The organism is Sphingomonas sorbitolis, from assembly GCF_036663875.1.
Classification (GTDB): Bacteria; Pseudomonadota; Alphaproteobacteria; order Sphingomonadales; family Sphingomonadaceae; genus Sphingomonas.
Genome location: NZ_JAXOJS010000004.1, coordinates 415,953 through 531,295, shown reverse-complemented (window position 1 = coordinate 531,295; position 115,343 = coordinate 415,953). Strand labels below are relative to the sequence as shown.

Annotated in this window: 91 protein-coding genes and 1 tRNA gene (2 of these 92 cut by a window edge); 51 read left to right on the top strand and 41 right to left on the bottom strand. The window is 66.4% G+C overall.

Annotation, left to right across the window (positions count from 1 at the left end; all coding sequences use genetic code 11):
* The 3 genes from U1763_RS14535 to U1763_RS14525 form a co-directional block, all read left to right on the top strand.
* Positions 1 to 285, top strand: partial view of an NAD(P)(+) transhydrogenase (Re/Si-specific) subunit beta gene (locus tag U1763_RS14535; RefSeq protein ID WP_332755752.1) — the end only. The gene continues 1,215 nt to the left of window position 1, outside the view; the window shows 285 of its 1,500 coding nt (coding positions 1,216–1,500); its start codon lies off the left edge, out of view; the stop codon is at positions 283 to 285.
* Positions 286 to 386: 101 nt separating this feature from the next.
* A complete protein-coding gene (locus U1763_RS14530; RefSeq protein ID WP_332755751.1) occupies positions 387 to 1,328 on the top strand; it encodes a MarR family winged helix-turn-helix transcriptional regulator in 942 nt (313 codons plus the stop codon).
* A gap of 63 nt (positions 1,329 to 1,391) precedes the next feature.
* Positions 1,392 to 1,467: transfer RNA gene (locus tag U1763_RS14525), tRNA-Val, on the top strand.
* Between the two features lie 3 nt (positions 1,468 to 1,470).
* On the opposite strand, the gene U1763_RS14520 is transcribed toward U1763_RS14525, so the two are convergent.
* Complete coding sequence (locus U1763_RS14520; protein ID WP_132895899.1) at positions 1,471 to 2,031, bottom strand: helix-turn-helix domain-containing protein; 561 nt, start codon at positions 2,029 to 2,031, stop codon at positions 1,471 to 1,473.
* A 112-nt stretch (positions 2,032 to 2,143) separates the two neighbouring features.
* Between U1763_RS14520 and U1763_RS14515 the strand changes: the two genes are divergently transcribed.
* The 3 genes from U1763_RS14515 to U1763_RS14505 all read left to right on the top strand — a co-directional run bounded on the left by U1763_RS14515 (position 2,144) and on the right by U1763_RS14505 (position 4,480).
* A complete protein-coding gene (locus U1763_RS14515; protein WP_132895900.1) occupies positions 2,144 to 2,608 on the top strand; it encodes a DUF6456 domain-containing protein in 465 nt (154 codons plus the stop codon).
* Between the two features lie 293 nt (positions 2,609 to 2,901).
* On the top strand, positions 2,902 to 3,840 hold the full coding sequence (dapF, locus tag U1763_RS14510) for a diaminopimelate epimerase (protein ID WP_132896242.1): 939 nt from the start codon (positions 2,902 to 2,904) through the stop codon (positions 3,838 to 3,840).
* Between the two features lie 85 nt (positions 3,841 to 3,925).
* Complete coding sequence (locus tag U1763_RS14505) at positions 3,926 to 4,480, top strand: fasciclin domain-containing protein (protein WP_332755750.1); 555 nt, start codon at positions 3,926 to 3,928, stop codon at positions 4,478 to 4,480.
* A 197-nt stretch (positions 4,481 to 4,677) separates the two neighbouring features.
* Here the strand turns inward: U1763_RS14505 and U1763_RS14500 are convergent, their stop codons facing one another.
* On the bottom strand, positions 4,678 to 5,943 hold the full coding sequence (locus U1763_RS14500; protein WP_332755749.1) for a NupC/NupG family nucleoside CNT transporter: 1,266 nt from the start codon (positions 5,941 to 5,943) through the stop codon (positions 4,678 to 4,680).
* A gap of 141 nt (positions 5,944 to 6,084) precedes the next feature.
* Here U1763_RS14500 and U1763_RS14495 point away from each other — a divergent pair, with 141 nt between their 5' ends.
* The 6 genes from U1763_RS14495 to U1763_RS14470 all read left to right on the top strand — a co-directional run bounded on the left by U1763_RS14495 (position 6,085) and on the right by U1763_RS14470 (position 10,425).
* Positions 6,085 to 6,732: a queuosine precursor transporter gene (locus tag U1763_RS14495; protein ID WP_132895903.1), complete on the top strand. Its 648-nt coding sequence runs from the start codon at positions 6,085 to 6,087 to the stop codon at positions 6,730 to 6,732.
* Positions 6,733 to 7,034: 302 nt separating this feature from the next.
* A complete protein-coding gene (gene argB, locus U1763_RS14490) occupies positions 7,035 to 7,952 on the top strand; it encodes an acetylglutamate kinase (RefSeq protein ID WP_332755748.1) in 918 nt (305 codons plus the stop codon).
* Positions 7,953 to 8,325: 373 nt separating this feature from the next.
* Positions 8,326 to 8,628: a YggT family protein gene (locus U1763_RS14485; RefSeq protein WP_093398362.1), complete on the top strand. Its 303-nt coding sequence runs from the start codon at positions 8,326 to 8,328 to the stop codon at positions 8,626 to 8,628.
* Between the two features lie 35 nt (positions 8,629 to 8,663).
* On the top strand, positions 8,664 to 8,936 hold the full coding sequence (locus U1763_RS14480) for a DUF167 domain-containing protein (protein WP_332755747.1): 273 nt from the start codon (positions 8,664 to 8,666) through the stop codon (positions 8,934 to 8,936).
* The gene (gene folD / locus U1763_RS14475) at positions 8,933 to 9,808 is read left to right on the top strand and encodes a bifunctional methylenetetrahydrofolate dehydrogenase/methenyltetrahydrofolate cyclohydrolase FolD (protein ID WP_332755746.1); all 876 of its coding nucleotides are present in this window, start codon (positions 8,933 to 8,935) and stop codon (positions 9,806 to 9,808) included. Before U1763_RS14480 ends, folD begins: the two co-directional genes overlap by 4 nt.
* Positions 9,805 to 10,425 (top strand): MarC family protein, encoded by a 621-nt coding sequence (locus U1763_RS14470; RefSeq protein WP_332755745.1) that lies wholly within the window; start codon positions 9,805 to 9,807, stop codon positions 10,423 to 10,425. Before folD ends, U1763_RS14470 begins: the two co-directional genes overlap by 4 nt.
* An 81-nt stretch (positions 10,426 to 10,506) precedes the next feature.
* Here the strand turns inward: U1763_RS14470 and U1763_RS14465 are convergent, their stop codons facing one another.
* Complete coding sequence (locus U1763_RS14465; protein WP_332755744.1) at positions 10,507 to 12,309, bottom strand: AcrB/AcrD/AcrF family protein; 1,803 nt, start codon at positions 12,307 to 12,309, stop codon at positions 10,507 to 10,509.
* Positions 12,310 to 12,375: 66 nt separating this feature from the next.
* On the opposite strand from U1763_RS14465, the gene U1763_RS14460 reads away from it, so the two are divergent.
* Positions 12,376 to 12,825, top strand: a complete 450-nt coding sequence (locus U1763_RS14460) for a GtrA family protein (protein ID WP_332755743.1) — start codon at positions 12,376 to 12,378, stop codon at positions 12,823 to 12,825.
* 28 nt (positions 12,826 to 12,853) lie between these two features.
* Complete coding sequence (locus U1763_RS14455) at positions 12,854 to 13,582, top strand: class I SAM-dependent methyltransferase (RefSeq protein WP_132737010.1); 729 nt, start codon at positions 12,854 to 12,856, stop codon at positions 13,580 to 13,582.
* 315 nt (positions 13,583 to 13,897) lie between these two features.
* On the opposite strand, the gene U1763_RS14450 is transcribed toward U1763_RS14455, so the two are convergent.
* Entirely contained in the window at positions 13,898 to 14,920 is a 1,023-nt protein-coding gene (locus U1763_RS14450; protein ID WP_332755742.1) for a glycosyltransferase family 2 protein, read from the bottom strand.
* Between the two features lie 47 nt (positions 14,921 to 14,967).
* The gene (locus U1763_RS14445) at positions 14,968 to 17,073 is read right to left on the bottom strand and encodes a RelA/SpoT family protein (RefSeq protein ID WP_332755741.1); all 2,106 of its coding nucleotides are present in this window, start codon (positions 17,071 to 17,073) and stop codon (positions 14,968 to 14,970) included.
* A gap of 166 nt (positions 17,074 to 17,239) precedes the next feature.
* Between U1763_RS14445 and U1763_RS14440 the strand changes: the two genes are divergently transcribed.
* Positions 17,240 to 17,719 (top strand): winged helix-turn-helix transcriptional regulator, encoded by a 480-nt coding sequence (locus U1763_RS14440; protein ID WP_332755740.1) that lies wholly within the window; start codon positions 17,240 to 17,242, stop codon positions 17,717 to 17,719.
* 126 nt (positions 17,720 to 17,845) lie between these two features.
* Here U1763_RS14440 and U1763_RS14435 read toward each other — a convergent pair whose 3' ends face one another.
* The 3 genes from U1763_RS14435 to U1763_RS14425 are packed head-to-tail and all read right to left on the bottom strand — an operon-like array spanning position 17,846 to position 20,266.
* Positions 17,846 to 18,271 carry an acyl-CoA thioesterase gene (locus U1763_RS14435; RefSeq protein WP_332755739.1) on the bottom strand — a complete coding sequence of 142 codons (426 nt, stop codon included), beginning with the start codon at positions 18,269 to 18,271 and terminating at the stop codon, positions 17,846 to 17,848.
* Position 18,272: 1 nt separating this feature from the next.
* Entirely contained in the window at positions 18,273 to 19,049 is a 777-nt protein-coding gene (locus U1763_RS14430) for a sulfite exporter TauE/SafE family protein (protein ID WP_332755738.1), read from the bottom strand.
* Between the two features lie 8 nt (positions 19,050 to 19,057).
* A complete protein-coding gene (locus U1763_RS14425) occupies positions 19,058 to 20,266 on the bottom strand; it encodes an LL-diaminopimelate aminotransferase (RefSeq protein ID WP_093398371.1) in 1,209 nt (402 codons plus the stop codon).
* A 315-nt stretch (positions 20,267 to 20,581) separates the two neighbouring features.
* On the opposite strand from U1763_RS14425, the gene U1763_RS14420 reads away from it, so the two are divergent.
* The 3 genes from U1763_RS14420 to clpS all read left to right on the top strand — a co-directional run bounded on the left by U1763_RS14420 (position 20,582) and on the right by clpS (position 23,643).
* Entirely contained in the window at positions 20,582 to 22,300 is a 1,719-nt protein-coding gene (locus U1763_RS14420) for a PHA/PHB synthase family protein (protein ID WP_332755737.1), read from the top strand.
* A gap of 352 nt (positions 22,301 to 22,652) precedes the next feature.
* Positions 22,653 to 23,114: a phasin family protein gene (locus U1763_RS14415; protein ID WP_165911361.1), complete on the top strand. Its 462-nt coding sequence runs from the start codon at positions 22,653 to 22,655 to the stop codon at positions 23,112 to 23,114.
* 190 nt (positions 23,115 to 23,304) lie between these two features.
* Positions 23,305 to 23,643 (top strand): ATP-dependent Clp protease adapter ClpS, encoded by a 339-nt coding sequence (gene clpS, locus U1763_RS14410; protein ID WP_131587736.1) that lies wholly within the window; start codon positions 23,305 to 23,307, stop codon positions 23,641 to 23,643.
* 155 nt (positions 23,644 to 23,798) lie between these two features.
* Here clpS and U1763_RS14405 read toward each other — a convergent pair whose 3' ends face one another.
* A complete protein-coding gene (locus U1763_RS14405; protein WP_243693230.1) occupies positions 23,799 to 24,482 on the bottom strand; it encodes a Crp/Fnr family transcriptional regulator in 684 nt (227 codons plus the stop codon).
* Positions 24,483 to 24,734: 252 nt separating this feature from the next.
* Here U1763_RS14405 and murA point away from each other — a divergent pair, with 252 nt between their 5' ends.
* Positions 24,735 to 26,018 (top strand): UDP-N-acetylglucosamine 1-carboxyvinyltransferase, encoded by a 1,284-nt coding sequence (gene murA / locus U1763_RS14400; protein ID WP_093398375.1) that lies wholly within the window; start codon positions 24,735 to 24,737, stop codon positions 26,016 to 26,018.
* Between the two features lie 319 nt (positions 26,019 to 26,337).
* On the opposite strand, the gene phbB is transcribed toward murA, so the two are convergent.
* The 4 genes from phbB to U1763_RS14380 form a co-directional block, all read right to left on the bottom strand.
* Complete coding sequence (gene phbB / locus U1763_RS14395) at positions 26,338 to 27,060, bottom strand: acetoacetyl-CoA reductase (RefSeq protein WP_332755736.1); 723 nt, start codon at positions 27,058 to 27,060, stop codon at positions 26,338 to 26,340.
* Positions 27,061 to 27,093: 33 nt separating this feature from the next.
* On the bottom strand, positions 27,094 to 28,101 hold the full coding sequence (gene hemH, locus U1763_RS14390) for a ferrochelatase (protein WP_332755735.1): 1,008 nt from the start codon (positions 28,099 to 28,101) through the stop codon (positions 27,094 to 27,096).
* A complete protein-coding gene (locus tag U1763_RS14385; RefSeq protein ID WP_332755734.1) occupies positions 28,098 to 30,284 on the bottom strand; it encodes a xanthine dehydrogenase family protein molybdopterin-binding subunit in 2,187 nt (728 codons plus the stop codon). Before U1763_RS14385 ends, hemH begins: the two co-directional genes overlap by 4 nt.
* Positions 30,285 to 30,443: 159 nt before the next feature.
* The gene (locus U1763_RS14380; RefSeq protein WP_332755733.1) at positions 30,444 to 32,132 is read right to left on the bottom strand and encodes a class I adenylate-forming enzyme family protein; all 1,689 of its coding nucleotides are present in this window, start codon (positions 32,130 to 32,132) and stop codon (positions 30,444 to 30,446) included.
* Between the two features lie 37 nt (positions 32,133 to 32,169).
* Here U1763_RS14380 and lgt point away from each other — a divergent pair, with 37 nt between their 5' ends.
* The 6 genes from lgt (at position 32,170) to U1763_RS14350 (ending at position 37,832) form a co-directional block, all read left to right on the top strand.
* A complete protein-coding gene (lgt, locus tag U1763_RS14375) occupies positions 32,170 to 33,102 on the top strand; it encodes a prolipoprotein diacylglyceryl transferase (protein WP_443026925.1) in 933 nt (310 codons plus the stop codon).
* A 51-nt stretch (positions 33,103 to 33,153) separates the two neighbouring features.
* Positions 33,154 to 34,242 (top strand): class I SAM-dependent methyltransferase, encoded by a 1,089-nt coding sequence (locus U1763_RS14370; RefSeq protein ID WP_332755814.1) that lies wholly within the window; start codon positions 33,154 to 33,156, stop codon positions 34,240 to 34,242.
* A complete protein-coding gene (locus tag U1763_RS14365; RefSeq protein WP_332755731.1) occupies positions 34,239 to 34,751 on the top strand; it encodes a GNAT family N-acetyltransferase in 513 nt (170 codons plus the stop codon). The genes U1763_RS14370 and U1763_RS14365 overlap by 4 nt, the downstream gene beginning before the upstream one ends.
* Before the next feature lie 169 nt (positions 34,752 to 34,920).
* Positions 34,921 to 35,691 (top strand): peptidoglycan editing factor PgeF, encoded by a 771-nt coding sequence (pgeF, locus tag U1763_RS14360; RefSeq protein ID WP_332755730.1) that lies wholly within the window; start codon positions 34,921 to 34,923, stop codon positions 35,689 to 35,691.
* 77 nt (positions 35,692 to 35,768) lie between these two features.
* Complete coding sequence (locus tag U1763_RS14355; RefSeq protein WP_332755729.1) at positions 35,769 to 37,115, top strand: cystathionine gamma-synthase family protein; 1,347 nt, start codon at positions 35,769 to 35,771, stop codon at positions 37,113 to 37,115.
* Positions 37,116 to 37,313: 198 nt separating this feature from the next.
* Positions 37,314 to 37,832, top strand: coding sequence for a phosphoribosyltransferase (locus U1763_RS14350; RefSeq protein ID WP_332755728.1), 519 nt, complete (start codon positions 37,314 to 37,316; stop codon positions 37,830 to 37,832).
* Between the two features lie 354 nt (positions 37,833 to 38,186).
* Here the strand turns inward: U1763_RS14350 and U1763_RS14345 are convergent, their stop codons facing one another.
* Complete coding sequence (locus U1763_RS14345; protein WP_132737052.1) at positions 38,187 to 38,576, bottom strand: glycine zipper 2TM domain-containing protein; 390 nt, start codon at positions 38,574 to 38,576, stop codon at positions 38,187 to 38,189.
* 156 nt (positions 38,577 to 38,732) lie between these two features.
* Between U1763_RS14345 and U1763_RS14340 the strand changes: the two genes are divergently transcribed.
* Entirely contained in the window at positions 38,733 to 39,758 is a 1,026-nt protein-coding gene (locus U1763_RS14340) for an esterase-like activity of phytase family protein (RefSeq protein ID WP_332755727.1), read from the top strand.
* Between the two features lie 282 nt (positions 39,759 to 40,040).
* Here the strand turns inward: U1763_RS14340 and rpmB are convergent, their stop codons facing one another.
* Positions 40,041 to 40,340: a 50S ribosomal protein L28 gene (gene rpmB / locus U1763_RS14335; RefSeq protein WP_056053386.1), complete on the bottom strand. Its 300-nt coding sequence runs from the start codon at positions 40,338 to 40,340 to the stop codon at positions 40,041 to 40,043.
* Between the two features lie 159 nt (positions 40,341 to 40,499).
* On the opposite strand from rpmB, the gene U1763_RS14330 reads away from it, so the two are divergent.
* Positions 40,500 to 40,718, top strand: coding sequence for a hypothetical protein (locus tag U1763_RS14330; protein WP_132895927.1), 219 nt, complete (start codon positions 40,500 to 40,502; stop codon positions 40,716 to 40,718).
* A gap of 39 nt (positions 40,719 to 40,757) precedes the next feature.
* A complete protein-coding gene (locus U1763_RS14325; RefSeq protein WP_332755726.1) occupies positions 40,758 to 41,207 on the top strand; it encodes a nucleoside deaminase in 450 nt (149 codons plus the stop codon).
* A 138-nt stretch (positions 41,208 to 41,345) separates the two neighbouring features.
* Here the strand turns inward: U1763_RS14325 and pepN are convergent, their stop codons facing one another.
* Complete coding sequence (pepN, locus tag U1763_RS14320) at positions 41,346 to 43,934, bottom strand: aminopeptidase N (protein ID WP_332755725.1); 2,589 nt, start codon at positions 43,932 to 43,934, stop codon at positions 41,346 to 41,348.
* 106 nt (positions 43,935 to 44,040) lie between these two features.
* Between pepN and U1763_RS14315 the strand changes: the two genes are divergently transcribed.
* The gene (locus tag U1763_RS14315; protein ID WP_332755724.1) at positions 44,041 to 45,723 is read left to right on the top strand and encodes a M28 family metallopeptidase; all 1,683 of its coding nucleotides are present in this window, start codon (positions 44,041 to 44,043) and stop codon (positions 45,721 to 45,723) included.
* Positions 45,720 to 46,556, top strand: coding sequence for a Rossmann-fold NAD(P)-binding domain-containing protein (locus U1763_RS14310; protein ID WP_332755723.1), 837 nt, complete (start codon positions 45,720 to 45,722; stop codon positions 46,554 to 46,556). The genes U1763_RS14315 and U1763_RS14310 overlap by 4 nt, the downstream gene beginning before the upstream one ends.
* Here the strand turns inward: U1763_RS14310 and U1763_RS14305 are convergent.
* The 3 genes from U1763_RS14305 to U1763_RS14295 form a co-directional block, all read right to left on the bottom strand.
* Positions 46,469 to 47,392, bottom strand: a complete 924-nt coding sequence (locus tag U1763_RS14305; RefSeq protein ID WP_332755722.1) for a DMT family transporter — start codon at positions 47,390 to 47,392, stop codon at positions 46,469 to 46,471. The genes U1763_RS14310 and U1763_RS14305 overlap by 88 nt on opposite strands.
* On the bottom strand, positions 47,389 to 48,390 hold the full coding sequence (locus U1763_RS14300) for a threonine aldolase family protein (RefSeq protein WP_332755813.1): 1,002 nt from the start codon (positions 48,388 to 48,390) through the stop codon (positions 47,389 to 47,391). Before U1763_RS14300 ends, U1763_RS14305 begins: the two co-directional genes overlap by 4 nt.
* Before the next feature lie 307 nt (positions 48,391 to 48,697).
* On the bottom strand, positions 48,698 to 50,854 hold the full coding sequence (locus U1763_RS14295; RefSeq protein WP_332755812.1) for a transglycosylase domain-containing protein: 2,157 nt from the start codon (positions 50,852 to 50,854) through the stop codon (positions 48,698 to 48,700).
* A 198-nt stretch (positions 50,855 to 51,052) separates the two neighbouring features.
* On the opposite strand from U1763_RS14295, the gene U1763_RS14290 reads away from it, so the two are divergent.
* Positions 51,053 to 51,661, top strand: coding sequence for an NADPH-dependent FMN reductase (locus tag U1763_RS14290; RefSeq protein WP_332755721.1), 609 nt, complete (start codon positions 51,053 to 51,055; stop codon positions 51,659 to 51,661).
* Positions 51,662 to 51,778: 117 nt separating this feature from the next.
* Here U1763_RS14290 and U1763_RS14285 read toward each other — a convergent pair whose 3' ends face one another.
* From U1763_RS14285 to U1763_RS14250, 8 genes are all read right to left on the bottom strand, one after another.
* Positions 51,779 to 52,810: a sensor histidine kinase gene (locus tag U1763_RS14285; protein ID WP_332755720.1), complete on the bottom strand. Its 1,032-nt coding sequence runs from the start codon at positions 52,808 to 52,810 to the stop codon at positions 51,779 to 51,781.
* The gene (locus tag U1763_RS14280; protein WP_332755719.1) at positions 52,807 to 53,247 is read right to left on the bottom strand and encodes a response regulator; all 441 of its coding nucleotides are present in this window, start codon (positions 53,245 to 53,247) and stop codon (positions 52,807 to 52,809) included. The genes U1763_RS14285 and U1763_RS14280 overlap by 4 nt, the downstream gene beginning before the upstream one ends.
* Positions 53,244 to 54,752, bottom strand: coding sequence for a sensor histidine kinase (locus U1763_RS14275; RefSeq protein ID WP_332755718.1), 1,509 nt, complete (start codon positions 54,750 to 54,752; stop codon positions 53,244 to 53,246). The genes U1763_RS14280 and U1763_RS14275 overlap by 4 nt, the downstream gene beginning before the upstream one ends.
* A 217-nt stretch (positions 54,753 to 54,969) precedes the next feature.
* Positions 54,970 to 55,749, bottom strand: a complete 780-nt coding sequence (locus tag U1763_RS14270; protein WP_132895935.1) for an exonuclease domain-containing protein — start codon at positions 55,747 to 55,749, stop codon at positions 54,970 to 54,972.
* Positions 55,750 to 55,776: 27 nt separating this feature from the next.
* Positions 55,777 to 56,232, bottom strand: coding sequence for a PH domain-containing protein (locus U1763_RS14265; protein ID WP_332755717.1), 456 nt, complete (start codon positions 56,230 to 56,232; stop codon positions 55,777 to 55,779).
* Positions 56,233 to 56,565: 333 nt separating this feature from the next.
* A complete protein-coding gene (gene pgmG / locus U1763_RS14260; RefSeq protein WP_332755716.1) occupies positions 56,566 to 57,945 on the bottom strand; it encodes a phosphoglucomutase/phosphomannomutase PgmG in 1,380 nt (459 codons plus the stop codon).
* Between the two features lie 67 nt (positions 57,946 to 58,012).
* Positions 58,013 to 58,267 (bottom strand): DnaJ domain-containing protein, encoded by a 255-nt coding sequence (locus U1763_RS14255; protein WP_332755715.1) that lies wholly within the window; start codon positions 58,265 to 58,267, stop codon positions 58,013 to 58,015.
* Positions 58,264 to 59,079, bottom strand: coding sequence for a division plane positioning ATPase MipZ (locus tag U1763_RS14250; RefSeq protein WP_332755714.1), 816 nt, complete (start codon positions 59,077 to 59,079; stop codon positions 58,264 to 58,266). The genes U1763_RS14255 and U1763_RS14250 overlap by 4 nt, the downstream gene beginning before the upstream one ends.
* Before the next feature lie 75 nt (positions 59,080 to 59,154).
* Between U1763_RS14250 and panC the strand changes: the two genes are divergently transcribed.
* Together panC and U1763_RS14240 are read left to right on the top strand one after the other, a co-directional pair.
* Positions 59,155 to 59,994: a pantoate--beta-alanine ligase gene (gene panC, locus U1763_RS14245; RefSeq protein ID WP_332755713.1), complete on the top strand. Its 840-nt coding sequence runs from the start codon at positions 59,155 to 59,157 to the stop codon at positions 59,992 to 59,994.
* A gap of 78 nt (positions 59,995 to 60,072) precedes the next feature.
* Positions 60,073 to 60,369, top strand: a complete 297-nt coding sequence (locus U1763_RS14240) for an SEL1-like repeat protein (protein ID WP_056053341.1) — start codon at positions 60,073 to 60,075, stop codon at positions 60,367 to 60,369.
* 115 nt (positions 60,370 to 60,484) lie between these two features.
* On the opposite strand, the gene topA is transcribed toward U1763_RS14240, so the two are convergent.
* Both topA and U1763_RS14230 read right to left on the bottom strand, forming a co-directional pair.
* Positions 60,485 to 63,103, bottom strand: a complete 2,619-nt coding sequence (gene topA / locus U1763_RS14235) for a type I DNA topoisomerase (protein ID WP_332755712.1) — start codon at positions 63,101 to 63,103, stop codon at positions 60,485 to 60,487.
* A gap of 323 nt (positions 63,104 to 63,426) precedes the next feature.
* The gene (locus tag U1763_RS14230; RefSeq protein ID WP_332755711.1) at positions 63,427 to 65,574 is read right to left on the bottom strand and encodes a TonB-dependent siderophore receptor; all 2,148 of its coding nucleotides are present in this window, start codon (positions 65,572 to 65,574) and stop codon (positions 63,427 to 63,429) included.
* 187 nt (positions 65,575 to 65,761) lie between these two features.
* Between U1763_RS14230 and U1763_RS14225 the strand changes: the two genes are divergently transcribed.
* Positions 65,762 to 66,121, top strand: coding sequence for a hypothetical protein (locus U1763_RS14225; protein ID WP_332755710.1), 360 nt, complete (start codon positions 65,762 to 65,764; stop codon positions 66,119 to 66,121).
* A gap of 362 nt (positions 66,122 to 66,483) precedes the next feature.
* Here the strand turns inward: U1763_RS14225 and U1763_RS14220 are convergent, their stop codons facing one another.
* From U1763_RS14220 to bamA, 5 genes are all read right to left on the bottom strand, one after another.
* Positions 66,484 to 68,130: a Na+/H+ antiporter gene (locus U1763_RS14220; protein WP_332755709.1), complete on the bottom strand. Its 1,647-nt coding sequence runs from the start codon at positions 68,128 to 68,130 to the stop codon at positions 66,484 to 66,486.
* A gap of 328 nt (positions 68,131 to 68,458) precedes the next feature.
* A complete protein-coding gene (locus tag U1763_RS14215; RefSeq protein WP_332755708.1) occupies positions 68,459 to 68,872 on the bottom strand; it encodes a hypothetical protein in 414 nt (137 codons plus the stop codon).
* Between the two features lie 433 nt (positions 68,873 to 69,305).
* A complete protein-coding gene (locus U1763_RS14210) occupies positions 69,306 to 70,208 on the bottom strand; it encodes a Gfo/Idh/MocA family protein (protein ID WP_332755707.1) in 903 nt (300 codons plus the stop codon).
* Positions 70,209 to 70,219: 11 nt separating this feature from the next.
* Entirely contained in the window at positions 70,220 to 70,519 is a 300-nt protein-coding gene (locus U1763_RS14205) for a putative quinol monooxygenase (protein WP_332755706.1), read from the bottom strand.
* A 134-nt stretch (positions 70,520 to 70,653) separates the two neighbouring features.
* Positions 70,654 to 73,224, bottom strand: a complete 2,571-nt coding sequence (gene bamA, locus U1763_RS14200) for an outer membrane protein assembly factor BamA (RefSeq protein WP_332755705.1) — start codon at positions 73,222 to 73,224, stop codon at positions 70,654 to 70,656.
* 292 nt (positions 73,225 to 73,516) lie between these two features.
* On the opposite strand from bamA, the gene U1763_RS14195 reads away from it, so the two are divergent.
* Together U1763_RS14195 and U1763_RS14190 are read left to right on the top strand one after the other, a co-directional pair.
* Positions 73,517 to 73,843 carry a hypothetical protein gene (locus tag U1763_RS14195; protein ID WP_332755704.1) on the top strand — a complete coding sequence of 109 codons (327 nt, stop codon included), beginning with the start codon at positions 73,517 to 73,519 and terminating at the stop codon, positions 73,841 to 73,843.
* 379 nt (positions 73,844 to 74,222) lie between these two features.
* Positions 74,223 to 77,078: a TonB-dependent receptor gene (locus U1763_RS14190; RefSeq protein WP_332755703.1), complete on the top strand. Its 2,856-nt coding sequence runs from the start codon at positions 74,223 to 74,225 to the stop codon at positions 77,076 to 77,078.
* Positions 77,079 to 77,252: 174 nt separating this feature from the next.
* On the opposite strand, the gene U1763_RS14185 is transcribed toward U1763_RS14190, so the two are convergent.
* The 7 genes from U1763_RS14185 to U1763_RS14155 all read right to left on the bottom strand — a co-directional run bounded on the left by U1763_RS14185 (position 77,253) and on the right by U1763_RS14155 (position 88,190).
* Positions 77,253 to 79,817, bottom strand: a complete 2,565-nt coding sequence (locus U1763_RS14185) for a TonB-dependent receptor (protein WP_332755702.1) — start codon at positions 79,815 to 79,817, stop codon at positions 77,253 to 77,255.
* Between the two features lie 213 nt (positions 79,818 to 80,030).
* On the bottom strand, positions 80,031 to 81,728 hold the full coding sequence (gene nagE / locus U1763_RS14180; RefSeq protein ID WP_332755701.1) for an N-acetylglucosamine-specific PTS transporter subunit IIBC: 1,698 nt from the start codon (positions 81,726 to 81,728) through the stop codon (positions 80,031 to 80,033).
* A complete protein-coding gene (ptsP, locus tag U1763_RS14175) occupies positions 81,725 to 84,331 on the bottom strand; it encodes a phosphoenolpyruvate--protein phosphotransferase (RefSeq protein WP_332755700.1) in 2,607 nt (868 codons plus the stop codon). The genes nagE and ptsP overlap by 4 nt, the downstream gene beginning before the upstream one ends.
* 4 nt (positions 84,332 to 84,335) lie before the next feature.
* Positions 84,336 to 85,487 carry an N-acetylglucosamine-6-phosphate deacetylase gene (nagA, locus tag U1763_RS14170; protein WP_277982899.1) on the bottom strand — a complete coding sequence of 384 codons (1,152 nt, stop codon included), beginning with the start codon at positions 85,485 to 85,487 and terminating at the stop codon, positions 84,336 to 84,338.
* Positions 85,488 to 85,513: 26 nt separating this feature from the next.
* A complete protein-coding gene (locus U1763_RS14165; RefSeq protein ID WP_332755811.1) occupies positions 85,514 to 86,521 on the bottom strand; it encodes an SIS domain-containing protein in 1,008 nt (335 codons plus the stop codon).
* A 79-nt stretch (positions 86,522 to 86,600) separates the two neighbouring features.
* Positions 86,601 to 87,338, bottom strand: coding sequence for a GntR family transcriptional regulator (locus U1763_RS14160; RefSeq protein WP_332755699.1), 738 nt, complete (start codon positions 87,336 to 87,338; stop codon positions 86,601 to 86,603).
* Between the two features lie 87 nt (positions 87,339 to 87,425).
* Positions 87,426 to 88,190 (bottom strand): copper homeostasis protein CutC, encoded by a 765-nt coding sequence (locus U1763_RS14155; protein WP_332755698.1) that lies wholly within the window; start codon positions 88,188 to 88,190, stop codon positions 87,426 to 87,428.
* Between the two features lie 377 nt (positions 88,191 to 88,567).
* Here U1763_RS14155 and U1763_RS14150 point away from each other — a divergent pair, with 377 nt between their 5' ends.
* From U1763_RS14150 to kdpC, 15 genes are all read left to right on the top strand, one after another.
* Positions 88,568 to 91,393 carry a TonB-dependent receptor gene (locus U1763_RS14150; RefSeq protein WP_332755697.1) on the top strand — a complete coding sequence of 942 codons (2,826 nt, stop codon included), beginning with the start codon at positions 88,568 to 88,570 and terminating at the stop codon, positions 91,391 to 91,393.
* A 57-nt stretch (positions 91,394 to 91,450) separates the two neighbouring features.
* Complete coding sequence (locus U1763_RS14145) at positions 91,451 to 93,625, top strand: glycoside hydrolase family 2 protein (RefSeq protein ID WP_332755696.1); 2,175 nt, start codon at positions 91,451 to 91,453, stop codon at positions 93,623 to 93,625.
* On the top strand, positions 93,622 to 95,910 hold the full coding sequence (locus U1763_RS14140) for a beta-N-acetylhexosaminidase (protein WP_332755695.1): 2,289 nt from the start codon (positions 93,622 to 93,624) through the stop codon (positions 95,908 to 95,910). Before U1763_RS14145 ends, U1763_RS14140 begins: the two co-directional genes overlap by 4 nt.
* Complete coding sequence (locus U1763_RS14135; RefSeq protein ID WP_332755694.1) at positions 95,910 to 98,522, top strand: beta-mannosidase; 2,613 nt, start codon at positions 95,910 to 95,912, stop codon at positions 98,520 to 98,522. The genes U1763_RS14140 and U1763_RS14135 overlap by 1 nt, the downstream gene beginning before the upstream one ends.
* 152 nt (positions 98,523 to 98,674) lie before the next feature.
* Entirely contained in the window at positions 98,675 to 101,245 is a 2,571-nt protein-coding gene (locus tag U1763_RS14130; protein ID WP_332755693.1) for a glycoside hydrolase family 3 protein, read from the top strand.
* Entirely contained in the window at positions 101,242 to 102,675 is a 1,434-nt protein-coding gene (locus U1763_RS14125) for a glycoside hydrolase family 125 protein (RefSeq protein ID WP_332755692.1), read from the top strand. The genes U1763_RS14130 and U1763_RS14125 overlap by 4 nt, the downstream gene beginning before the upstream one ends.
* Positions 102,672 to 104,981: a GH92 family glycosyl hydrolase gene (locus tag U1763_RS14120; RefSeq protein WP_332755691.1), complete on the top strand. Its 2,310-nt coding sequence runs from the start codon at positions 102,672 to 102,674 to the stop codon at positions 104,979 to 104,981. Before U1763_RS14125 ends, U1763_RS14120 begins: the two co-directional genes overlap by 4 nt.
* Positions 104,978 to 106,969: an alpha-L-fucosidase gene (locus U1763_RS14115; protein WP_332755690.1), complete on the top strand. Its 1,992-nt coding sequence runs from the start codon at positions 104,978 to 104,980 to the stop codon at positions 106,967 to 106,969. The genes U1763_RS14120 and U1763_RS14115 overlap by 4 nt, the downstream gene beginning before the upstream one ends.
* A 328-nt stretch (positions 106,970 to 107,297) precedes the next feature.
* Positions 107,298 to 108,692: an FAD/NAD(P)-binding protein gene (locus U1763_RS14110; RefSeq protein WP_332755689.1), complete on the top strand. Its 1,395-nt coding sequence runs from the start codon at positions 107,298 to 107,300 to the stop codon at positions 108,690 to 108,692.
* A gap of 5 nt (positions 108,693 to 108,697) precedes the next feature.
* Positions 108,698 to 109,816, top strand: a complete 1,119-nt coding sequence (nhaA, locus tag U1763_RS14105; RefSeq protein ID WP_332755688.1) for a Na+/H+ antiporter NhaA — start codon at positions 108,698 to 108,700, stop codon at positions 109,814 to 109,816.
* A 128-nt stretch (positions 109,817 to 109,944) separates the two neighbouring features.
* Entirely contained in the window at positions 109,945 to 110,793 is an 849-nt protein-coding gene (locus U1763_RS14100) for a TorF family putative porin (protein WP_332755687.1), read from the top strand.
* A 116-nt stretch (positions 110,794 to 110,909) separates the two neighbouring features.
* Positions 110,910 to 110,999, top strand: coding sequence for a K(+)-transporting ATPase subunit F (gene kdpF, locus U1763_RS14095; RefSeq protein ID WP_055875324.1), 90 nt, complete (start codon positions 110,910 to 110,912; stop codon positions 110,997 to 110,999).
* Positions 111,000 to 111,011: 12 nt separating this feature from the next.
* The gene (gene kdpA, locus U1763_RS14090; RefSeq protein WP_332755686.1) at positions 111,012 to 112,715 is read left to right on the top strand and encodes a potassium-transporting ATPase subunit KdpA; all 1,704 of its coding nucleotides are present in this window, start codon (positions 111,012 to 111,014) and stop codon (positions 112,713 to 112,715) included.
* Positions 112,716 to 112,729: 14 nt separating this feature from the next.
* Positions 112,730 to 114,760, top strand: a complete 2,031-nt coding sequence (gene kdpB, locus U1763_RS14085) for a potassium-transporting ATPase subunit KdpB (RefSeq protein ID WP_332755685.1) — start codon at positions 112,730 to 112,732, stop codon at positions 114,758 to 114,760.
* Positions 114,761 to 115,037: 277 nt separating this feature from the next.
* Positions 115,038 to 115,343: the 5' portion of a potassium-transporting ATPase subunit KdpC gene (gene kdpC / locus U1763_RS14080; RefSeq protein ID WP_332755684.1), read on the top strand. The gene runs 270 nt beyond the window's last position; 306 of the gene's 576 nt are visible here — the first part of the coding sequence; the start codon lies at positions 115,038 to 115,040; its stop codon lies beyond the right edge, outside the window.

Below are 115,343 nucleotides of genomic sequence, written 5' to 3'. Positions count from 1 at the left end.
GAGCTCGAGGACATCAACAGCGAGTTCGCGCAGACCGACGTCGCGTTTGTGATCGGCGCGAACGACGTGACCAACCCGGCGGCCAAGACCGACAAGTCGTCGCCGATCTACGGCATGCCCGTGCTTGACGTCGAAAAGGCCAAGACGGTGCTGTTCATCAAGCGATCGATGGGCGGCGTCGGCTATGCCGGTGTCGATAACGACCTGTTTTACCGCGACAATACGATGATGCTGCTCGCCGACGCGAAGAAGATGGTCGAGGATATCGTCAAGGCGCTCGACTAGGTCTCGTATAGGCGGGCGCTCAATCCAACCGAAGTCGATCCAGTTCGAGTGTAAATCCGGAGATGATCGAGGTTAGTCTTCGCGACACAGCGGAGATGATCATGATCCTACCGGACGGCGAGGCCGACGACACGCGCTACGATACGGGTATCGCCGCGGTCCTTGTTGCAGCGACCGACGCGCCCGACCGGTTCTTCGCAGCGCTTGCCGCGATGGGGGGGCGGGTGGTCGCCACGATCGACTGGCAGGCGCCGTTCGGCCTGCATGCCACGCCGCAGGTTATCGTGGTCGAGACCGCGGGGGTGGACGTTGCAATCCTTGCCGAACATCTGCCGCGGATCGTCGAGCGCGCGGCCGTGCTGGAGGCGGGGCTGGTGGTCGCGATGGGGAGCGACCAGATCGACGCGGTCGCGGCGGCAACGCTTGGCGGCGGGACGATCCTGCTGGTCGATCCGAGCGTCGCGGACTGCATCGCGGCGATCGTCGTCGCCGCCGAGCGCGTCCGCAGCCCGGCAGGGGTGTTCGATGTCACGCGCGAGACCGACGGTACGCGGCTTGAGCGATTGAACACCGAGGTCGCGCGGATCGCCGAAGCGCTTGCCCGGCTGACCCGTGCGGAGATCGACGGCGATGCCCCCGCCGCGCCGATCGTTGGCGATCGGACGAACCGCTACGGCGCGCCGCCATCGCTGGCCGAGCCGAGCGCCGCCGACGTCCGGCGTGCCATCCGTGCGCGACGGTTGCGCGATCAGTTCTTCGGCACCGCATTGTTCGAGGATCCCGGCTGGGACATGCTGCTAGATCTCTACGCCGCCGAACTCGAGCGTGGCCGCGTGTCGGTGTCGAGCCTGTGCATCGCCGCCGCGGTCGCGCCGACCACCGCGCTTCGCTGGATCGCGCGGATGACCGACACGGGGCTGTTCGAACGCCGCCCCGATATGCACGACCGGCGGCGCGCGTTCATGGTGCTCTCCGACCGCGCGAGCGAGGCGATGCGCGGGTATATCGTGGCCACCAGAGGCGCCGACCTGCGGATTCCGTGACGATCCGCGCCCTTTTAGCTTGCCCCGGCCGCCCGGCTTTGGCATCGCACCCCAACCCGAGAGGGGCGATTAGCTCAGTTGGTAGAGCGTCTCGTTTACACCGAGAATGTCGGCGGTTCGAGCCCGTCATCGCCCACCATCCCTACAGCTCGCGGACCAGCCGCATAGCGACCGCGATCCAGGCCGGGTCTGCGATGGCCAGCGGCTGCGTGCCGGTGCCCGGCGGCAACAGCGTCACGCTGCCTTCGCCTCCTGTGAGTCGCCCGAACGCGAACCGCCCAGCTGGTTGCGGGACGAGCACGTCGCGGTTGAGTGCTGCGGCGAAACCCTCCGGCGCCAGCATCGCGCACCAGATCACGTCGCCCGCGCGGTAGTCGCCGATCCCGCCCGCCACCGTCACGGCGATTTGTCCGGGAGCGACCTGGGGCGGGGGCACGGTCGTGGTCCGGCGCGGCGCGTGGACACCGCGGCCGTCGAGGATCGCGGTGACGGGCAGGTCGGCGCGGTCGGGCAACGTCACGAGATCGCCCGCCTCAACGCCCAGCGCCGTGGCGATCCGATTGAGCCAGCCGACCGACACGGTGCGCGTGCCCGTTTCCAGCCGGCCGATCGTCTGCGCGGTTGTCGGCGGAACACAGCGCCGTGCGACATCCTCCAATGTCAGGCCCCTAGCGCGGCGGACTTCGCGAATGGCAGTGATCATTGCACGGTGATCATCGGAAGGCTCCAAACCAGATGGGTTATTCCTCTGTCCTACAACCATGTCGATATGGCAACCGGCGCAAGTGACGTGGAGCGACAACGGGAGACGGCGGATGCGCGAATTGGTGGAACGATCGATCGATTCGGAGGGCGTTCCGCAGCCATCGGGCGCGCGGCGTGGGCGGATGGTCACTGTCAATCTGGCGGAATCGCCGCTCGGATGGTTGCGGTCGCGCGGACTGGTCGACGCGCGGCAGTTCGCAGCGGGAGAACAATTGCGCGTGGATTACGAACGCGCCTCGATCGCGCCGAGCGTAACGATGCGCTGGGTGGAGCGAGTCGATGGAGGCGGGCATGATGGGCTAGATCCAACGTCCGCGCAGATCGCGGCGAAACGCCGGTTCGACACCGCGATCGCGGCGGCGGGGCCGGGGCTCGCGGATATCCTGTGGCGCGTGGTCTGCGCGGGGGAGGGGCTGCCCGCGGCGGAGAAGGCGCTGCACTGGCCAGCTCGCGCAGGGCGACTGGTATTGACGCTCGCGCTCGACCGGTTGGCCGCACACTATGGGATTGGGTAGTAGGCGGCGAACTATTCGATCCCCCCGCAAGGGGGAGGTGGCGCCGAAGGTGACGGAGGGGGAGGACGCGCAACGGACGTGCTCCCTTTCCTCCCCTCCGTCTGGCAAGGGCCAGCCACCTCCCCCCTTGCGGGGGAGGATCGTGAGGTCGACGATCCGGGCCGCGGGTTTCTTGTGGCCGATGTTAAGGGCCGGCAGCGAAGTCCTTCGCCTAGTCTCCCCACGAACAGGACTACACTCGCGCGCCGATCCGCCCACTCGCTTTGCCGGCCACGCGGCACTAAATGGTGGATATGCGCTTCGACCTCATCAAATGCCACGGCTCCGGCAACGACTTCCCCCTGATCGACGCGCGGGCGTCGACGTTGGACGATGCAGCCTGGGCGGCCGTCGCGCGCGCCCTCGCGGATCGGGACGGGCCGGTCGGTGGCGACGGGCTGCTTCTGCTCACCGGCGGCGACGAGACACGCGCATTCGGCATGCGGATGTTCAATTCCGATGGCAGCGAGTCCGAAACGTGCCTCAACGGCCTGCGATGCGTAGCGCGCGCCGGGTTCGCGGCGACCGGCACGGAAACCGCAACGGCATTGCTCAAGACCAGCGATGCGATCGTCGTGCACGACGCCGACATCGCGCCGGGCGTGTTCACCGTGCGCGAGATTGCGGGGCCCGCGTCGCTCGACGTTACCGCATGGCCGATGGAGGTCGGCGCGGACCGCGTCGTCGACACGCCGATCGCGGGCCTGCCGACCGCCCGCGCCTTCACCGCCGTCGCCATGCCCAACCCCCATCTCGTGACGTTCGTTGATGCGATCGACGAAGCCGAACTCGTTCGCGTCGGCGAGACGTGCGAGGCCGCACCCGACTGGCTCCCCAACCGCGCGAACGTCAGCTTCGTCGAAGTGCGCGGCGCGGACCTGTTCGTCCGCACCTTCGAACGCGGGGTCGGTCTCACCGACAGCTGCGGCAGCGCGATGGCGGCGTCGACCTACGCTGCGTGCCTGACCGGGCGGATCGCCTACGACACGCCGACCACCGTCTTCAACAAGGGCGGGCTCGTCCGCGCTGAGGCGAGCGAGGCGGCGATGGTCACGCTGTCGGGCAATGCGACGTTCGAATGGCGCGGGTCGATCGACGTCGATTTCGCGACGGCGACGGCAAGCGACCTGACGATCGCGCAGCACCATGATGACGAGATCGCGGCGTGGAAGAGGCTGATCGCAACGATCTGAAACGCGGCTGCATCATTCTTCCGATCCGGCCGTATCTTTCCACGAAAGCGTCGGACGACCGGCGCCGTGCAGGAGAGAGAAAGCCATGAATCACGTGTTTCGTACCGCGATCGTCGCCGCCGCCATCGCCGTCAGCGGTAGCGCGATCGTCGCCGCCCCGACCAACCCGAAGGTCGGCGGCGCCGCGATGTATCCGACCAAGACGATCGTCGAGAACGCGGTCAATTCGAAGGATCACACGACGCTGGTCGCCGCGGTGAAGGCTGCCGGCCTGGTCGAGACGCTGTCGGGCCCAGGTCCGTTCACGGTGTTCGCGCCGACGAACGCGGCGTTCAAGAAGCTGCCCGCCGGCACCGTCGACACGCTGCTCAAGCCCGAGAACAAGGCGCAGCTGTCCGCCGTGCTGACCTATCACGTCGTCCCCGGCACGATCACCGCAGCCGACATCGCCGCCAAGGCAAAGGCGAACGGCGGCACCGCGACCTACACCACGGTGCAGGGCGAGCCGCTGATGTTCATGAAGTCCGGCGCAGGCTGGAGCATCATGGACGGCAAGGGCCACAAGGGCCGCGTCACGATCGCCAACGTCATGCAGTCGAACGGCGTGATCCACGTCATCGACACGGTGATGCTGCCGTAATCGCGCATCCCGCGAGATAGCTGCTTCGTTTCCCCCCGAGGCAGCTTCGTCGGGCCCGTCGCCGAAAGGTGGCGGGCCCGATTGCGTTTGCGCGCCGTCGCCCTAGCCCCGTCATCCTGACGAAAGTCAGGATCCAGAGCCACGAAAGGTGGCGCTTGTTACCCTGGATCCTGACTTTCGTCAGGATGACGGACGGCTTAGCCGATGAGCAATCCCGCGAGCGCGGCTGACATCAGGTTTGCCAAACTCCCTGCCGCCAGAGCGCGCAGGCCGAGCTTGGCAATCATCGGCCGCTGGTTCGGCGCCAAGCTCCCGGTCACCGCCATCTGGATCGCGATCGACGAGAAGTTCGCGAAGCCGCACAGTGAGAAGGTGATGACCGCGATCGTCCGCGCGCTCAGCCCTTGCTGCGTGCCGAGCGAGATGTAGGCGACGAACTCGTTCAGCACGATCTTCTGCCCGAACAGCCCGCCGGCGATCCCCGCCTCGCTCCACGGCACGTTCAGCAGGAACATGATCGGCGCGAAGACATAGCCGAGCAGCCCCTGGAAGCTCAGTCCCGGCAGCCCGATCATGTTGCCGAGCCCGCCGAGCAACCCGTTCGCGAGCGCCACCAGCGCCACGAATGCCAGCACCATCGCGCCGACCGCAACCGCCAGCCGCACGCCGGTCTGCGCGCCCTGGGCGGCCGCCATGATCAGGTTGGCGGGCTTTTCCTCGTCATGCGTGGCCTGCGGCATCGGCTCGCCCGCGCCCGATTCACCCGGCTGGTCGCCGAGCGCGAGTTCGCCCTCGGGCGGCATCACGCGGTCGGGCATGATGATCTTCGCCATCAGGATACCGCCCGGCGCCGCCATGAAGCTCGCGGCGAGCAGGTAATCGATGCGGATGCCCATCGACGCATACGCCGCGAGGATCGTCCCCGCGACGCCAGCCATGCCGCTGGTCATCACCGTGAACAGCTGCGCCGGGGTCAGCCCCGCCAGATACGGCCGGATGACGAGCGGCGATTCGCTCTGGCCGACGAAGATGTTCGCTGCCGCGCACAGCGATTCGACCTTCGAGACGCCGATGACCTTCTCGATCCCGCCGCCGACCCAGCGCACCACCAGCTGCATGATGCCGAGATAATAGAGGATCGAGACGAGGCTCGCGAAGAAGATGATCACCGGCAGCGCCGCGATCGCAAAACTTTGCCCGCCGATCTCGGGCGTCGCCATCTTGCCGAACAGGAATTCGGTGCCCTTCTGCGAATAGCCGAGCAGATTGGCGACGCCGCCCGACATCCTGCCCAGCACGACTTTGCCAATGCTCGAATACAGCACGAGCACCGCGATCCCGACCTGCAGCGCGAACGCGGCGCCGACGATGCGCAAGCGGATCGCGCGGCGATCGCTCGACAGCAGCACCGCGATGCCGAGGATGACGGCGATGCCTGCAAGGCCGATGACTAGTCTTTCCATGGACGCCCTGCATTTTTAACTGACACGCGTGAACCCCCGGCCGCGCAAGCGACCGACATGACACGCGAGCGGCGTGCTCGCCAGTCTTTATGATGGGGAGGTCATTTGACGGCGCGCGCGATTCCGCTAGCGTCCCTGGCGATGGATAAGCCTGTTCCCGCGTTCCCGCGTTCGCTCTTCGTTTTCTCAGTCCTGTACGGCGGCATGGTGTGCATCGCCGGCGTGCTGGGGGTGAAGCAGGTCGCGCTCGGCCCGCTTGCGGTCGAGGCGGGGATCTTCGGCTTCCTGCTGCTCGTGGTGCTGAGCAGCGCGATTTCCGAGCTGCACGGCCAGAAGACCGCGACGTTCCTGGTGCGCCTGGGGTTCATCCCGCTGCTGGTGTCGGCCGCGCTGATCCACCTGGTGCTGGCGCTGCCGCACGATCCGGGGATGTACCCGCCCGCGGTCGACGCGTTCCCGATCGTCGTCGGTCAGAGCTCGCGGATGATGATCGCCGGGCTGATCTCCTACGGCATCTCGCAGACGCTCAACGTGCTGATCTTCTCGAAGCTGTCGGGACAGGTCGGCAGCGGCGACGGCAAGCTGGTGTGGCTGCGCGGGATGATCGCGAGCATCATCTCGCAGATCATCGACACGATCCTGTTCATCACCATTTCGTTCCTGGGGGAGCGGCCGATCCTCGGGCTGATGGAGGGGCAGATGCTCACAAAGGTCGTGCTGTCGATCGTGCTGGTGCCGTTCATGATCACGTTTTTCGTGCGGCTGGGGCGGCGGCTGGACCGGGTTTGATTTGAAGGCTGCATCCTAGGCCTGTCATCCTTTACGCCCGTCCCCCCCAAAGCCCATCGCCCCCTAAAGCCCATCCCCCCAAGCCCGTCACTCCCCAAGCCCGTCACCCCCCCCCACGCCCGTCACCCAGCGAAAGCTGGGGTCTCCCCGTTGGCGGATGCAGCGGCTCGAACCGGGAGATCCCAGCTTTCGCTGGGATGACGGATGGGGCCGGCGTGGGATGTGTCACGCCACGCCACGCCACGCCACGTCACGCACGTTCCCCGGATGACGAACCGATTGCGACTGGCTAAAGCGCGGGCATGACCGATCACACGCCCGATCCCGCCCTGCTCGCCAAGGCGGAAACGCTCACCGAGGCGCTGCCGTATCTGCAGCGCTACGCCGGCAAGACGTTCGTCGTGAAATACGGCGGCCACGCAATGGGCGACCCCGAGCTCCAGCGCGATTTCGCCGAGGACATGGTGCTGCTTAAAGCGGTCGGCATCAACCCGGTGGTCGTCCACGGCGGCGGCCCGCAGATTGGCGCGATGCTGAAGCGGCTGGGCGTCGAATCACGCTTCGTCGACGGCCTGCGCGTCACCGATGCGGAGACCGCGCAGATCGCCGAAATGGTCCTCGCCGGCTCGATCAACAAGGAAATCGTCGGCTGGATCGGCCAGGCCGGCGGTCGCGCAGTCGGTATCTCGGGCAAGGACGCAGGCCTCGTCCTTGCGCAGAAAGTCGGCCACGGCCGCGAACCCGACAAGCTCCAGGGAATCGAGCGTCACGTTGACCTCGGTTTCGTGGGAGAGCCGATCGCGGTAGACCGGACGATCCTCGACACGCTGATCGCCGCCGACATCATCCCGGTGATCGCGCCGATCGGCATCGGCGCGGACGGCCACACCTACAACATCAACGCCGACACGATGGCCGGCGCGATCGCCGCCGCAATGGGTGCGGCGCGCTTCTTCCTGCTGACCGATATCGTTGGCGTGCTCGACAAGGAGGGTGAGTTGCTCACCGACCTCGACCCCGCGCGGATCGCCGAACTGCGCGCCGACGGCACGGTGACCGGTGGCATGATCCCCAAGCTCGACACCTGCGTCGCGGCGGTCGAATCGGGCGTCGATGCCGCGGTGATCATCGACGGTCGCGTGCCGCACGCGATGCTGCTGGAGATCTTCACCAAGCAGGGCGCGGGGACCTTGGTCAGCGCCAACGGGCGCACCCGGTAACGCGCGACGGGTATCACTCTCACTACCGCCACGTCGTCATCCCAGCGAAAGCTGGAATCTCCCGGTTCGAGCCGCCCGCCCGCCAACGGGGATACCCCAGCTTCCGCTGGAGTGACGATAGGTGGGGAACGATAATCGGTCGGGCGGGCGCGAGCGGCGGCGAACCACAGGCCTTCTCGTTCTTCCCGCCCCCCAAACCTATCATCCCAGCGAAAGCTGGGATCTCCCGGTTCGAGCCGCGCACCCGCCAACCGGGATACCCCAGCTTTCGCTGGGGTGACGGGCTGGGGCTAAGGGGACTATCGCTTAAGCAGGGCTTCTCGTTCTCCCCCCGCCCCCTTATATCCGGACCACACCAGCGGAGACCCTTGCCTTGATCGCCCTTCTTCAGATCGTCCAGTTGCTGCTCAACCTCGTCTGGTGGGTCATCGTCATCCAGGCGATCCTGTCGTGGCTGATCGCGTTCAACGTCATCAACACGCACAGCGATTTCGTCCGCACGGTCTGGAACGCGCTGCAGAAGATCACCGAGCCGCTCTATCGCCCGATCCGCCGCATCCTCCCCGATTTCGGCGCGCTCGATCTGTCGCCGCTGGTCGTGCTGCTGATCCTGTACATCCTGACCAACATCGTCATCCCGAACATCGCGCAGAACTACCTCGTTGCAGCCTATTGATCGGGCCGGCGGCTTGGCGAGCGGTCGATGACGGCTTGGCGATCGCCGTCCGCGTAACCCCGCGCGGCGGTCGCGACGCACTCGCCGCCGGAACGCCCGAGCATTTCGCCGCGCGACTGGCAGCCGCCCCCGTCGATGGCGCCGCGAACGCCGGGCTGGTCGCCCTCGTCGCCAAGACCTTCGGCGTACCCAAGCGTGCCGTAACGATCATCTCCGGCGAAACCGCGCGGCTCAAGCGCCTGCACATCCTCGGCGACTCCACTACGCTGGCGGAAATCGCGTCCGCGCTCTATGGGCCGCGGGCATGAGCGCGACCATCATCGACGGCAAGGCCTTCGCCGCCGGCCTCCGGGCCCGTATCGCAGACGGCGTCACCGCCTTCAGGGCACAGGCAGGCCGCGCGCCCGGCCTAGCCGTGGTGATGGTCGGTGAGGACCCCGCCTCCAACGTCTATGTCCGCTCAAAGGGCAAGGCGACGCGCGAGGCGGGGATGGAGAGCAGCGAGCACCGCCTCCCCGCCGACGTCCCCGCCGAAGACCTGCTCGCCTTGGTCGCGACGCTCAACGCCGACCCGGCGATCGACGGCATCCTCGTCCAGCTGCCCCTGCCGAAGCATATCGACGAGCAGGCGGTGATCGCTGCAATCGACCCCGACAAGGATGTCGACGGCTTCCACCCGATCAATGCGGGGCGTCTCGCAACGGGCCTGCCCGGCTTCGTGCCCTGCACGCCGCTCGGGTGCGTCATGCTGCTGAAGAGCGTGCTGCCGAGCCTGAGCGGGCTCGAAGCGGTCGTCGTGGGCCGCTCCAACATCGTCGGCAAGCCGATGGCGCAACTGCTGCTCCGCGAGAGCTGCACCGTTACAGTCGTGCATAGCCGCACGAAGGACGTCCCCGCGCACATCCGCCGCGCGGACATCGTTGTTGCTGCGGTCGGTATTCCGCAGATGATCAAGGGCGACTGGCTCAAGTCCGGCGCAACCGTCATCGACGTCGGTATCAACCGTACCGATGCCGGCCTCGTCGGCGACGTCGATTTCGCCAGCGCAGTCGAGGTTGCGGGTGCGATCACGCCGGTGCCGGGGGGCGTCGGGCCGATGACCATCGCCTGCCTTTTGCGCAACACCTTGGTCTCCGCAGGCCGCCGCGAAGGCGTTGCGATCGATGAGGCAAGCCTGTGATCGAACTCTACATCTCGTCGCTGATCACGTTCTTCGTCGTCATCGATCCGCCCGGCTGCGCGCCGATCTATGCCGGGCTGTCTGCGGGCGCTTCGACGTTGCAGAAGCGCGCGATGGCGATGCGGGCGGTCGGCGTCGCGGCGGCGATCTTGTTCGTGTTCGCACTGTTCGGCGAGGCGTTGCTTAAGGGCCTCGGGATCAGCCTCGCCAGCTTCCGCATCGCCGGCGGCATCATGCTGTTCCTTATCGCGCTCGAAATGGTGTTCGAAAAGCGCACCGAGCGCCGCGAGGACCGTGCCGCCAAGGTGGCGAGCGATCCCGAGGTCGAGGACGTCTCGATCTTCCCGATGGCGATGCCGATGATCGCAGGGCCGGGCTCGATCGCGTCGGTGATGCTGTTGATGAGCCGCAACAGCGGGCTCGAGCGCTCGGCGGTGGTGCTGGCGGCGATGGTGACGATCCTGCTGCTGACGCTGGTCGCGCTGCTCGCGGCGGGGCCGATCATGCGGATTCTCGGCGCGAAGATCGAGGCGGTGATCACCCGGTTGCTCGGCGTGCTGCTCGCCGCACTGGCCGTGCAGTTCGTGCTAGATGGCCTGTCGGTGGTGCTGCGCTAGTCCGCTCTCCTGCGAACGCAGGAGCCCAGGATTACAAACGTTGTCTTTCGTTACCCTGGGCTCCTGCGTGCGCAGGAGAACTCAATCCACCTTGAACAACCGCAGCGGCGACTTCGCCGGCAGCGGTAGCGGGGTCAGCCACGTCGGGATCTCGTTCTTCGCCAGTTCGGCATAGAACCCGTTCGGGCTACGCGCCTTGTAGTTGGTCGATTCCGCCGCGTTCGGGCACAGCAGCAGCATCGTCGCACCGTGGCGCCTGATGATCGCATGCGCCTCGTCCGCAGACCGCCCGAATGCGTGCTGGACGTCCAGGATCGCGTCGCCATTGCGGTGATACGGCCCGGCGATCGCATCGTGATGCGTGATCGTGATCAGCCGCGGCCCCATGTCGACGAAGGTGAACACGGTCTGCGCAGGGTATTTGTTCAGCGCGAGCAGCACGGTCGTCCGCAGGCAGTTGCCCGTCGCCATGTTGACGCGCTTCTCATACGGTTTCGGCCGATCGATCGGGAAATACTGGATCACCATCCCGGCAAACAGTCCCGACACGATCAGGAACGCACCGACCGTCCCCAGCACGCGCACCGCCACCGACCGGTTGCCGAGCAGCCGCGGCAGGATCAGCCACCCGAGCGCGGTCGCCCCCGGAATCGCCAGCAACTGCGCCGCCGGTCCGGCGCGAACCTGCCACAGCAGCATCGCGCACGCGAACGCCGTGAACAGCGCGACCGCCGCCCAGCCCACGGCTCGGTCGTCGCGACGCGCACGCCAAGCCGCAAGGATCGCCCCGATCAGGCCGATGATCGGCAGCGTCGCCAGCGCGAACCCGACGCGGAAGCTGTGCTTGTAGATCGGCTTGGCCTCGCGGACATTGTCCAGCCAGTTGCGTTGCAGCTCGGGCGAGATCCCCTCGGGCCGCCCCAGGCATTGCGGGAAGACGAGGGCAAAGCCGGCGACGATCGCCGCCCCGGCCGCGACCGCGAGCGCCAGTCGCATTCCCCGCGACGCCGGCCCGAACCGCGCAAGCAGAAACAGCAGCATCCCCGCCGCGATCATCACGCTCAACCAGACCGGCGTCAGTGCATCGCACCGCATTGCCTGGTTGGCGTTCGACGCGAACAGCGCGAACCCGAGCGTGCTGCCACCACCCAACGTCAGTGCGTAGATCGATAGGCGTTCGGCTTCCGACCGGTCCCACACCCAGCGCAAGGCGATGATCGCGCCCGCCATCGCCGCGTACGGCAGCAGCTCGAGCCCGATAGACAGCGACACTGCGCTCGCGATCCCCACCATCGCGCCGCCACGACGCCCGTTCGCATCGCACAGGCCCGCTACCGTGAGGCTCAGCATCGCGAGCTGCCAGCCGTGGTGATCGATTCGCTCGGGCATGAACATCAGCATCGTGGCCGTAGCGCCGACCATGAACACGACCGCGAGCGGCCACGCATACGGGCTGATCAGCCTTCGCACGGTCGCGCCGATGCCGAGCATCGCGATCGACAACGGCAGCAAGGGCGCGATCCCGCAGGCGAGCCGCTCCGCCCAGCTGTTGCTGGTGAACAAGCGAAAGAACAGGATCAGCCCCGCGATAGGCAAGTCGACGATCCGGCTCCAGTGGATGTCGAAGCCGACCGGCGGGTTCAGCCGGTAGTTGCGCAGATCGTACCAGCCCTGGCCGTCGAGCAGCGCGCGGACCTGCATCAGCCGCATGTTGTCGTCGGTATCGCCGAGCGACAGCCAGCGGATCTGGCCCCAGCGATCGAACACCGACCACGCCGCCACCGCCACCCAGGCGAGCAACGTCAGCGCGATCCAATGCCGATCGAGTGCGTCGAGCAGCGTGTTCCGCGGCGTCGACTGCTCGGGGGGGGGTGCCTGATCCAAAACGCTTTCCTCCAGCCCACACGCACTCTAGATGCGCGGGCATATCTAACGCGTCGCTCTATCGCGGTGTTGGTAAAGAACAAGGCGGGCATGCAGGCGATTTGGCGACAGGTGGAGCAGATGCGGGCGAGCGGCGTGCTTGGCCAGCTCGTGCGCTTCGGCATCGCCGGCGGCTTTACGAGCATGGTCTATTCGCTCGTCTACCTGCCGCTGACGGCGTACGTCTTTCCTCCGCGCCAAGCCGTGGCGGCCGTGCCGTTCGCGTTCGCGGTGGCGGTCGTCGTCGGGTTCTTCCTTCACAGCCGCTGGAGCTTCAGGGGCCATGCGAAGGAGCCGGGGGCGGGGCGGCACGTCAAGTTCGTGATCGTCCAGGGTGCCGGGCTGGGGCTCAACGCCCTCGTCACCTGGATCGGAACGGCGCTGTTCCATTTGCACCCTTGGGTTCCTTTGGTCCCCGCCGTGCTCCTTGCCGCGATGCTGAGCTTCGTGCTCAACCGTCTTTGGGTTTTCAACTGATGCTTCCAATGAATTGGGCGACTTACTGATGGACCGCATCGTCTACGACCGGATGGCCGCCCACGATTCCACCCACTGGTGGTACCGCGCGCGCCGCGACATCCTGGCCGATTACCTGACCCGCTACGGCGCGTTGCCGAAGAACGCCAAGATCCTCGAGATCGGTTGCGGCACCGGGCATAACCTGCCGATGCTGGCGGAATTCGGCGAGATCGACGCGATCGAGATCGACCCCGCAGCACGCGAGATCGCCAGCGAGCGGCTCGGCAAGCCGGTCGGCGCGGCGCCCTTGCCCGAACTCCCCGGCGTGCCCCGCAAGCATTACGACCTGATCGCGGTGCTCGATGTGGTCGAGCATATCGAGGACGACGTCGCCGCGTTGAAGGCGATGGCGGATTGCCTCGCGCCCGGCGGCAAGATCCTGATCGCAGTGCCGGCGCATGCGTGGCTGTGGAGCGCGCATGACGTGGTGAACCACCATCATCGGCGCTACTCGAAGGCGACGCTGAAGTCGGCGATCGAGACGGCTGGGCTGAAGCCGGAGAAGCTCGGGTATTTCAACTCGCTGCTGTTCCCGCTGGCGGCGGCCGCGCGGATCGCAGGGCGGATGACCGGTCGTGACGACAGCGACGATTCGCCGCCGCCGAAGTTGGTGAATGCTCTGTTCGAGAAGATCTTCCGGCTGGAGCGGCATCTGGTGGGGCGTATGCCGATGACGCCTGGTGTCTCAATCGTAACGCTGGCGGTGCCGCGATAAGCCTCCTCGATTCTCCCCTTGCAGGGGAGGTGTCGCCTAGCGACGGAGGGGTGACGTCCTATCGAGAGCAGGTCACCCCTCCGTCAGCGCTGCGCGCTGCCACCTCCCCTGCAAGGGGAGGATGGGCGGTAAATTCGATGCGGCGGGGGTGAAGGACACCCGCGCTGGATTTCTTAGGGAAGCACCACCCCGGCGAAGGCCGGGGCCCAATTGGGCGACGTGGCAAATTGAGGTCCGCGCTCCGTTACTGCAACCTTTCCAATTGGGCCCCGGCCTTCGCCGGGGTGGTGGGAGGATCGGGGTAGGCGGTGTTCGTCAGTCTACGTGGTTTGGTAGAGACGTGTCAGGCAACCGCGCCATTTCCACCGGCTTAGCACGAAACCCCAAGGTCGCCTTGCCCTGGATCGGGCCGGCGACGTCCGCGACGATATACAGCGGCCGCCGCTTCGACTCGACGTATAGCCGCCCGAGATATTCCCCGATCATCCCCAGCACGAACATCTGCACCGCGCCCAGGAACACGGTCACGAGCATCGTCGAGGTCCAGCCCTGCACCGCGCTCCCCGACAGCCAGCCGATCGCGATATAGACGAATAGCAGCAGCGACACACCGGTTAGCGCGAGCCCGGCATGGCTGGCAAAGCGCAAGGGAGCAGTGGAGAACCCTGTGACGGCGTCGAACGCGAGCCGGATCATCTTTGCGAGCGGATAGTTCGTCTCGCCCGCCAGCCGCTCGGCGCGGTCGTAGGGGAAGGGCACCTGCTTGAACCCGATCCACGCGACCATCCCGCGGATGAAGCGCGCCTGTTCCGGTAGCGACAGGAACGCATCCAGAGCACGCCGACTCATCAGGCGGAAATCGCCGGTGTCGAGCGGGATCGGCGTCTCGGTCATCCGTGTCAGCAGGCGGTAGAACGCGGCGGCGGTGGCTTTCTTGAAGACCGTTTCGCCCGCGCGCTGGCGGCGCACTGCGTAGACCACGTCGGCCTGACTCGCCGCCATTGCCGCGCGCATGTCGGACAGGAGTTCGGGCGGGTCCTGGAGATCGGCGTCGATGATCAGGATCTGCTCACCTGCGCACAGGTCCAGGCCGGCGGTCAGCGCCAACTGGTGGCCGTGGTTGCGCGAGAGGTTAATCGCGACCAGCCGCGGATCAGCGGCGGCGAGGCGCTGCATTACCGGCCAGCTGTCGTCGCGCGAGCCGTCGTTGATCAGGACGATCTCGTAATCGTCGCCAACCGCGACCTTCGCCGCACCGGAAATACGCGCGTGCAGGATGTCGAGGCACGCAGCCTCGTTATAGCAGGGGACGACAATCGAAAGGGACGGACGGTTCATCGCCCCCGTCTAGCGCCCGTCGCGCCCGCCGTCATCGTCGGATGTTTCTACACCCGCTCCACGGTATGCACCGCATCCGCCGCGCGGAGGCCCGCCATCAGCCGCATCAACTGCTGCACGTCGTGCACCTCGACGTCGATCTCGTTGGTGTGGAAGCTCTTGTCGCGCGTATCGAGCCGCAGGTTGATGATGTTCGCCTTGTGCCCGCCGATGATCGTCGACACGATGCCGAGCGAGCCCGGCTCGTTCTTCACCATCACCGAGATGCGTGCGACCGCGCCCTCGGTCTCGTTGCCCCATGCAACGTCGACCCAGTCTGTCTCGTTTTCCGATCGCTCGGCGAGTTCGGCGAGGACCTTGCAGTCGATCGCGTGGACCTCGATCCCCGCATCGGGCCGGCGCAGCCCGACGATCCGGTCGCCCGGTACGGGGTGGCAGCACGTCGCGAGATCGTACGCCACGCCGGGGGTAAGTCCCTTGATCGAGATGGCGCTCGATTGCGGGGCGAGCGCATGCGTCACGTCCGCGCCTGCCGAGCCAGGCATCAACGCCTCCATCACCGCGGCATCGGACAGCGTCCGCCGCGCGATCGCGACCATCAGCGACGATTCGTCGGGCTGCTTCAGTCGCTTCAGGGCGTGGCTCAGCGCATCGGTGCCAATCTGCGCGGGCAGGCGGGTGACGATGTCCTCGTACAAGGTCTGGCCGAGCGCGATCTGTTCGACGCGCTCCTTCTGACGCAGGTGCCGGCGGATCGCGGCGAGCGCCTTGCCGGTGGTTGCGACGTTGAGCCATTGCGGTTGCGGCGACTGCCCCTTCGAGCGCAGGATCTGCACCTGATCGCCGTTCTCGATCACCGTCGACAGCGGCACGACGCGGCCGTTGACCTTCGCGCCGACCGCCTGGTCGCCGAGATCGGTGTGCACCGCGTACGCAAAGTCGATCGAGGTCGCGCCCTTGGGCAGCTGGATCAGCTCGCCCTTCGGCGTGAACGCGAAGATGCGATCGGTGTACATCGCCATCCGCGTGTGTTCGAGCAGCTCTTCCGGGCTTTCGGCGGTGTCGAGGATTTCGACGAGGTCGCGGATCCAGCTGACCTGCCGGTCGCTGCCGTTGATCTGCTGCTTGTACGCCCAGTGCGCCGCCAGCCCGAACTCGGCCTGCGCGTGCATGTCGGCGGTGCGGATCTGGATCTCGATCCGCGCGCTGTCGGCGTGGATCACCGACGTGTGCAGCGAGCGATAGCCGTTGCGCTTGGGCGTCGAGATGTAATCCTTGAACCGCCCCGGCACCATCGGCCAGCGCTGGTGGATGATCCCGAGCACGCGGTAGCAATCCTCCTCGGTCGGCACGATCGCGCGGAACGCCATCACGTCGGACAGCTGCTCGAAGCTGATGTGCCGTTCGGACATCTTGCGGAAGATCGAATAGGGATGCTTCTCGCGGCCCGAGATATCCGCCTCGACCCCGGCGCGCGACAGCACCAGTTTCAGGCCCGACGCGATCTTGGCGATGCGGTCGCCGTCGCCCTGCTTGAGCTGTTCGAGGCGGCGGTTGATCGATTCGGACGCTTCGGGCTCGAGCTGCTCGAACGCGAGCGACTGCATCTCGCGCATGAACTCGTACATGCCGATCCGCTCCGCGAGCGGCGCGTAGATGTCCATCGTCTCCTTGGCGATGCGACGGCGCTTCTCGGGCTTCGAGATGTGGTGAAGCGTCCGCATGTTGTGGAGGCGGTCGGCAAGCTTGACCAGCAACACGCGGATGTCGTCGGACATCGCCAGCAGGAACTTGCGCAGGTTCTCCGCGGCGCGTTCGTTCTCGGTCTGCGCTTCGATCTTCGACAGCTTCGTCACGCCGTCCACCAAACGCGCTACCGAGGGCCCGAACAGCCGCTCGATCTCCTCGGGCGTGGCGACGGTGTCCTCGATCGTGTCGTGGAGGATCGCGGTCGCTATCGTCTCCGCATCGAGATGCAGGTCGGTGAGGATACCCGCCACCTCGATCGGATGGCTGAAATACGGATCGCCGCTCGCGCGCTTCTGGCTCCCATGCGCCTGCATCGAGAACACATAGGCGCGGTTCAGCAGCGCCTCGTCGGCGTCGGGATCGTAGTCGAGGACGCGATCGACCAGTTCATATTGGCGCAGCACCCGCCATAGATGGGGCCGGGCAGGGACTTTTGGCAACAAAAAGCGTCGCATCACTGTGATCTAGTGGTTGGGTCAGCCATTCGTGGGCGGCGCATAACGTAGGATAAGCGGGGCGTTTCGCTTCGGCGGCTTATGCGGTACGTTCGCGGCGGATGAGGATGACGTGATGGGCAAATTGCGCGAACCATTGCTGGAATGCAGCCTGCCCGCGGCGCTGGAGGCGATGGGCGAGCGCTGGTCGTTCCTGATCCTGCGCGCGGCGTTCAATGGCCTGCATCATTTCGAGGAATTCCAGTCGGAACTGGGGATTGCGCGCAATATCCTGGCGAACCGGCTGGCGCGGCTGGTCGAGCACGGGATTTTGGAGCGACAGCCTATTCCGGAGGATCGGCGGAAGATCGCTTACGGTCTGACCGACAAGGGTTTCGCGCTGCTGCCGACGATGATTGCGCTGCGGCAATGGGGCGAGCGGTGGGAGACGTGCGTACCGGCGTTCCCGATTTTGGTCGACGAACGCGATCGGCGACCGTTGCAGCCGGTCTCGGTGCGGGCGCATGACGGGCGCGTGCTGGGGAAGGGGGACCTGATCTGGGCGCTGCCGGGGGAGGTTGCGGGCCTCGAGGCGGCGGCCGAGGCGGCGGAGTAGGCCCTGTCTGCTCCCTCCCTGGAAGGGAGGGGCTGGGGGTGGGTCGGTTTGGGGCTGGTGCTATTGCTCGCCAATTGGCCGACCCACCCCCCTACCCCTCCCTTTCAGGGAGGGGGGACCGTTGTGTTAGTGGCTGTGTAGCGACTCCAGCAGCGTTCGGATCGCGTCGGGCAGGGGCACGGGGCGGCCTGTTTCCAGGTCAACGTGCACGCTGACCATCGTGATCACCGTGTGCAGTTCCCCCGTCTCCGCATGCGCGAGCTCGAACCGCTTCGTCAGGCTGGTCGTACCGAGCTTCTCGATCCGCACGAACGCCTCGATCGTGTCACCGAGGCGGAACGGCTTGAGATAATCGATCTCCGTCCGCCGCACGTTGAACTCGATGGTCGGCCAGACGTCCGGCAGAGCCTCCGCGATCCCGGTCCATTCCCAGAACTCCGTGACCGCGACGTCGGCATATTCGAGATAGCGCGAGTTGAAGACGATGCGCTGGCCGTCGATCTCGGCATAGCGGACGCGAAACCTGGTCGAGAAGGCGAAACCCGGCCGCATGTCAGAAGATCAGCTTCACGCCGACCAGCGCCAGCACGGTCGCGAGCACCGGCACCAGCACGCGGTCGGAGACGCGTGTCGCGATCAGGCTGCCGACGATGATGCCGGGGATCGAGCCGATCAGCAGCGACACGAGCAGGTCGACGTCGACCGAGCCGAGAATCCAGTGGCCGATCCCGCCGAGCAACGTCAGCGGCACCGCGTGCGCGATGTCCGAGCCGACCAGCCGGTTGATTGGGAGGGTGGGGTAGAGAATGAGGAGCGCGGTCATGCCCAGCGCGCCGGCGCCGACCGAAGTGAGGGAAACGAGTACGCCCAGGACCGCACCGAGCAGGATCGTCAGCATCGCCTGGCGTTCGCCGCCTACGGTGCCGATCCGCGGGGTCAGCCACGCGACGATCTTGCCGCGGAAGAAGGTCGCGACCGCCGACAGGATCAGCGTCACCCCGAGCACCACGGTGATCGCATGCCCGGTATCGGACGATTTCTCGCCGAGATGGTTGAGCACGAGCAGCGTCGCGATCGCCGCGGGGACGCTGCCGGTCGCAAGCCTGCGCACGACGCGCCAGTCGACCGTGCCGCGCCAGCCATGCACGGTCGTTCCGACCGTCTTGGTCGCGGACGCGTAGAGCAGATCGGTGCCGACCGCGGTGGCGGGGTGGAAGCCGAAGACGAGCACCAGCAGCGGCGTCATCAGCGACCCGCCGCCGACACCCGTCAGCCCGACGATGAGGCCGACGAGCACGCCGGCCACCGAATATAACAGGTTGATATCCACGTGGGCGGTCAGCCGGCCCCACGCGCGGGCGTGTTGACGCCCATCGACTGGAGATATTTCTTCACGTTGCGCGCCGCCTGGCGGAGCCGCTGTTCGTTCTCGACCATCGCGATCCTCACATAGCCCTCGCCGTTTTCGCCGTAGCCCACCCCTGGGGCTACCGCGACGTGCGCGTGAGTCAGCAATTGTTTGGTGAACTCAAGGCTACCTAAGTGCGCGAGCGCTGGCGGGAGCGGCGCCCAGGCGAACATCGACGCGCGGGGGCTCGGGATGTCCCAGCCCGCCCGACCGAAGCTCTCGACGAGCACGTCGCGGCGCTTGTGGTACAGCTGGCGGTTGCGCTCGACGATGTCCTGCGGGCCGTTGAGCGCGGCGCAGGCGGCGGCCTGGATCGGCGTGAATGCACCGTAATCGAGGTACGACTTCACCCGCGTCATCGCCGCGATAAGCGTCTTGTTGCCGACCCCGAAGCCCATCCGCCAACCCGCCATCGAATAGGTCTTGCTGAGCGAGGTGAACTCGATCGCGACGTCCTTCGCCCCCGGCACCTGGAGGATCGAGGGGGTCGGCTTGCCGTCGAAATACAGCTCCGAGTAAGCGAGGTCGGAGATCACCCACAGCTTGTGCTTCTTCGCGAACGCGACGACGCGCTCGTAGAAGGCGAGGTCGACGACTTCGGCGGTCGGGTTCGACGGATAGCCCATCACCAGCACCGACGGCGCGGGCACGGTGAACGCCATCGCGCGCTCCAGGCTCTCGAAATACGCCTCGTCGGGCGTGGTCGGCACCGCGCGGATCGTCGCGCCGGCGATGATAAAGCCGAAGGTGTGGATCGGATAGGAGGGGTTGGGCGCGAGCACGACGTCGCCGGGCGCGGTGATTGCGGTGGCCAGACTCGCAAGGCCTTCTTTCGAGCCCATCGTCACCACGACCTCGGTCTCGGGATCGACATCGACGCCGAACCGGCGGCCGTAATAGTTCGCCTGGGCTTTCCGCAGGCCGGGAATGCCCTTCGACTGCGAATAGCCGTGCGCGCTGGGCTTGCGTGCGACTTCGACGAGCTTCTCGATGACGTGCTCGGGCGGCGGCAGGTCGGGATTGCCCATGCCGAGATCGATGATGTCCTCCCCGCCCGCGCGCGCCGCCGCCCGCATCGCGTTCACTTCGGCGATGACATAGGGGGGTAAGCGTTTGATGCGGTAGAAGTCTTCGGACATGATCAGCCTCTAGCTGGAGGAGCGGGTGCTGTACCGCAGGTGAGCGGGGGCGTCATCCGCCTCATTCGTCGAGGGGGCGAAAGCTTGGGTATTCAGTCTATCCTCCCCCGCAAGGGGGAGGTGGCACCGAAGGTGACGGAGGGGGAGGCAGGCGCTACCTCTGCTCCGTGTCCTCCCCCTCCGTCTGGCAAGGGCCAGCCACCTCCCCCTGGCGGGGGAGGATCGCGAAGTTTCCTGCGACCAACAATCGTCGATGTGACCATGCTTCCGCCGAGCCGGTGTCTGCGTTAAGCTCCCGAAAAAGCAGAGGATGCCATGGCCGATACTCCTCCCGACGCCTCCACGCCGACCCTGCCCGATCTCCAGCATTGGACGTGGGTGATGGGGCGTGCGCAGCAGATGATGATGGAGCAGGGGCTTGCGGCGATGCAGGCCAAGCCCGACGGTATTCCCGCGATTCCGGGTTTCACCGACCCCGCGACACTGGAGCGCGCGCGCGATTTTTGGGCCGAGAGCCTGACGCTGTGGCAGCGCTTTCTCGATCCCGCCAAGGCGCCCGAAGCCGCGCCCGTCACCGACAAGCGCTTCAAGGCGCCGCAATGGCGCGAGCCGGTGTTCGACCTGATCCGGCAGAGTTACGAGCTGATCGGCGACCACATGCTGCGCGGCGTCGAGGCGGTCGACGGGCTCGACCCCAAGCAGAAGGAGCAGCTGCGGTTTGCGACCAAGGGGTTCGTCGATGCGATGAGCCCGACGAATTTCGCGCTGACCAACCCGCAGGTGATCGAGAAGACGATCGAGACGCGCGGCGAGAATCTGCTGAAAGGCCTGCAGAACATGATGGCGGATCTTGCCCGCGGGCAGGTGACGCATACGCCCGACGGCGCGTTCGAGCTTGGCCGCAACCTTGCGATGACGCCGGGCAAGGTGGTCAAGCGCACGCCGCTCTACGAACTGATCCAGTACAGCCCGACCACCGAGACGGTGCTGGCGACGCCGCTCGTGATCTTCCCGCCTTGGATCAACCGGTTCTACATCCTCGACCTGACGCCGGAGAAGAGCTTCATCCGCTGGGCGGTGGAGCAGGGCATCACCGTGTTCATGGTGTCGTGGAAATCCGCCGATGCGAGCATGAAGGACGTGGTCTGGGACGATTATGTCGGTGCGCAGGTCGAGGCGATCGATACGGTTCGCGCCGCGCTCGACGTGCCGGCGGTGCATACGATCGGCTATTGCGTGGCGGGGACGACGCTGGCCGCGACGCTGGCGTTGCTGGCGGCGCGGGGTGAGGCCGCGAAGGTGGCTAGCGCGACGTTCTTCACCGCGCAGGTCGATTTCGCGCAGGCGGGCGAGTTGCAGCATTTCATCGACGACGAGCAGTTGAAGATGGTCGCGTCGCTGTCGCCGGAGGGGTTCCTCGACGGGCGCTATATGGCGACGACGTTCAACCTGCTCCGCGGGCGCGATCTGATCTGGAACTACGTCACGCAGAATTACCTGCTGGGGCAGGATTACGTGCCGTTCGACCTGCTCCACTGGAACGGCGACACCACCAACCTGCCGGCGAAATGGCACCTGAGCTATCTGACCGATCTCTACCGCGACAATCTGCTGGTAACGGGGACGATGACGGTGGACGGCACGCCGATCGACCTCACCAAGGTGACGACGCCGAGCTATGTTCAGGCGGGGCGCGAGGATCATATCGCGCCGGCCGAGAGCGTGTGGAAACTGACACAGCTGTTCGCGGGGCCGCTGAAGTTCGTGCTGGCGGGGTCGGGCCACATCGCTGGAGTCGTGAACCCCCCTGCTGCGGGCAAGTATCAGTTTTGGACCAATCCCTCGGCGCATACGACGCTTGAGGACTTCGTCGCGGGGGCGACCGAGACCAAGGGAAGCTGGTGGCCCGACTGGGTAGAATGGGTCCGCGCGATCGATCCGAAAACCGTGTCCGCGAAGGGGGTTAGGCATCCCGGCAAGGGGTCCCTCGCGGCGCTCGGCGATGCGCCTGGCGAGTATGTCAAAACCCGGTAGCGCTACCTTCCGTTAACGTCATGGTGCAGTGCACAATTTCATTGTGCGGCGCCGCGAATCGTGTATCAAGGACCACGACATAACTCCGAAGAGAGGTGCGTGGATGGTGGATATCGTGAAACGGACGGCCAAGGCCGGTTCGAAGCCTGTCGCCACCGCGAAGGCTCCTCGGACCGTCGCCAAGCCGGCTCAACCGGCACCCAGGCCGGACGCCAAGACGCCGGCGATCGACACACCTCCCGCGGCTGCTTTTGTATCGCCGCAACCGGACACTCCCGCCCCGATTCCGGCCGTCGCGCCGTCGGGGATCCCAGCTAGTGAAACCCTAGCCAGCGAACCAAAGGACGCCACGATGGACACGATCCAGAGCATCACCGAGAAGACCAAGGCCCTGTTCACCAACGGGTTCAGCGGCACCACCACCAGCGAGTTCAGCGAGCAGGCCAAGGGCGCGATGGAGAAGTCGGCGAAGATGGTCGAAGACATGACCGCATTCGGCAAGGGCAACATCGAGGCGCTGGTCGAATCGTCGAAGATCGCCGCAAAGAACGTCGAAGCGCTCGGCCACGAAGCCGCCGAATACGCCAAGACCTCGTTCGAGAGCGCGACCGAAGCCGCCAAGACGCTCGCCGCCGCCAAGTCGCCGACCGAGTTCATGAAGCTCCAGGGCGATTATGCGCGCACCGCGTTCGACACGATGATCGCCGAAGGCTCGCGCTCGACCGAGCGGATGCTCAAGATGTTCGGCGAGTTCGCGCAGCCGATCTCGAACCGCGTTGCGGTCGCGACCGACAAGATGAAGATCTCGGCGTAAGTCGATAGCGCCACGCCTTCGGGCGTGCGACGAGAAAGGGGCGGCCGTCATGCGACGGTCGCCCCTTTTTCGTTTGCGGATTTCGCGCGGATTTCGCGTGGGGTGTGCGGGCGCCCCCTTGCCCTTGCCCCCCGGCATGCCATATTTTGGCAGCATGGTGTTGACCCCCGAAATGAAGCTGGCCGTAATGATGGCCGAGCGCCGCGACGATGGTGGCGAGGATGGCAATGACGGCACCGGTGCCGGCATCGCGACCAAAACGCGTGCCAAGACCAAACAACCGACGCCGTACCGCGTGCTGATGCTCAACGACGACTACACGCCGATGGAGTTCGTCGTGCTGTGTCTCCAGCGCTTCTTCCGCATGGACATGGAGGCGGCGACGCGCGTGATGCTGCACGTCCACCAGAAGGGCGTCGGGGTGTGTGGCACGTTCAGCTACGAGGTCGCCGAGACCAAGGTGTCGCAGGTCATGGATTTCGCCCGGCAGAACCAGCATCCGCTCCAGTGCACTCTCGAAAAGGCGTGAGCTTCACCGTTTAAGGTGAACCTCCCCCGTAAGGGGGGGGTGGCACCGAAGGTGACGGAGGGGGAGGTAAGCGCCAACCTTGGTTCCGTATCCGCCCCCTCCGCCTGGCAAGAGCCAGCCACCTCCCTCTGGCGGGGGAGGATCGAGATAATCGCTCACCGCGCAGGCGGCAGCCACCGCAAATCCAGCCGATCGAAGCGGTCGATATAGTTCGCCGCCTGCGCCAGCATAGCCTCGTTGAGCAACGTCACGCGGCCCGCCTCGCGCCGGATCAACCCATCCTCTTCCAACTGCCGCAGCATCCGGTTGACGTGGACCGCGGTGAGGCCGGTGGCGTCGCCGATCTCCTCCTGCGTCAGCCCGAGCGTGAAGCTGTTGCCCATCGCCCGGTCGCGCATCCGCATCCGGTTCCGCATCTCGAGCAGCAACGCCGCGATCCGCGCCTTTGCCGAGGTGCGACCCAGCGCGGCGAGCCGGTCGGTCAGCGCAACCTTCTCCATCTGGTTCATCACCATGATGATCGCCGACAGCCGCGGATGATCGGTGACGAGCGCAGTCATCGCCGAGCGATCGAACGCGCACACCGTGCAGTCGGTCAGCGCGACCACCGTCTCGGGCGAATCGCGATACACCAGCGCGGAGACCGCCAGCATGTCGCCGGCATAAAGGAAGCGGAGGATCTGGCGGCTGCCGTCGTCGAGCAGCACATAGCTCATCGCCATGCCGCGTTGCAGGATGAAGAGTTCGGCCTGCGGATCGTTTTCGCGCACGAGGACGGCACCGCGACGCAAGTCGCGCGGGCGGTCCTCCAACCGCGCTAGCGCAGCCTTTTCGTTCATCGACAGGTCGATGAGATCGCCGACGCGGTCGGCGAAGCAGCTGTCCGGCACTCTGTAATGGTCCCCAATGTTCAAGAACCACAGAGCAAAGCTAGGATTTCCGCGCATTAAAGTCGATCAAGCGCGGGGCGTTAGCGCTACTGAGGGCGCAAGGCGGGTCCCAGCGCGGGACTTGGCCCTGCGCAGCGTCCGCCTATCGCCCGATCGGTGCGCGGCCCTTGCGCAGAACGCCAGCCGCGATAGACACCCGGGATGGACCGTATTCTCATTCGCGGCGGCAATCGCCTGTCCGGGCGCTTGCCCATCTCCGGCGCGAAGAACGCCGCGCTCACGCTGATGCCGTGCGCGTTGCTGACTGAAGAGCCGCTGACGTTGCGCAATCTGCCGCGACTGGCGGACGTCGACGGCTTCGGCCATCTGCTCAACCAGCTTGGCGCGTCGACCGCGATCCAGGGCACGCGGCCCGAGGATTTCGGCCGGGTGATGACGATCCGTGCGGGCAATTTGACCTCGACCGAGGCGCCGTACGACATCGTGCGCAAGATGCGCGCGTCGATTTTGGTGCTCGGGCCGCTGCTCGGGCGCGGTGGCGAGGCGACGGTGTCGCTGCCGGGCGGCTGCGCGATCGGTAATCGCCCAATCGATCTGCATCTGCGCGCTTTGGAAGCAATTGGCGCCGAGTTGGAGATGGCGGCGGGCTATGTGAAGGCGATCGCGCCGGGCGGGCGCCTGCCGGGCGGCCGCTTCCGTTTCCCGATCGTGTCAGTCGGCGCGACCGAGAACGTCGTGATGGCGGCGGTGCTCGCCAAGGGCACGAGCGTGATCGAGAATGCGGCGCGCGAGCCCGAGATCGTCGACCTCTGCAACTGCCTCGTCGCGATGGGCGCGTCGATCGACGGGATCGGTACCGAGACGCTGACGATCGAAGGTCGCGACCGGCTGCACGGTGCGACCTATGCGGTGATGCCCGACCGGATCGAGGCGGGCAGTTACGCGTGTGCCGCGGCGATCACCGGCGGCGACCTGGAGCTGGTCGGCGTGGCGATCCCGGACATGGGTGCGACGATCGATGCGCTGGTCGAGGCTGGCGTTTCGGTGACGCCGACCAAGGACGGCGTGCGGGTGGCGTCGGACGGCGTGCTGAAGCCGCTGACGCTGTCGACCGCGCCCTACCCCGGGTTTGCGACCGACATGCAGGCGCAGTTCATGGCGATGTTGTGCAAGGCGGACGGCGCGAGCGTGCTGACCGAGACGATCTTCGAGAACCGCTACATGCACGTGCCCGAGCTGGCGCGGATGGGAGCGGATATCCAGGTGCGTGGGCGGACCGCGGTGGTGCGCGGCGTTGACAAGCTGGTCGGCGCGCAGGTTATGGCGACCGACCTGCGGGCTTCGATGAGCTTGATCCTGGCGGGGTTGGCGGCGGATGGCGAGACGTCTGTGGGTCGGGTGTATCACCTCGATCGCGGGTATGAGCGTCTTGAGGAGAAGCTGAGCGCGGTCGGCGCGGATATCGAGCGTGCTAGCGACGGGTGATTTTGGCGCCGTAAGTTGAACGGGCGTTAGCCCTCTCCCCTTCGGAGAGAGGGTTGGGTGAGGGGCGTTTTGCGGCGGCATCCTTGTCGTCACGGACGCTGTGGGGTTCGGTTCACGCAGCGCTACCTGCCCTAGTTCCCCCGCGAAAGCGGGGGCTCAGGATCAAGCAATGCTGTCCTCGGTAATCCGGCAGACACTCAGCGCCGCCGGCAAAGCCGCCGTCGGACGGGTTCGGCTAGCCGACCCGCCGGCCGTGCCGGGCGCTGCCCGCTTCGCTTTGCTCGCGGGCATCGGCTGCGCTTTGCGCTGCCTGCGCCCGTCAGTACATGTGCTGCCCGCCATTGATGCTCAGCGTCGACCCGGTCACGAACCCGCCCTCCTCCGAGCACAGGAACGCAACGCCTCGCGCGATCTCGGTAGCCTGGCCCAGTCGCCCGACCGGAATCTTCGCGACGATCTTCTCCAGCACGTCGGCCGGCACCGCCGCCACCATGTCCGTATCGATATACCCCGGTGCGATCGCGTTGACCGTCACGCCCGCGCGCGCGCCTTCCTGGGCGAGGGCTTTCGTGAAGCCGTGGATACCGGACTTCGCCGCAGCATAGTTCACCTGGCCGTATTGGCCGGCTTGGCCGTTGATCGAGCCGATGTTGACGATCCGCCCCCATTTACGCGTCCGCATGCCGGGAAACACCGCCTTGGCCATGTTGAAACAGCCGCCAAGATTGGTGTCCATCACTTCTTTCCAATCCTGGTAGGTCATCTTCAGGATGGTGCCGTCGCGGGTGATGCCGGCGTTGTTCACGACGATATCGACATCGCCCAGATCGGCGGCGACCTGCGCGCAGCCGGCCTGGCACGCATCATAGTCGGCGACGTCCCACTTGTACGCCTTGATCCCGGTGCGCTCGGTGAACTCGCGCGCGCGCGCGTCGTTGCCGGCATAGGTTGCGGCGACGGTCAGGCCCATGTCCTGCAATGCGAGACTGATCGCTTCGCCGATTCCGCGCGTACCACCGGTTACAATTGCGACGCGTGCCATCAGTCTCTCCTCGGTTCAGCCTTTTGCCGGAGGCTAGACAGCCCGCACCCATCCTTCAAGCTCGCGCGCCAAAATGCTGCGCAACATTTCCACGCCGACGGGGCTGTCGTTGAGGCACGGAAGGTAGGCGAAGTGCGTGCCGCCAGCTTCCTCGAAGCTCTCGCGCCCGCGGATCGACAGTTCCTCCAGCGTCTCCAGGCAATCGGCGGAGAAGCCCGGCGCGAAGATCGCCACCTTGGTCTTGCCCGCCTTGGCGAGCGCGACGAGCGTCTCGTCGGTCGCCGGCCCCAGCCACTTCTGCGGCCCGAACCGTGACTGGAACGCGATCGTCAACTCGCGCCCCATCCGCTCGCCGAACAGTCGCGCAGTCTTCTGGCAGTGGCAGTGATACGGATCGCCCTGCTGCAAAGTGCGCTTCGGCATTCCGTGGAAGCTGGCGACGATCGCGTCCGGCGTAAAATCGAGTGCAGACAGCCCCTCTTCGAGCGAGTCCTTCAGCGCGTCGATATAGAGAGTGTCGTCGTAATACGGCGGCAGCGTGCGGATCGCCGGCTGCCAGCGCAGACCGGCGAGATGCTTGAACGCCTTGTCGTTCGCGGTCGCGGTCGTTGCTGCGCAATATTGCGGGTAGAGCGGCGCTAGCAGGATGCGCTCGCACCCCGCCGCTTTCATCGCGGTCAGCCGGTCCGAAATCGATGGATTGCCGTAGCGCATCGCCCAATCGACCAGCACTTCCGGTCCGAACGCGTCCTTCAGCGCTGCCGCCTGCAACCGGGTGATCGCGGCGAGTGGCGAGCCGTCCTCGCGCCAGACCTGCGAATAAGCATGCGCGGACTTTTTCGGGCGCGTGTTGAGGATGATGCCGCGCAGGATCGGCTGCCACGCGATCTGCGGGATCTCGACGACGCGCGAATCGGACAGGAACTCGCCGAGATAGCGCTTCACCGATTTCGCATCGGGGCCATCGGGCGTGCCGAGGTTCATCAGCAACACGCCGATCTTGGGTTTCGGAATCGGGGGGTGATCGGGGGGCAGGGTCATGGCGCTGGTCTTAAAGGCAAATTGCGGATGCGGAAGCCCGTTGACGCATAGAGCGCGTTGGCGATCGCCGGTGCGACCGCGGGGACGCCGAGTTCGCCGACGCCGCCGGGGGCTTCGTCGCTGCGAATGACCTCGACGGTGATGTCGGGCGTGTCGGCGAGGCGGGGCAGGGCGATGGCGTCGAACCCGCGCGCGTCGGCGAGGCCGCGGGTGAAACCTGTCGACGCGCCGAGCGCGGCGGCCATGCCGAAGATCAGCCCGCCCTCGATCTGCTGGCGGACGATGTCGGGGTTGATCTGCGCGCCGCAATCGACTGCGGCGACGAGGCGGTCGACGACCGGGCGCTGGTCCGCGCCCATGTGCGCCTCGGCCATCACGGCGATGTAGCTGCCTCGGAACGCGTGGGCTGCGATCCCCTGGCCGCTGCCTGCGACGCCGCCGTTCCAGCCGCCGAGGGCTGCCGCGGTCGACAGGCAGCGCGCGAGTCGCGGTTCGCCGCCGAGCATGCCGATCCGGAACGACATCGGTTCGGACTGTGCCGTGCGTGCGAGTTCGTCGAGGAAGCATTCGGTGAAGAACGCGGTGTAGCCATGTGCGCCACCGCGGAGGTGCCCGGTCGGTATGCCGATCTCAGCGGGGTGGTGCTCGATCGCATAGGCGGGGATGCGATAGGCGGGCGTGGCGCCTGCCACGGCGTAGCGATCGCCCTTCACGCCGATCAGCGCGGCTTCGGTTACGAGCCCCGGCATCATCCGGCGTGCCATCTCGGCGCCGGTGGAGGGGGCGGCGATGTTTGCCGACCAGCCCATGATCGCGCCGTTGGGGGCGAGCCGTGCGGCCATCTTCGCGACGGCGGGCGGGCGGTAGTGATCGTGAAGCGAGTCCTCGCCGCGCGACCAGACGAGGCTGACTGGCCGGCGAAGCTTGATCGCGAGGACGGCGGCTTGCTCGGCGACGTCGTGCTCCAGCGCGGAGCCGAACGATCCGCCGGCCAGCAACGGGTGAACGACGACAGAGTTTTCGCTGAGACCCGCCGCGCGCGCCGCAGCCGATCGCGCGAGCCCCGGTGCTTGCGTCGCCAGCCAGAGTTCGAGCCGGCCGTTAGAGAAGGAAGCAGTCGCGCTGCGCGTCTCGATCGCCGCGTGCAGGCCAAGGCCGGCGCGGTAGGTCGCCGTGACGAGGTTGGCGCCTTGGAAGGTTGCGGCGACGTCGCCCGTCTCGGCCATTCGCGTGCCCGGTCGCGTAAGCGCCGCATCCAGTGCAGCGTCGATCGACTTGGTATCGGGCAGGGGGGCGTCGTTCTCGAACCGCGGCGCGAGCGCGTCGAGCGCCTTCTGCGCCGCCCACCACGTCGTCGCCACCGCGGCCACCCAACGCGGGTTCTCGACGATCGAGAGCACGCCGCGGATGCGGTCGGCGGCGGCACGGTCGACCTTTGTTAGGCGACCGCCGACCGGGCCCTGGCGGATCGCGGCGTGGACCATGTCGGCGAGGCGGACGTCGCCAGCGAAATTAGCCGAGCCGTCGACTTTCGACGGGGTGTCGAGGCGGGGGACCGATTTGCCGACCAGCTTGCCTGCGCCCTGGATGCCGAGGGGGAGGGGATCGGGGAGAGTGAACTTCGCGGCTTCCTCGGCCAGTTCGGCGAAGCGGATGCGCTTGCCGCCGTGGGTACAGAAGCCAGCGTCGACGTTGACCTGGGTCCAGTCGGCGTCCCAGCGTTTCGCCGCGGCCACGCAGAGCAGCGCGCGGGCGCCCGCGCCGGCTTCACGACAGGCTTGCTCGAACATCCGGATCGAACTCGATCCGCCGGTTAGCATCGGTGGTTGCGCGGTGCCGTCCGGGAGGCGGTCGAACAGGCCTTCAAACAGGTCGTGCGTGCCGATTCCGTTGGCATAGAGCGGGTTGAGGGGGGCGGGCTCGACGCCGACGGTGCGCCAGTCCGCGCCGAGTTCGTCCGCGACGATCTGGGGGAGGGTGGTGTAGACGCCCTGGCCGTGCTCGACCTGCGGGATGGCGACGGTGACGTGGCCGTCGGTGCCGATGCTGAGCCACGCGCCGAACGGGGTTTCGCCGGGGTTGGCGACGAGGTTTGGGGCGTAGGTTCGCGGCCATAGACCCCAGGCTACGACAAGGCCGATCCCCGCGCCGCCGCCGACTAATATCCCACGCCTGCTGATCATAGGGTGCGCTCTAATCCTTCTCCCCCACGGGGAGAAGGTGGCGCGAAGCGACGGATGAGGGGGAGTGGGTCTCCGGGGCCGTGCCGGGAGTCTCACCGCCCCTCTCCCTTCCGTCGCCAAGTGGCTCCTCCCTCCCTCTCCCCGGAGGGGCGAGGGAATTTAGGCGAGCGCTCGGTACGTGGCTTTTAGCGACACCTTGTCGATCTTTTCCGTCCCCAGTCTTGGCAGCGGCTCTTCCGAAATCCAGATCCGCTGCGGTATCTTGAACGCGGCGATGTGCTGGTGGAGGAACGCGGTCAGGTCGTCCGGGGTCAGCGTTTCGCCGTCTTGCGGCACAACCACCGCACCGGGGACCTCGCCGAAGCGCTCGTCCGCCAGTCCGAACACGGCGGCTTCCGCGACCGCTGAGTGTTCGTACAGCGCCGCCTCTACTTCCTGGCATGAGATATTCTCGCCACCGCGGATGATGATGTCCTTCTTGCGGTCGACGATGAACAGATAGTCGTCCTCGTCGAGGTAACCGATGTCGCCGGTGCGGAAATAGCCGTCCGACGTGAACGCCGCGGCGGTCGCGTCGGGGCGGTTCCAATATTCCTTGAAGTTGCAGATCGTGCGGATGCAGACCTCGCCGCGCTGGCCCTGGTCGACCGGGTGGCCGGCGTCGTCGAGGATGGCGAGGTCGACCAAGGGCGCGCCGGGGCGGCCGGCGGAGTTGGGCTTGGCGAGGTAGTTGCCGCGCCAGTTGCCGGTGCCGACCGCGTTGGTCTCGGTCAGGCCGTAGCCGATCAGCGGTGCGCTGCCGCCCATTTCCTCGTCGATGCGGCGGACGTGATCGACCGGGCGGGGTGCGCCCCCCGCGGCGAAATCGGTGACGGTCGACAGGTCGTACTTCGCGCGATCCGGGTGGTTTAGGATCTCGAAGCTCATCAGCGGCACGCCGACGAAGTAGGTCACGCCTTCCGCCTCGATCAGCCGCATTGCCTCGCCCGCATCCCATTTCGGCATCAGCACGAGCTTGCGCCCCATCGCGAAGCTCTGGAGGAAGACCGGCACTTCCCCGGTGATGTGGAACAGCGGGATCGTCAGCAGCGTGACCGGCTGGCCGACCGGCGGATTGCCTTGCGCGGCGGCGATCCCGACCATCATCATGACCTGGCCGAGATAATTGAAGATGCCTTGGACGACCGCGCGATGCTCGGACAGCGCGCCCTTCGACTGGCCGGTTGATCCGCTCGTGAACAGGATCGTCGCATGATCCTCGGGTCCGAGCAGCGGCAGGTCGGCGGTGTGATCGTCCTTTGCGCATACCTGCGCGAGAGCTTCGGCAAGCGGTCGCGAATCATCGATCTCGACCACCGGCGCGCGTAGGCCTGCGATCTGCGCGAGGCGCTTCACCCGCGGCGGATCGGCGAACACGAGTGCGCAATCGACCTCGCCGATCGCGGTCTCCAGTTCCTCCGACTGCCACCAGCCGTTGAGCAGGGTTGCGACGCCGCCGGCCATGATGATGCCCATGTAGAGGACGATCCACGACGGCGAATTGCGCATCGCGATGCCGACGCGGTCGCCCTTGGCGATGCCGTACCCGCCGACGAGGGCGCGCGCGCAACGTTCGGCGGCGGCGTAGACCTCGCCGAAGGTCAGCCGTTCGGCGCCGGAGACGAGGAAGACGGCGTCGCGGTGCTCGTTGGCGTAGTGCGCGAAATAATAGCTGAGCGCGGGCGGCGCGGCGGCGATCGTCGGCAGCGTGACGCCGAACCGCTCGACCGATCCGAGCGCGAGCATCCCGTCGGGCGCGGTCAGCGCGGCCATCGTCGAATCCATAGCTAGGTCTAGCTCGGTCCGCATATCGCTCTCCTACTTGGTCTTATCGTTATCGGTCTTTATGCAGGGGCGAACGCGTGGGGAAAAGCCTTTGATCCTGTCGACCATTATCGCCGCTGCGGGCGTAGCGCCTGCCGTCGGCAGTCACATCCGCTTCGAGGATCTCGGGCTCCACCCCGACGTCTTCTCGATCGGCTTCTTCACGCTGCGCTGGTACAGCCTTGCCTATATCGGCGGGATCCTGCTCGGCTGGTGGTATCTCCTGAAGCTGCTGGCCCAGCCCGGTGCACCGATGGCGCGGCGGCATGCCGACGACCTGGTGTTCTACGCGACGCTCGGCATCATTCTCGGCGGGCGGCTCGGTTACGTGATCTTCTACGCGCCCGAGATGTTCCTGCATCCGCTGCGGATCTTCCGGCTCTGGGACGGCGGGATGTCGTTCCACGGCGGGGTGATCGGCACGTCGATCGGGCTTATCCTGTTCGCGCGGAAACATCAGCTCAACTGGTTGCGCGTCCACGATTATATCGCGTGCTGCGTACCGTTCGGGCTGTTTTTCGGGCGGCTGGCGAACTTCGTCAACGGCGAGCTCTGGGGCAAGCCGACCAACGTCGCGTGGGGGATCATCTTCGAGCGCACCGTGCCGTTCGGGATGGTCGAGCCGGCGCGGCATCCGAGCCAGCTGTACGAGGCGGGGCTGGAGGGTATCCTCCTGTTCGCGCTGCTGTGGTTCGCATTCTGGAAGACCAAGGCGCGGTATGATCCGGGCAAGCTCGTCGGGTTGTTCGTGCTGGGCTACGGGATCGCTCGGTTTATCGTCGAATTCTTCCGCGAGCCGGATTCGCAGCTGCGGGCGTTTGCCGAGCATACCGGGCTGCACATGGGGCAGTGGCTGTGCGTGCCGATGATCATTGGCGGCGGATATCTGGTGGTGACGTCGGCCAAACGGCGCGTGCGGGTCGAGTCGATCGCGGGGACGCAGAGCGTCGCTTAGCTCCCCTCCCGCTTGCGGGAGGGGTTGGGGGAGGGCATGGCCGCAAATGTCATGGCCAAAGATAATCCAGCCCCTCCCCTAACCCCTCCCGCAAGCGGAAGGGGAATCGAAGCCGCCCTTCCCGAACGTCTCGCCCGGGCGATCGCGCTCGCGGGGCCGATCCCCGTTGCGCAGTATATGGCGGCGGCCAACGTGCACTATTATGCGACGCGTGATCCGCTGGGAGCTGCGGGGGACTTCACTACTGCGCCTGAGATTAGCCAGATGTTCGGCGAGCTGATCGGTCTTTGGTGCGCCGATCTGTGGGACCGGGCTGGGCGGCCGGACGTGGCGTGGGTCGAGCTCGGGCCGGGCCGCGGTACGCTTGCCGCCGACGCCGGGCGAGCGATGGCGAAGGCTGGCTTCAACCCCGAGATCCATTTCGTCGAGACCAGCCCGGCGCTGCGGAAGGCGCAGGCCGAGCGCGTGCCGACAGCGACCTGGCACGATACGATCGATACGCTGCCGACCGATCGCCCGCTGATCGTCGTCGCCAACGAGTTCTTCGATGCGCTGCCGATCCGGCAATTGGTGAAGCGCGCGCAGTGGCACGAACGCCTGGTCGCGGCGCAGGACCTGCTGTTCCTGCCGATCGCCGGCAAGCCGCTGCCCGACGCAGTCATTCCCGAGCCGTTCCGCGATGCCCCCGCGGGCTCGATTCTCGAGACGTCACCCGCTGCCGTTACCATCGTCCGCGGCCTCGCCAAGCGGATCGCCGCGCAGGGCGGTGCGCTGATCGCGATCGACTATGGGTATGAGGGGCCGGCACTCGGCGACACCTTGCAGGCGGTCCGCAGCCACGCGTTCGCCAACCCGTTCGAGGCGCCAGGCGAGCACGACCTGACCGCGCATGTCGATTTTACGACGCTTGCCGCCGCGGCGCAGACCGAGGGGGCGGTCGCGTGGGGGCCGGTGAGCCAGCGTGACCTGCTCGGCGGACTTGGGATCGATTCGCGGACATCCGCGCTCGCCAAGGCGTCGCCTGCGCGTGCGGAAGCATTGGCGGCGGATCGGAGGAGGTTGATGGACGACATGGGTACTCTTTTCAAAGCGCTCGCGATCACCGCGCCAAATTGGCCGACCCCGGCGGCGTTTGCATGATCGCCTATCGCGATGCCGTGCCCGCTGATGGCGCAGAACTCGCCGCGATGGCGAAGCGGTCGTTCACCGACACGTTCGGCACGCTGTACCGGCCTGAAGACCTCGCTGCGTTTCTCGAGCAAGCGTTCGGAGAAAAGGGTTTGCCGGCGCAGCTGTCCGACCCTGCCTTCACCGTGCGCGTCGCCATGGACGAGGCGGGTAAGATCGTCGGGTTTGCGAAGATCGGCCCTGTTGCCTTTCCCGGCGACTGGCCTGCGTCCGCGATCGAACTTTATCAGCTTTATGTGCGCAGCGACCAGCACGGCGCGGGTGTCGGCCCGGCGTTGATGGACTGGGCGATCGATGTCGCACGCGCCGAGGGGCGGACGGAGATGATCCTGAGCGTGTATGTGGATAACCACCGGGCGCACCAGTTCTATCAGCGGTACGGCTTCGTCGAGATCGGGCGGTATGTGTTCATGGTTGGTGAGCAGCCTGATGATGACCGGATCATGCGGCTTGTGCTGTGATCGGCGGCGCTACCAGAGATATCGTAGCGAAAGGCCACCACCCCGGCGGAGGCCGGGGCCCAGTTGGAAAGGTCTTGGTAACGGCGCGATGCCTGCTGTTAGGAACGTCACCCAACTGGGCCCCGGCCTCCGCCGGGGTGGGGATGTGCTTGATGTTGGGTGACCTAAAATGACCATCGACCTCCTCCGCGCGAAGGCGCTTGGCGACATCCCGCATGGCTTTTTCGGCCGACGCGGCGGCGTCTCGACCGGTGCGTATGCGAGCCTCAATGTCGGTATCGGGTCTGACGACGACCCCGCCGCCATCGCTGAGAACCGTCGCCGTGCGACCGAAGCCGTCCTGCCGGGCGCGAAACTCGTCGGGCTCTATCAGGTCCACTCGGCCGACGCGGTCACCGTGACTGAGCCGTTCGACGATGCGATACGCCCGCATGCCGACGCACTGGTCACCAATCGCCCGGGCCTCGCGCTCGGCATCCTCACCGCGGACTGTGCACCCGTGCTGTTCGCCGACCGGGAGGCCGGTGTCGTCGCGGCCGCGCATGCCGGGTGGAAAGGCGCGCTCGGCGGCGTTACCGACTCCACGATCCTCGCGATGGAGGCGATCGGCGCGCACCGCGACCGGATCGTCGCCGCGGTCGGGCCGTGCATCGCGCGCGCCAGCTACGAGGTCGACGACGGCTTCATCCGGCGGTTCTGCGAGGCGGATCCGGAGAACGAACGTTTCTTTGCGGATGGCCGTGCGGATCATTACCAGTTCGATCTCGAGGCCTATGTTGTCAGCCGGCTCGCGGTCGCCGGGATCGGGCGGATCGAGGCGCTCGGGCTCGACACCTATGCCGCCAAAGACGGGGGCGAGACGCGCTTCTTCAGTTATCGGCGCGCGACCCATCGCGGCGAACCCTCTTATGGGCGCCAGATCAGCATCATCGGGCTGTAACGCCTCCCAAAGCCTGCGCTGGTCGTTTAGGCTCCGCACATCGGCTCGCATAAGACGGGCCACGCAGGAGTTTATTGATGTCCGATACCCCGAATAACGCCGGTGCCGTTCCCGCGGAAACCGAAGCCGATCTGACCGGAGTCGCGGCACGCGTCGCGCCTAAGCCCGAGGTCGAGAAGATCGGCGGTCGCAAGCTGAAGCCGTCGACCTTGATGATGGGTCATGGTTACGACCCGTCGCTGTCGGAAGGCTCGCTGAAGCCGCCGATCTTCCTCACCTCGACCTTCGTGTTTCCCAACGCGGCGGCGGGCAAGCGCCACTTCGAAGGCGTCACCGGCAAGCGTCCGGGCGGTGCCGAGGGGCTCGTCTATTCGCGCTTCAACGGGCCGAACCAGGAGATCCTCGAGGATCGTCTCGGCGTGTGGGAAGAGGCGGAGGACGCGCTTGCCTTCTCGTCGGGCATGTCGGCGATCGCGACGCTGTTCCTCGCGATGGTCAAGCCGGGCGATACGATCGTGCATTCGGGGCCGCTTTATGCGGCGACCGAGACGCTGATCGGCCGCGTGCTCGGCAAGTTCGGCGTGAAGTGGCTCGACTTCCCGGCGGGTGCGACGCGCGAGGAGATCGATGCGGTGATGACCGAGGCGGCGACCGGCAACGTCGCGTTGATCTATCTGGAAAGCCCGGCGAACCCGACCAATGCACTGGTCGACGTCGAGGCGGTCCAGGCCAGCCGGGACGCAATCTTCAAGGGCGAGAAGCCACCGATCGCGATCGACAACACCTTCCTCGGGCCGCTGTGGTTCCAGCCGCTCAAGCATGGTGCGGATATCGTCGTGTATTCGCTGACGAAATATGTCGGCGGGCATTCGGACCTGGTCGCAGGTGGTGTGCTCGGCACCAAGGAGCACATCAACACGATCCGGACGATGCGGAACACGATCGGGACAATCACCGATCCGAATACCGCTTGGATGCTGTTGCGCAGCCTCGAGACGCTCGAACTGCGGATGAGCCGTGCGGGTGAGAATGCAGCAAAGGTCTGCGGTTTCCTGCGACATCATCCGAAGGTCGAGCGGGTCGCGTACCTGGGCTTTCTCGAGGATGAGCCCGGTATGGAGCGGCAGGCGGATATCTATCGCCGCCATTGCACCGGCGGCGGCTCGACCTTCTCGCTGTATCTGAAGGGCGGCGAGCGCGAGAGCTTCGCGTTCCTCGATGCGTTGAAGATCGCCAAGCTGGCGGTGTCGCTCGGCGGGACCGAGACGCTGGCGAGCCATCCGGCGGGGATGACGCATCTGTCGGTGCCCGATGCGCGGAAGCAGGCGCTGGGGATTACCGATAACCTCGTGCGGATCTCGATCGGGGTGGAGGATCCGGACGATCTCATCGCCGATTTCGAGCAGGCGCTAGAGACGATCTGAGCGGCTCAGGCAACTCCCACTTCTTGTTCTCCCGCGAAGGGTCTCCCTTCAAAGTAATACTTTGAAGGGGCCCTGATGGCGGGAGCCCAGTCTGGGTCCCCGCCTTCGCGGGGAAACAAGGAGTGGGCGTTACACCTGTGGCGCAAGGTGGGCGGGTTTTGAGTGAACTCTTCGCCACGACCCGCTAGCATCCGATCGATGCCGATCTTTACCCCTATCCCGCAGCACGAGTTCGTCGCCGCGATCCACATCCTCGCCGCCAAGCTGATCGAGGATATCGCGTGGAAACCCGACTACATCATCGGCATCGGCCGCGGTGGGCTCGTGCCGGCGGTGTTCCTCAGCCATGCGATCGGGCTGCCGACCCTGTCGGTCGATTATTCGAGCCAGGTGAAGGACTTTGCCGACGAGCCGCTGGTCAAGCTGGCCAAGCGGACGCGGGATGGCGAGCGGCTGCTGTTCCTCGATGACATCAACGATTCGGGGCGGACGATCTCGCATCTGCGCGGTGCGCTCGCTGCGGCGGGGGCGGTCGAGGGATCGGTGCGGTTCGCGATGCTGATCGATAACGTCAGCTCGGCCGAGCGGATTGAGTATAGCGCGCGGGTTATCGACCGGGCGGTGACGAAGGACTGGTTCGTGTTTCCGTGGGAAGCCGTCGCGCCGGCCGCGGCGATCGCGGAAGATGCGGCGGAAGTGCCTGAGCGGATCGCCTGAACCATTCACCACCGTCATCCTGACGAAAGTCAGGACCCAGGGTAACTAGACACCGTCGATCGTGGCTCTGGATCCTGACTTTCGTCAGGATGACAGGGTTGGCGTATGGGTCCAGTCGGTGCGTGCCGTTGCCCGATTGCAGACGAACAAAGGGCCGGCTTCCGAACGGGAAACCGGCCCTCGCCCTCGATACGCTACGCGAGGGAACTGGGAAACTGGTTAGGCTCAAGCGGGCGCGACGTCGGCAAAGCCGTCGCCCACTCGACCTGGGGTCGGGTCAGGCTGGGCCTGCCCGCCGTCCGTGCCGGCGATTGCTCGGCCGATTTCGCGGCGAGCATCGGCCCGTTGCCGAGCCTATCGGCGGCAGTACCCCGGATTATCCGACTTATCGATCGCGTTACCGGCGAGCGCGCCACCGGCTGCGCCGAGGACTGCGCCGAGCGTCCGGTTACCACGGCCCGCGACGGTGTTGCCGAGCAGGCCGCCGGCGAGCGCGCCGACGATCGTGCCGCCGGAATTGTCGCAACCGCGACGGCTGCGCGCGTTGTAGTTGTAGCGGCGATCGTTGCCGCGATACTCGCGGTAGCCACGGTCGTAGCCACCATCGCGGTAGCCGCCACCCTGATAGCCATCGTAGCCACGCTCGTAGCGCGAGCCCCAGCGCTGCGCATCGGCGGCAGCGGGAACGAGGGCGGTCGCACCCAATGCGAGGGCACTGGCGGCGAGTGTAAAAGTCTTGAACATCGTGCGTCTCCCGTTGGGGATTTCGGCGGCGGCGGGGGCCGTGCTTCCATCCTCGATGAGACGCTTATGGGTGATTCGCATTGAGCTAAGCCTGAATGCCTCCGTTATCCGCTGTTCATGCTTCCGCGGATCGCCGGACGCCCTATGAGGGATGCGATGCGGCGCTTGCTCACTGTTCTGTTCGTCGCCGTGAGCGTCTGTGCGATCGTGCCGACCTGGTCGGGTGAAGCGCGGCTCGACCTGCTCGGCACGCATGCGCAGCTGACCGCGACGCGCGTGATGCTCGATCGCACCAACCCGCGGCACGTGCGGGTCGGAGGGCTGACGTATCTGGGGGGCGTGGCGCTTGCCAGTCGTGATCGGGCGTTTGGCGGCTTCTCGTCGATGGACGTGACGCCGACGGCAAGCGGCAATCGTTTCACGCTGCTCAGCGACGGCGGCAACATCGTCCAGTTCGACATGGGCGCCGACTGGCTGCCACACCGGGTCGCGTTCAAGAACCTGCCCGCGGGGCCCGGCATCGGCTGGGAGAAGCGCGACCGCGACAGCGAATCGATGGCGGTCGATCCGGTCACGGGAAAGATCTGGGTCGGGTTCGAGGATAGCAATTCGATCTGGCGCTATGCGCCGGGCTTCGCGCGGTACGAGGCGCGCGTGAACCCTGAGGCGATGCGGCGATGGCCAGCGAATGGCGGGCCTGAATCGATGGCGCGGCTGCCCGATGGCCGATTCGTCGTCATCAGCGAAGAGGCGCATGTCCGGCGGCCGGACTGGTCCGGTTCGGACGAGGAGCGATTGCATACGCGACAGGGGCTGATCTTTGCAGGCGATCCGACAAAGGCGGGGGTGCCGGAGCGATTCGCGTACGAACCGTATGGCCGGTATGATCCATCGGACGTGACCGCGTTGCCGAATGGCGACCTGCTGGTGCTCGATCGCGGTTTTCGGCTGCCGTTTATCTTCTCGGCGCGGATATCGCGGGTGGCGGCGCGCGATGTGGCGGCGGGGCGAATCGCCCGCGGTCGGCTGATCGCGACGATCGACGCGCCGCTGATCCACGATAATTTCGAGGGGATCGACACGACGGTCGAGAACGGCGCAACGATCGTGTGGATCGTTTCCGACGACAACCAGATGGTTCTCCAGCGGACGCTGTTGCTGAAGTTTCGGCTGGAGCGGTAGCGGCGTGGGGGGGGGGGGGCAGCCGCCCGCCCGTTGCCCGTCATTCCAACACCGCAACCGTCACCCCAGCGAAAGCTGGGATCTCCCCATTCGGGTCGCGGCGCGCGCCAATTGGGATACCCCAGCTTTCGCTGGGGTGACGGGTGCGGAACGGAGGGTACCGCGAGGGTTAGGTTGTATCGTGCAGGACACGAGCCCCGCCCACCCCATCACCCACAAACGCCGACGGCCCGCCCTGCGAGGTGCAGGGCGGGCCGCGGTGATCGCAGTACGACGTCGCTGTTAGGCGGCGACGGCCGAAGCGGCGATCTTCTTGACGACTTCGCGCTTCAGGCGACGAACGCGGAGCGACAGCTTGTCGTCCGAGACCTTCACCAGCCAGTTGTCGAGGCCGCCGTTATGCTCGACGGTGCGCAGGCCGTGCGTCGAGACGCGCAGCTTGACGCCCTTCTCGAGCGAATCGGACAGCAGCGTGACGTTCTGCAGGTTCGGCAGGAACGTGCGCTTGGTCTTGTTGTTGGCGTGGGAGACGTTGTTCCCGACCATCCGGCCCTTGCCGGTCAGTTCGCAGATGCGCGACATGTGATTACCTATTCAAGTGTCGGGAGGAACCCCGGAAAGGCGCGCGGATAGCTGGCACGCCGGCTTTCGTCAACCGATTCACGTAAAACGTGTTGTGCAACCGGCAGCGCTCGGCGACGTTGTTACGCTATCGAACTGTTCAAGAAAAGGGGATGTCCTATGCGTACGCTCTTGTCACTGGTCGCGATCGCGGTGCTGGTCGTGGTCGGCCTGATGTATTTCGGGATCATCAACATCGACCAGACCCGCCAGGGCGTCGTCCAGGCACCGAAGTTCCAGGCGGACGTCGCCAAGGTCACGCTCGGTACCGAGAACAAGACCGTGGCGGTGCCGACGATCAACGTCGAGAAGCCGGCCAACAGCCAGGCACCGAACTGATCTTTACGGGCGGGCACGCGCGGGGCAGGGCCTGAGGCCATGTTCCCCGTTCCCGAACCCATGCGCCGCGCGCTTGAGGCGGCACGCGATGCGGCGCTGGCTGGGGAAGTCCCGGTTGGCGCCGTCGTCGTTAAGGACGGCGTTATTATTGCGGTGGGCGCCAATGCGCCGCGCGCGCTGTGCGATCCGACCGCACATGCCGAGATCCAGGCGATTCGTGCCGCGGCGTTGGTGTTGGGGAGCGACCGGCTCGAGGGTTGCGATCTTTGGGTGACGCTGGAGCCTTGCGCGATGTGTGCCGGGGCCATCGCGCATGCCCGGATCGCGCGGCTCTATTATGGCGCGGCGGATGTTAAGGGCGGTGCAGTGGAGCATGGACCGCGGTTCTTTGGGCAGCCGACGTGTCATCACCGGCCTGAGATTTATGCGGGGATTGCCGAGACTGAGGCGGCGACGATCTTGCGGCAGTTCTTTGCGAATCGACGGTAGGGGGCGGTGCCGATGTTCCTCCCCTGCAAGGGGAGGTGGCAGCGCATGGCGCTGACGGAGGGGTGACCCACTGTCGACAGGGTGACACCCCTCCGTCGCTTCGCGCCACCTCCCCTTGCAGGGGAGGATCGGTTCAGTTCAGCCTTCCAGGCTCTTCGAAGCCTGCTCGAACAAATCCTTCGACAGCCCCGGCGTCCGCACGATCCGCTCCAGTTCCGCGCGCATCAGCCCAGCCCGACCCGCATCGAACCGGCGCCAGCGGCCCAGCGGCGGCAGGAGTTTGGCCGCGGTCTGCGGGTTGAGGCGGTCGAGCGCGATCAACTGGTCCGCGAGGAATCGATAGCCACTACCGTCGGCGTTGTTGAACGCACGCTGGTTCGCGCCGAACGCGCCGATCAGCGATCGCGCGCGGTTGGGATTGGTCAGCGTGAAGTCGGCATGCTCGGCGAGCGCGGCGACGACCGTGCCGGTATCGTCGCGCGACGACTGCGCTTGCGCCTGGAACCATTTGTCGAGCACCAGCGGGTTGTCGCAATATTGGCTGTAGAAGATGTCGAGCGCGGTGGTACGGATGTCGGATGTGCTGCTGACCAACGTCGTCAGTGCACCCATCCGATCGGTCATGTTGTCCGCCGAATCGAACTGCGCGAAGGCGAGATCTGCCGCATCCGCCGCGCCGCTCGCCGCGATATAGCCGAGCGCGACCGACCGCAGGCGACGCAGGCCCTTGTCCTCGGGCGTATAGGCGTAGGGCTGACCCTCGCCACGCGCGTAAGCCTGCCGCCACTGCTCTTCGAGCCGCGTGCCGAGATCGCGGCGCAGCGCTTCGCGCGCGCGGAAGATCGCGTCGGGATCGACGACGGTCATCTGGTCGCCGATGAAGCTCTCCGACGGCAGCAGCACCGCCTCGGCGACGAAGGCCAGATCAAGATCGGTATTGGCGAGCGTGTTCGCGACCGCGGCGATCACGGCCTCGTGATCCGCATGCCCGTCGGCCGAGGCGACCAGCGTATCGAGCATCAGCTGCTGCATCGCCTCGTAGCGTGCGAACGGATCGTCGTCGTGCGCGCCGAGGAAGGCGAGATCGGCGGCGGTGCGGTCGCTCTCGACCACCACCGGGGCGGAGAAGCCGCGGTTGATCGACAGCACCGGGCGTTCGGTGAGGCCTTCGAACGCGATTGTGTCGAGCGTGTCGTCGAACAGGACGAGGCGTTCGTCGGTCAGCGCTGCACCGGACTCTGCGCCGAACAGCTTGATCCGCAATGGCAGCACCATCGGCGACTTCACGGGCTGGCCGGGCGTCGCGGGCACCTGCTGCGCGAGACGCAGCGTTGCGCGGTCGCCTTCGTGCGACAGGCTCGCCGAGACGCGCGGGGTGCCTGCCTGCGAATACCAGAGGCGGAACTGGGTGAGGTCGACGTTGCCGCCTTCTTCCATCGAAGTGACGAAATCCTCGCAGGTCGCCGCCGTGCCGTCATAGCGATCGAAATACAGGTCGGTGCCCGCGCGGAAGCCCTGCGGTCCTAGAATCGCGGCCATCATCCGGATCAGTTCGGCGCCCTTGTTGTAGATCGTCGCGGTGTAGAAGTTGGAGATCTCCTGGTAGGATTCCGGGCGCACGGGATGGGCGAGTGGGCCGGAATCCTCGGGGAATTGCGACGCGCGCAAGCCCCGGACGTCCTCGATCCGCTTGACCGCGCGCGAACCCTGGTCGGCGGAGAAGCCCTGGTCGCGATAGACCGTGAAGCCTTCCTTCAGGGAAAGCTGGAACCAGTCGCGGCAGGTGATCCGGTTGCCCGACCAGTTGTGGAAATATTCGTGCGCGACGACCGCGGCGATCGCGTCGTAATCGTAATCGGTCGCGGTATCCGGGTCGGCCAGGATGTAGCGCGAGTTGAAGATGTTGAGCCCCTTGTTCTCCATCGCGCCGAAGTTGAAATCGTCGACCGCGACGATGTTGAACACGTCCAGGTCGTATTCGCGGCCATAGGTCGTCTCGTCCCACGCCATCGCGAGTTCGAGCGCCTTCAACGCGTGGTCGGTCTTGGGCAGGTCGGCTTCGCGCACCCAGATGCCGAGTGACACCTCGCGCCCCGACATCGTCGTGAAGCTGCTGCGGTTTACGGCGAGGTCGCCGGCGACAAGTGCGAAGAGGTAGGAGGGCTTCGGGAATGGATCGTCCCAGGTTGCCCAGTGGCGGCCGTCTTCGAGGTCGCCCTGCGCGACCGGGTCACCGTTCGCGAGCAGCACGGGGAAGTGCTTCCTGTCCGCGGTCATCCGGACCGAATAGACGCTGAGCACGTCGGGGCGGTCGGGGAAATAGGTGATGCGGCGGAAGCCCTCCGCCTCGCACTGCGTGCAGAGATTGCCACCCGAAGCGTAGAGCCCCATCAGCTGCGTGTTGCGATCGGGGGCGATCTCGACCTGTGTCTCGACGACATGCGCGGCGCCCGTAAGCGGGATAACAAGTTGCTCGCCGTCGATCCGCCAGTCTTTGATCGCGACGCCATCGACCGTGACCGACAGTGGCTTTTGCCCAGCGCCGTCGAGCCGCAGCGGTGCGCCGTGATCGCCGTTGCGCGTGACCGACAAGGTAGCGGTGACACGCGTGGTCGACGGATCGAGGTCGAACTCCAGCTTCGTCTCGGGGATCAGCCATTCCGGCGGGGTGTAATCCTCGCGGCGAATGACGAGCGGGTGGGCGAGACTGTTCTGGATATCGAGCATATGCTTGCGAATATAGGGCCGTGGCCGCCTATCGCCAGCCAAAGCTTGCGCGGGTGACGGTGGATGCTACGCCGCTGCAACACGTTCCCTTTGCAAGGATTTCCGGATGTATCGTCCTCTCGGCGCGCTCGCGGTGCTCGCGCTTTCTGCCTCTGCCTTTGCACAGACTGCGCCCGTAGCGGTTCCGAACAATGCCGAGTTGAACGCCAAGCTCGCCGCACCGCTGCCCGCGGATCAGGCGGCGATGAAGGCGCACGTGCTGTTTCTCGCGTCGGATGCGATGAAGGGGCGCGAGGCGGGGAGCCCCGAGTTCGACATCGCCGCGCAATATGTCGCTGCGCAGTTTTATGCCGCGGGGCTTCGTCCCGGTGGCGATCAGAGCGGGTATCTCCAGACCGTGCCGCTCGTGTCGTACAAGGCGGCAAGCAAGGGCGATTTTGTCTGGACGGGTCGCGGGCCCGCGCAGCCGCTCGTGTTCGGTGAGGATTACGTGCCCGCCGCGAACGGCGCGAAGGCGGAGACCAGCGTTTCGGCGCCCGTCGTGTTCGTCGGCTACGGGATCGACGCGCCGCAATATGGCCAGGACGATTACAAGGGCGTCGACGTGCGCGGCAAGATCGTCGCGTATTTCGGCGGCTCGCCCGCGCGGTTCGGTGGCGAGGAGCGTGCGTTCTTCGGCTCGGGCGGGACAAAGGCTGCGATCGCGCAGGCCAAGGGCGCGGTCGGCGTGATCACGCTGGAGAGCCCGCGCTCGGCCAAGGTGCGGACGTTCGCCAAGCTGGCGGATTCCTATGCGACGCCGCGGATGACGTGGGCGAACTCCGACGGCACCGGCAAGGTAGATGCGCCTGGCGCGCCATCGCTCGGCACGGTCAGCATGGTCGGCGCGGCCAAGCTGTTCGCCGGTGCGAAGACGCCGTGGAGCCGGGTCGCCAAGCAGGCGGCAGGCGACAACGCGAAGTTCAAGGCGGTGCCGCTGGTCGGTACGCTGACCGTCGCGACCAAGACGAGCTTCGTGCCTGCCGCGAGCAGCAACGTCGTCGGGATGATCCCCGGCAGCGATCCGGTGGTCGGCAAGGAGGTCGTCGTGCTGTCGGCGCATCTCGATCACATCGGCATCACGAAACCCGTGAAGGGCGACGCGCTGAACAACGGCGCGCTCGACAACGCGATCGGCATCGCCAGCCTGATCGAGGAGGCCAAGCGCTTCACGGCCAGCGGGCAGGGGCCCAAGCGTACGATCATGTTCCTCGCGGTCACCGGCGAGGAGAAGGGGTTGGTCGGCAGCGATTACTTCACCAACCACCCGACCGTGCCGCTGACCTCGATCGTCGCGGACGTGAACCTCGACATGCCGATCCTGACCTACAAGTTCGAGGACATGGTGGTGTTCGGCGCCGAGCGCTCGACGATCGGCCCGATCGTGCAGAAGGCGGTGGCGGCGATCGGCGTCGGCCTGTCGCCCGATCCGATGCCGGAGGAGGGGATCTTCGTCCGGTCGGATCACTTCCGCTTCGTCCAGAAGGGGATCCCGTCGGTGTTCCTGTGGCCGGGTCAGAAGGGGCCGGGCAAGGCCGCGGTCGCGTATTTCATGGCGAACAATTATCACAAGCCATCGGACGACCTGACGCAGCCGATCCTGTGGGATCAGGGCGTGCGGTTCGTCGATGCGAATTACCGGATCGCGCGCGAGATCGCCGACGGGGCGCAGCGGCCGGTGTGGAATGCGGGCGATTATTTCGGGACGCTCTACAAGGGGCCGATGGCTGGCGCGGCGGTGGCGCCATGAGCCGGCTGCTGGTCTTCGGTCTCGGCTACACCGCGTCGCGGCTTGCCGAGCGGCTCGCGGCGGATGGCTGGCATGTCGTCGGCACGACGCGGGACGGGCGGGGTGATACGCTCCGGTTCGACGACACGGATGCGGTAACGTCGGAGATTGCCGCGGCGACTCATATCCTGTCGTCGGTACCGCCCGAGCATGAGGCGGATCCCGTGCTCGGTCGCTACGGTTCGCTGTTGCTGCGGACGCGCGCTTGGATCGGCTATCTGTCGTCGACGGGCGTGTACGGCGATGCGCAGGGCGCGTGGGTAGACGAGACGGCGCCGATCGGTGGTGGTCGCAGGAGCGCGCGGGCGGCTGCGGATGCGGACTGGCTGGCGATTGGTGCGCGGACGTTTCGGTTGCCGGGGATCTACGGTCCCGGCCGCTCGCCGCTCGACCGGGTGCGGCACGGCAAGGCGCACCGGATCGAGCAACCCGGACAGGTGTTCAGTCGCGCGCATGTCGACGATATCGTCTCGGGTGTGATCGCCGGGTTCGATGCGCCGGCGGGCGCGTACAATATCGCGGATGACGTGCCGGCGTCGCAGAACGACGTCGTCGCGTTCGCGGCGATGTTGCTCGGCATGCCCGCGCCGCCGTTCGTGACGCTCGAGGAGCTGACCGCGATGGGGCGCGGCTTCTATGCGGAGAACCGGCGGGTGGCGAACGGCAAGGCCAAGCGGGTGCTCGGCTGGACGCCCGCCTGGCCCGATTACCGCGCCGGCCTGCGTGCGCTGAGTGCGATGACGAGTCCGATGCCCGACAGGATCGCGCCGGCGACGGCCAGCGTCGACCAGTGATAGCGCTCGACGATCGTCGATAGCAGCATCGCGATCACCGGCACGATGACACCCGAATAGGCAGCCTTGGCCGGGCCGATCGCGCGGATGACGTTGAAATAGAGCGGGAAAGCGAGCGCCGACGCGAACACGCCGAGATAGAGGATGCCGGCGACATAGCCGAAGCGCGGCTCGAACACCGGCGGCCCGGTCGTGATCCAGGCGAACGCTGCGTCGAGGCACGCGCCGATCAGCATCGCCATCGCGAGCGTCGGCGCCATCGGATAGCGCTTGGCGAACGCACTGCCCTGGATGACGTTGGCGACCGAGGCGGCCATCACGCCGCACAATGTCAGGACGATGCCGATCGTCGCCGAGCGTGGCCCGTGCGGATCGACCCGCGCTTCGTTGACGAACAGCAGCGCGACCCCCGCCATCGCGACCGCGCAGCCGACCATCAGCTGGCGACCGAGGCGCTGCTTGAGGAAGATGCGGCCGAAGATCGCGTTGGGGACGAGCAGCAGTGCGAACACCACCGCGACGAGCCCCGAAGTGACGTAATGTTCGGCGCGGTAGACGAAGTTGAAGTTGAACGTGAACAGCGCGATGCCGATCACGGCCGCGAACGCGTAACCGCGCGCGTCGAACTTGAAGCTTTCGCGCTTGATGCCTGCGTAGATCGCCATTGCGATTCCGGCGACGAGAAAACGGTAACTGATCGACCAGCTCGGCGGCACCACCGCGATCTGGTCGCGGATGACGAGCCAGGTCGAGCCCCAGATCAGCGTGACGATACCGAACGGGATCAGTACCGCGGCGCGGGTCGACTGTGGTGGGTCGGTTAGGCCCGTGATCATAACTCCTGGATCGCGTCGGCGAGCAGGGCGACCGCGTCCGCAGGGCTGTCCCATGCCGTGACGAGGCGAATTTCACCGGCGGCCCAGTCGTAGAAGTCAAAGCCCTTCGTGCGGAGGGCTGCGGCTTCTTCCGGCGTGGCGCGAAGGAACACTTCGTTCGCCTCGACCGGGTGGACGAGGCGGTTGCCGGCGGCGGTGGCGAGTCTGGCGGCTGCGCCATTGGCAGCCTTGGCGTTGGCGAGCCAGAGGTCGTCGTCGAGCATGGCGAGGATCTGCGCGGCGAGATACCGCCCCTTCGACAGCAGCAGGCCGGCGCGCTTGCGGCGGTATTGCGTGACGGCGGCGAGCTCGGGCTTGAAGAAGACCAGCGCCTCCGCGCTCATCGCGCCGTTCTTGACAAAGCCGAAGCTCAGCGCGTCGACGCCCGCGCGCCACGTCATGTCGGCGGGGGAGCAGCCGACCCGCGCCATCGCGTTGGCGAAGCGTGCGCCGTCCATGTGGAAGCCGAGCCCGCGCTCCTTCGCCAGCGCGCCGATTTCGGCCGCTTCGTGCGGCTGGTAGACGCGGCCATATTCGGTGGCGTTGGTGATCGAGATCGCGTGCGGCTGGACGCGGTGGACGTCGTCGGGAATCGCGTCGAGGACGGTGCGGATGGTGTCGGGGGTCAGCTTGGCGCCGTCACCTTCGGCGAGGAAAAGCTTGGCGCCGTGCGTGTAGAATTCAGGCGCGCCGCCCTCGTCGTTCTGGATGTGCGCGTCGCGGTGGCAGACGATGCCGCCGTGCGGCGGGCAGAGGGCGGCGAGCGCGAGGCAGTTGGCGGCGGTGCCGGTGGGGACCCAGAGGACGGCGACGTCGGTCTCGAACAGCACGGACAGGCGGCCGTCGAGCTGCTGGCTCCACGCGTCGCCGGCATAGGCGGTGTCGAGCGTGTCTGCGGCGGCGATCGCGGCCATGACGTGCGGGTGGATCGTGGCGGCGTTGTCGGAGAAGAAGCGCATGGGTGAGGCATGCTGCGATGCGGTGGTGGCGTCAACGGGGGCTTTCGTCACGCCGGACTTGTTCCGGCATCCACCATGCCGCGCGATCTCCCGCGGGGGTATTCGGTTAGGGTAAGTCGCGACTGAAGCGGCACGCGAGCCCTCAACACAAGCACCTCCCCGGCGGAGGCCGGGGTCCAGTTGGGAAACGTTGCTGACGACGGCCGCGCGCCGTTACTGCGACCTCTCCAACTGGGCCCCGGCCTCCGCCGGGGAGGTGTACTTGTTCGACCGAATAGGCCCCAACCGAGTTCGCGATTATGGAGTCCTACTGCCCCTCGTAAGCTCCCGGGTCTTCCTCCGGCGGCCGGCGATCGTCGCGCGGTGGCGGGCCCTCATCGCGGTCGCGGCGGGAGGGGCCGACGGAGATGGTGCCGTCTTCACCCATCTTCAGGTTGAAGCCGAGGCCTTCGATCTCGCCGCCGAGCGGCAGCACCGAATTGTCCTGGTCGTCCGCAGGGAGCGCATCCGGGTCGACCTCTTCCACCGCCGGAGCAGGGGCAGCGATCGGGGCGATCCCCAGCGCGCTCTGCATGAAGTCGCGCCAGATCCGTGCGGGGATGCCGCCGCCCGACAGGCCGGGGTTCGACGAACTGTCGTCGTTGCCGACCCACACGCCAACCACCAGATCGCGCGCGAAGCCGACGAACAGCGCGTCCTTGTTGTCCGAGGTCGTGCCGGTCTTGCCGAACGCGTCGACCGTCAGGTTCGCACCGCGTCCGGTGCCGGTGCGGATCGAGGCCGCCAGCAGGTCGAGCATCTCGTCGTGGATCTTGCTCGGCATCTCGGTCGCACCGCCGGTCAGCGACTGGTACCAGCCCTTCTCGCGGACATCGGCGAGCCCGCGGGGCTGGACCGGATATTGCTCGCGCGCGATCGCGGCATAGGCGGCGGTCAGTTCGAGCAGCGACACGGTCGAGGTGCCGAGACCAATAGTGGCCTCGCTGGGGATCGGCGTCGAGATGCCGAGATCGCGCGCCGCCTTGATCACCGCCTTCACGCCGACCTGTTGCGTGAGGCGTGCGGCGGCGACGTTGGACGAGCGCGCGAACGCCTGACGCAGCGTGATCGTGCCCTGGTAGCGGCCGTCGCTGTTCTTCGGCGTCCAGTCGCCGATCGTCACCGGGCGGTCCTCGATCGTCGAATCGGGCGTCATCCCCTGACGCATCGCGGCGAGGTAGACGAACAGCTTGAAGGTCGAGCCGGGCTGGCGCCGCGCCTGAGTCGCGCGGTTGAACGGGCTCTTCGCGTAGTTCTTGCCGCCGACCATCGCGACGACGCGGCCGTCGGGACGCATCGCGACCAGCGCGACCTGTGCCTCCCTGAGACCGGCGCGCGCGACGGTACGTTCCGCCGCGCGCTGGAGGCGGGGATCGAGCGTCGTCTGGACGGTCGCCTCGGTCTTGATCTCACCCGCCTGGTCGCGCGCTTCGGGAAGGATCCAGTCGGCGAAATAGGTGCCGTTGGGGAGTTGCGACGGGCGGCTGCCGAGCACGCGCTGCGGCTGGACCGCGTCGCCCTCCGCCTTGGTGAGGAAGCCGGCATCGACCATCGCGCCGACGACCACTGCCTCGCGCTTGCGCGCGCCTTCGAGGTTGGAGGTGGGCGCGAGGCGGGACGGCGCCTTGACCAGCCCCGCGAGCATCGCCGCCTGCCCAACGTTCAGCTTGTCGGGCGTGCGGCCGAAATAATGCTTCGCCGCCGCGCTGATCCCGTAGGTGTTGTCGCCGAAATAGACGTTCGAGAGGTAGCGCGAGAGGATCTCGTGCTTCGACAGCCAGGCCTCAAGCCAAAACGCGATCATCGCCTCGCGGATTTTCCGCGTCGCGGTGCGGTCCGAATCGAGGAACGCGTTCTTGGCGAGCTGTTGGGTGATCGTCGAGCCGCCCTGGCGGACGCCGCCCGAGCCCATGTTGGCCCACGCCGCACGCGCGATCCCGCGGGGATCGACGCCCCAGTGCGAATAGAAGCGCCGGTCCTCGATCGCGAGGAACGCCTGCGTGACATGCGGCGGAAGCTTGGCCGCGTCGACCGGCTTGCCGATGATCGCACCGCGTCGCGCGATCGGCGTGCCATCGTCTGCGGTCAGCGTGATCGAAGGCGGGGTGGGCGGCTGGAGCGACTTCGACAAGGGGGCAGTGATCGCCAGCCAGATGATCGCGATCACGAGCAGGACGATGCCGATCCCCAGCCCGCGCAGGATCCAGCGACCGATCGGGCGCTTGCGTCGCGGGGCGCGGGGTGTCGCGTAGGGCGGCAGTGCATCGCGGTCGTCATACGGCCCGGGCTCTTCGCCATCGCGCTCGCGATCGTATTTCTGGCGCAGGCGTTCGCGTTCGGTGATCAGCCGCTCGCGCTCAAAGGCATAGGGCTCGCGGTCGCCGCTTGAGCTGGAACGGTTGGTGTCGAAGGGATCGGGGCGCATCGGTCGTTCCAGCGGGTCGGCCAAGCGGCGGACATCAGGTGTATTATCGTCATACGACAGCTCGGGCAAGCCTGTGTCCGGCGTATGCACATGCTTAACGTGTACGGGGGCTTAGCGACAGCGTTCGTGGTGGTCGTGGAGCGAGAACGGACGCAAGCGCTGTTGTCTTCGCGCGACGAAACGGGGAAGAGCGGGTGCATGACGTTCGAACAGGATGAAACCGTGACCGCTCCCGATACTCTCCCCCTGGTCGTTGGCATCGGCGGCACGATCGGCGGCGTCTCGTCGACCGAGCGCGCGCTCAGGATCGCGCTCGATGCGGTCGAGAGGCAGGGTTTCCGCACGCAGATGTTCGGCGGGGCGGACATGGCGCGGCTGCCGCTGTACGACCCGAAGGCGACGACGCGGACCGCGGACGAACGCGCGTTCGTCGAGGCCGTCCGCGGTGCATCGGCGGTGATCATCGCCAGCCCGGGCTATCATGGCAGCATCTCGGGCGTGGTGAAGAACGCGCTCGATCTGCTCGAGGAGACGTCGCGCGACGAACGGCCGTATCTGGCGGACATGCCGGTCGGACTGATCGCCACCGCTTATGGCTGGCAGGCGACCGGGAGCACGATCGCGGCGCTGCGCTCGATCGTCCACGCGCTGCGCGGTTGGCCGACGCCGTTTGCGGCGGCGATCAATACGCAGGTGACGAAGTTCGACGACGAGGGTGGCGCGAACGATCCCGCGGTGATCGAGCAATTGTGCTTGGTCGGGCGTCAGGTGGCGAGGTTTGCGCCGTTGTCGGAGCCTGCGAACTGACAGGTTGGCGCTATCGTCCGTTCGTCCGGAGCGAATTCGAAGGATATGCCCCAAGCGAGGGTGCTTCGACTTCGCTCAGCACGAACGGGGTAGGGGTGTTCTGAGGTTTCGTACCCTTTACCGTACCGCTGCGCGGAGGGTTGCTCTGACGCCGGTGTGCGTCGGGTCGTACTCCACGATCGACTGGAGGCTCTGCGCCATCGCACGGATCAGTTTCGTGCCTAGACCGGTGCCGCGTGGGACGGCGTCTTCGGGGATGCCGCAGCCGTCGTCTTCGACCGCCAGCAGGAAGATGTCGTCGTCGATCCGGCGCAGCGCGACGCGGACCTCGCCGCCGCCGGTGGGATAGGCGTATTTGCACGCGTTGGTGACGAGTTCGGTGACGATCACGCCGAGCGATACCGCGCGGTCGGTGGGCAGGCGGATCGGTTCGGCGGCAAGACTGAGCGCGCGGGGGAGGGCGTCGGTCGACCAGGTCTCGGCGAGTTCGTCGACCAGCGCACCGAGATACTCCTGCATGTCGACGCTCTCGACGTCGTTGCTGGTGTAGAGCCGGCGGTGCACCTGCGCGATCGCCTGGATCCGGCGTTGCGTGTCTTCGAGTGCCTCGCGGGCGGACGGATCGGTCAGCGCGGTCGCCTGGAGGCGGACCATCGCCGAGACCAGTTGCAGCGAGTTGGCGACGCGGTGGTTGACCTCGCCGAGGAGTGCTTCGAGCCGGGCGTTGCTGGCGCGAAGATCGGCTTCGGCCGACGCCTTCTCCTGCTCGAGCAGGGCGCGCGCGCGGACCTGTGCAAAGGACGCTGCGAGCAGGTCGAAGAAATCCTCCCCGACGGTCTTCACGACGTAATCGGACGCACCGGCCTTCAATGCGGCGACGGCGATGCGGCCTTCCTCGGAGCCGGTGACGTACACGATCGGCGGATGATCGGGCAGGCGGCGCAACGCTTCGAGCGTTTCGAGGCCGTCCATGCCGGGCATGTAGTGATCGACCGCGATCAGGTCGAAGCGTTCGGCGGCCGCCTTGACGACGCCCTCCGCGCCGGTCTCGGCGACGGTCATGCGGTAGCCGCGGCGTTCGAGCGCGCGCGCCGCCAGCCGCCGGATCCCGGCGTCGTCGTCGATGTAGAGGACGCTAGGCTTGCTCACTCGGCGTCGGGAACCTGGATTACCGAGAGGAACAGCCCGAGCTGGCGGATCGCCTGCGCGAAACTCTCATAATTGACCGGCTTGGTGATGTAGACGTTGCAGCCGAGGTCGTAGCAGCGCTCGATCTCGACCTTGTCGTCGGTAGTGGTGAGCACGACGACCGGCGTACGACGCAGCGGGCTGCCCTCCGCCTTGATCCGCGTGAGAATGTCGGTGCCGCTCATGTCGGGCAGGTTGAGATCGAGCAGGATCATCGCCGGGCCGCTCTTGGCTGGGCCATCGGCGGCGTTGAACAGAAAGTCGAGCGCGCTGGTGCCGTCGGTGAAGTGCTTGATGTCGTTCAGGATCCCTGCGCGACGGATGTTCTTCTCGATCAGCCGGGCATGGCCCTCGTCGTCCTCGATCATGACGATGCCGACGGTCTGGTGCTGGTTCATGCCGTGATATCCTGGATCGTCAGTGCGCTGGGAAGATTGAGGCGGAAGGTCGCGCCGTCGCCGAGCGTCGACTGTACGTCGATCGTGCCGTCGAGCCGATAGGCGAGTGCGCGGACATGCGCGAGTCCGATGCCTTCGCCGGGCTGGTCCTGGGGGCCGGAGCGGCGGAACAGGTCGAACACGCGCTGGTGATCGCGCGGATCGATGCCGCGGCCGTTGTCGACCACCGACAGGATGACGCGGTTGCGCTCCTTGCGCCCCTTCACGACGATCTCGCCGGGGCGGCCCGGCTTGAGATACTTGGTGGCGTTCTCGATCAGGTTGGACAGGATCTGTTCGAGCGCGAGGCGGTCGGTGACGACCGGCGGGATCGGCCGCTCGACGCGGACGACCGCGCCGCGATCGTCGATGACGTGTTGCATCGATCCGATGATCGTGTCGACCAGCTGCGCAGGGTCGATATGCTCGGGCGCGATCGTGCGGCGGCCTTCGCGCGACAGCTTGAGGATGGCGTTAATCAGCCGGTCCATCTTCTGCGTCGAGGTGCGGATAAAGCCGATCGCCTCGGGCAGATCCTCGCGCGCCGCCAGTCGGGCGTCGGCGGTGAGGATGTGCGGCGCTTCGGCTTCGGCGCGGTGTACGAGTTCGGCAAGCGGGCCGGCCGCGGTCGCGAGTTCCGCGGTGAAGCCCATCACGTTGACCAAGGGCGAGCGCAAGTCGTGGCTAACGATATAGGCGAAGCGCTGGATCTCCTCGTTCGCGCGGCTGAGATCGGCGGTGCGCGTCGCTACCTGGTCCTCGAGCGATTCGTTGAGTTCGCGCAGGCTGTCGCGCGAGGCGGCGAGATCGGCGGTGTAGCGGCGGATCACCAAGATCGCGAGGATCGCCACGACCAGCAGCAGCGCGGCGGCGAGGCCCGCGACCGAGAGGAACAGCGCGCTGCTGCGTTGCTGGCGTTGGGTACGGATCGCGAGCAAGCGGACCTCGTCGGCCGCCATCGCCTGGAGACGGTAGCGGATGCCGCGCATCAGCGGCACGCTGGCGTCGACTGCGAACCGGCGCTGTGCCTCGGCGATCTGGCCTGACGCGACCAGCGCCATCGATTGCGTCCTGAGTGCGCGCAACTGGACGAAGCGCGGCTCGATCCGATCGAGTCGCGTGATCTGTGCGGGGTTGTCGTGGGTCAGGCGGCGAAGTGTCGCGATCGAGGGGACGATGTTGCCCGCGCTGCGTGCATAGGCGGTGGCGAAGAGCGGTTTTCCCGCCAGGACATAACCACGGCGTGCGGTCTCTGATTGCTCCATCTGGATCTGGAGCGTGGCGATCGCTTGTCGGACGTCCTGCGTGTGGAGGATTTCAGCGGTGTAGGTGCGGTTGCGGATCGTGATCCAGCCGATCGCGATCGCCGCGGCGGCGAGCGCGATGAAGCCGAGCGTCATGAACGCGACCAGCCAGCGGGCGACCCGCCCCTCCGACGAGGGCAATTTCAGTCGTACGCTTACCATTGGAGTCCGATCTACGTCACGGCCGGTCGTTACGCCAGCGATACTGACTAGACATGGAGCAAGGGGGGGGCGTGCGTTACGTTCCTCCCCCGCCAGGGGGAGGTGGCACCGCAGGTGACGGAGGGGGAGGACACGGAACAGAGGTTTCATCTTACCTCCCCCTCCGTCTGGCAAGCGCCAGCCACCTCCCCCTGGCGGGGGAGGATCGTAAGGGGTGCTACAGCAGGAGGTCCTGCGCGCTGGCTTTGCCGACGCGGCCGCCGCCGCTGCGTCGGTCCATCTCGTGGTTGGCGGTGAAGCGGATGTCGGGGTCGCGGTCGGTCATGAACGCCATCAAGGTCTCGTGATCGAGCTCGGACCACTCCTTGCCGCGATCGGGGCCGTAACGGACGCGCGGGATGAGGCCGGGGTCGCGCGACCATTCGAGCAGTTGCGCCAGACTCGCCTCGTTGAGCATGTCGCGGAGGTGGAACGCGGTGACGTACGCGTCGGGGAAGGCGCGGTGTGCGGGCAGGCCGCGCTCGTGCTCCATGCCGTGCGGCTTGCGCCAGTAGCGCAGCACCTGGTTCGAGAAGCTCGGGCTATCGGGCCAGAGGCGGAGCGCGCATTTCCAGGTGCAGATCCACTCGGCATCCCGGGTCAGCGCAGACGTGCAGAATTTCTGCTCGAAATCGGCGCGGTGCGCAGCCAGCGCGAGCCGGCGCGGCCAAGGGTCGAGCACTTGCCGCGCGCAATCATGCCAATAGGGCGCGTCGGCCACCTGTTCGTCGAGGATGTGGTGGATCGCCTGCGTCACCGGCGGGATGAGGCGGCCGGGATTGACGAGGATGCTGCCGCCTTCGCCGTAGATCTCCCAGCGGCCGTCCTCGCCGAGCGCGACGTCTTGCCAGCCGATCTCGCAGACGCCGTGCGCGGGCGGGGCGGAACCCGTGGTCTCCAGGTCGACGACTCGGATCATCTGCGGTTGCTGTTTGGGCTTGGGGTAGGGGGGCGCCATGCCCGCCATGTGGGGACAAAAGCGCGCTTAATCCAGCGCGTATGCATCCTCATGGTCGATATCCATCTCGCGGACGCCGCGACGTTGGCGGGCGCGGTCGACGAGTTTGCGCAGACCCTCGCGGCGGTCGCGCGCCATCGGGATATCGCGGAGGATGAATTCGCCGCCGCTCGTCGTGCGGTCGCTGGAGGTGAGCGTGATCGTGCCGATGTCGGTCATCTGGTTGAGCAGCGAATAGCCGAGGCGGACGTCCTTGATCCGGTAGAGCTCGATCTCGTCGATCGTCTTGAACAGGATGCCGCGCTTGATGATCAGGCGCTGGTCGGTGATCTCGTAGCTGGCGCTGCGGTTCTTGAGCCAGCGGATGCCGATCAGGACGAAACCGACGCCGATCAGGCAGGTGATAAGGGTGCCCCAACCGGCAAAGCTGCCGAGCAGCCAGCGGCGCGTGCTGGAGCGGAATTCGTCGACTGGGCGCTCCACTTGGGGACTCCTTGGGGTGGTGGCGGGACGGTAGGCTGGGGCGGTCGCGTGTCAATCGTCCTCCCGTTCTCCCGCGGAGGCGGGAGTCCAGGGTTCCGGGCGCCGGCATTCGTGGCTTCTGGACCCCCGCCTTTGCGGGGGAACGGTTAGGATCTGGCTATGCCACGCATTTCGATCATAGCGCTGCGTATTGGACTGCTACGTTGCGAGCGTCCTCCAACTGCACCACCCCGGCGGAGGCCGGGGCCCAATTGGGTGACGTTGCTAACGTTGGGTAGCCCCCCGTTATGTCCACCTTTCCAATTGGGCCCCGGCCTTCGCCGGGGTGGTATTCTATTGAGCCGAGGTGGTGCGGGTCACGCCACTCGCTGCTAGGTGCGTGTCGACCTCCGCGAGCAGCGCATCGAGCGCCGCCTGATCCTTCGCCTCCGCGCGAACCGTCAGCATTGCCTGCGTGTTCGACGCGCGGAGGAGCCACCAGCCTTCAGGTGTCGTCACCCTGGCCCCATCGGTGAGGTCCATCTCCGCGCCATCCTCTTTCAACCGCGCGATCACCTCGTCGACCACCGCGAATTTGCGCGCGTCCTCGACCAGAAAGCGCAGGTCGGGCGTCGCCACCAGCGCCGGCATCGCGTCGCGCAGTTCGGTGAGCGAGCGGCCCGACAGATGCACCGCACGGATCAGCCGCACCGCCGCATACAGCGCGTCGTCGAAACCGTAATACTCGCCGGCGAAGAACAGATGCCCGCTGAGTTCGCCTCCCAAGGGCGCGCCGGTGCGGGTCATTGCTGTCTTCATCAGGCTGTGGCCGGTGGGAGCCATGACCGGCTCGCCGCCCAGTTCGGCGATTCGGTCGAACAGCGCTTGCGAAGACTTCACGTCCGCAACGATCGGCGCGCCGGGGTGCTCGCGCAGCGCAGGTTCGACCAATATGGACAGAATCTGGTCGCCCCAGATCACGCGGCCCAACCCATCGACCGCACCGATCCGGTCGCCATCGCCATCGAAGGCCAGTCCGAAATCGAGCTTCTTTTCCGCGACCAGGCGTTTGAGATCGGCGAGGTTCGCCTCTTCGGTAGGATCGGGATGATGGTTGGGAAAATTGCCGTCGACGTCGGCGAAGATCACATGATGCTCACCCGGCAGCAGCTGGACGAGCTTCTCGATCGCTGGGCCGGCGGCGCCGTTGCCGGTGTCCCAGCCGATCCGGTACGCGCCGCCTGCGTAGCCGAGCATCAGCCGACCGACATAGGCGTCGAGCACGTCGGCCGTGGTGACGTCGCCCGCGCCTTCGCTCCAGGCGCCCGACGCAGCGAGCGCGGCGAGGTCCTGGATGTCGTCGCCGAAAAATGGCGCGTGCGCGTGCACCATCTTGAAGCCGTTATACTCGGGGGGATTGTGGCTGCCGGTTACCTGGATGCCGCCATCCACCTCTAGCGTCGCTTCGGCGTAATACAGCATCGGCGAGGTGCTGAGGCCGATGCGGACGACGTCGACGCCGCCTGCAACTAGGCCGGAGACGAGCGCGGCTTCGAGTTCGGGGGAGGAGGTGCGGCCGTCATAGCCGACCGCGACGCGGGTGCCCCCGGCGGCGCGGATGCGGGTGGCGAAGCCTCGGCCGATCGCGATGGCGTCGGCGGGGCCGAGCGCTTTGCCGACGATCCCGCGGATGTCGTATTCGCGGAGCGAGGTCGGGTCGAACTGGTGGGTCATGGGCCTGTCTTTCCGTTCGTGCTGAGCTTGTCCTTCGACTTCGCTCAGGACGAACGGCGGTTTGAGGTTAGCGCGCGCGCTTCAGGAGGAGGTCGCGCGCCGCATTCACGCGGCGGGTCAGGTCGGTCGAGCCGCCGCGGTCGGGGTGGACCGAGGCGATCAGGCGGCGGTGCGCGCTGCGGATCGCGTCGGCGTTCGCGCTGCTGTCGACGCCGAGGATCGAGCGGGCCTCGGCTTCATCCGTGACCACGCGCTGTTTTGGCTTGGGGCGAAGGTAATGCCATGCCAGCCAGATGAAGACTGCGGCGACGATCCACTTCACGCAGCGACGCCCGGAACCTGCTCGACCACTTCGGGCAGCTGCAACGCGGCCATCATCTCGCGCAGTTCCTGGCGTGCGGCGACGTGGCCAAGGCCCATGCTGCCGAACGCCTTCGAGTCGATCATCGTCAGGCCGGCGGGGAACATCTCGCGGTAGATCACGCGCTCGCCGAGGCCCGGGATGATCCGGAAGCCGACGCGCTTGGCCAGCTGCGCGAGCGCGTCCGATACGCGGCGCATGTTGCGCGCCTCGATGTGCTGGAGGCGGTTGCGCAGCACGACCCAGTCGATCGTCGTGCCATCGGCGCGCGCGCGCTGCTTCCGCGCATCCCAGATCAGTTCGGAATAGAAGCTCGGGCGCGTCACCTGGTATGTCTCGGGATCGACCTGGCCGATCAGGTCGAAGTCGACGAAGCTGTCGTTCATCGGCGTGACCAGCGTGTTCGCCAGCGCCGCAGCGGTGCGGGCAAACGGATCGTCGCGGCCCGGCGTGTCGACGACGAGGAAGTCCGAGCCTTCGCAGAGCGAGTGCCAGAGATCCTCGAACTGGTCCTCGCTCTGGTCCGACAGCGTCGCGTGGCGCGGCATCGGCAGCACCGAGCCGTTACGCTTCATCGTCTCGGCGCGGTTGTCGAGATAGCGGCCGACGGTGCGCTGGCGGTGATCCAGATCGAGACACGCGACGCGCGCACCCTTCGCGGCGAGCGCGATCGCGACGTGCACCGCGGTCGTCGACTTGCCCGTGCCGCCCTTCTCGTTGGCGAACACGATGACGTGCGTCGAAGCTTGGGGTGAGTCGGGGCCCGTGGCCAACGCGCGTTTCCTTATTGATCGTAACAGTCACCCTTCATAGAAGCCGCGACCGCACTTATCGAGTAGGAGTTTCACGTGGACACCGTCCGGGACCTTAATGCGTTGCGCGAAAGCGTCGCCGCCTTCCGTGCGGCGGGGCAGCGCGTCGCGCTCGTCCCGACGATGGGCGCGCTGCACGCGGGCCATGTCGCGCTGATCGAGGCGGCGAAGCGGCCGGGGACGAAGGTTGTGGCGTCGATCTTCGTCAACCCGACGCAATTCGGCCCGAACGAGGATCTGTCGCGCTATCCGCGGCGCGAAATGGCCGATATCCGGATGCTCAACGAAGCCGGGTGCGACCTGCTCTGGCTGCCGTCGGTCGAGACGATGTATCCCGATGGCTTCGCGACGTCGGTGCGCGTCTCGGGCGTCAGCGACGGCTTCGACGGCGCCTCGCGTCCCGGCCATTTCGACGGCGTTGCGACGGTCGTGTCGAAGCTGTTCAACCAGGTCGGGCCCGATGCGGCGTATTTCGGCGAGAAGGATTACCAGCAGCTTGCCGTCGTTCGGCGGTTTGTGGCGGATCTCGACTACGCGATCGATATCGTCGGGGTGCCGACGCAGCGCGACGACGACGGCCTGGCGATGTCGTCGCGCAACATCTATCTCGACGACGAGCAGCGCAAGCAGGCGGTGGCCCTGCCGCGCGCGCTGGGCGTCGCCGCGCGTGCGATCGCGAAGGGCGAGGACGTGGAGTCGGTGCTCGACGATGCGCGCACGACCTTGGTCGGGGCGGGGTTCACGATCGATTACGTCGCGCTGGCGGATGCCGAGACGCTCGCGGAGAACCCTGCGGCGGACCGTCCGCGACGGTTGCTGGCGGCGGCGCGGATGGGCGGGACGCGGCTGATCGATAACATCGCGATAGAGTTGTAAAAAACGCGCGTTAACCCATTAACCATTTCGTAGTCTGAATCACGGCACTCTGCCCTCACGAACATTGGGGGCAAGACCATGGGCAGCAGTTTCAAGAATGCGAATATCGGGATCGAACGCCGTCTGGCGGATGCCGCGCGCGGCGACGACCGGGCGTGTTACGAACTCGGGATGGTGTATTCGACGGGGACTTCGGGTGTCGTGCTCGACCTGATCGAGGCGCACAAGTGGTTTAACTTGGCGGCGGTGTCGGGGAACATCGCGGCGCAGGAATGCCGCGCGGAGATCGCCGAGGACATGACGGCTCGGGAGATCTCGGTGGCGCAGCGTGCTGCCCGGGATTGGATGCAGTTGACGCAACGCCGGGCTGCTTAATCCTAGGGCTCCCCTCCCGCTTGCGGGAGGGGTTGGGGGAGGGGATCACCGCGAGCGTTGCGTTCGTGGGATATTTCGGTCCCTCCCCTAGCCCCTCCCGCAAGCGGGAGGGGAATTAGGCTTCGGCTTTCTTCTTTGGCGCGGCTTTCTTGGCGGGGGCCTTTTTCGCCGGAGCCTTCTTCGCTGGCGCCTTCGCCTCAGCCTCGTCCTTGGCCACTGCCGTCTTGGCCGGTGCCTTCTTTGCCGCCGGCTTCTTGGCGGGCGCTTTCTTCTTCTTCGTTGCCGGCGCCGCGGCGGCGCGTGCGTCGATCAAGGACGCCGCTTCCTCAAGCGTCAGCTGGTCCTTTTCGATCGACTTGGGCAGCGTCGCGTTGGTCGTGCCGTCGGTGACGTAGGCGCCGTAACGGCCTTCCATCAGCTTGATCTCGGCCTCGGTGCGCGGATGGTTGCCGAGGATCTTGAGCGGTGCCTGAGCCCCGCGCGCGGTGCGTCCGCCACCGGCTGCGGCTTCGGCGAGCTTCACGACCGCGGCGTTCATGCCCGTCTCGAACACGTCCGCGGTCGTCTGGAGGCGGGCGTACTTGCCCGCGTGCTTCAGATATGGCCCGAACTTGCCGATCGTCGAGATGATCGGTTCGCCGGTCTCGGGGTGGTTGCCGACCGTCCGCGGAAGTGACAGCAGCTTGACCGCCCACTCCAGATTAAGCTCGCCGATATCCTTCGGAATCGACGCCATCTTGCGGTCTTCACCCTCGCCGATCTGCAGATACGGGCCGAAGCGTCCCGACTTGCGCTCGATCGGCTGACCCGTGTCGGGATGCGTGCCGAGCGTCGACGGGCCGGCATCCGCTTCGGCATCGCCGCCGGGCTGCGCGAAGCGGCGCGTGTATTTGCACTCGGGGTAGTTCGAGCACGCGATGAACGCGCCGAACTTGCCGCCGCGGAGCGCCAGCTGGCCCTCGCCGCAGTTCGGGCAGAGACGCGGATCGCCGCCGTCCGCCTTGGCCGGGAACAGATACGGCGCGAGGAAGGTGTCGAGCTCGGCGGTGATCGCCGAGGGCTGCTGCTCCATCACCTCGTTGGTACGCGGCTTGAAATCGCGCCAGAACGCGTCGAGCACCGACTGCCACTGCGCGCGGCCGCCGGAGACGTCGTCGAGTTCCTCCTCGAGTTCGGCGGTGTAGTCGTAGCCGACGTACTTCTCGAAGAAGCGCTCGAGGAATGCCGTCACCAGCCGGCCGGATTCCTCGGCGAAGAAGCGGTTCTTCTCGATCCGGACATAGGCGCGGTCCTTCAGCGTCTTGATGATCGACGCGTAGGTGGACGGGCGGCCGATGCCGAGCTCCTCCATCCGCTTGACCAGCGAGGCTTCGGAGAAGCGTGGCGGCGGCTGGGTGAAATGCTGCTCGGCGTCGACCTTCTTCTTGGCGGGCGCATCGCCTTCGCGCATCCGCGGGAGACGGCGGGCGTCCTCGTCGGCCGAATCATCCGACCCTTCCTCGTAGAGCGCGAGGTAGCCGGGGAAGAGCACGACCTGGCCGGTGGCGCGCAGGATGTTGCGGCCGGTGCCGTCGGCCATCTCGACCGTGGTGCGCTCCATGCGGGCGGAGGCCATCTGGCTGGCCAGCGCGCGCTTGAAGATCAGGTCGTAGAGGCGTGCATGATCGCCGCCGCCGGCCTTGTCCTTGCCGAAGTCGGTCGGGCGGATCGCCTCGTGCGCTTCCTGCGCGTTCTTCGCCTTCGACTGGTACTGCCGCGGCTTGTCGGGGACATAGCTCGCGTCGAAGCGGTTCGCGACGGCGAGGCGCGCAGCGCTGATCGCGCTCGAATCCATCTGCACGCCGTCGGTACGCATGTAGGTGATCGTGCCGTCCTCGTAGAGGCCCTGCGCAATCCGCATCGTGTGATCGGCCGAGAAACCGAGTTTCCGCGAGGCTTCCTGCTGGAGCGTGGACGTCGTGAACGGCGGCGGTGGGTTGCGACCGGCGGGCTTGGTCTCGACCGACTGGACCGAGAAATTGCCGTCTAGCACGGCCTGCTTGGCGCGCAGGGCATCGCCTTCGTTGCCGATCGAGAGGCGGTCGAGCTTGTTGCCCTCGAACTGCGTCAGCCGCGAGGTGAAGGCGGTGCCGTCATGCTCCATCTCGGCGGTGACGGACCAGTATTCCTGCGGCTTGAAGACGTCGATCTCGCGCTCGCGCTGGACGATCAGGCGGAGCGACACCGACTGGACGCGGCCGGCGGACTTGGCGCCGGGCAACTTGCGCCACAGCACCGGGGAGAGCGTGAAGCCGACCAAATAATCGAGCGCGCGGCGCGCCCGGTACGCGTCGATCAGGTCGTCGTCCAACTCGCGCGGGTTCTTCATCGCCTCGGTGACGGTGGCCTTGGTGATCGCGTTGAACGTGACGCGCTCGACCTCCTTAGGCAGCGCCTTCCTTGCCCGCAGCACTTCGCGGACGTGCCACGAGATCGCCTCGCCCTCGCGATCCGGATCGGTCGCGAGGATCAGGCGGTCGGCGACCTTGGCGAGATCGGTGATCGCCTTCAGCTGCTTCGACTTGTCCGCGTAATTCTCCCACGTCATCGCGAAGGCGTCGTCGGGATCGACCGAGCCGTCCTTGGGCGGCAGGTCGCGGACATGGCCGTAGCTGGCCAGGACGCGGAAATCGCTGCCCAGATACTTCTCGATGGTTTTGGCCTTGGCAGGCGATTCGACGATGACAAGCTGCATGGGGAAACCGGGGTCCTTACGTGTACGCGTACGAGGGTGACGGCGTCGGGGTGGCCGCGTCAACCCGGGGACGATCCGGAATGACGTGCATCAAGTGCCGTCGCGGTGGCCGGTTTTCCAGAGGGGGCGGGTAATCTCCGAGGCAAATTGGTCTTAAGAGACGGGATTGTGAGTCGAAACCGAACGATCCTCCCCCGCAAGGGGGAGGTGTCGCCGTAGGTGACGGAGGGGGAGGACAGGACGCAGACGTTATCGCTTTCCTCCCATTCCGTCTGGCCGGCGTCAGCCACCTCCCCCTGGTGGGGGAGGATCGTAAGGGGGCCTTAGAAGCGGTAGCCGATCGTCGCCTGGACGGTGCGGCGGTTGCCGTACCAGCACCAGTTATAGTTGGCGAAGCACGACGTCAGATACTTCTTGTCGAAGATGTTGGCGCCGTTGACCGCCAGGCTGAGACCGCGCAGCGACGGTGCGAACTTCTCGAGGTCGTAGCGGATCAGCGCATCGTACACCGTGTAGGACGGGCTGTTGCGGCCCTCCGTCTCGCCGGGCGTGACGCCGGCATAGACCTGATCGACGTGGCGCATCGCCCCGCCGACCGTCAGCCCTGCGAGCGGACCCTCGGGCGGGGTCCAGTCGAGGCCGAGCGTCGTACCGCCGCGGCCGACGGTTTCGAGCCCGCGGCCGACGCGCGTCGGATCGTTGGCGTCCTGCGTGACCTTCACGCGCTGCCGGCTGAACGCGACGCGTGCGTTGAAACCGTAAGGCAGCGGCGCGGTGCCTTCGAGCTCGACGCCCTGCGACCGCACCTTGCCGGTCTGCGTCGATAGCGAGAAGGTCGGGGTCGAGGTCAGGACGTTGGTCTGATCGATCCGGAACCACGCGCCCGAGAGCAGGATCTGCGTGCCCGGAACCGTGAATTTCGCACCGGCCTCGAGCTGCTTGCCGAGCGACGGATCGGCGATCCCGAGTGTCCCGTCGGGGCGCAAGACGGTGCCGCCCTGCTGCTCGAACGATGTCGAATAGCTGACATACGGCGCCAGCCCGAACGGCAGCGTGTAGAGCGCGGCGGCGCGATAGGTGAACTTCTCGTCGTGCTTGACGCCGAGGTCGACCTGCTCCGCGCGCGCCCAATCCTGGCGGCCGCTGAGGACGACGCGGAGATCGCCGAGCGCCATCTGGTCCTGCGCGTAGACGCCCTGCTGCCGCTGGCGGATGTTGATCGGAAACTGGGTGCCAATCGCTTCCGGCGTGGTCGGTACCGTTGTCGTGCCATAGACCGGGGCAAAGCCGTTGAGCGAAGGCGCCGTGCCGAACGCGACGACCTCGGTCGAATGCGCGACCTGGCGATCCGTGCCGAACAGCAGCGTGTGCTTGATGGGGCCGGTCTGTACCGTTCCGGTCAGCTGGTTGTCGAAGGTCCAGTTGTTGAGCTGTTCGCGGGTCGCGTAGGAGGCACGAAGATAAGTCTGCCCGGTCGGATCGCTCGCATCCAGCCCGCCCGCGGTGTAGACCAGGCCAAGGTTCGCCTTCACATACTGATACCGGCCCGACGAACGGAACGCCCAGCCGCCGCCGAAATCATGGCGGAAGATGTAGGTGAGCGCGGCCTGTTCGCGGCTGAAGCGGTTGCCCGCTTCGCCGCCGTCGAAGCTGGTCGGCAGCTTGCCATTGGGGTTCGCGAGCAGCGTGCCGCTGGCGGGAAACACGCCGTAATCGCCGTTGTACGGATCGTGCGAATAGGCGCCGAGCAGCGTGAAGCTGGTCGAGCTGCCTGCGCCGGCGGTCACTGCGGCGGAGACGGTCTGCCGCTCGCGTTTGCCGAACTTCTGCTGCGTGTCCGCGCCGTTCGCGCTGCCGTTGATCCGCCACAGCACGCCGTCGCCCGCGCGCCCGCCGATATCCGCATCGACGCGGTAGAGATCGTAATTGCCGTAGGTCCCGCTGATCGCGCCGTACAACGCCTGGTCGATCGGCAGCTTGCTCGATTCGGCGACGAGGCCGCCTGGGCTCGACTGGCCGTAGAGCACGGAGGCCGGACCCTTGATGACCTCGATCCGGTCGAGCCGCGAGACATCGACCTGTGGCACGGCGTAGCCGGATGGGCTGCCGAATTGCTTGAGGCCGTCGAGATAGACCGGCGCGTCGAACCCGCGCAGCTTGAATTGGTCGTAGACTTCGGCGCTCGCGCCGCGCGTCTCGGGGGTCACGCCCGCAACGAAGCGGAGCGCCTGGTTGAGGTTCTGCAGGCTGCGGCCGGTAATGTCGTCGCTGGTGATGACGCTGATCGACTGCGGCGTTTCGGCGAGCGGCGTGTCGGTCTTGGTGCCCGACGAGGCCTGGGTGCGGGGATGCTGGCCTGTGACGACGACGATCCCGGTATCGACGCCGTTGGCATCGGGTGCGGTCTGTGCATAGCTCGGGGCGGCGGCTGCCGAGGCCAGCAGGACGGCCAGGCCGAAACGTCGTGTCATGAGTTCCCTTTCGTAATGATGGCCCGCTACCGCTGATGATAACTATTATCAATAGCGGAGAGCGTCCTTCCATCATGCGAGCGCAAATTGTGGCATTTGCGCACCAGTTCGTGGCGAAGGCGTCCGCAAACGCTTGCATCCGCTGCGATCCCGCAGCACCGCGGCGAATGGCAGGATCGAGGACGACATGAACGGACGGGATTTGGCGATCGAGATCGCGACTGCGGGCGACGCAGCATGGTTCGCCAAGGCGGCGGACCGGCGGTTGCGGATCCGCAACATGGTTCCGGGAGAGTTTGCCGACGTCACGGGTGCGCCGCCGGTCGGGATGGCGTGGCGGACGATCGTGCTGGAGGCGCAGCCGGGCGCACGCAGCCGCCAGATCATTGCGTTGCCCATCGGCACCGCGCTGGAGTCGTTCGACGACGAGGCACTTTTTGCGCTGTTCCTACAGGCCGCGCCGGCGGGCGCTCGCGACGTGATCGCCCGTCTGCGAAAGCTGAAGATCCATGATCCGACGGCCCCGCAGATGATCGCAGGCGACTGAAGATCAGCCGTTAACAAGCTCTTGGCGGCAAAAACGCGCGCCAATGGCCATGATTTGGACACATATCGGACCAAGCGAGCCGCACGCGTGACGGGCTGTGCTTCCGCTGTGAGAATCTGATGCTAGCTTATGGCCAGCGATGCGCGCCTCAAAGCGCTGCGTCCTTGGCGCCCCGCCCGGATACGAGAGTGTCGCACGGACGGGCGGGGCGCCATCGTTCACCAAAAATTCACCAAGTCCTTGCAAAGCGGCCGCAGAGGATTCGCTGAGTAACGCGTACCTTCTGCGCTCCGCCGGTTTCAGTCACACGGGCAGGCGGAGCGCAAAATCCTGCTCTGCCCGTGTCCCTGCTCTACCTGTACTTACGCAAGCCCCTGTCGCGACAGGCGCGCATCGATCAGGTCGAGCTCGCGGCCGAGTTGCTCCGCCAGCGTCACGCCGATTTCACGCCGCCTTGCCAGATCGAAGATCGCATTGCGTTCCGCGCGGACGGCGGCGAGCCGCATGTCGCGCTCGATCGGTGCATCCGCTTGCCCGGTGCGATCCTCGGGCAACGTCGCCAGGCTGTCGATCCGTTCGCGATACTGATCCATCAGCCGAGCGGCGATGTCGGTGAACCGGTCGGGATCGTCGCGGCCTTCCGCCATCTGGTGCTGGACGCGGTCGAGTTCGGCGATCGCCGCCTTGGCCGACACCAGCCGCGCCCGATCGCGCGCCGCCGCCACGCCCTCGTCGGGCGGCAGGTTCAGATTGCGCAACAGCAGCGGCAGCGCGACCGCGGCGATCACCAGCGACGACAGGATGACCCCTGAGGCGAGGAAGATCACCAGATCGCGCGCGGGAAACGGCGTGCCGTCGTTCAGCGTGAGCGGCAGCGTCAGCGCGCCGGCCAGCGTGATCGCGCCGCGCGCGCCCGCCGCCGACATCGCCGCGATGATCCGCCGCGGCGGGCTGACCGCCTCGTCGTTGCGGCGACGCGCGCGCAACACTGTGAACTGCATCGACACCCACACCCAGCCGAACCGGAGCAGTGCGAGCCCCGCGACCACCGCCAGCACGTACACCGCCAGCCACCACGGGCTGACATGCCCGGTCGTCGTGACCGTATCGCGCGCGCGGACGAACACCTCGGGCAATTGCTCGCCGAGCAGCACGAAGATCACACCGTTGAGCGTGAACTGGAGCATGTCCCACACCGCACGGCGACGGATCCGCGTGCCCGCCGCGACGCTGGTGGTGGCGCCGGTGAAGGTCATCGCGATCCCGGCAGCGGCGGCGGCGAGCACGCCCGAGGCATGGACATGCTCGGCGGCCAGATAGGCGGCGAACGGGATCAGCAGGCTGACGAGGATGTTCGAGCCGGTCTCGTCGCCGAACTTCCGCGCGAACGCCGCCTTGCTCGCGACGATCGCCCAGGTGATGCCGACGCCGATCGCGACGCCGGCGAGCGCCATCCACGCGAACGTCAGCGTCGCCTCGCCGAGCGAGAAGCCACCGGTCAGCACCGCGGCGATCGCGAACCGCACGCAAACCAGCCCCGACGCGTCGTTGAGCAGCGCCTCGCCCTCGAGGATGTGCATCATGCGCTTCGGGATCGGCGCCTTCTGCGCGACCGCGGAGACCGCGATCGGATCGGTCGGCGACACCACCGCCGCGAGTGCGAATGCGACACCGAGCGGCATCGTCGGGATCAGCCAGTGGATGAACACGCCCATGCCGAGCACGGTCAGGAAAACGAGCCCGAGCGCCAACCCAAGCACCGCGCCGCGATCGCGGAACAGCTCATCTTTGGGGATGCGCCAGCCATCGAGGAACAGCAGGGGCGGCACCAGCAGCAGGAAGAAGAGTTCGGGATCGAGCTCGACGCGGACATGCGCGACCATCCCGATCAAGGCGCCTAGCGCGATCTGGACGAGTGGCCGCGGCAGTGCGGAGGGCAACATCCGCGACGCCATCCCGCTGATGACGACCGCGAGCAACAGGAACAGGCACAAGGTAACGATCTGCAAAACGGCGGGCCCTCGGGTGACGTGGAGGTGTCCCTATACACGGATCGATGGCGTTTTGGGGATCGCCTGGTGAGCGCTCCCGTCTGGTCTCGCCCGGGGTCGGACGTTCGCCGCAACGATCCCATTTGCCACTAGCGGGCGTTCTTGGTCGTATCGATGTTCTGCAATGATCGACGGGAGTGGGTATAGATATGCCCTACGCAGTCGAACGGGCTAATGCAAAATGGGGGTGTGCGGTGTAACGCGAGCGACGGGTGCATGGTTCGGCGCGCACCGGGACTGATGAATATAGAATGTTCCGCTGATCGCGTCTGCGCTTATCGGCACCTTACGGTGCCGGATGACTGCGCGCCATCAAAGCGTCGATCTTGCTCTTGGGTATATTGATCAAAAGCCCGTTCTTGTTCTTTGCGAAGGACGGAAAGTCTACTTCGACGCTACCAATCGTGCTCGTCACGGTCGCAAAGCCTGTACCGACGGTTCCGACTTTGCCGATGACAAGACCTTTTGCGTCATGGACCTCCAGCCCCTGCACGATGTCCCCCGGCGATACCGGGACAGGCCGCATGGTCAATCGATTGGAGTCGACAACGCCTACTTGGAAATCTCGGAAATTCTGCTGACGGTTGAATTCCCCGGGGCCGCTGTTGTTCGGCCCAGTTCCCTGCCCCGCTTGCCGAGCCAGTGCGCCGGTTGAAAATGCGAAAACAGACGCGATAAAAATAAGAAAAAATCCGCGCATGTCTTCGTCTCCCTAATATTTATAACGCCATTTTATGTTAATTGTAATCTATATACAATATCGGAAAGTAATCTTGCAAAAAAGCAAATAAAGAAACTTCGTAAGTATTGATACAAGTTAGAAGTTAGCCGTGCCACAAGTTGCCCGATCGCCCGCTTAGCGCCTGTACGAAGAATTGGAGGATGCGTTTGCGCAGGCAGATGCCTAGACCTACCATCAGTAGCTCTGCAGATCGCGGAGGCACAGGAGAAGCTCGGGCCACGTGAGGACGGCAACGCGCGGCAGCTCGGCTAGCACCAACGGAGGCAGTACGAACGTTCAACGGCAGATTGGGTGGGTCTTGAACGAACGCCTACGCTGACTGACTGTCGCTCCAAAGCCGCCTGTCCGCTTTCCTTCCCACTCCGGACAGTCCGTGGAAGACCCGCTGACCCTATTGCTTGCCCGCTTCCGCATGGCGGACGATGTCTTCGCAGAGACGGTGGGTGGCTAGGATGTCTTCGGCGGCGGTGGGACGGGCTTCGCGGACGCCGGCGAGGAAGTTGGTGCACATCGCTTCGAAGCCGCGCTGGCGGGTGACCGGGGTCCAGTCGCCGCGACGGGCGTGCGTGTCGGTGCCGTTCTGGTCGCGGGTCTCGGACAGGTTGAGGACCGAGCGGCGGCGATCGCCACCGATGATATCGAGCCGCTCCTCGTCGAGCCCGGAGTCGCGCTGCATCGTGCCGATCGCGTGATGGCCATCGCCGGCGAGCGTCAGCGTGATGCCGCTCAGCAGACCGTCGCGAACGATCGTCTCGATTTGCGTCCGCTCGATCGGGCCGGGGGCGAGGAAGCGCAGCGTGTCGATGACGTGGATGAAGTCGTCGAATACGACGGTGCGGGGCGTGTCGGGTTGAGCGTGGCGGTGCTTCTGCATCAGCGTGAACGTGCGGGGTTCGCTGCGCAGCGCGGCATAATCGGGGGCGAAGCGGCGGTTGAACCCGATGGCGAGCAGGCGGCCCTGGCGGTGCGCGAGATCGACCAGCCGTGCGGCCGCGTCGAACGTATCCGCGAGCGGCTTGTCGACCAGCACCGCGGCACCGTGGGCAATCAGCGTCTCAACCATCGCGGGGTGCGCGGGCGTCGCCGAATGGACGAACGCGGCATCGAAGCGCGTCGCGGACAGCGCCGCGTCGAGGCTGTCGTGGCGATGCGCGATCCGGTAGGTCGCGCCGAGTGCGGCGAGCACATCGCGGTTGCGCGTGGCGAGGTGGAGCTCGATCCCCGGCATCGCGGCCAACACCGGGAGATAGGCTTTGCGCGCGATGTCGCCGAGCCCCGCCATCACGACGCGCATCGTCCGCTCGCTCAGGCGACGACGTCGACGGCGTGCGTCTGGATGATCACCGGGCGCGCGGCGGCGAGATCGCGCGCGGCGAGGCCGAACGCCTTGAAATGATCGGACGCCATGTGGTGCTGGACCGCGGTGTCGTCGGCGTAGAGCTCGTTGAAGACGTAGCGGCGTTCGCCATCCGCTTCGCGCCACAGGTCGTAGTGCAGCACGCCCGGCTCGGCGCGCGACGCGGCGACGCAAACGCGGGCGGCTTCGACGAACGCATCCTCGCTGCCGGGCTTCACGGTGACGAAGGCGATGATCTTCACGGACATGGCGGCATCCTCTTTGAGTTTGCCCGCGTTCTGGCGGGATCGGGAGAGCGCGGCAAGCGCCGTGATTCCGGCAGGCCGACTTCACGTCTGGCGACCTGCCGATCCTCCGCGTGGCGGGGGACGATCGATGTCCGTTAGAACTGCCCGCCGACGTTGAAGGTGATCAGCTTGCTGTCGTCGCCGGGCGCCTTGAGGAGGGCCTTGGCCAGATCGATCCGCAGCGGGCCGAACGGCGAGGTCCAGTTGACGCCGACGCCGACCGACAGGCGCGGGCTGGCGGTGTTGCCCGAATAGGTCTCCTTATAGGTGCCGAGCGAGTAGGTGTAGGGCGTGCCGGTGTTCGTCGTGGTGCTGGCGCCAGCCGAATCGAGATACAGAAGGTCGCCCGCGGTGTTGGTATATTGGCGCGTGCCGGCAACGCACGCGACCGACGTCGCGTTGGCGGTCGCGCAGGTGTCGGTGAGCGTCGGGGTCTTGCCGCCGAACACCGCGCCGACGTCCATATAGATCGACGGACGAAGCCCCAGCTCGCGTGCGCCGGCGCCGAGCGGCAGTTCGAGCTCGAGGCGGGCCTGGTAATAGGCGGTGCCGCCGAGCGCAGTCTGGGTGTTCGAGCTGTTGGTGCTCGACAGCGTCGCAGGCACCGTCGACGTATCGTAATAGGTCCGCGTCACGCGCGGGCCGACGCCGCGGATGTCGAAGCCGCGCATTTGCGGATCGCCGAGATAGAAGCGGTCGGTCAGCCGGACGTCTTGACCGAGGCCCTTGATATACCCGCCCTCGGCATGCGCCGACAGGATGAAGCTCGACCCGAGGTTCATGTACTTGGTGTAGTTGGCGGTGCTGCGGATGTATTTGGTGTCGCCACCGAGCCCGGCGAAGTCCTGGCTGACGCTGAACTTGCTGCCCTTGGTCGGGCGCAGGCGGCTGTTGGTGTTGTCGAACACCAGCGAATAGCCGATCGACGAGGTCCAGCGATTGCCGACCGCGTCGCACAGATACGTCCCGGCGATCGCGGGATCGCAGACGCCGTTGGTGTAATAGGTATCCTCGTCGAGCGTGACCTGATCGTAGGACAGCCCATAGCGCGCAGTGGCCGACCAATATTCGGTCAGCGGCACGGCGGCGCGGATCTGGAAGCCGGTCGAGACCTGTTCGTAAGTGGTGTCGTTGCTGTCGCCGGTGGTGCTGTACGAGCTGTAGTCGCGGCGGAAGATGTCGCCGCCCAGCGCGACGTTGGTGTCGAACATATACGGCTCGGTGAAGCCCAGGCTGACCGATTTCGAGTAGCTCGACAGGCTGGCGTTCGCGCGCAGTTCCTGGCCCATGCCGCGGAAGTTGCGCTGCGTGATGCTGGCGGAGGCGATGAAGCTTTCGAGGCTCGAATAGCCGGCCGACAATTGCAGCTCACCGCTGGATTTCTCCTCGAGGTTGGTTTCCAGGATCACGCGGTCGGGCGCGGAGCCCGGCAGCTGCTTGATCGTCATCTTGTCCTGGAAATAGCCGAGCGAATTGATCCGGTCCTCCGAGCGTTTCACCTGGAAGCTGTTGAACGCGTCACCCTCCGCGAGGCGGATCTCGCGGCGGACGACCTTGTCCTTGGTCTGCGTGTTGCCGTTGATCTCGACGCGCTCGACGTACGTGCGCTTGGCTTCGGCGATATTGAAGTTGATCCCCATCGTCAGCGTGTCGGCGTCCTTCTGGAACTCCGGGTTCACTTCGGAAAAGGCGTAGCCGAACAGACCTGCGGTCTGGCTGAGGTTGTCGACCGAATCCTCGACGAGCTTGGCATTGTACCAGTCGCCTTTCTTGAGCGGCAGCGTGGCGGCCAGCTTCTTGCTGTCGAAGTCGCGGATCTGGCTGTCCACGCTGACGTCGCCGAATTTGTAGCGTTTTCCCTCCTCGACCACATAGGTGATGATGAAGTCCTTCTTGTCCGGCGTCAGTTCGGCCACCGCGGAGGTCACGCGGAAATCGGCATAGCCTTGCGTCAGATAGAATTGGCGAAGCTTCTGCTGGTCGTAGCTGAGGCGATCCTGGTCGTAGCTGGTCGCCGACGACAGCAAACGGCTGAAACGCGCCTGCTTGGTCGCCATCTGCGCGCGGATCTGCGCCTCGGAGAACACTGCGTTGCCCAGGATGTTGATCTGGCGAACCTTCGACTTCGGGCCCTCGCTGACGACGAACACGACGTCGACGCGGTTCTGGTCGAGATTGACCATCTTCGGGTCGATCACCGCCGCGAACCGGCCCTGGCGGCGATAGAGTTCGAGGATCCGCGCGATATCCTGGCGGACTGCGGTGCGGGTGAAGATCTGACGCGGCGCGAGCTTGATCTCCTTGGTGATCTTGTCGCTCTTCAGCGCCTTGTTGCCCTCGATCAGGATGCGGTTGACGATCGGGTTCTCGCGTACGCGCAGCACGATGTTGCCGTCGGCGACGCCGGCGATCGAGTAATCGGCGAACAGATCGCTGGCCTGCAGGTCCTTCAGCGCCTGGTCAAGCGTTTCGGCGCTATAGGGCTTGCCGACGCGCAGCTTGGTATAGCTCAGGACGGTTTCCGGTTCGATCCGTTGCGAACCCTCGACGCGCAGGGTCTTGATGATGCGGCCGACGGGCGCAGGCGCGGGCGTCATCTGGTTCGGTACGGCGGTCTGCGGGGCAGACTGCGCGGGTGCGACCGGCGTCGTCATCGTTCCAGCCATGGCCAAAGCCAGGGAACCGGCGCCTAAATCGAACATCATGCCTGCGTCTCCGGGAGTGAACCGCGGCGCTATGGGGGGCATGTTTCCCCGGAATGTTCCGATATGTCGCAAGTTCGCAGCCGTGCAACATATCGCCTGGGGTGGACCTGGGACCCGGGACGCTCGCCGGGCGCCTGGGGTGATATGTCTCAGTCGTGTCACGGATCGCTGGCGGGGACATTTCCAGGACATTCGTGATCGGTAGCGACCGCGGTGCAGGCCAATGCTGCGCCTGTCTGAAGAAAGGCCGATCATGCGCGTTGCCATCAAGGGTGTCCCGGCACCCGAACCCATCCGCCCCGCCGCCTCGCCGCCGCTCGTCGACAATCCCTTTGCGCCCGAGATCTTCGCGACCGGGTTTGCCGGGTTGGCGAACCTGAGCGGCGTGATCGTGCTGACGCTCGAGAGTGCGCGCTGCGACCATGCGCGCCAGCCGCCGAGCGTCGACCGCGTCGTCGTCGGCCGGATCGCGCTGACCAGCAGCGCCGCCCAGGATCTGGTCGCGGGGCTCAACCAGTTTCTCGAACAGCAGGGGCTGAGCCCGTCCAAGGCGATCGCCGCCGGGGCGACGTTCCAGTGAGCGCGGCTGGGTATCCCTCGATCCGCCGGACTGTCCGGTTCGACGACATTAAGCGCTCAGGCAGGGCGGCTGCGAAGCGCGTCGTCTGGAGCGCGCCGACCACGCCGGACGTGCGGGTCCGGCGTATCGTGTTTGCCAAGAGTATTGCGGGACCCGCGCTGCGTTACGAGCCTGTAACAACCGTCACGGTATGACAGTTTTATGAAAGGCGATGAATAGAACCGTGTTCGCAAGACGACACCTTGCGGCGTAATGAGGAGAACACCGGAACACCGCTTGTCGAGCGGGAAATCGCACCGCAAACCTGAGTGGCGGACCTTATCCGTACCCCACAACATCTGCCGCGGCGGTCAAGGATCGCGGTTCAGGGAGTATATTCATGCGTCTCGATTTCCGCGCACGCCTTTTGGCGTCCTCTCTCCTGTTGGGTATCGCCGGTCCGGCCTGGGCCCAGACTGCAGAGTCTCTGCCCGCCGATCCTGCCCCCGCTGCCCCCGCTGCCGTCACACCCGCCGCCGGTCAGGCCGAGCCAGCGGACGGCGACACGATCGTCGTGACCGGTTCGCGCCTCGGTGGCGACAGCCTGAAGCAGGCCTCGCCGATTTCCGTCGTCAGCGCCAAGGAGATCGCGCTGTCGGGCCAGATCAACGTCGAGAGCGTCCTCAAGGACCTGCCGCAGTTGATCCCCAGCACGACGGGTGCCTCGAACAACCCAGGCGGCGGCGTCGCGACCGCGGATCTGCGCGGGCTTGGTTCGACGCGTACGCTCGTGCTCGTCAACAATCGCCGGTACGTCGCGTATGATTCGAACCAGGTCGTCGATCTGAACACCATCCCGGCGGCGCTGATCGAGCGGGTCGACATCGTCACCGGCGGTCGCTCGGCGGTCTATGGGTCGGATGCGATCTCGGGCGTCGTCAACTTCGTGATGAAAAAGGACTTCAGCGGCGTTCAGGCCAATGCGAACTACCGCATCAACGAGGCGGGCGACGGCGGCACCTTCAACGGCAACCTGCTGCTCGGCGGCAATTTCGAAGATGGCCGCGGCAACGCGACGATCTATTTCGATTACACCAAGCGCAACGGCATCCTTCAGTCGGCGCGCGACTATTCGAAGCAGGCGCTGGTCGACGACGGCGACGGCAACCTGATCGCGGGCGGCTCGGGCTCGATCGAAGGCACGCGCTTCGCGCTCGGCGGCGTCAACCGCAAGTTCGAGACCGACGGCAGCTACACGCCGTACAACGCATCGACCGACGCGTATAACTATGCCCCCGCAAACTATCTCCAGGTCCCGCAGGAGCGGTTCCTGATGAGCGCGCAGACGCATTACGAGGTCAGCCCGGCGCTGAACGTGTATGCCGAGGGCCAGTTCATCAACAACCGCGTGAAGAACCAGCTCGCGCCGACGCCGTTCACCGGATCGGTCGCCCTCGACGTGGACTCGTCGTTCCTGTCGGCCGGCTCGCAGTCGCTCCTTCGCGGTCTCGACACCGACGGCGACGGCTATGTTACCTCGACGATCTACCGTCGTCTCACCGAAGTCGGTTCGCGTGTGTCGAACCTCGACAACACCGCCTATCGCGCGGTGCTCGGCGCCAATGGCGATATCGGTGGCGGCTGGAACTACGACGCCTATTACAGTTACTCGCGCACCAAATCGACCGAGACCCAGTCGGGCAACGTTTCCCGCAGCCGCGTGCTGCAGGCACTGCGCACGACCTATGATGCCAGCGGCAATCTGGTCTGCTCGGATACCAGCAACGGGTGTGTACCGCTCAATATCTTCGGCACGGGCAACATCAGTGCGGCCGCCGCCGATTTCATCACCATCCCGGCGCAGAACACCAGCACGATCAGCGAGCAGGTCGCCAGCGCGTCGATCTCGAACCGCAACCTGTTCGATCTGGGCGCAGGCCCCGTCGGTATCGTGTTCGGCACCGAATATCGCCGCGAGCACGGCAGCTACAATCCCGACTTCGCGCTGTCGTCGGGCGACGTCGTCGGCTTCAACGCAGGCGAAGGCCTGAGCGGCGGCTATGACGTCAAGGAAGCCTATACCGAAGTCGCGGTGCCGCTGCTGGCGAACATTCCGCTGATCAAGAAGCTCGAGGTGAACGGCGCGTACCGCTATTCCTATTATTCGACCGCGGCGAAGTCGGTGAACACCTATTCGGGTGGCGTGGTGTGGTCGCTGATCGACGACCTCTCGCTGCGCGGCCAATATTCGCGCGCCGTCCGGGCACCGACCGTGTCCGATCTCTACAGCGGGTCGTCGCAGGATTTCCCGGCGGCAACCGATCCGTGCACGACCGCGGTAGCGGTGACGAACACCAACCTCAACGCCAGCTGCCTCTCGACGGGCGTCCCGGCCTCGCTGATCGGTACCGCCTATGACGGCGGCAGCACGCAGATCCAGACGGTCAACGGCGGCAACCCCGCGCTGCGCGAGGAAACCTCCGATACCTATACGGGCGGCATCGTGCTGCAGCCGCGCTTCCTGCCGCGCTTCTCGCTCACGGTGGATTACTACAAGATCAAGATCGCCAACTACATCTCGACGGTCGGCACCACGAACCTGATCCGTGCCTGCTACGGCGATGCGGACAATGGCTATACGCCGTACAACGCCAGCTATTGTGCGTCGCTACCGCGCGATTCCAACAGCTATGCGATCACCGATGCGGTCAATACGCTGGCCAATACCGGCGGCGTGACCACCCGCGGCGTCGATTTCGAGGCACGCTACGGCCTGCCGCTCGGTTTCGGTGCGTTCGGGGCTGATACGAGCAAGCTCGACTTCCGGCTCAGCGGGACGCGGTTGATCGCGTTCAACTACAACCCGCTCGCCGCCATTCCCGATCTGACGATCAACTGCGCGGGCAAGTTCGGCCAGACCTGCGGCAATCCCTATGCAAAGTGGCGGCTGTCGGGGCGGACGACCTATTCGACCGGTCCGGTGACCGTGTCGGTGCTCTATCGCTATCTGTCGCCGGTGAAGGACGACGACAGCGGCACGATCTACGCGGTCGAGCGGATCAAGGCGTATCACTATTTCGACCTGACCGCGGCGTTCGACATCAAGCCGGGCTTCACCTGGTCGGTTGGCGTCAACAACATCTTCAACAAGCAGCCGCCGATCATGGGTGACAACCAGCAGCAGGCGAACACCTACCCGTCGACCTACGACCCGTACGGCCGGGCGTTCTTCGTCAGCACGAACGTCAAGTTCTAGGAGACCCTGTCCCTCTCCCCCCGCAAGGGGAGGGGGCAGCGCTGATAGACACGAAAAAGGGCGGGGTGGTCACCACCCCGCCCTTTTTCGTGCGCCGCCTGTTCGGCGACCCGATGCGAAGGCCGCCCCGCCATCCCGCAGGAGTCAGCCAGCAGGACGATGGGGCGGTGTGGGTCAGAACTCGAAGTGGACCGAACCGATCACGGTGCGCGGCGCGCCGAAGGTGTAGCGCGTGGTGCTCGCCGACGAGGTGCCGGTGCTCAGATTGCCGAAATAGCGTTCGTTGAACAGGTTCGAGACGTTCAGCTGGAAGAACGTCTTGTCGAGCCCGGCAAACGCCAGATCGAACCGCGCGTCGAGGTCGACCGTGGTGTAGCCCGCGGCGATCAGGTCGTTGACGTCGGTGACGTAACGCTGGCCGACATGCTTGACCTGGGCGCCGATCGACACGGGGTCGAACGATGCCTGGACGCGGCCGCCATATTGCCACTTGGGCGTCTCGACGACGAACTTGCCCGCGGTCGCCGCGGTGATCGCGCCGGTGGTCGGGTCGACCGCATCGTCCTGCAGCTTGGCGTCGATGTACGAGGCGAACCCGTAGAGCGAGATGTTGCGGATCGGGGTGATGCCGAGGCTCGCGTCGACGCCCTTGCTCTTGACCGTGCCGACGTTGCGATCGGTGGTCAGCGTGCCACCGCCCTCGAGCGTGGTCAGCGTCGAGATGATGCGGTTGTCGTAATGGATGTACCAGCCCGCCAGCTGCGCCTGGATCAGCCGCGACGAATAGCGCAGCCCGAGATCGAACGAGTCGGTCTTTTCGGGCTTCACCTCCGCGACGGGCGAGATCTTGACGTCGTCGAACGCGTACAGATTGTCGGTGCGCGGTGCCGAGAAGCCTTTGGCATAGCTGGCGAAGATGCTCGCATTCGGGGTGAAGGCATAGGTCATGCCGACGTTCGGCAGCACCGCGTTGTACGACTTGATGCGGTTCTTGTAGGGCGCGCCGTACGTGGCCGTGGTCGCATTGGCGGCAACCTGCTCGGCGGTTTGCGACGTGCAATAGCCGTCGCTCGAATTGCCCGGGATCGTGTAGCAATAATTGGTGAGGTTGCGGCGGAAGAACGGTGCGCGCAGGCCCAGCGTCAGCTTCAGAGCATCGCCGAAATACGACCCGCGATACTCGCCCGAAACCTGGTGGAGGATCGCGTAGGACAGGCGGTTGCGCTTGTTGACGACGTTGCCGGCGGCATCGAGGATCGCCGAACTGCCTTCGCCGTCGAGCGCGCTGAACACATCGTACGGATTGCCGTTTGCATCGAGTAGGCTGGCCTCGCCGGTCTGGCGATGGCGGGCGCGGTCCCACGTATAGGCGAAGCGGACCGCGTTGTCGGCGTCGATATCATAGCGCAGCCCGGCGATCGCGGTGAAGCGCTGCGTGCGGGTGTTCGACGGGAAATACGCACGGACATAGTCGAGCGTGTCGCCATCGCCGTTGATGTCGACGCCCGCCGCGGTCCCTGCACCCAATCGCTGGAGCTGATAGGTGTAGACGCTGGTCGCCGCCGCCGTGCCCGCAGCATTGGTCGCGTTCGCATTGCTCTCGGCGAATACCGCCGACCCGCCGCCATTGGCGCGCGTAAAGCTGTAGGCACCGTCGAACGTGAAGACGAGCTTGTCGGTCAGCGTGTAGCGCGAGTTGACCCGGAAATTGCCGGTATTCGACGGGGTGATGGCGGTAGACGCCGCATTCCCGCACGACGACCGGTCGTTCTGGCTGGTGCCGTTGACGCCGCTCGCCGAGGGCAGCGAACAGCTGGCGTCGTAGAGATACGCGTTGGTCTTGTCGTCGAAGACCGTGTCGTATTGCGCATTGTTCAGGTCGAGCGTGTACGGCGTCGCAGCGCTGACCCCGGTCGTCGGCACGACCGTCGTGCCGAGCGTGGTGCGGATGTTGGCCAGCGTCGGGTTGCTGTACGAGCTGTTGCGGTTCTGGTTGTAGTTCGCGCCGAACGCGATGAAGTCGCCCTTGCTGCCGATCGGCTGGTACAGCTTGGCATTATATTGCTGCCGGTTGATCTCGCCCGAGCCGCGGAACTGGTCGTAGCGTTGCTCGCTGGCGGACACCCAGGCCTTGGTACCGAACGAGGTGAACACGCCGGTATCGATCTTGGCGAAGACGCGGTTCATGTCGTTGGTGCCGTGTGAATAGGCGACGGTCGCGCCCAGCTTGTCCTTCGGCATCACCGACCGGTAATTGACCGTGCCGCCCGACGCGCTGGCGGTCGGTGAATCGACGTCGGTCGCGCCGAAATTGACGTTGACCTGCTCGATCAGCTCGGGATCGAGCTGCTGGTTCGAATAGATCGCGTAATTGCCCGAATCGTTGAGCGGAATACCGTCGAACGTCAGCGAGATGCGGTTGCCGTCGAACCCGCGGATCCGCAGCTGACCGCTCGAGCCGCCATAGGGATCGCTGTTGGTGAAGTTGACGCCGGGCACCAGGTTGATCGTGTCGAGGATCGTCTGGCCGGGCGTGCGACGCTCGATCAGTTCCTGCGTCAGGACCGCCTTCGCCTTTGGTGTATCGGGCGTCTGGATGCCGTTGACGTCGGGCTTGGCCCGCGATCCGCTGACGACGATGTCCGATTCCGCATCCACCGTGCCGGTCGACTGCGCCTGCGCTATCGCCGGCAGGACCAGCGTCGCGAGTGCCGCGCCGCAGAATAAAGTCTTACGCATCTAAACCCCTTTAAAGATCGATCGAGCTGCGACGCGATGATTGCGGTCGCAGTGCGATCGATCCGATATGGAGCGAAGATGACAGTATAGGGTCTATTGGCGGGCGCCGATGTTTTCGCGGCGTGCTGTTGTAGCGATATCCCGGTATGTGTCCGAACGTGTCACATATTTTGCAGTGGTGCTTTGATATCGTCGGACTTTGCTACGGATGCATCATGCAACGACCGTCGCGTGCGGGGTCGTCAGCAGATGCAGCAGCCCGGGAGCGGGGCGGGCGATCGCGTGAACGCCGAGGGCCTCGAGCGCCGGAGCCGAAGCGCGGTCGGCGTCCTTGAGGCGAATGCGCAGGCGCGTGCCGTGCTGCGTCGCCGCCTCGACATTGTCCGCGCCCCCGAGCGCTGCGAGCGTCGCCGGGGTCAAGCGGATGTCGGCGAGCTTGGCGGCGGGGGCGATCGCTGCCGGTGCCGTACCACCTGCTGCGATGGAATCGCGGATCTCGACCGCGACCGAATCGGCGATCGGGCCGAGCACGATCTGGAGTGCATTGGCCGATGGACGGATCAGGCCACGGGCGCCGAGCGCCTTGAGACGGGCTTCGTCGACCGCACCCTGGTCCGCGACGATCAGGCGCAGGCGGGTCGTGCACGCGCCGACGCTGGTAAGGTTGGCCGCGCCACCTAAGGCTTCGGCGAAGGCAGCACCGCGCTCGCTCTTGGCGACGGTCGCCGCAGCGACGGGCGCATCGCGCTCGCGGCCGGGGGTGGGCAAGTCGAGGCGCTTGATGACGGTGCGGAACAGGACGTAGTAGATCGCTGCATAGACGAGACCGACCGGGAGCAGCAGCAGCGGCTTGGTCGCCTTGCCGTAGTTCAGCACGTAGTCGAACAGCCCGGCGGAAAAGCCGAAGCCCAATTTCACGCCGAGCGCATCCATCAACGCCATCGATACGCCGGTCAGGACCGCGTGGATCGCGTAGAGCACGGGTGCGAGGAACATGAAGCTAAACTCGATCGGCTCGGTCACGCCGGTCAGTGCCGAGGTGAGCGCGAGGCTCAGCAGCATGCCGCCGACCGCTTTGCGGCGCTCGGGCAGCGCGGCGTGGTACATTGCCAAACAGGCGGCGGGCAGGCCGAACATCATCACCGGGAAGAACCCGGCCATGAACGCGCCCGCGGTCGGATCGCCCGCGAAGAAGCGCCGCAGGTCGCCCGTGGTGCCCTGGTAATCGCCGGCGACGAACCAGACGATGTTGTTGAGCAGATGGTGCAGCCCGGTGACGAGCAGCAGGCGATTGAGCAGGCCGAACGCGAACAGGCCGAACCCGCCGGCACCGCTGATCCCGTAGCTGAGGCCGTCGATGCCCGTGCTGAGCGCGCCGAAGCCGAGGCCGACGATGATGCCAAGCGCGAGGCCCGCGACGCCGCTGACGATCGGCACGAACCGGCGTCCACCGAAGAAGGCGAGGTATTCGGGCAGCGCGATCGCCGAGAAGCGGTTGTAGAAACTGCCGCCGATCAGCCCGGAGAGGATGCCGATCGGCACGTCGAGGCGGGCGATCGCCTTGGCCTTCCACGCCGCGGTGGCGAGCGCGATCGTGTCGCCGGTCAGGCCTTTGAGCGCGTCGGCGGGGACGGTCATCAGGGCTTGCGCGCCTTGGGTGGTGACGAGGTAGCAGACCACGCCCGCGAGACAGGCAGCGCCGTTGCCGTCGCGCGCGAAACCGGTCGCGACGCCGATCGCGAAGAGCAGGCCGAGGTGCGAGAAGATCGCGTCGCCGGCGGCGCTGAGCACGGCGATGTCGAGCAGGTCGGGTTGGCCCAATCGCAGCAACAGGCCGGCGACGGGCAGCACCGCGATCGGCAGCATGAGCGCGCGGCCGAGCGGCTGGAGGGCTTCGAGCAGCGACTTCATGGGCGGAAACTCCGGGCGAGCGTTCGCACGTCCGCGGCTGAGATGCAGTTCATCGCCGCCGCGGCATGCGCGCGGCAGGCGTCGATCGTGAGCGTCGCGACCAGTGCCTTGATCTCGGGGACGAGCGCGGGCGCGGACGACAATTCGGTGACGCCGAGGCCGATCAGGATCGGTACCGCGAGCGGATCGGAGGCGAGGCCGCCGCATACGCCGGTCCATTTGCCGTGGACCGCGCCGCCTTCGCAGGTGCGTGCGATCAGGCGCAGCACCGCGGGGTGGAGTCCGTCGAGGTCGCTCGCGACCGCCGGATTGCCGCGGTCCATCGCGAGCGCGTATTGCGTCAGATCGTTGGTGCCGATCGAGAGGAAGTCGGCTTCGCTGGCAAGCAGGTCGGCGGTGACTGCGGCGGCGGGCGTCTCGATCATGATGCCGAGCGCGACGGGATCCGTATGCCCGGTCGCGGCGGCTGCGGCGTCGAGTGCTTTGCGAACTGCGCGGAGTTCGGCGAGGCTTGCAATCATCGGGACCATGATCCGGCACTGGCCCGCCGGGCGGACCGCGAGGATCGCGCGCAACTGGGCGTCGAGCATCTCGGGATGGGCTAGGCCGACGCGGATGCCGCGCAGGCCGAGCGCCGGGTTCTCTTCCGCGGCGATGGGCAGGTAGGGGGCGGGCTTGTCGCCGCCGATGTCGAGCAGGCGGACAATCAGCGGGCGACCGTCGAGCGTGTCGGCGATGCGCTGGTAATCGGCGGTCTGTTCCTCGACGCTGGGCGCGCTGTCGCGTTCGAGGAACAGGAATTCGGTGCGGAGTAGCCCGCAGCCTTCGGCGCCGTTGCGGACTGCGGCCTCGGCATCGTCGGCCGAGCCGAGATTGGCGAACGCTTCGATCCGGACGCCGTCCTGCGTGCGGCATTCGCGTGCGGCGTTGGCGAGCGCGACGCGGCGGCGTTCGGTTTGCGCGTCGAACGCGGTTTGCGCGGTTGCCTGCGTTTTGGCATCGGGCGCGACGTGGAGCAGGCCTGCGCCGGCGTCGAGGATCAGCGGCGTGCCGGCGGCGATCTCCGCGAGCGCGGGACCTACCGCGACGAGCGCAGGGAGCCCCATCGTCGCGGCGAGGATCGCGACGTGCGAGGTCGGGCCGCCGCGCTCCACGCAGAAGCCGACGATCGAGGCGGTGTCGAGGCCGAGCAGGTGAGAGGGGAGCAGGTCGTCCGCAAGTAGAATCGTGCCGGGCGGGAAGCTGAGGCGTTCGTCGAGGTCTTCGCCGGCGAGCGCACGCAGCACCTGGCGTTCGAGATCGAGCATGTCGTCGGCGCGCTCGGCGAGGCGCGCGTCGCCGGTCGCCTTTAGCGCATCGGCTTGGGCGCGGATCGCGGTGCGCCATGCATAGGCGGCGCTGTCGCCTTGCGCGATCGATGCGTGGGCGGCGTCAGTGAGGGTCGGGTCGTCGAGCAGGGCCGAATGCGCCGCGAGGATCGCGCGTTCGGCGCCGGTCGCGGTTGCCGATTTGGTGGCGAGGCGCGTGGTGACGGTGGCGAGTGCGGCATCGAGCGCGGCGCGTTCGGTGGTCGGGTCGGCGCCTTCGCGAACAACAGCGATTTCCGCGAGGCGGAAGAGCCCGGCCTGGCCGATCGCGATGCCGGGGGAGGCGGTGACGCCGGGCAGGCGGCCGTCAGCGGGGAGGGTGGTGGCTTTAGCGGCATCGCCCTTCTGTTCCCCCGCGGAGGCGGGGGGCCAGGACCCAGCAGCGCCATCGTTCTTGGCTCCTGGGCCCCCGCCTTCGCGGGGGAACACGGAAGTGGACGGTGCTGCTGCCGGGGGCTTGAGGGCACCGGACCCCGCCTTCTCACCCATGCCGCCGAGGATCAGGTCGCCTATCGCCGCGAGCGCGTCGGTGGCATCTGGACCGGTGGCGGCGAGGGTGATCTCGTCGCCGAGCTTTACGCCCAGCGCCATCAGCGCGACCGGGCTGCGGACGTTGCCTTCGCGCTCGTCCTTCGTAATCTTGATCTCGGACACGAACTTCCGTGCGTTCTCGCCGATCCGGGCCGCCGGCCGTGCGTGGATCCCGTGGACCAGCGGCACGACGATCGTGCGGCGGACGGTGTCGCCTTCGACCACGGCCACGTCGGCGGCATCGACGCGGGGTTCGAGCGTCATCATCGCCTCGCCGACGCCGACGAGCTTCCCGGTCTCGCGGCGGACGATCGTGAAGCGTTCGGGGTTGGTGACGATCACCGGCGTGATGACCGCCCGCGCTTCGCAGACCAGCAGGTCGAGGTCGAAGCGGATCAGCGGGTCGCCGCGCTGGACGGTCGCGCCCTCCCTCACGCAAGGGCTGAACCCGCGCCCACCAAGCGCCACCGTGTCGAGTCCGATATGCATCAGGATCTCGGCGCCCTCGGGCGTGCGCAGCGTGATCGCGTGGCCGCTGGCATGGACGCTCAGCACGACCCCGTCGCACGGCGCGTGCAGGCAGTCGCCGGTCGGGTCGACGGCGATCCCGTCGCCCATCATCCGTTCGGCGAAGACCGGGTCGGGGACCGCCTCGAGAGGCGATGCCCAGCCCTGGAGGGGCGACGTCAGGATGATAGGCTTCATGGCTTTACGTCCTGCCTGCGACCAGTTGGCCGCCGATCCATGTGCCCGCGGGCATCAGGTCGGCGGTGAGCGCGACCCAGTCGGCGCGCAGCCCTGGGGCCAGGGCGCCGCGTTCGTGCGCGAGGCCGAGGAAGGCGGCGGGGTTGGTCGCCGCCATCGCCGCTGCGGTGGCGACATCGGTATGAGTCCGCGCGACGAAATTGCGGACCGCGCCGGCCATGTCGAGATCGGAGCCGGCGAGCGTCCCGTCCTCGCCGAAGCACTTGCCATCCTCGACATGGATCAGGCGCCCTTGCAGGCGGAAATCCTTGTCGACCGCGCCGACCGACGGCATCGCGTCGCTGACCAGCATCAACCGGTCGTTGGGCCGGGCGTTGAGCGCGAGCCGGAGCGCCGCGTCGTGGACGTGGAGACCGTCGGCGATCAGCCCGCAATAGACGTGGCGATCGTCAAGTGCGGCGCCGACCACGCCCGGCGCGCGGTGGAGCAGCGGCGACATCGCGTTGAACAGATGCGTGATCCCGCTGAGACCCGCGCCGACCGCATCGATGATCGTCTCATAGTCCGCATCGGTATGGCCCGCGCTGACGATCACGCCGCCGGCGACCAGCCGCGCGATCGACGCCGCGTCGGTCAGCTCGGGTGCCAGCGTCACCATCACGCGACCCTTGCGCGGACGGATCAGCAGCGCGATCATCGCGTCGTCGAGCAGTCGGAATTTGGCGGGGTCGTGGATGCCCTTGCGCGACGGGTTGATCCACGGGCCCTCGATGTGCGCACCGACCACGCCGGGAACGCCAGCCAGAATCGCGGCGTCCATCGCGTCGAGCGTCGCCGCGATCACGTCGGGGGTGTCGCTGATCAGCGTCGGCATGAACGCGGTCGTGCCGTACGGCGCATGCGCGGCGCCGATCGCGGCGATGCCTTCGACGGTCGGCTGGTCGTTGAGCAGCACGCCGCCGCCGCCATTCACCTGCGTGTCGACGAAGCCGGGGACGAGCCAGCCACCGTCCAGGTCGATCGCCTCGGACGCGACCCGCTCGAGCGGGGTGATCAAGGCGATCCGGTCGCCGACGACGCGGATCGTCGCGCCGTTCAATAGTCCGTCGCGGGTAACGACGGTGCCGTTGACGACGTGGAACCGGGACTCGTTCATGTCATGCGCACTCATACCGTTCCCGCTCATACCGTCTTCGTCACCTTGCTGAGATGCAGAGGCGCATCGGGATTGAGGCCGCGACGCAGCGACAGGGCATTGGCCATGCGGTAGAAGCTCTGGATCATGAGGATCGGTTCGATCGCCGGATGCGCGGTGTAGGCGGCGGGGGCGGTGTCGCCGTTCGCCTTGGCATCGGCGAGGCAGACCACGGCGCCGCGTGCGCGGAACTCGGCGGCGGCCTCGCGCACGCCGTCGCCGGCGGTGTCGGAGGTGGCGAACGCGATCACCGGGAAGCCGTCATTGACGATCGCCATCGGTCCGTGGCGGACTTCGGCGGCGCTGAACGCCTCGGCATGGAGCGCGCAGGTTTCCTTGAGCTTCAACGCCGCTTCCTGCGCGATGCCGTAGCCATAGCCGCGACCGATCACGAACAGGTTGTTGGCGTCGGCCAGCGCATCGACCACCGACGTCCAGTTCGCACCGAATGCGAGCGTCAGCATGTCGGGGAGCGTGTCGATCGCCTTGGTCAGCGCGTCGTTCTGCGACCATGCCGCGGTCAGCGCCGCGAACGCCGCGAGCGCGCAGATATAGGATTTGGTCGCCGCGACCGAGCGCTCCGGCCCGGCCTTCAGCGCGATCATCGTGTCGGCCATCTCGGCGAGCGGCGAGCCCTCGTCGTTGACGAACGCGACGACATGCGCGCCGGCAGCCTGATAGGCGGATACGGTGGCGAGCAGATCGGGGCTGCGGCCGCTCTGCGATACCGCGATCACCAGTGCGGTGCCGGGCGCCATCGGCGCGGCATAGACCGACGATACTGACGGTGCGGCGGACGCGACAGGCACGCCGAGCAGCGTCTCGATCAGGTATTTGCCGTAAGTCGCAGCATGATCCGAAGACCCGCGCGCGCACGTTACGACCACCGCTGGCGGCGCGGCGCGGAGACGCTCGCCAAGTGCCGTGAGCGCCTCGCGATTTGCGGCTAGCAGTCGCGCGACCGCGTCGGCGGCCTCGGCGGCTTCGCTGTACATCAGCGTCTGCGGCGACGCAGTAGTCGCGGTAATAGTCTCGGTCACGGTAAGCCCCCCGGCCGGCGCCCGTGCGCCGGCGTCAGATGTCGTTGAGTTCGGCGACGAGGTCGTAGGCGTCGCCACGATAGTAGGATTGGGTGAATTCGGCGGCCCGGCCATCGCGCAGGAAACCGCGGCGTTCGATGAACAGGCCGGCATGGCCTGCATCGACGCCGAGCATCTTGGCATGCTCCAGGCTGAAATGGACCGCGCGCAGGCGTTGCAGCGCGCGGACCGGACGGTTGCCCGCCGTCTCGAGCGCTTCGTACAACGAGTCCTGGACGGCATCGATCGTCGGCAGGCAGTAGCCGGCGATCGTCGAGTATTCGAGCGCCATCGGCGTGTCGTCGGCGTAGCGGATGCGCTGGAACCGGTACACCGCCGAGCCAGGCGACAGTCCGAGCGACAGCGATTCTTCAGGCGTCACCATGCCGATCGTCCGGCTGACCCACGCGCTGCTCGGCGTCCGGCCGCGCGACTGCATGTCTTCCGAGAAGGACGACAGCTTCGAAAAGCTCTTCTCGACGCGCGTGGCGACGAACGTCCCCGCGCCGCGGCGGCGGGTGAGCAACCCCTCCTCGACCAGCCCGCCGATCGCTTTGCGGACGGTGATGCGCGACACGTCGTATTCTATCGCAAGATCGCGTTCGGCCGGCAGTGCGTCGTCCTTGGCCAGCACGTTGCGGTTGATCGCATCGCGGATCAGTTGCTGGAGCTGAACGTACAACGGCGCGGGATTGCCATCCCGGAACCTGCCAATGCTTGTCGAAAAGGACATGGACGCGACTTTCAATGGTGTCGGCACGAGCATTGGGAAGCGCGGACCAACAGCAGGGGAATGGGATACGTTATATATTGGTATTGTTCAAGCGGGTTGCGGATCGAAGGAACCGAGTACCATCTTCAGGTCGCGGACACGGTGTGCATCGGTGACCCTTCGATGGGGGGCGGAGAACCCGAATTGGCGTTCGCGGGTATCGTCATCCGTTTCGGTGGGCGAGAGCGTGGCGCCGCACGACGCATGAACCTCGCGCAGGCCGACATCGAGGAAGCAGGTCGCATTGCCCGCATCGATGCCGCTGCCGGGCAGAATGACGATCCGTCCGGCGGCAACGCGATGGAGCGTCTCCAGCATCCGCACGCCTTCGATCGCCTTGGGCGCGCCGCCGGAGGTCAGGATCCGATCGAAGCCGAGCGCGATCGCGGTCTCAAGCGCTGCGGGAAGGTCCGGGCAGAGGTCGAACGCGCGGTGCAGCGTCAGCGAGAGCGGTGACCCGCGTGCCGCGCCACGGGTTCGCGCATGGTCGACGAGGTGCGCGAGAAGGGGGATATCGAGACTATGATCCGCCGCGCTGGCGCCGATCACGACCCCCGCCAGCCCCGCGTCAGCCGCCGCGGCGATGTCCGCAGCGATCAGTGCCGCCTCGCGTGCGCTGTACCGAAAGCCCCCTTCACGCGGGCGCACGAGCATATGGACAGGAATAGGCAGGTCGCGTGCCGCGGCGATCAGCGAAGGCGTAGGGGTCAATCCGCCAAGCGCCAGCGCGGCGCAGAGCTCGAGGCGATCGGCGCCCCCCGAAACCGCGGAATCGACGCCGGTGATGTCGTCGACGCAGATTTCGAGGGTCATTCGTCGGCTTTCGATTGGTCGTAATTTTATTACGTCTGGCCGATCGAGTCGGTGTGTTCAACGACAAAGTGGCAATCACAAAGCAAGAAAAGGTATTGCGGTCATGACCGATCCTGGACGGCTGCCAATCCATCGCGAACAGGTTCGTCACATATAAATCGCTATTAAACAGCGACTTAACCGATCGTCGCAAAAGTTCCGCCGCATGGTAACCAAACTGTAATTACCGATGGATTTCGTAATCAAATTGGTTATACGATATCCGTACCAGACCGCACATATAGCGACCAAAATAGTACCAGCGGTAAGGGTGGATGTGACGCGGAGTTTCCGGGTCGGGATGACGCCGCGGCGTCGATTGGGAAGGGGCTTTGACGATGGTTTTCCGTAAGCAGGTTTTGTTGGCGTCGAGCGCGATCACGTTCGGTCTTGCAGGCTCCCTCTTCGCCCCGTCGGCGATGGCGCAGGTCGCGACCACCTCCACGACAACGACACCCCCGACAACCACGCCTGCGGGTTCGGATACGCAGAACGGTGTACCCGCCACGGTCGATGCCGACCAGGACATCGTCGTCACCGGTATCCGTGGGAGTTTGCGTAGCGCGATTGCGGTTAAGCGTAACGCCAACGCGGTCGTCGACGTGATCTCGGCCGAGGATATCGGCAAGTTCCCCGATCGCAACGTCGCTGAGTCGCTGTCGCACATCCCCGGCGTCAGCATCGATCGTCGTTTCGGCGAGGGCGAGAAGGTCGCGATCCTCGGCACCGATCCCGCGCTCAACCGCATGCTGCTCGACGGCCACGCGCTCGCCTCGGCCGATTGGGGCGGCAACGACAACGATCCGTCGAGCCGCACCTTCAACTATTCGCTGCTCGCACCCGAACTCGTCGATCGCCTCGAAGTCTACAAGTCGCCCGAGCCGCGCATCGAGGAAGGCAGCCTCGGCGGTACGGTCATCGTCCGCACCCGTCGCCCGCTCGACCTGAAGGCCAATGCGATCTTCGCCTCGGGCGGCTATTCGTACAACGACCGTTCGGACAAGGGCAACGTCCGCGGCTCGGGTCTGTACAGCTGGAAGAACAAGGACGAGACGTTCGGCATCCTCGTCGCCGCGACCTACGACAAGCAAAGCCTGACGCGCTCGGGTGTCGAGTTCTTTGGCTATGATAACGTCGCGGCGAATGCGGACGGGACGCGCAACAGCCCGTTCGTCAACCGTGCGCAGGACGGTACGCTGAGCCTGAAGAGCCCGGGCGCGACCATCACCGGCGGCACGATCGCCGATCTCTACAATGCGGCCTCGCCGTTCGGGATCAACTACGCGTATTTCCAGCAGACGCGCGAGCGCAAGAGCGTGTCGGGAACGGTGCAATATCGTCCGTCGTCCGATCTGACGTTCACGCTCAACGGCCTGCACATCGACGGCAACTACAACAACTACAGCCAGTCGATGTACACGATCCCCGGCGCCTGGACCGGCGACGTGCTGCAGTCGGCGACGATCAGCAACGGCGTCGTCACCGGCGCATCGTTCGGCGCGGCGAACAGCCAGTCGGCACAGCTCGACACGCTGGTACGCAAGACCAAGCTCAAGACCGACAACCTCAATTTCTTCACCGATTGGGAAGGCGATGGCGGCGCCAAGGTCTCGTTCGCGGGCGGCTGGAGCAAGGCGACCGGCGGGCGTAACCCGGAATATCTGTTCAACGTCCAGACCAAGCTGCCGTACAGCTATGCGTTCACCGACACGACCGCGACGGTGAATTTCGTCGGCGACCAGACCAACCCGGCGAACTATTTCACCAACCCCAACAACAACCCCGCGCAGATCGAAGGCCGTCCGGTCGTCGTCAACGGCACGCAGCTGAACGCCGCGCAGATCGGTGGTCTCGACTATAGCGTCACCACCGACCGCGACATCTTCGGCGGCTATGACGCGACGATCCCGGTTTCGTTCGGGCCGTTCACCGAAATCCTGCTCGGCAGCCGCGTGACCGACCATGTCAACAAGATCGATGCGCGCGGCATCAATACGTACCTGACCAGCTCGCAGACGATCGCGCAGCTCGGCGTGCCGGTGCTGATTACGCCGGGCGGCACGTTCGACGGCAGCGGCGGCATGGGCAACGCGACCAGCTATCTGAACCTGCCCGAGCAGTCGGTGATCGACATCCTCGCCGGTGCGATCAACAGCCCGCTGGTGAACAAGGTCGGCGCCTCGACCAAGGTTAAGGAGACGGTCATCGCCTCCTATGCGCAGGCCAATTTCGACCAGGGCGGGTTCCGCGGCAATATCGGTGGCCGTCTGGTCTATACCCGCGACATCTCGAACTTCGCGACGACGCCGAGCGGCGTGGTGAACCCGCAGCCGGTGCCAACGCGGACCTCGACCGACTATATGAAGTTCCTGCCGAGCCTCAACATCGCCTATTCGGTCAACCCGCAGGTGATCATCCGCGGTGCGGTGGCGCGCGTGATCTCGCGGCCGCGCTATCAGGATCTGGCCGCGGCGACGTCGCTCAACGACACCACGCTGGATGGCGGCGGCGGCAACCCGAACCTGAAGCCGTATGAATCGACCAACTACGAACTGACCGCGGAATGGTATCCGCGCGCCGGTACGCTGCTCGCGGTCGAGCTGTTCCGTCGCGATATCGAGAACTACATCATCAGCTCGCGCCAGAACGTCGATTACTTCAACGCGCTGCAGAACCGGATCACGACCTACAACGTCAGCCAGCCGATCAACGGCGCCAAGGCCAAGGTCAACGGCGCGCTCGTCTCGGGCCAGGCGGAGATCTGGGGCGGTTTCGGTCTCCAGGCGAACTATTCGTACCAGGACAGCAGCACCTCATCGATCGACGTGACCGGCGCCGAGCTCAACCTGCCGTATCTGTCGAAGCACACGGTCAACATCATCCCGTATTTCGAGAGTGGGCCGTTCCAGGCACGGCTGAGCTATAACTACCGCACCGCGTATTTCCGGACGATCGGTCGTCTGGGATCGCGCGAGATGGTGGCACCGTACAACCAGCTCGATTTCTCGGCCGGGTTCAACATCACGCCGGCGATCACGCTGTCGGTCAACGCGCAGAACCTGCTCGACGCGACCTATCTCCAGTATAACACGACGCGCGATCGCCCGACCGCGTTCTACAAGAATGGTCGTACCTTCGCGGCATCGGTATCGTTCCGGATGTGACGTCTCGGCGCGTCGCGATGGCGCGCTTTTCTCTTCGACGGAAGTACGACGGCACGCATGATATCGGGATGTATCAGGGCAGGGTTGCGGCGGATCGGGCATCATGGTGTCGGGTTCGCCTCGGCCGTCCTGATGCTGGTGCCTCTGCCCGCCGCGGCCGAGCGGATCGACCTCGATGCGGGGTGGAGCTTCTGGCTGGCGAAGGACGCGCCGGCCGAGGCTGCATGGCTGAAGGCCGATCCGGCGGGCGCGGAGAGCGTTGCGGTCCCACATAGCTGGTCGCTGTCGCGCGGCGCTGGTGCGGAGGGTGTCGGTTGGTATGCGCGGACGCTCGTGGTGCCCGACGCGATCGTCGGCAAGCATCTCGAATTGCATTTTGACGCGGTGTTTTACGCCGCGCGGGTGTGGGTGAACGGGACGCTCGTCGGTAGCCACGAGGGCGGGCATACCGCGTTCGATATCGACGTTTCGAAGGTGTTGAAGCCCGGCGCGAACCGGATTGTCGTCGCCGCCGACGACCGGCCTGGGTTCGCGACGATTCCGGGCTATGCGATGCGCCTCGCTGGCTCTGGGAACGTCTGGTACGACTGGTGGCATAGCGGCGGGATCACGCGCGACGTGTCGCTGCGGATCGCCGAGGGCGGGCTGATCCGCCGTCAGCGTATCCGCCAGGTCCTGAAGGCCGACAGCGCGATCGTCACGAGCGGCGTTGCGATCGAGAATATCGATGCCAAGCCGCATGATTATTCGCTGACGACGACCGCGATCGATCCCGACGGCCGCGTGGTTGCACGGGCTTTCACAGGGGTTACGGTGGCCGCGTCGTCGGCCGCTATGCCGGATGCCGCGCTGACGATCGCCAAGCCGCAACTGTGGCAGATCGGTGCTGGCAAGCTCTACCGGATCGTGGCCGAACTACGCGACGAGAAGGGCGTGGTGCTCGACCGGCGCGAGGACACCGTCGGTCTGCGCACGCTCGCGCTCCGTGACCGGAAACTCTACGTCAACGGTGTCGCGGTGCGGCTGACCGGGGTGACGCGGCACGAGGATTCGCCGTGGGAAGGCGCCGCCGAAACGCGCGGTACGATCCTCCACGACATGCGCGATCTGAACGCGCTGCATGTGACGCTGACACGGCCGGTGCATTATCCGCAGCCGCAGAGCGTGTTCGACGCCGCCGACCGCGCGGGGATGCTCCTCGTGCCCGAAATCCCGATCTGGCAGATGACCGCGGCACAACTGGGCGATCCCCGGCTGCTGGTGCGTGCCAAGGCGATGATGGCCGAGATGATCGCCGAAAGCGGCAACCATCCGAGCGTGCTCGCGTGGAGCGTGATGAACGAGAGCGAGGCCGCGACGCCGCAGGGGTTGGCGTTCGTGAAGGCGATGAAGGCGCATATCAACGCGATCGATCCCGGTCGGTTCGTGACGTTCGCGGATTCGCAGATCGCGGAGCGTGCCGTACGCGTGCCCGCCCTGGTCGAGGCGGACTTCGTTATGGCCAACGCCTATTTCGGGACCTGGAGCGGCGCCGCGGACAAAGTCGGGCCGTGGCTCGACGCGTTTGACAAGGCGTATCCGGACCGGATGCTGGTGATCTCCGAATTCGGCTGGCCGGGGCCGTTCTCGCACGATTCTGCGAGCGCGGACGTCGCGCGCACCGAAAACCTCAAGGACCAACTCGCGGCGTTCGCGACGCGGCCCTGGGTCGGTGGCGCGATCTTCTGGAGCTATGCGGACTATCGCTCGAACAAGAACCTCTTCGCCGGCATGGCCGATGGCTATGTCGATCACGGTCTCGTCGATGCCGATCGCCAGCGCCGCCCGAGCTATTTCGCGTGGGAAGCCGCCAACCGCGACGTTTCCGCGAAGGTCGATCTGACGATGGCGGGCGAGACGCCGACCGGCTTCACTGCCACCGTGATGGGCGCCGCGAAGGCTGCGTTGCCCTCCTATCCGCTGGTCGGCGCGCGGCTGCACTGGCGGGCGATCGGCGGCGATCGCGTCGTGCTCGGCGAGGGCGAACAGGCGCTTCCGGTCATCGCACCCGGCGGCACCGCGACGGTGTCCGCGGCCTGGACCGGTCGTCTTACACCCGTCACCGTGACCGTCGATATCCTCACTGCGGAGGGTGCGCGCGCCGGCGGCGTCGTCCGCGAGTACGAACCGTTCAAGGCCGGCTCCGCCGTCTACCCACCCGATCCAGCGCAATTGCCGAAGGACCCTAAATGATCCGTTTCCGCCCTCTGGTGCTCGCGCTGCTGATGTCCTCGACCGCGGCGGTGGCCGAAGGGCCGAAGCTCATCCCGATGCCCGCGTCGAGCGAGACGCATGCCGGCACGCTGACGATCGGCGAAGGTGCCGGGATTGTCGCGAGCGACGCAGGCGCGAAGACCGCGGCCAAGCTGCTCGCGCAACAGGTCAAGGTCGTGCGCGGGCTCTCGCTCGCGAGCGACGCCGGCACCGGCCCGATCCGGTTCGTGCGCGACGCGAGCGTGGCGGGTGACGAGGCCTACACGCTGACCGTCGATGCGAAGGGCGTGACGATCGCAGCGAGCGGCGATGCGGGGCTCGTCCACGGCGCGATGACGCTGGCGCAGTTGCTCAGCCCCGATGCGGCGGTCGGCAAGCCCGTGACGCTCGCGGCGATGACGATCCGCGATGCGCCGCGGTTCAAATGGCGCGGACTGATGATCGATCCGGCGCGGCATTTCGTGCCGATGCCGACCTTGTACGCGATGGTCGATCAGCTCGCGGCGCAGAAGATGAACGTGCTGCATCTCCACCTGACCGACGATCAGGGCTGGCGCGTCGAGATCAAGCGTTATCCCGACCTGACCCGGATCGGCGCGTGGCGGACGCCGCCGTCTGCGGGTGGCGCGCCGGGCGAGAAGGTCGGCGGGTTCTACACGCAGGCCGAGCTCAAGGCGCTGGTCGCGTATGCGCAAGAGCGCGCGATCACGATCATGCCGGAGATCGACCTGCCCGGCCATGCGCAGGCCGCGGTCGCGTCGTATCCGGCCGAAGTCGGCGTGCTCGGCGATCGGCCCGCGGTCGGTCACGACTGGGGCGTGAACCCGTGGCTGTTCAGCCCCGAGGATCGCAGCATGACCTTCATCAAGCACGTGCTCGACGAGCTGATGGACGTGTTTCCGTCGCAGTTCATTCATCTCGGCGGCGACGAGGCGGTCAAGGACCAGTGGGAGCGTTCGCCCGCGGTGCAGGCCAAGATGAAGGCGCTCGGGCTGAAGACCGAGATGCAGATGCAGAGCTGGATGATCGACCAGCTCGGCGAGTATCTCGCCAAGCACGGCCGCCGGCTGATCGGCTGGGACGAAATCCTCGAGGGTGGCTTGCCGCCATCGGCCTCGGTGATGTCGTGGCGCGGCGAGAAGGGGGCCGTCGATGCGGCGAACCAGGGGCATGACGTCGTGCTGAGCCCGGCGCCGATCCTGTATCTCGACAGCTTGCAGAGCATGCGGAGCGACGAGCCGCCGGGCCGTATCTCGAACGGCGATGCGATCGTGCCGCTCGCCCGGCTCTACGCATATGAGCCAGAGCCGGCGGGGCTCGCGCCCGACAAGGCGAAGCATGTGCTGGGGGCGCAGATCAACGCGTTCAGCGAGTATTTCGTGACGCCCGAACAGCTTCAGCACGCGACGTTCCCGCGGCTGTCGGCGCTGGCCGAGCGGACCTGGTCGCCGAAGTCGACGCAGGATTTCGCGAACTTCGTGGCGCGGCTCGAGCCGCAGATGGGCCGCTATGCCCGCGCCGGTATCGCCGCGGCGGACAGCGCGTTCGCGGTCGACTTCGCGATCCAGGGCACGCGCGGCGATGCGCTGCGCCGCGGCAAGGTGCCGGTGACGCTGGCGACGCAGACGGGTTACGGCACGATCCGCTACACGCTCGACGGCAAGGTGCCGACCGCGCGATCGAAGGCCTATGCCACGCCGTTGTCGCTCAGGCCGGGGACCACTGTCCGCGCGGCGGCCTTCACCAGCGACGGCCGTCCGACCGCGGAACCGCGTCTGTTCGAGACGAGCCGGGTCGCGCTGCTGCGGCGGTCGAGTTCGGAGCTGGTCGCCTGCCCTGATGGCGCGATCGGGCTGCGCGTGCCGCTGACGTCGGAGGCGACGGGGAATACGCCGGTATTCAACGTCAACATCTTCGACACGTGCACGATGTATCCCGCCGCACCGCTGGATGTGGCGCGGAGCTTCACCGTCGATGTCGCGCGGTTGCCGCGGCATTACGGGCTGGCGCATGACGAGAAGGCGCTGCGGCGGCATTATGCGGTGACGACGTACGGCGAACTGGTGGTGCGCACCGGCGGGTGCACGGGCACGATCGCGGCGACCTTCCCGCTGCCGAACCCGGCGACGAGCCCGAACCGCATGAGCTTCCGCGGCACGCTGCCCGAGGGGAAGGGCGATGCGGACATCTGCCTGTTGTTCACGGCGTCGATGGAGTCGCCGTTCTACGCGGTCGAATCGATGCAGCTGTCGGAGAAGAAGTGATGCGGCGTACGGCTGTTCTGCTGCTCGCCGCGATCGTTGCGACGCCCGCCTGGGCGGCACCACGCACGAGCGTCGTGCTCGACAAGGGCTGGTCGATGCGGATCGATCCCGCTGATACCGCTGCGGCCAAGGCGCATCCGAAGGCGGCACGCTGGCTCCGCGCGACCGTGCCGGGCAGCGCGCAGACCGACCTGATGGCGGCGAAGATCGTGCCGGATCCGTACGAAGGCCTGAACGAGGCGAAGATCCAGTGGGTGGGGCTGACCGACTGGCAATATCACACCGTCGTCCGCGCGACGCCCGAACTGCTGGCGCGCGATCATATCGATCTGGTGTTCGACGGACTCGATACCTTCGCCGAGGTGCGGCTGAACGGGACCAAGCTGCTGGCGGCGGACAATGCGCATCGGCGCTGGCGCGTGCCGGTCAAGGCGGTGCTGAAGCCGGGGGCGAACGACCTGCTGATCACGTTCCGCTCGCCGATCAGGACGTTGCAGCCGATGGTGCTGAAGGCGAAGAACCCGCTGCCCGGCGAATATGATTCAATCTATGGCGACGAGCCGATGGGCAAGCAGACCTCGCCCTATATCCGCAAGCCGAAGTATCAATATGGGTGGGACTGGGGTCCCCGGATCGTCACGCAGGGGATCTGGCGGCCGGCGCGGATCGAGGCGTGGGACGACGCGCGGATCGAGGCGTTTCGCGTGACGCAGGAGGGGCTGACCAAGTCCGAAGCGCGGTTGTTTGCCGAACTCGACGTGGTCGCTGGCGAGGAGCGTCCGGTCACGGTGCAGGTCGCGGTCACCGGTCCCGACGGCCAAGTCACGCAAGCGGCGCGGACCGTCACCGTCGCGGCGGGTGCGAGCCATGTCGCGGTACCCGTGAGCGTCGCCAATCCGCAGCGCTGGTTCCCCGCGGGCTATGGCGCGCAACCGCTCTACACCGTGAAGGCGACGCTGACCGACGGAACCACGACGATCGATACCGCACAGCGCCACACCGGCCTGCGCACCGTCGAACTGCGTCGCGAAAAGGACGCACAGGGGCGGGGCTTCGCGTTCGTCGTCAACGGCATCCCGGTGTTCGCCAAGGGCGCGAACCTGATCCCGTTCGACATGTTTCCTGCACGTGTTCCCGAGAGCCAGATCCGCACCGTCATGGCGGGCGCGCGCGATGCCAACATGAACATGATCCGCGTGTGGGGCGGCGGCTATTATCTCGACGACGCGTTCTACGACCTCGCCGACCAGATGGGCTTGATGGTGTGGCAGGACTTCATGTTCGGCGGCGCCGTCACGCCGCCCGATCGCGACTTCCGCGAGACCGTCCGCATCGAGGCGGAGGAACAGGTCGACCGGCTCCAGGCGCATCCCTCGATCGTGTTGTGGTCGGGCAATAACGAAGTGCTCAGCGGATGGGCGAACTGGTCCGACCGGATCGCGTTCAAGAAGGCGGTCGGTGCGGACGAGCAGGAGCGGATCGGCGTGGGCATGGCGGTGATCTTCGACCGCGTGCTGCGCGATGCCGCCGAACGCCGCGATCCCGATGCGGTCTATTGGCCGGGTTCGCCGAGCAACAATTACGAGGACAAGCCCGACATCGATGGCGACGGCGACCGGCATTACTGGGACGTCTGGGGCGGCAAGAAGCCGGTCGAGGCGTATCTCGACAGCTGCCCGCGGTTCATGTCCGAATACGGCCTGCAGTCGATGCCCGAGATGAAGACGATCCGGACGTTTGCGACCGACGCCGACTTCTCGCCGACCTCGCCGGTGATGAAGGCGCACCAGAAGTTCCTCAAGGGTGAGGGCAACGACCGGCTGCTGTTCTACATCCGCGAGAAATACCGCGAGCCGCACGACTTCGCCGAGTTCGTGTATCTGAGCCAGGTGATGCAGGCCGAGGGGATCGAACTCGCCGCGCTGCACCACCGCGCGTGCCGGCCGGTGACGATGGGGTCGCTGTTCTGGCAGATCAACGACGTCTGGCCGGGCGCGTCATGGGCCAGCATCGATTATTATGGCCGCTGGAAGGCGCTGCAATTCCGCGCTCGGCATTTCTACGCGCCGCTGGCGATCGCCGCCGAGCGCAAGGACGGCGCGACCAAGGTGAGCTTGATTTCGGACGCGACGGTGTCGACCGAGGCGAAATGGCGCCTGCGGACGCTCGACGTCGACGGCAAGGTTCTTGCGACGACGGAGACGCCGACGACGCTGGCGCCGTTGTCCGCAACGGCGGTCGCGACGCTGCCCGATGCGACACTGTTCGCGGGCGGCGATCCAGCGCGGACGATCGCGGTGGCAGAGTTGCTCGTCGATGGCCGCGTGACGTCGCGCGTGCTGGTGTCGGCGGCGCCCAAGACGATGACGCTGCCCGATCCGGGACTTGCCGCGACGTGGGACGGCGATCGTCTGACGCTGACCGCGACCAAGCTGGCGCGCGCGGTTTGGATCGATTTCGGAAAGGTCGAGGCGACGCCATCGGACAATGCGTTCGATCTGTTGCCGGGGGAGAGTGTTACGGTGACTGTTGCTTCGAAGGCGTCGGCTGCGGCGGTGCGGCGTGCCTTGTCGGTCCGAACACTGGCCGGTGTCGCGGCGGTGAAGTCGTGATGCGCGATCACGCCACCACCGCCTCGTCGGCCCAGAGAGTGCGCGAGCATGCCACCCCGCCGCCATCCCAGCGAACGCTGGGATCCAGAGTTACGGACGCCGCCGCCCGTGGCTCTGGATCCTGGGTCGAGCCCAGGATGACGGAGGGGGGGATGGTGCGCCTCTCGACCAGGTTTGCCCGGCTTGCCTTCGCTCCCGGCCTGTTGCTCGCGTCGTCAGCGCTCGCCCAAACTGTAGATCCGGCGGTGCGGAGCATGACGCTCGACGAGAAGGCGGCGCAGTTGCAGAGCGTCGCACCGGCGATCCCGCGGTTGAACCTGCCCGCGTATGATTACTGGAACGAGGGGCTGCACGGGCTCGCGCGCAACGGCGTGGCGACGGTGTTTCCGCAGGCGATCGGCCTCGCCGCGACGTGGGACGAGGCGCTGCTCCGGCGCGTCGGCGATGTCGTGTCGACCGAGGCGCGCGCGAAGTCCAACGCGCTGCCGGCGGGGAACCGCGAACGCTATCAGGGGCTGACGATCTGGTCGCCGAACATCAACATCTTCCGCGATCCGCGCTGGGGTCGTGGGCAGGAAACCTATGGCGAGGACCCGTATCTGACGGGGCGGCTCGGCGTCGCGTTCATCGGCGGGTTGCAGGGGCCCGACCTCGCGCATCCGAAGGTGATCGGCACGCCGAAGCACCTCGCCGCGCATAGCGGTCCCGAGGCGGGGCGCGACGGGTTCGACGTCGATATCTCGCCGCACGACCGCGAGGCGACGTTCCTGCCGGCGTTCCGGCTTGCACTGACCGAGGGCAAGGCGCTGTCGACGATGTGCGCGTACAACGCGATCCACGGCGTGCCGGTGTGTGCGTCGGAGCCGTTGCTGACCGAGACGGTGCGGAAGCAATGGGGCTTCAAGGGGCTGATCGTGTCCGACTGCGATGCGGTCGGGAATATCTCGAACTACCATTATTATCGCCCCGATACTGCGAGCGGATCGGCGGCGGCGATTTCCGCTGGTATGGATTTCAACTGCGGGAAGACCTACGCGGCGCTCGGCGATGCGGTGCGGCGGGGACTGGTGCCCGAAGCGACGCTCGACGCGAGCCTGACGCGGACGTTCGCGGTGCGGCGGATGCTCGGCGGGGCGTTCGGGACGACGAGCCCGTGGGACAAGATCAAGCCGACCGAGTTCGACACGCCTGCGCACCGCGCGCTGGCGCTGGAGGCGGCGCGGAAGGCGATGGTGCTGGTCCAGAACAACGGCGTGCTGCCGCTGAAACCCTCGGCGAAGATCGCGGTGATCGGGCCGAATGCGGACAGCGTCGACGTGCTGGAGGCGAATTATCACGGTACGGCCGCGGCGCCGGTCACGCCGCTGGCGGCGCTGCGCACATCGTTTGCGGGCGTGCGGTATGCGCAGGGGTCGAGCATCGCCGAGGGCGTGCCCGTGCCGGTACCCGATACCGCGCTGTCGCTGCGTGGCGAGTATTTCCGGACGAGCGATTTCACCGGGACATCGGTGGTGCGCGCCGACCGGCTGATCGACTTCGACTGGGACCGCACCGCGCCCGCGCCGGGGATCGATCCGGCCGCGTTCTCGGTCCGCTGGACCGGTACGATCACCGCGCCGGCCGCGGGCGAGTATGTGTTCCGGCTCGACGTGCCGCGGTGTTTCGACTGCAAGGGGCATGATCCTGCGCGGTTATGGATCGACGGCAAGCCGGTCGCCGACGACGATGGCAGCGGCAAGAACGTCGAGGCGGCGGTGACGCTAACTGCCGGCCCACACGCGATCCGCGTCGAGCTTGCGCATAGCGGCGAGGATCAGGGGCTGCGGCTGACCTGGACCGCGCCTGCGGAGGCCCAGGTCGCGGAGGCGGTTGCGGCCGCGAAGGACGCCGATGCGATCGTCGCGTTCGTCGGGCTGTCGCCCGCGGTCGAGGGCGAGGCGTTGCAGATCGAGGTCGCCGGGTTCTCGGGCGGCGATCGGACCGATATCGGGCTCCCGGCCGCGCAGGTGAAGTTGCTCGAAGCGGCCAAGGCGACCGGCAAGCCGCTGGTGGTCGTGCTGATGACCGGCAGCGCGGTGGCGATGACCTGGGCGAAGGCGCATGCCGACGCGATCCTGGTCGGCTGGTATCCGGGGCAAGCTGGCGGGCAGGCGATCGCCGATACGCTGGTTGGCAAGAGCAATCCGGGCGGGCGACTGCCGGTGACGTTCTACGCGAAGACGCGCGATCTGCCCGCGTTCATCGACTACAACATGCGTGAGCGGACCTATCGCTACTTCACCGGCACGCCGCTCTGGGGCTTCGGACACGGGATGAGCTACACACAGTTCGCCTATGCCGCGCCCAAACTCGCGCGCACCACGATTACGGCGGGGGAGAGCTTCACCGTCGAAGTACCGGTGCGCAATGTCGGCAAGGTTGCGGGCGACGAGGTGGTGCAGGCGTATCTCGTGCCGCCCGAGCCCACGGTAAAGCCGCGCTTCAACGATCCCGTCCTCCAGCGCCAGCTGGTCGGGTTCAGGCGCCAGACAGTGAAGCCAGGGCAGACGGCACGCGTGGCATTTACGATCGATCCTCGCGGCATGAGCAGCGTCGATGCGGCGGGAACGCGCCGTGTCGTACCGGGCGAATACCGGCTGCATATCGGTGGCGGCCAGCCCGGCGACGGGCCGGGCGTCGATACCGTCTTCACCGTGACGGGAACGCAGGATTTGCCGAAATGATCGATCGCCGGATGCTTATCGCGGGTGCTGCGGCACTCGGGCTCGCGGGACCGCTGCGCGCGGCCGCACCGTCGTTCGTCAGCAAGCGCCCGAAGTTCGGCGATCGGCGCTACACCAGTCGCGCGGTCGAGGCGGAGATCGCGCGCATCTCGGCGAAGATCGCCGATCCAGAACTCGCGTGGATGTTCGGGAATTGCTACCCGAACACGCTCGACACGACGGTGTTCATGGGGGCGGTCGACGGCAAGCCCGATGCGTTCGTCATCACCGGCGACATCGACTGCATGTGGCTGCGCGACAGCTCGGCGCAAGTGCATCCGTACTTCCCGCTGGCCAAGCGCGATCCGGCGTTGCGGACGCTGTTCCGCGGGCTGATCGCGCGACAAGCGCGGTGCATCTTGATCGACCCCTATGCCAACGCATTCATGCATGATCCGTTGGCGAAGACGAACCTGAGCTGGTCGCTGACCGACGACACGGTGATGAAGCCGGGCGTCGGCGAGCGGAAATGGGAGATAGATTCGCTCTGCTACCCGATGTGGATCGCGCATGCGTATTGGCAGGCGACCGGCGACACCGCGCCGTTCGATGCGCTGTGGGCGGACGGTGCGCGGGCGTCGATCCGGACGTTCCGCGAGCAGCAGCGCAAGGACGGGCCGGGACCGTATCGCTTCCGCCGCTCGTCGCCGATCGTCGGGGAAAGCATGCCGCTCGACGGCTATGGTCCGCCGTCGCGACCGGTCGGGCTGATCCATTGCGGGTTCCGGCCTTCGGACGATGCGTGCGTGCTCCCGTTCCTGATCCCGTCGAACATCTTCGCGGTTCGCGCGCTGCGCCAGCTGGCGGAACTCGCGACGCGCGCACGGCCCGATGCGGCGCTGGCGGCGGATGCGTCTGCGCTGGCGGACGAAGTCGAGGCGGCGTTGCGGTTGCATGGGCTGACCAAGGGCGCGGATGGCCAGCCGGTCTGGGCGTATGAGGTCGACGGCTATGGCAACGCGATCTTCATGGACGACGCCAATGTGCCGAGCCTGTCGGGGCTGGCGTATCTAGGGGCGGTGAAGGCCGACGATCCGCTCTGGCAGCGTACCGCCGCGCGCGCCTGGAGCAAGGACAACGCGTATTTCTTCACCGGCAAGGCGGCGGAGGGGATCGGCAGTCCGCATACTGGCCTGCGCGAGATCTGGCCGATGTCGATCGTGATGCACGCGCTGAACGCACTCGAGACCGGCGACGATGCGACCGTGGCGCGGTCGCTGGCCGCGCTGAAGGCGACGCATGGCGGCACCGGGTTCATGCACGAATCCTTCAACCAGGACGACGGCGCGAAATTTACCCGCGCCTGGTTCGCCTGGGCCAACGGGCTGTTCGGCGAACTGGTCGTCGACATCGCTGCCAAACGTCCCGCCCTTCTCGGAGTCCGCGCATGATCTCCCGCCGTATGCTCCTCGCCGGTAGCGGCGCGCTTGCGCTGACGGCGCGCGCGACGTTTGCCGCCTTGCCGCGCACGACCACCGCGTCCGATCTGTTCGTCGGGACCGGCGGCCACGGCCACACCTATCCGGGCGCGACGCTGCCGTTCGGGATGGTGCAGCTCAGCCCCGATACCGACGTCGAGCGCTGGGATGCGTGCTCGGGCTATCACCGCACCGATACGTCGATCATGGGGTTCAGCCATACGCATTTGTCGGGCACCGGGATCGGCGACATGCTCGACGTGCTGGTCGTGCCGAACCGGGGGCCGGTACAGCTGATTCCGGGCACGCTTGCCGATCCCGATGCGGGGTATCGCCAGCGCTTCTCTGCCGAGCATGCCGAGCCCGGCTATTACCGCGTGACGCTGGAGTCCGGCGTGCGTGCGGAACTGACCGCGACCGAGCGGACCGGCATCCAGCGGCATGTCTTCCCGGCGGGCGCGGGGCATATCCTCGTCAACCTGTCGCACCTGATTCTCGACAAGTCCGATCAGGGCGTGCTGATCGACGACGCGTCGCTGAACCTCGACGCGACCGGCGTGCTGACCGGCAGCCGCCGCGTGTTCCGCTGGGCGAAGGGGCGGCGGATCCATTTCGCGATGCAGCTTTCGCGGAAACCCGACCGGATCGTGTTCTACGGCGATGGCGACGCCCTGCAGCCAGCGGGCGCGAAGGGCGTTGCGGGCAAGCGCGTCAAGGCGGTGCTGCATTATGACGACGCCGGTGCCGCGCCGATCGTGATGCGCACCGGAATCTCCGCGGTCGACGTCGCCGGCGCTCGCAAGAACCTAGCGGCCGAAGCGCGGCATTGGGATTTTGACCGCTACCGTGCCGAGGCGACCAAGCTTTGGGCGCCTGCGCTTGCCGCGGTCCGCGTCGAGGGCGGCACACCCGCGCAGCGCACGATCATGGCGAGCGCGGTGTACCATTCGCAGCTCGCGCCGACGCTCTTCTCCGATGTCGACGGACGCTATGTCGGGCTCGACCGGCAGGTGCACACGGTGACCGGCAAGGACCGCGCGTACAGCACCTATTCGATGTGGGACACGTATCGTGCGCTGCATCCGCTGCTCACGCTGATCGAGCCCGAGCGTACCGCGGAGCTCGTCGGCGACCTGATCCGGCAGACGCAGCAGAGTCCGTACGGCCCGCCGGTCTGGCCGTTGCAGGGCGTCGAGACGGGCTGCATGATCGGCTGGCATTCGGTGTCGGTGATGGCCGAGGCGCGCGCGAAGGGCGTGCCCGCGAACTATGCCGCGGCGTGGCCGAACGTGAAGCGCCGCTCGTTCGATTTCGCGATGCCCGACCTCGACAACAGCCTCGGGATCAAGCCGTACGACACCATGGGCTACATCCCCGCCGACACGGTGTTCGAGTCGGTCTCGCGCACGCTCGAATATGCGTATGACGATTACGCGTCGGCACATCTGGCCGATGCGGCGGGCGCGAGTGCCGATGCGGCGCGGTTGCGCAAGCGGAGCGGCAACTGGCGCAACGTGTTCGATGCGTCGATCGGGTTCGCGCGGCCGAAGCTTGCGAACGGGACATGGACCACGCCGTACGATCCGATCGCGCTCGGCCATTCGAGCAAGTGGCGCGATTATACCGAGAGCAATGGCTGGCAGGCGACGTTCCTCAACCAGCACGACGTCTACGGCCTGATCGCGGCGATGGGCGGCGATGCGCAGTTCGAAGCCAAGCTCGACGACCTGTTCAACGCGTCGTCGATCCTGCCGAAGGATGCGCCGCCCGATATCAGCGGGCTGGTTGGCCAGTACGCGCACGGCAACGAGCCGAGCCATCACGTTGCGTATATGTATGCGTATTGCGGTGCCGCCTGGAAGACGCAGGCGATGGTCCGCCGGCTGCTGACCGAGATGTACAAGGACGATCCCGACGGCATCATCGGCAACGACGATTGCGGGCAGATGAGCGCGTGGTTCGTGCTGAGCGCGCTCGGGCTGTACCCGGTCGATCCGGTGAGCGCGAACTATGTGCTGGGCTCGCCGCTGTTCGACCGGGCGGAGATGCGCGTCGGGGGCGGCAGGACGCTGGTCGTCGAGGCGCGCGGCAATGCGGCGGACCGGCCTTACGTGCAGTCGGTGACGTGGAACGGTCGGCCTTGGACGAAGAGCTGGATCGCACATGCCGATATCGTGCGCGGCGGGCGGCTCGTGTTCGAGATGGGCGCGACGCCCAACCGTGATTTTGGCCGCGCGCCTGCCGATCGGCCGCCAGCAACCACCGGAGTTTCGCGATGACGTTAGACCTGAACCGCCGCGCGTTGATCGCCGGTACGCTCGCTACCGCCGCGGCAGGCCGAGCGAACGCCGCCGCCCCAGTCGGCGCGCCTGCTCCCTGGGGCGCGACACCGAGCGTCCGCCAGCTCGCGTGGCACAAGCGCGAGCGCTACGGCTTCGTCCACTTCACGCTGAACACCTGGACCGACAAGGAATGGGGCTATGGCGACGAGGATTCGAAGCTGTTCGACCCGACCGCGTTCGACCCGGACCAGATCGTCGCGGCGGCGAAAAGTGCGGGGCTGACCGGCCTCGTCCTGACCGCTAAGCATCATGACGGCTTTTGCCTCTGGCCGACCAGGCTCACCGAGCATTGCATCCGCAACAGCCCGTACAAGGGTGGCAGGGGCGACATCGTCCGCGAACTGGGCGACGCGTGCCGGCGCGGCGGGATATCCTACGGGCTGTATCTGTCGCCGTGGGATCGCAACCGCGCCGACTATGGCACCCCCGCGTACGTCGAGTATTTCCGCGCGCAGCTGACCGATCTCTGCACCAATTACGGCGAGCTGTTCGAAGTCTGGTTCGACGGCGCGAACGGCGGCGACGGCTATTATGGCGGCGCGCGCGAGGCGCGGAAGATCGATGCGCCGAAATATTACAACTGGCCGTCGATCATCGCGCTGGTCCACAAATTGCAGCCTATGGCGTGCACCTTCGACCCGCTTGGCGCGGATATCCGCTGGGTCGGCAACGAGGACGGTCATGCGGGTGATCCCTGCTGGCCGACGATGCCGAACCATCCCTATGTCCAGTCCGAGGGCAATTCGGGCGTGCGCGGGGCGCCGCTCTGGTGGCCGGCGGAGACCAACACGTCGATCCGTCCCGGCTGGTTCTATCATGCCGACGAGGACCTCCAGGTGAAGTCGCCGCAGCGGCTGATGCAGTTCCACGACGAGTCGGTCGGGCGCGGCACCAACATGATGCTCAACCTGCCGCCCGATCGTCGCGGGCTGATCGCCGAGCCCGATCTCGCGTCGTTGAAGTCGTTCGGGGATGCGTTGCGTGGCAGCTTCAAGACCGATCTGGCGAAGGGCGCGGTGGCGAGCGGTCCATCGCGCGGGAGCCGGTTCGCGCCGGCCAACGTGCTCGACGGCAATCGCGAGACGTATTGGAGTACGCCCAATGCGGTGAAGACGCCGTCGCTGGTGCTCGACCTGCCGCCGGGGCGCCGGTTCGATCTGATCCGGATCCGCGAGGCGCTCGACCTCGGTGTGCGTGTGACGAAGTTCGCGATCGATGTGGCGGATGCGAAGGGTGCGTGGCGCGAGGTCGCGGTGCACGAGTGCATCGGCGCGCAGCGGATCATCCGACTGCCCGAGCCGGTGACCGCACGGCGCGTGCGGTTGCGCATCGTCGAGGCGCCCGCGTGCCCGGCGATCACCGAGCTGTCGCTGTTCCTGAGCGTCCCGCCGGTCGCGATCGCGGCCTCGCAGGCGACGGGCAACAAGATCATCTCGAAGACCGGGTGGACGATCGTCAGCGCGATCCAGCACACTCTGGCGATGAAGGCGGGCAAGCCGGATTTCGCGGGCGAGATGTCGCTGGCCGGGGTGGTCAAACCGGGGCTGCCGGGTGCGGAGGCGGTGCTCGACGACGATCTCGCGACCGTCTGGACGACGCCTGCGCCGACGCCGACGAGTGTGGTGATGCTGATGATCGACATGGGCAAGGCGGAGCAGGTCGCCGGGTTCAGCCTGACGCCGACCCGTCAGGCGTTGCCCGATGCCGGCCCGCCGGGGCGCTACCGCGTCGAGACGAGCGAGGACGGCAAGACCTGGACGCCGGCGGGCGAGGGCGAGTTCGGCAACATCGCCTATGCGCGGGCGACACAGCGCATCACCTTCGCGAAGGCGCGATCGGCGCGGTACCTGATGCTGGGGTTCACCACTGTCGCGACCACGCAGCCGAAGATGGCGATCGCGGGCATCGGCGCGTTCCGGCCTTAGGGTAGAGGCAGGCGGACACGACTCCGTCATGATCGCCGTCACCCCGGACCTGTTCCGGGGTCCACCGTTCCGCACACTCGTAAGGGCTGATCCGGCGGAACGGTGGATGCCGGAACAAGCCGAGCATGACGGGGGGTGAGAGGTTTCTCTCAGTCCCGTCATCCTGACGAAAGTCAGGATCCAGGGTAACGGACGGCACGCTTGCGGCTCTGGATCCTGACTTTCGTCAGGATGACGGAGATTGCTGGGCACGCCTTTTGGCACCGGGGCTGGGCTAGCCGGCTTCGATCGGGCATGGCCTTCCGCGACACTGCGGGTGAGCGTACAGATGGACCAATCAGCAACTATGCCGCGGATCGCGGGGCCCGAGGATCATGTGGTGGTCGTCGGGGGCGGCTTCTCCGGCGCGCTGTTCGCGGTCAATCTGATGCGGCACGCGGGGCCGCGCGTGACGTTGATCGAGCGCCGCGACCGGCAACTCGCGCGCGGTGTCGCGTATAGTGCGGCGCATCCGGATCACCTGTTGAACGTCCGTGCCGGCAACATGAGTGCGCTGCCGGACGATCCCGACCACTTCGTCCGCTGGCTGGAGTCGCATGGCAAGGGCGACCGCAAGACTTTCGTCCCGCGGACGACCTATGGCGCGTATCTTCGCGAACTGCTCGACGCGGCGATCGCGGAATCGAGCGGCCGGTTGGTGCATGTCGAAGGCGAGGTCTGCGCGATCGATCCGGTCGAAGGCGACGGCGTGACGCTGACGATGGCGGATGGACGCAAGATCGCGGCCGATACGGCAGTGCTCGCGCTTGGCAACCTGCCACCGCATACGCCGCCCGGGCTCAAGCCGGATGCTTTGCCGACCGGCGTGTATTACGCGGATCCCTGGGCTGCGAACCTCGCCGAGGGGCTGGGTGCGGACGATACCGTCGTGCTGGTCGGGACCGGGCTGACCGCGATCGATGCGGCGCTGCTGCTCGATGCGCAGGGGTTTGCTGGCCACATCCTGGCGATGTCACGTCGTGGGTTGTCACCGCGCCGCCATGTCGATGGCGCGCCTGCGCACCGCGGCGTTTCGGATAAACCGCAGGGCGGGCTGACCGACCTCGTCCGCCATGTTCGTTCGCGGACCGAGGAGGGCGGCTGGCGCACTGCGGTCGACGAATTGCGGCCAGTGACGCAGATGCTGTGGTCGGCGGCGTCGCAGGAATTGCGCGGGCGTTTCCTGCGGCATCTGCGGCCCTATTGGGATGTCCACCGCCACCGCCTCGCGCCCGCGGTCGCCGATCGCGTCGAGGCACTCGTCGCGAGCGGGCGACTGACCTTCGCAGCGGGCAAGATCGTCTCCGCCGAAGCCGACGGGGCGCAGGCAAATCTGACGTGGCGACCGCGCGGCGAGACCGATCCGGTCGTCACGCGGGCCGCGCGGATCGTCAATTGCACGGGGCCGCAGGGCGATCTGTTGCGCTCCGAGGAGCCGCTCGTGAAGCATCTGCTCGCGGCCGGTGCGATCCGGCCCGATCCGTTGCGGCTCGGCGTCGACGTCGATGCTCAGTCGCGGGCGATCCGCGCTGACGGCACGCCCGACGACCGCATCCACTGTATCGGGCCGATGACCCGCGGCGGGCTGTGGGAGGTCGTCGCGGTGCCCGATATCCGCGTCCAGAGCTGGGATCTCGCGCGCCGCCTGTCCAACGCGCAATGGGTTGGCGGCGAAGGGCTTTGACCGCGGTGAGGCGGTTTTTCGCCGGCGAGGCGGCAGGGGCCATCGTGCTGCTCGCCGCGACGATCGCGGCATTGCTCGTCGCCAATTCACCGCTCGCGCCGGCCTATTTCGCGACGCTCCACCATGAAGTCGCCGGTCTGAGCGTTCATCACTGGATCGACGATGGTGCGATGGCGCTGTTCTTCCTGCTGATCGGGCTGGAGGTGAAAAGCGAGTTCATCTCGGGGCATCTCTCGACCTGGGGGGAGCGCATCCTGCCCGGCGCGGCAGCGCTCGCGGGCATGGTGGTGCCGGCGTGCCTCTATCTGCTCGTCAACATAGGGACGCCCGCCAATCTGCGCGGCTGGGCGATCCCGGCGGCGACCGACATCGCGTTCGCGCTCGGCATCCTGGCCCTGCTCGGATCGCGCGTGCCGACCTCGTTGAAGATATTGCTGACGGCGATCGCGGTGATCGACGACCTTCTCGCGATCCTCGTCATCGCGCTGTTCTACACCGGCCAGATCGCGCTGCTGCCGTTGCTTGGTGCGGGCGTGGGGCTCGGCGTGCTCGTTGTCCTGAACCTGTCGGGGGTGCGGTCGCTGGTGCCGTATCTGCTGATCGGCGTCGGGGTCTGGTACGGCGTCTTGCTGTCGGGCGTGCATGCGACGCTTGCCGGCGTGGCGGTCGCGTTGACGATTCCGTTGCGGACGGGGGACGGCCAGCCGCCGCTGAAACGCCTCGAACACGCGCTCCAACCTTGGTCGAGTTTCCTGATCGTGCCGGCGTTCGGGTTCGCCAATGCGGGTATCGCGTTCGGCGGGATGGTGGCGGCGGACGTGATCGCGCCGCTACCGGTCGGGATCACGCTCGGGCTGTTCCTCGGCAAGCAGGTCGGCATCTTCGCGATGATCCGCGGGCTCGTGATGGTCCGGCTGGCCGTAGCGCCCAGGAACGCGAACTGGGCTCAGGTCTACGGCATGGCGGTGCTGTGCGGGATCGGTTTCACGATGAGCCTGTTCATCGGCGGACTCGCGTTTGCGGACGCGCCGCACGCGCTGGATTCGGTCAAGATCGGCGTGTTCGCGGGCTCGATCCTGTCAGGCGTCGCGGGCTGGCTGATTCTTCGCCGCACCGCACCATAATTCTGACAATACTACGCGAAACATATGCTTCGGCCCGGCAATCGATCTCGAATTGCTACGTCGCCGGAGCCTAATTGGCAGGCCTCGCGAACCGCCATCCTTCCGGCGGCACGCGCATGGGGACCGCAATGCACATTCTTCGTTTCACCGCCGCCGCCGGACTTCTCGCCGGTCTCGCCACGCCCGCATTCGCACAGGATACCGCGCCGCCTTCGCCCGTCACCGTCAGCGGTTCGGTCACACTCGCGACCGACTACCGCCTGCGCGGCGTGTCGCAGTCGGACAAGGACGGCGCGATCCAGGGCGGGCTGACGATCGCGCACCAGAGCGGCGTCTATGTCGGCGCCTGGGGCTCGAACCTGTCGGGCTGGGGCACGTTCGGCGGCTCGAATATGGAGCTCGACCTGATCGGCGGCTACAAGCACAAGCTCGCGGACAACGCGACGCTCGACGTCGGCCTGACCTGGTACATGTATCCGGGCGGCGCGTCGAAGACCGATTATGCCGAACCCTATGTGAAGCTCAGCGGTACGACTGGTCCGGCGACGCTGACCGCGAGCGCCTTCTACGCACCGAAGCAGCAGGCACTCGGCAAATGGTATCGCACCGGCGCCGATGCCGCCGCGGGCGTCTACACCGACGCCGGCGACAAGGAGGACAACCTCTACCTCACCGGCGACGGTGCGTTCGCGCTTCCCGGTACGCCGATCACCGCCAAGGCGCATATCGGCCATAGCTGGGGCAATGACGGGCTCGGCCCGAATGCCACCAGCGCGGCGCCGACCGGCAGCTACTGGGATTGGTCGCTGGGTGCGGACACTACGTATAAAAATCTGACGCTGAATGTGAGTTACATCGACACCGACATCACGCGTCGCAGTGCAGCGTATCTCCAGCCGAGCTTCTCCCGCGGACAGGACGGCACCAGATCGATCGCCGACGGCACCGTGGTTGCCTCGCTCACCGCCGCGTTCTGAAAGGACCCTAGCTATGCAGGACCTACTCTGGATCGCGATCATGATCGGACTGGTGGCGGCGACGCTCGCCTATGTCCGCCTGTGCGACAACGCCTGAGCCCCGTGAGGACATCATCATGACCCTCGACCTCTGGCTCGCCGCGATCGTCGCGCTCGGGCTGCTGTTTTACCTCGTGGCGGTGCTCATCCGCCCCGAACGCTTTTAGGAGCGCGCCCTCATGACATTCGAAGGATGGATCCTCATCCTGGGCTTCGTCGGCATCCTGCTGGCGTTGACCAAACCCGTCGGCCTGTGGCTGTTCGCCTTGTACGAAGGCCGCCGCACGCCGATCCACGCGGTCCTCGGCCCCGTCGAGACCGGCTTCTACAAGCTCAGCGGCATTGATCCGAAGGCGGAGCAGGGCTGGCGCCGCTATGCCCTGCACATGATCGTTTTCAATGCCGTGCTGATGGCGCTGACCTACGCGGTGCTGCGTCTGCAGGGCGTGTTGCCGGGTAATCCGCAGGGGCTCCCAGGGCTCAGCCCCCACCTCGCGTTCAATACCGCGATCAGCTTCACCGCGAACACCAACTGGCAAAGCTATGCCGGTGAATCGACCATGTCGAACTTCAGCCAGATGTTCGGGCTGACGATCCACAACTTCCTGTCGGCGGCAACGGGCATCGCGCTGGCATTCGCGCTGTTCCGCGGGTTCGCGCGGCGATCGAGTGCGACGATCGGCAATTTCTGGGCCGACATGACGCGCGTCACGCTGTACGTGCTGCTGCCGATCTGCGTCGTCGTGACGATCTTCTACATCGCCAGCGGCGTGCCGCAGACGCTTGCCGGCACCGTCGACATCACCACGCTCGAAGGGCTCAAGCAGACGCTGACGCTCGGACCCGTGGCGAGCCAGGAAGCGATCAAGATGCTCGGCACCAATGGTGGCGGGTTCTTCAACGCGAACTCGGCGCATCCGTTCGAGAACCCGACCGCGCTCGTCAACCTCGTGCAGATGCTGTCGATCTTCGTCATCGGCTTCGGGCTGACCTGGACCTTCGGCAAGGCCGTCGGCAACACCAGGCAGGGCTGGGCCATCCTCTCGGCGATGCTCGTGCTGTTCCTCGCCGGCGTCACCCTCACCTATGCCCAGGAGGCCGCGGGCAACCCGATCCTCCACAGCATCGGCGTCGCAGGCGGCAACATGGAAGGCAAGGAGGTCCGCTTTGGGATCGCCGCGTCCGCCTTGTTCTCGGTCGTCACGACGGCGGCATCGTGCGGCGCGGTCAACGCGATGCACGACAGCTTCACGGCCTTGGGCGGCATGATCCCGCTGCTCAACATGCAGCTCGGCGAAGTCGTCATCGGCGGCGTCGGCGCGGGCATCTACGGCTTCCTGCTGTTCGCCATCCTGGCCGTGTTCGTCGCAGGCCTGATGGTCGGCCGCACGCCCGAATATGTCGGCAAGAAGATCGAGAGTCGCGAAGTGAAACTGGCGGTGCTGGCGATCGCCATCCTGCCGCTCGTCATCCTCGGCTTCACCGCGCTCAGCGCCGTGCTGCCCGACGGGCTCGCAGGGCCGCTCAACAAGGGGCCGCACGGGTTCAGCGAGATCCTCTACGCGTTCACCAGCGCGGTCGGGAACAACGGGTCGGCGTTCGCCGGGCTCACCGCCAACACGCCCTATTACAACGGCCTGCTGGGGGTCGCGATGTGGCTCGGGCGCTTCTTCATCATCGTGCCGATGCTCGCCATCGCCGGTGGTCTCGCGGCCAAGAAATACACGCCCGAAAGCGCAGGCTCGTTCCCGACGACGGGTGCGCTGTGGGTCGGCCTGCTGGTCGGGATCATCCTGATCGTCGGCGGCCTGACCTTCCTGCCGAGCCTCGCGCTCGGTCCCATCGCCGATCATCTCGCGATGATCAGCGGCAAAACCTTCTGACGGGACAAGCCAAAATGGCACGCACCCCTACCAAGTCGCTGTTCACGGCCGACTTGATCGTACCGGCGATCGGCGACGCTTTCCGCAAGCTCGATCCGCGGCAGTTGATCCGCAACCCGGTGATGTTCGTCACCGCGGTCGTCGCCACGCTGTTGACGATCCTCGTCAACGTCGGCGGCGACGGGCTCTCGGTCGGCTTCAAGATACAGCTGGTGATCTGGCTGTGGCTGACCGTGCTGTTCGGCACCTTCGCCGAAGCGCTCGCCGAAGGCCGCGGCAAGGCGCAGGCTGCGTCTTTGCGCGCGACCAAGGCCGAGCTGACCGCACGCCGCATGAAGGGGGATCAAGTCGAGTCCGTCCCCGCCAGCATGCTCCGCGCAGGCGACATCGTCCTCGTCACGATGGGCGACCTGATCCCGGCGGACGGCGAAGTCGTCTGGGGCGTCGCCTCGGTCAACGAAGCCGCGATCACCGGCGAGAGCGCGCCGGTGATCCGCGAGGCGGGCGGGGACCGCTCGGCGGTGACCGCGGGCACGCGCGTCATCTCCGACGAGATTCGCGTGAAGGTCACCGCCAACCCCGGCGAAGGCTTTCTCGACCGCATGATCGCACTCGTCGAGGGCGCCGAGCGGCAGAAGACGCCGAACGAGATCGCGCTGACGTTGCTGCTCGTCGGCCTGACGATCATCTTCCTGATCGCGGTCGGCACGATCCCCGGTTTCGCCAGCTATGCGGGCGGCCGTGTGCCGGTCGCGATCCTCGCGGCGCTGCTGATCACGCTGATCCCCACCACGATCGCCGCGCTGCTGTCGGCGATCGGTATCGCGGGCATGGACCGACTGGTGCGCTTCAACGTGCTGGCGAAGTCGGGGCGTGCGGTCGAGGCGGCGGGCGATATCGACGTCCTGCTGCTCGACAAGACCGGCACGATCACGATCGGCGACCGTCAGGCGAGCGAGTTCCGCTCAGTCGGTGGCACGCGTGACGAGGAACTGGCCGAGGCGGCGTTGCTGGCGAGCCTCGCGGACGAGACGCCCGAGGGCCGCTCGATCGTGGTGCTGGCGCGTGACAAGTTCGGTGTGACGACGAGTGCGTTGCCGGACGATGCGGAAGTCATCCCGTTCACCGCGCAGACGCGCATCTCGGGCGTGAAGGTAAACGGTTCGCTGATCCAGAAGGGCGCCGTCGACTCGATCCTGAAGGCCAATCCGGGGGCAGGGGCGACCGCCGCCGCCACCGAACTGCGCCGCATCACCGACGAGATCGCGCGCGCTGGCGGTACCCCGCTGGCGGTGGCGATGGACGGGCGCTTGCTGGGGGCGATCTTCCTCAAGGACGTCGTCAAGGCGGGCATCCGCGAGCGCTTCGGCGAACTGCGGGCGATGGGCATCCGCACGGTGATGATCACCGGCGACAACCCGCTCACCGCCGCCGCGATCGCGGCCGAGGCGGGCGTCGACGATTTCCTCGCGCAGGCGACGCCGGAGGACAAGCTCGAGCTGATCCGCAAGGAACAGCAGGGGGGCAGGCTGGTCGCGATGTGCGGCGACGGCACCAACGATGCGCCGGCGCTCGCACAGGCCGACGTCGGCGTGGCGATGAACACCGGCACGCAGGCCGCGCGCGAGGCGGGCAACATGGTCGACCTCGACAGCGATCCGACCAAGCTGATCGAGATCGTCGGCCTCGGCAAGCAACTGCTGATGACCCGCGGTGCGCTGACCACCTTCTCGGTGGCAAACGACGTGGCGAAGTATTTCGCGATCATCCCGGCGATGTTCGTCGCGCTCTATCCGGGGCTCGGCGTGCTGAACGTGATGCGGCTCGGCTCGCCCGAAAGCGCGATCTTGTCAGCGATCATCTTCAACGCGATCATCATCCCGATGCTGGTGCCGCTCGCATTGAAGGGCGTGGCGTACAAGCCGATGGCCGCGGGGCCGCTGCTCGCGCGGAACCTCGCGGTGTACGGGCTGGGGGGGCTGATCGCACCGTTCGTGGGGATCAAGCTCATCGACCTTCTGGTCGGTGCGTTGGGGATGGCGTGATGACGAAGCCTAACCCGTGGCGTGTACGTGCACCCTCGCACCGACCCCCAACACCACCCCGGCGAAGGCCGGGGCCCAGGTGGAAAGGTTGCGGTAACGAAGCGCACCCGTCGTTAGCAACGTCACCCAACTGGACCCCGGCCTTCGCCGGGGAGGTGCCTGGCAGGCTTGGGCGAGATGCGAAGCGTGCCGCCCTCACCCCAAAGAAATGTTCACCCGCGAAGGCGGGTGCCCAGACTGGGTCCCCGCCTTCGCCGGGACACATGGAGACGACAGAATGACCTCCGATTTCACCTCCGCCCTTCGCCCGGCGTTCGTCATGACGATCCTGTTCGCGCTGCTGCTCGGGATCGTCTATCCCCTCGCCATGACCGGGATCGGACAGGCCATCTTCCCCAGCCAAGCGAACGGCAGCCTCGTCATGGCCAACGGCAAGGCGATCGGCTCGACCGTCGTAGGCCAGGCCTTCACCACCGACCGCTATTTCCAGACGCGTCCGTCTGCAGCTGGCAAGGGCTATGACGGCCTGGCCTCGTCGGGCTCGAACCTGGGCCCAACCAGCCAAGCGCTTGTCGACCGCACC

Bases quoted from the DNA above. Each gene is read 5' to 3' on its own strand.
- U1763_RS14520 (WP_132895899.1), bottom strand. From the start codon at position 2,031: ATGATCACTGCCATTCGCGAAGTCCGCCGCGCTAGGGGCCTGACATTG.
- U1763_RS14195 (WP_332755704.1), top strand. From the start codon at position 73,517: ATGCGCGTTGCCATCAAGGGTGTCCCGGCACCCGAACCCATCCGCCCC.
- argB (WP_332755748.1), top strand. From the start codon at position 7,035: ATGACCGATCACACGCCCGATCCCGCCCTGCTCGCCAAGGCGGAAACG.
- U1763_RS14385 (WP_332755734.1), bottom strand. From the start codon at position 30,284: ATGATCAGCAGGCGTGGGATATTAGTCGGCGGCGGCGCGGGGATCGGC.
- nagE (WP_332755701.1), bottom strand. From the start codon at position 81,728: ATGAAGTCGCTGCTCGAAGCCCTCCAGCCGCTCGGCCGCGCGCTCATG.
- U1763_RS14505 (WP_332755750.1), top strand. From the start codon at position 3,926: ATGAATCACGTGTTTCGTACCGCGATCGTCGCCGCCGCCATCGCCGTC.
- U1763_RS14515 (WP_132895900.1), top strand. From the start codon at position 2,144: ATGCGCGAATTGGTGGAACGATCGATCGATTCGGAGGGCGTTCCGCAG.
- U1763_RS14125 (WP_332755692.1), top strand. From the start codon at position 101,242: ATGATCGATCGCCGGATGCTTATCGCGGGTGCTGCGGCACTCGGGCTC.
- U1763_RS14110 (WP_332755689.1), top strand. From the start codon at position 107,298: ATGGACCAATCAGCAACTATGCCGCGGATCGCGGGGCCCGAGGATCAT.
- murA (WP_093398375.1), top strand. From the start codon at position 24,735: ATGGACCGTATTCTCATTCGCGGCGGCAATCGCCTGTCCGGGCGCTTG.
- U1763_RS14295 (WP_332755812.1), bottom strand. From the start codon at position 50,854: ATGCGCCCCGATCCCTTCGACACCAACCGTTCCAGCTCAAGCGGCGAC.
- U1763_RS14365 (WP_332755731.1), top strand. From the start codon at position 34,239: ATGATCGCCTATCGCGATGCCGTGCCCGCTGATGGCGCAGAACTCGCC.
- U1763_RS14155 (WP_332755698.1), bottom strand. From the start codon at position 88,190: ATGACCCTCGAAATCTGCGTCGACGACATCACCGGCGTCGATTCCGCG.
- U1763_RS14330 (WP_132895927.1), top strand. From the start codon at position 40,500: ATGCGTACGCTCTTGTCACTGGTCGCGATCGCGGTGCTGGTCGTGGTC.
- U1763_RS14310 (WP_332755723.1), top strand. From the start codon at position 45,720: ATGAGCCGGCTGCTGGTCTTCGGTCTCGGCTACACCGCGTCGCGGCTT.
- kdpA (WP_332755686.1), top strand. From the start codon at position 111,012: ATGACATTCGAAGGATGGATCCTCATCCTGGGCTTCGTCGGCATCCTG.
- U1763_RS14275 (WP_332755718.1), bottom strand. From the start codon at position 54,752: ATGGTAAGCGTACGACTGAAATTGCCCTCGTCGGAGGGGCGGGTCGCC.
- U1763_RS14230 (WP_332755711.1), bottom strand. From the start codon at position 65,574: ATGACACGACGTTTCGGCCTGGCCGTCCTGCTGGCCTCGGCAGCCGCC.
- kdpF (WP_055875324.1), top strand. From the start codon at position 110,910: ATGACCCTCGACCTCTGGCTCGCCGCGATCGTCGCGCTCGGGCTGCTG.
- U1763_RS14435 (WP_332755739.1), bottom strand. From the start codon at position 18,271: ATGCGGCCGGGTTTCGCCTTCTCGACCAGGTTTCGCGTCCGCTATGCC.
- folD (WP_332755746.1), top strand. From the start codon at position 8,933: ATGAGCGCGACCATCATCGACGGCAAGGCCTTCGCCGCCGGCCTCCGG.
- U1763_RS14205 (WP_332755706.1), bottom strand. From the start codon at position 70,519: ATGTCCGTGAAGATCATCGCCTTCGTCACCGTGAAGCCCGGCAGCGAG.
- U1763_RS14350 (WP_332755728.1), top strand. From the start codon at position 37,314: ATGCCGATCTTTACCCCTATCCCGCAGCACGAGTTCGTCGCCGCGATC.
- U1763_RS14215 (WP_332755708.1), bottom strand. From the start codon at position 68,872: ATGCGCGGATTTTTTCTTATTTTTATCGCGTCTGTTTTCGCATTTTCA.
- U1763_RS14300 (WP_332755813.1), bottom strand. From the start codon at position 48,390: ATGCGCTTCTTCTCCGACAACGCCGCCACGATCCACCCGCACGTCATG.
- U1763_RS14150 (WP_332755697.1), top strand. From the start codon at position 88,568: ATGGTTTTCCGTAAGCAGGTTTTGTTGGCGTCGAGCGCGATCACGTTC.
- U1763_RS14440 (WP_332755740.1), top strand. From the start codon at position 17,240: ATGGGCAAATTGCGCGAACCATTGCTGGAATGCAGCCTGCCCGCGGCG.
- U1763_RS14370 (WP_332755814.1), top strand. From the start codon at position 33,154: ATGGCCAAAGATAATCCAGCCCCTCCCCTAACCCCTCCCGCAAGCGGA.
- topA (WP_332755712.1), bottom strand. From the start codon at position 63,103: ATGCAGCTTGTCATCGTCGAATCGCCTGCCAAGGCCAAAACCATCGAG.
- ptsP (WP_332755700.1), bottom strand. From the start codon at position 84,331: ATGAAGCCTATCATCCTGACGTCGCCCCTCCAGGGCTGGGCATCGCCT.
- U1763_RS14135 (WP_332755694.1), top strand. From the start codon at position 95,910: ATGCGGCGTACGGCTGTTCTGCTGCTCGCCGCGATCGTTGCGACGCCC.
- hemH (WP_332755735.1), bottom strand. From the start codon at position 28,101: ATGACCCTGCCCCCCGATCACCCCCCGATTCCGAAACCCAAGATCGGC.
- U1763_RS14495 (WP_132895903.1), top strand. From the start codon at position 6,085: ATGGATAAGCCTGTTCCCGCGTTCCCGCGTTCGCTCTTCGTTTTCTCA.
- U1763_RS14450 (WP_332755742.1), bottom strand. From the start codon at position 14,920: ATGAACCGTCCGTCCCTTTCGATTGTCGTCCCCTGCTATAACGAGGCT.
- clpS (WP_131587736.1), top strand. From the start codon at position 23,305: ATGGCCGAGCGCCGCGACGATGGTGGCGAGGATGGCAATGACGGCACC.
- U1763_RS14420 (WP_332755737.1), top strand. From the start codon at position 20,582: ATGGCCGATACTCCTCCCGACGCCTCCACGCCGACCCTGCCCGATCTC.
- U1763_RS14160 (WP_332755699.1), bottom strand. From the start codon at position 87,338: ATGTCCTTTTCGACAAGCATTGGCAGGTTCCGGGATGGCAATCCCGCG.
- U1763_RS14345 (WP_132737052.1), bottom strand. From the start codon at position 38,576: ATGTTCAAGACTTTTACACTCGCCGCCAGTGCCCTCGCATTGGGTGCG.
- U1763_RS14380 (WP_332755733.1), bottom strand. From the start codon at position 32,132: ATGCGGACCGAGCTAGACCTAGCTATGGATTCGACGATGGCCGCGCTG.
- U1763_RS14280 (WP_332755719.1), bottom strand. From the start codon at position 53,247: ATGAACCAGCACCAGACCGTCGGCATCGTCATGATCGAGGACGACGAG.
- pepN (WP_332755725.1), bottom strand. From the start codon at position 43,934: ATGCTCGATATCCAGAACAGTCTCGCCCACCCGCTCGTCATTCGCCGC.
- U1763_RS14405 (WP_243693230.1), bottom strand. From the start codon at position 24,482: ATGAACGAAAAGGCTGCGCTAGCGCGGTTGGAGGACCGCCCGCGCGAC.
- U1763_RS14225 (WP_332755710.1), top strand. From the start codon at position 65,762: ATGAACGGACGGGATTTGGCGATCGAGATCGCGACTGCGGGCGACGCA.
- bamA (WP_332755705.1), bottom strand. From the start codon at position 73,224: ATGGCTGGAACGATGACGACGCCGGTCGCACCCGCGCAGTCTGCCCCG.
- nagA (WP_277982899.1), bottom strand. From the start codon at position 85,487: ATGAACGAGTCCCGGTTCCACGTCGTCAACGGCACCGTCGTTACCCGC.
- pgmG (WP_332755716.1), bottom strand. From the start codon at position 57,945: ATGACCCACCAGTTCGACCCGACCTCGCTCCGCGAATACGACATCCGC.
- U1763_RS14165 (WP_332755811.1), bottom strand. From the start codon at position 86,521: ATGTACAGCGAAGCCGCCGAGGCCGCCGACGCGGTCGCGCGACTGCTA.
- U1763_RS14270 (WP_132895935.1), bottom strand. From the start codon at position 55,749: ATGGCGCCCCCCTACCCCAAGCCCAAACAGCAACCGCAGATGATCCGA.
- dapF (WP_132896242.1), top strand. From the start codon at position 2,902: ATGCGCTTCGACCTCATCAAATGCCACGGCTCCGGCAACGACTTCCCC.
- U1763_RS14120 (WP_332755691.1), top strand. From the start codon at position 102,672: ATGATCTCCCGCCGTATGCTCCTCGCCGGTAGCGGCGCGCTTGCGCTG.
- U1763_RS14100 (WP_332755687.1), top strand. From the start codon at position 109,945: ATGCACATTCTTCGTTTCACCGCCGCCGCCGGACTTCTCGCCGGTCTC.
- U1763_RS14145 (WP_332755696.1), top strand. From the start codon at position 91,451: ATGATATCGGGATGTATCAGGGCAGGGTTGCGGCGGATCGGGCATCAT.
- lgt (WP_443026925.1), top strand. From the start codon at position 32,170: ATGCAGGGGCGAACGCGTGGGGAAAAGCCTTTGATCCTGTCGACCATT.
- U1763_RS14185 (WP_332755702.1), bottom strand. From the start codon at position 79,817: ATGCGTAAGACTTTATTCTGCGGCGCGGCACTCGCGACGCTGGTCCTG.
- U1763_RS14415 (WP_165911361.1), top strand. From the start codon at position 22,653: ATGGACACGATCCAGAGCATCACCGAGAAGACCAAGGCCCTGTTCACC.
- U1763_RS14530 (WP_332755751.1), top strand. From the start codon at position 387: ATGATCCTACCGGACGGCGAGGCCGACGACACGCGCTACGATACGGGT.
- U1763_RS14325 (WP_332755726.1), top strand. From the start codon at position 40,758: ATGTTCCCCGTTCCCGAACCCATGCGCCGCGCGCTTGAGGCGGCACGC.
- U1763_RS14315 (WP_332755724.1), top strand. From the start codon at position 44,041: ATGTATCGTCCTCTCGGCGCGCTCGCGGTGCTCGCGCTTTCTGCCTCT.
- U1763_RS14240 (WP_056053341.1), top strand. From the start codon at position 60,073: ATGGGCAGCAGTTTCAAGAATGCGAATATCGGGATCGAACGCCGTCTG.
- U1763_RS14305 (WP_332755722.1), bottom strand. From the start codon at position 47,392: ATGATCACGGGCCTAACCGACCCACCACAGTCGACCCGCGCCGCGGTA.
- U1763_RS14190 (WP_332755703.1), top strand. From the start codon at position 74,223: ATGCGTCTCGATTTCCGCGCACGCCTTTTGGCGTCCTCTCTCCTGTTG.
- U1763_RS14355 (WP_332755729.1), top strand. From the start codon at position 35,769: ATGTCCGATACCCCGAATAACGCCGGTGCCGTTCCCGCGGAAACCGAA.
- U1763_RS14210 (WP_332755707.1), bottom strand. From the start codon at position 70,208: ATGCGCGTCGTGATGGCGGGGCTCGGCGACATCGCGCGCAAAGCCTAT.
- U1763_RS14340 (WP_332755727.1), top strand. From the start codon at position 38,733: ATGCGGCGCTTGCTCACTGTTCTGTTCGTCGCCGTGAGCGTCTGTGCG.
- U1763_RS14130 (WP_332755693.1), top strand. From the start codon at position 98,675: ATGGTGCGCCTCTCGACCAGGTTTGCCCGGCTTGCCTTCGCTCCCGGC.
- kdpB (WP_332755685.1), top strand. From the start codon at position 112,730: ATGGCACGCACCCCTACCAAGTCGCTGTTCACGGCCGACTTGATCGTA.
- U1763_RS14425 (WP_093398371.1), bottom strand. From the start codon at position 20,266: ATGTCCGAAGACTTCTACCGCATCAAACGCTTACCCCCCTATGTCATC.
- U1763_RS14140 (WP_332755695.1), top strand. From the start codon at position 93,622: ATGATCCGTTTCCGCCCTCTGGTGCTCGCGCTGCTGATGTCCTCGACC.
- U1763_RS14500 (WP_332755749.1), bottom strand. From the start codon at position 5,943: ATGGAAAGACTAGTCATCGGCCTTGCAGGCATCGCCGTCATCCTCGGC.
- U1763_RS14115 (WP_332755690.1), top strand. From the start codon at position 104,978: ATGACGTTAGACCTGAACCGCCGCGCGTTGATCGCCGGTACGCTCGCT.
- U1763_RS14455 (WP_132737010.1), top strand. From the start codon at position 12,854: ATGGACCGCATCGTCTACGACCGGATGGCCGCCCACGATTCCACCCAC.
- U1763_RS14290 (WP_332755721.1), top strand. From the start codon at position 51,053: ATGACGTTCGAACAGGATGAAACCGTGACCGCTCCCGATACTCTCCCC.
- rpmB (WP_056053386.1), bottom strand. From the start codon at position 40,340: ATGTCGCGCATCTGCGAACTGACCGGCAAGGGCCGGATGGTCGGGAAC.
- pgeF (WP_332755730.1), top strand. From the start codon at position 34,921: ATGACCATCGACCTCCTCCGCGCGAAGGCGCTTGGCGACATCCCGCAT.
- phbB (WP_332755736.1), bottom strand. From the start codon at position 27,060: ATGGCACGCGTCGCAATTGTAACCGGTGGTACGCGCGGAATCGGCGAA.